The organism is Stenotrophomonas sp. YJH_SMC_123 (assembly GCF_059368215.1).
The window spans coordinates 894,306-1,005,806 of sequence record NZ_JCAFRM010000001.1; the positions used below are offsets into that span (position 1 = coordinate 894,306).

Sequence of the window (111,501 nt, forward strand, 5' to 3'; positions counted from 1 at the left end):
ACAGGGCCAGCCGGTGATCTTCCAGGCCGGTTCATCCGACGATGGCATCGCGCTGGCCGGCAAGTACGCCGATGCGGTGTTCACCCATTCGCCGTCGCTGGAAGAAACCCGCGCGTTCACCCAGAAGGTGAAGAACTCGGCGATCGCGCATGGCCGCAGCGGCAACGACGTGAAGATCTTCCCGGGCATCGGCCCCATCGTCGGCCGTACTGTCGAAGAGGCCGAAGCCAAGTACCAGGCAATCGCCGCACTGGCCACGCTGGAGGATGCACTGGCGTACCTGGGACGCTTCTTCGATCACCACGATTTCAGCCAGTACGATCCGGACGCGCCGTTCCCGGAGCTGGGTGAGATCGGCAGCAACTCGTTCCGTTCCACCACCGATCGCATCAAGCAGGATGCGCGGGAGAAGGGGCTGAGCCTGCGCCAGGTGGCACTGGAAGCCGTGAGTCCACGACCGAACTTCATCGGCACGCCGGAGCACGTGGCCGATGAGCTGATCCGCTGGTTCGATGCCGGTGCCAGCGACGGCTTCATCCTCGGTTTTGCGGCACAGCGCGAAGGCCTGGACGATTTCGTGACCCAGGTGCTGCCGATCCTGCAGGCGCGCGGCTACCACCAGCGCGAGCTGGAAGGGCAGACCCTGCGCGAGCATCTGGGCCTGCCGTACAAGGCCAGCCGCCATTCGACCGATGCCGAGCCGGCGCGGAAGGCGGGGTAGGGCAATGCGCGGAGACACTGCGGCAGCACCGGGCCATGCCCGGCGGGATTCCCAAACGACGGGCGTATTGCCCGAGATCGCGGCACGCGCCGAGGCCACCATCGCGATCCGCCATGACCTGCACCGCCACCCGGAGCTGGCCTTCGAGGAGCACCGCACCAGCGCCCGTGTGGCCGAGTTGCTGCAGCAGTGGGGCTATGAGGTGACCACCGGTCTTGGCGGCACCGGCGTGGTCGGCACATTGCAGCGTGGGCAGGGCGGCCGTCGGCTGGGGCTGCGTGCGGACATCGATGCCTTGCCGATCCACGAAGACTCGGGGCTGGCCTACGCCAGCCAGACCGACGGCCTGATGCATGCCTGCGGCCATGATGGTCACACCGCCATCCTGTTGTCCGCCGCGCATTACCTGGCCCATCACGGCACTATCGACGGCACCTTGCAGCTGGTGTTCCAGCCAGCCGAGGAAACCGGCTCGGGTGCATCGAAGATGATTGCCGACGGCCTGTTCGAGCGCTTCCCGGTGGATGCGATCTATGGGCTGCACAACTGGCCCGGCGTACCGGTCGGCCACTTCGGCTTCGTCGACGGCCCGGCGATGGCGTCGGTCGACTGGGCGCGGCTGAAGGTGATCGGCAAGGGCGGCCACGGTGCCGAGCCGCAGGGCAGCGTGGACCCGATCCTGGTCGCCGCGCACATCATCACTGCATTGCAGAGTGTGGTGTCGCGCAATGTCGACCCGCGGCAGATGGGCGTGGTCACCGTCGGTTCGATCCACGGTGGGCAGGCCGCCAATGTGATTCCGGACGTGGTCGAGCTGAAGCTGACCGTGCGCGCCTACCTGCCCGAGGTGCGCGACACGCTGCGCCGCCGGGTGACCGGGATTGCCGAGCAGACCGCTGCCGCTTTCGGGGCACGCGCCGAAATCGAGTTCCCGCGTGGCTTCCCCAGCGTGATCAACCACCCGCAGCAGACCGCCTACATCCGCGACGTGGCGGTGCAGGGCTTCGGCCACGAACAGGTGGTGCCGGAGTTCGCGCCGCGCACCGCCAGCGAGGACTTCGCTTTCCTGTTGCAGGCACGGCCCGGGAGTTTCGTGTTCGTCGGCAACGGCGACAGCGCACCGTTGCACAGCCCGCGCTATGTGTTCAACGACGCGGCCATCGCACCGGCCGCCAGCCTATGGGCGCGACTGGCCGAAGACTATCTGGTGAAGGACGTGGCATGAGCAGCAACGAACGCTTCCTCTATACCTCGGTGGATGATCCATTGGCGCGGCCGCTGTTCGATGGCCTGGAGCAGGAGTACGACAGCCGTTACGCCGACGTGCGCCGACGCATCGGCGGCAGCGCCCGCGAGGAGCTGCAACGCTATCCGGCGCAGGCCTTCGCGGCGCCGGTAGGCGCGTTCGTGCTGCTGCTGCGCGATGGTGTGGCGATCTCCGGCGGCGCCTTCATGCCGCACCGCGATCCGGACACCGCCGAATTCAAACGCATCTGGACGCTGCCCGGGCTGCGCAGGCAGGGCATCGCGCGTCGCGTGCTTCAGGAACTGGAAGACCAGGCGGCGCGGCAAGGGTACCGTCGGGTGTTCCTGACCACCGGCTTCCGCCAGCCTGAAGCCGTCGGCCTGTACCTCAGCCACGGCTATACCGCGCTGTTCGACCTGCAGGCCGACCCGGAAACCATCGCGCATCTGCCGTTCGAGAAGCATCTACGTGCGCCGGCGCCAGTGCTTTCGCCGTCGCAGACCGTGCTGCACGGAGCCCACGCATGAGCACGCCTTCGACTGCGCTGGATGGCATTGCCGCACCCCCCGCGCCAGCACCGGCGTTGAAGATCGTGCCGGCCCGGCATCCGCTGCAGGTGGTCGGAACCCTTCTGGCGTTGGCGTTGATCCTGATCGGGCTGCAATCGGTGCTGGGCAATCCGCGCTGGGGCTGGGGCACGTTCGCCGAGTGGTTCTTCGCGCGCCCGGTGCTGGAAGGCCTGGGTCGCACGCTGCTGCTGACCGCACTCGGTACTGGCCTCGGTTTCGCGCTGGGCACCTTGCTGGCGTTGGCCCGCGTGTCCGGCTCGCCGCTGCTGTCGGCGGTGTCGTGGGGCTATGTATGGCTGTTCCGTTCGATCCCGCTGCTGGTGCTGTTGCTGCTGCTGAACAACCTGGGCTACCTGTACAGCACCATCGAGCTGGGCGTGCCGTTCACCGGCATCAGCCTGTTCTCGTACCCGACCACGCAGCTGATCGGCGTGTTCACCGCCGCAGTGCTGGGCCTCACCTTGAATCAGGCCGCGTTCTCGGCCGAAGTGATCCGTGGTGGCATCCTCTCGGTCGACCATGGCCAGTACGAGGCGGCAGCGGCACTTGGCCTGCCGCGTGGCCGCCAGGTGCGCCGCATCATCCTGCCGCAGGCGATGCGTTCGATCCTGCCGGCCGCGTTCAACGATGTGATCGGCCTGGCCAAGAGCACCTCGGTGGTCTACGTGCTGGCGCTGCCGGAGCTGTTCTACACCGTGCAGGTGATCTACCGCCGCAATCTGGAAGTGGTGCCGCTGCTGATGGTGGCCACGGTCTGGTACCTGGTGATCCTTACCGTGCTGTCGCTGTTGCAGCGGCGCGTGGAGCAACGCTTCGCGCGCGGCCAGCTGCAGCGCGAGCGCTCGGTGTCGCGGGTGTCATCGCCCCCGCGTGTGCAGGGCGAAGCCGCACCGCACGTAGCAAGCCGCCCGCGTATCGCCACCCAGGTTGAAGCGGGCGAGGGCGCGGCGGTGTCGCTGCATGGCGTAGGCAAGGTGTTTGGCGACCAGCCGGTGCTGGAAGACGTGAACCTGGACCTGCGCGCCGGCAGCGTGACCGTGCTGATCGGCCCTTCGGGCGCCGGCAAGTCCACGCTGCTGCGGCTGATCAACCACCTGGAACGCGCCGACGGCGGTTACGTGACTGTCGGCGGCCAGCTGATCGGCTACCGCCGCGAGGGCGACACCCTGTACGAGCTGCCCGAGCGCGAGATCCGACGCCGCCGTGCAGAAGTGGGCATGGTGTTCCAGGGCTTCAACCTGTTCCCGCACCTGACCGCGCTGGAGAACATCATCGAGGCACCGATCGCGGTGCGTGGCGTGCCGCGCGCGCAGGCCGAGCAGCAGGCGCGCACGCTGCTGGAACGGGTCGGCCTGGCCGACAAGGCCGATGCCTTCCCGCGCCAGCTGTCCGGTGGCCAGCAGCAGCGCATCGCGATTGCCCGCGCGCTGGCCCTGCAGCCGAAGGTGCTGCTGTTCGACGAACCGACGTCGGCGCTGGACCCGGAACTGGTGGCCGAGGTGCTGAGCGTGATCGAGGAGCTGGCCCGCTCCGGCACCACGCTGGTGATCGTCACCCATGAGCTGAGCTTCGCCCGCCGCGTAGCCGACCACGTGGTGATGATGGACCAGGGCCGGGTGATCGAGCAGGGCACGCCCGAGGTGCTGTTCGAACGCCCGCGCCAGCAGCGCACCGCCGATTTCCTGGCCAAGACCCTGTAACCGAGAAAGGAACACCATGAGCCCTGCAGCACCGCGTCGTCCCTCGCGCAGCACCCTGTTGATCGTGGGCGTGCTGGTCATCGGCATCACCGGCATTGTCTATTCGCGCGTGCGGCAGGCACCGGATGCCGGCGCCGTGGCCGCGACCAGCCTGGCCGGTGCGAACACGGCGGTGTTGAAAGGCACGTTCGATCCAGAGGCGCAGGCATTGATCCCCTCGGGGTATCGCTTCGTCACGCCCGGGTCCTTCACCGTGGCCACCCATCCAGGGCAGCTGCCGCTGGCCGACTACGGGGCCGACAGCAAGGACGTTGTGGGCATCGAGCCCGACATCGCGCGCCTGATCGCCGATGCGCTGGGCCTGAAGCTGGTGATCGTGCCGGTGGCCTGGGCCGACTGGCCGCTGGGTCTGGAATCAGGCAAGTACGATGCGGTGCTGTCGAACGTGACGGTTACCGAAGAGCGCAAGAAGAAGTTCGATTTCTCCAGCTACCGTTTCGACCTGCTGGGCATCTACACGCGCGCAGACGGGCCGATCCAGAAGATCGAGAAGCCGGCCGATGTGGCCGGGCTGAAGGTGGTGGTGGGTGCCAGCACCAACCAGGACCAGATCCTGCGGCAGTGGGACCAGCAGAACATCGCGGCGGGATTGAAACCGGTGGAGTACCAGTACTTCGATGACGCCGTGGTCGGGCGGCTGGCGGTGATCACCGGCCGCGCCGATGTGTCGTTCGAGCCCAACGCCACCGGCGCCTATTCCGCACGCGACGGTAAGGTGCGGCGCGTCGGCCTGTTCCCCGGTGGCTGGCCGAACGCTGCGGCGATCTCGGTGACCACGCGCAAGGGCAGCGGCCTGGCTGATGCAGTGACGCAGGCGCTGAACACCCAGATCGCCAGTGGCACCTACGCGCAGGCGCTGAAACGGTGGAACGTGGCCGAGGAAGCCGTGCCGCAGTCGCAGACCAACCCGCCGGGATTGCCGACGTTGCAATGACACCGGGCGTGGCCCGGCGCGACCTCCGCTTTTGTAGAGCCGAGCCATGCTCGGCTGCTTTACCAACGCGCCTCCAGCGTTCTGAACGGTTTCGCCAGGCGCACGCCCTCGGCGTCGAAGTCGGAAACGCTGCGTCCGTCCACACGCACCGTCTTCGGCATCGTGCGCGCCGGCCACCAGACTTTCACCGCCGTTCCGCCGCGCAGCCCTTTGCCAAGCCCCACCGTCAGCACCCCGTCGCGCTGCCGCGCCTGCATCTGCAACGTGCCATACGCCGTCGGCAGGCGTTCCACCGCCAATCCATCCCCCGCCACCCACGAGGGCGGTGTGCCCGGCAGCAGCGAGAGCGCATCATCGTCTTCGCGCATCAGCATGCCGAACAGGGTGCGGCCGTATTCGGCGCCGATCCAGGTATGCGGCATGTCGCCGAGGTAGCGCGGGAAGCGCAGCCGTGAATGCACTACTTCGGCCAGCACCTGCCATTCAAGCGGGCGCCGGTCATGAAGCAGGCCCTGCAGCAGCTCGTCAGCCACGTCTGGCTGGCCCAGGTGCACATAGCTCAGCACGTTGCGGATCTCGTACGGCGTGTAGGCATACAGCGCACCGGGCTGGCTGCGCTTGCGCACGTCTTCCAGGTAGCGGGCGAAGGTGGTCCGCAACGCATCTGCCGGCAACACGCTCTGCGCGCCGGTCGGGTCCAGGGCGATCGACACGCCGGTGGGGTCACCATCGCCAAGATCGGCCGATGACGGAATGAAGTCGATGCCCTTCCACGCCATCGTTGCGCGGATCGAGGCACGCAATGCGTCGTACAGCGCTTTGTACTGCTCGCGCGCCCAACGGGCGGTTTCGTGGTCGCCCAGTGCCTCGGCCAGCCACGCGCCGTCGTGCCACCCCTTCAGGCCCCAATAGTCATCCAAGTAGCTGTGGGTGGGTGATGGATAGCCCTCATGGCTGATCGATGGTGCAAGGATGCCCGCAAAGCGTTCCGGGGCAGGCTGGTCAGCCTTGTATCCGGGCACCAGCGTGCGCTCGCGCAGTTCCTGCAGGAAGTGCAGCGCGGCCTTCACCTTCGGCAGGTAGTCACGCACCGACTCGGGTCCGCCATCCAGCCGTGCAACGTCGGCGACCAGCGCCACGTACTGGCCCTGGCTGTCGTACTCGATGTCCGAACCGAAGCCGGTGTTGACGCTGCCATCGTCATTGAGGATCGGCGAGACCAGGCCGTTGGCATGTACGCCGTGTTCGCTGTACCAGGCCAGGTAGTCGCGCGCGACCTTGGCCTCGCCCATGCGCAGCAGCACGGCCGATGTGGCCATGCCGTCGCGGATGAAGGAGCGGTTGTAGTTGCGCGGGCCGGGCTGCATCGCCGGGCCGGTCTGGTTGATCAGCATGTAGGCGGCCTGCGCGCGCAGCATGTCCACCAGTGATGGATCGGGCAGGCGCAGGCCGACCTGGCCCAGCCGTGCCTGCCAGTCCGCGGACGCCTGCGTGGCCAGTGAATCGAACGCCGCATTGGCATCGCGGGGAAGCGTGGCCAGATCCAACGCAGGCGCTTCGGGCAGCACGCCATTGGCATCCGCGGCGGCGGTGCCCAACGGGAACGCGACCACGATGGCATCGCTGGTTCCCGGCGCCAACGAGACGCGGTAGTCCAACGCAGCCGAGGCAAGACCCTGGTCATCATGCGCCTGTTGCGCGGAAGGCAGTTGGCCGGCAGCGATGTCCGCGGTGATTTCCGTGGCGCCATCCCTGCCGAACGGCGCCGCGCCGGACGCAGCCACTGGCGTGAGCGACTGCAGCAGCGTGCGGCCATTGATGCGCACGGATTGCCTGTCGATGGCCACATCGCGGATCGGCGACAGCCCGCCGTTCTGCCATGGCGGGTTCATCTGCATCGGGCGCACGACCAGGCTGAGCGTGCCGTCGATCCGGGTTTTTCCGGTGTTGTGCAGGCGATGACGCAGGAACGTTACCGGCTGGCCGTTGCGCTCGATGGCGAATACCTCGCTGCGCAACTCCAGCCCGGGCTGCGGTGACCACGTAGCGGAGGGCATCGGCTTCCAGCCGTCGCGCAGGGCATGCTGCATGGCCTGCGCGGCGGCGCCGGCGGTTTGGCCATCGGCATTGCGCCAGATCGGCTGCACCAACGGCGCGCCCTTGAAGGCTTCAAGATTGCCGTACTCGTCGAAGATCGATTTCTGTCGTCCTGCGTGCACACCGACGGCCGTCCAATAAGTCTGCTGCATCTGCAGCGACGCCGGGAACAGCGCACGCTGCGCGCCGCTGGCAGCGATCTGGTAGCGCTTCATCGGCGTCATCACGGCCTTCGGGCCGAGCAGGCGCAGGCGCGCGATCTGCGGTGCAGCGCCGTCCACGCTCAGGCGGAATGTACGTAACGGTTGTGCTGCAGTGGCGGCCAGCCAGCTTTGTCGATGATTGGCCGCTTGTGCATCGTGTGCGAGGTCCTGCCAACGGCCCTGTGCATCCTGCACCTGCAGTCGCGCGGCGCCGCGCGCGCCATCGGCCCAGTCGACGACCAGGCCAGCCGTTGATTGGGCCCGCGGCAGCGTGATCTCGAACGTATGGGATCCATTTGCCCCGGCCGGCATCGCGACGGTGCCGCCCCCTTGCCAGAGCGCCGCTGCCTGCGTTGCATCGATACCGCTGATGCGTGCGCTGAGCGTGCTGTCCAGTGGCTCCATCTCGAAGATCGACACGCCCCAATCGGAGGTGCGCTGCGGGCTGGCCAGCCGCAGGTAGCGTGCCTGCCGCGGCGCGAAGTACAGCGTTTCCACGTCGCCCAGCGAATCGGCCATCGTGTACGCGGTCTGCCACTGCGTGCCGTCCAGCGAGGTCTGCAGTGAATAGCCTTCCGGATTGGAGACATCCCAGGTAAGGCGCGCACCGGCCAGCAGGGTGGGCGCGCCCAGATCGATCTGGAACCAGTGGCCGGGGCTGAAGGCGCCGCCGGTCACGGTCTTCGGGTCGCCGTCGATCAGGTGGCCGATCGCCATCGCCGGTACCTGCTGCGAGGAACTGCTGGCCTGCCATTGGTTGCGCGGGGGGAGGGTCTGTGCCTGTGCGCTGGAGGCCAGGGCGGCCAACAGCAGGGCGGCGGCAGATCGCCATGGGATAGCTGAGCGGGAGACCTTGGAGCGTTCGGCGCGCAACGTCATTACAGACAGCCTCGCAGGTTCGACCGGAATCGGGCGAACGCTACGCTAGCAAGGGATGTAATCGGTTACATGACGCACTGCAGCGCCGCAGGCCGCTTCCGTGGTTGACGCAGCCGAGCATGGCTCGGCTCTACATGGCTTCCGGCAGGTCAAACGGCATCCCCCGCTAAAGCTCCACCGTCTCCCACCATCGCGTACCCGCCTGCGGCGCCTGCATGTCCAGTGCTTCGCCCATCATCGGCGTGGCCACCGGCACATTCTTTGCGGCCGCCAATGCCGTGATGCGCTCGAACGGCTGCTGCCATGCGTGCAGGGCCAGATCGAAGGTGCCGTTGTGGATCGGCAGCAGCCACTTTCCGCGCAGGTCCAGGTGCGCCTGCAGGGTCTGTTCCGGTTGCATGTGCACGAACGCCCAGCGCGGATCGTAGGCGCCGGTCTCGATCATGGTCAGGTCGAACGGTCCGTACTTCTCGCCGATGGCCTTGAAGCCATCGAAGTAGCCGGTGTCGCCGCTGAAGAAGATGCGGAAGTCGCCGTCCTGGATCACCCATGACGCCCACAGGCTGCGGTCGCTGTCACCCAGCCCGCGGCCGGAGAAGTGCTGGCCCGGGGTCGCGGTCAAGCGCAGGCCACTGGCTTCAGTCGACTGCCACCAGTCCAGCTGTTCCACCTTGCTGGCGTCCACACCCCATGCAATCAGCTGGTCGCCGACGCCGAGCGGTGCGATGAAGCGCGCGGTCTTGCCGGCCAGCTGCATTACCGCGGCATGGTCGAGATGGTCATAGTGGTCGTGCGAGAGGATCACGCCGGCGATGGGCGGCAGTTCGTCGATGCTGATCGGCGGTGCGTGGAAGCGCGCCGGCCCCATCCACTGCACTGGTGAGGCGCGCTCGGAGAACACCGGGTCGGTCAGCCAGTACTGGCCACGCAGCTTCAGCAGGATCGTGGAGTGCCCAAGCCGGAACAGGCTGCGATCCGGCGCAGCATCCAGGGAGGCGCGGTCCAGCGGCTGCACCGGAATCGGGTGGGCTGGCACGGTGCCCTTGGGCTTGTTGAACAGGAACGTCCACCAGATCTCCGCACCGTCGCGCAGGCCCATCGCCGGACGGGGCAGGGCATTGCGGAACTTGCCGTCGCGGTACTGCGGCGAATCGGGGAAGTCGGGGAGGGACCAGGACTTGCAGAAGGTGTAGGCGGTCACGGCGAGGATTCCAAGCAGGAGGACAAGGAGCAGGCGCTTCATGGGTGACGTCCGCTGGGTACACTGCACAGTGTAGTTTCGCATTTTTCAAAAGTACACTACTGGGTGTAAAATGGTGGCGTCCGTTCAGCTATCCGGTCTCCGCCATGCCCCGTGCCCCACAACGCCTGACCGACCGCAAACGCGAGGCCATCGTGCGCGCGGCGGTGGAGGAGTTCCGTGCATCGGGCTACGAGGCGACCAGCATGGACCGCATCGCCGAGGTGGCCGGGGTCTCCAAGCGCACCGTCTACAACCACTTCCCGAGCAAGGAAGCGCTGTTTTCTATGATCCTGGAGGAGCTGTGGGAACGCAGCGTGGCCAGCGACGCACTGCCGTATCGCGCGGACCAGCCGTTGCAGGCGCAGCTGCTGCAGTTGCTGGGCCAGAAGCTGGAACTGCTCAGCGATGCCAACTTCATCGACCTGGCACGGGTGGCGATGGCCGAGGTCATCCACTCACCGGAGCGGGCGCAGGCCATCGTCTGCCGCATGGGCGAGAAGGAAAGTGGCGAGAGTGCGTGGATCCGCGCAGCGATCGCCGATGGCCGGTTGCGAGAGGTTGATCCGGAATTCGCCGGCCACCAGCTGCATGGGCTGGTGAAGAGCTTCGCGTTCTGGCCGCAGGTGACGATGGGGCAGCCACCATTGACCGCGCAGGAACGCGCACGCGTCGCCGAATCGGCGGTGGCCATGTTCCTGGGTTTCTACGCGGTCTAGCTGGCGGCGAAGCGACGGAACTCGTCGGCCGGCAGCGCCGCCGAGTACAGGTAGCCCTGGCCGACATCCACCCCGAGTGCGCGCAGCTTCTGTTCCTGGGCCAGGGTCTCGGTACCCTCGGCCACCACGATCGCGCCGCAGCGGTGCGCGACTTCGACGATGAAGCGAACGATCGACTGCGACTTGGCGTCGGACAGCGTGGCGATCAACGCCTGCTCGATCTTGACCTCGGCGATGGCCAGCTGCGAAAGCAGGATCAGGGTCGAATAGCCCGCGCCGAAATCATCCAGCGACAGGGTGACTCCGGCGGCCATCAGCTGTGCGATGTTGGCATCGACCACATCGCGCTCGACGATTTCGGTCCACTCGACGATTTCCAGGCGCAGCATCGCGCCGGGGATGTCGCGCAGCTGCAGCAGTTCCTGCAGGCGCAGGCCGAAGTCGGGCAGGCGCAGGGATTCGGCTGACACATTGACTGCGATGGTCAGCGCCGCGCCGTCCTGCCGGCAGTGCTGCAGGAAGTGCACCGCCGACTGCAGCGTGGCCCATTCCAGGTCTGCCAGCCGGCCCTGCCGGCGCAGCAGCGAGATCACCCGCATCGGTGCGATCGGCCGGCCTTCGCCATCGCGCATGCGCAGCAGCGCTTCGGCGCCGACCAGCTGGCGGTCCTGCAGGCGATGCTTGGGCTGGTAGCACAGCGGTGCGTCGCCCTGCTGCAGCCAGCGTTCGAGGGCGAATTCGATCAGGGCGTCGATCTCGCCGTCGCGCTGGATCGGGTCGTCGAAGAACACGACGCCGGATTCGATCGCGCTCAGTGCCACGGTGATCGCGCGGAACGGAAGATGTCCTTCGTCGGCATCAACGGGGGGCTTCAATTCAACCACCGCACAACGGAACAGTGGCCGGAAGCCAGGCCAATCGCGGCCGACCCGATCGGCCAGGTTGCTGGCCAGCTCGGTGATCTGCGGTTGTATGCGCAGTTCGGACAAGGTCATGCCGCGCACCAGGATCGCCAGCGCGGCATCACCGAACTGGTAGACCTCCACGTCGTCCACCGCCAGCGATGGCAGCAACCGGTGGACGTCGGCCGGTGTATCGCGCTGCCACAGGCCGTTGTCCTGCAATGGCCCGTAGCGCAGGCGCAGATCGCGCAGGTTGCCCATCTCGGCCACGATCAGGCAGGCCTTGCCGATGCCGTCGTTGTCGCGCCAGTACCGCTGCAGGCGTTCACCGAGCGCACGCATGTTGGGCAGGCCGCTGATCGGATCGATGCGCAGCCACGCCTGTTCGCGCTGGCGCTGCGCATCGATCTGGGCATCGTTGTAGACCAGCGCGAACACTGCGCCGAGTACCAGCAGCGAGACCGGCAGTGCCAGCACGCGCTGGATCGCCAGTTCGGCCACCGGTAGTTGATCGGCCCCAATGATCGCCACACCCAGCGCCAGGCCCAGAGCGGTCATCCCGATACGCACGGACCACGCCTGCAGGATCATGCGTGGCGAGAGTTCGTTGAGCATGCGCGGGTGCAGGCGCCTGCGCAGCCAGACGCCGGCCACCATCTGCAACACGGCCTCGAGGCTGGCAGGCAGGAAGAACTGGGTGCCGACGAACTGGTAGCGGGCGAGCAGGGCGGCGGCCAGGCAGGCCAAGCCGCCGCGCCAGCCACCGAGCAGGCCACTGACCAGCAGGATGTCGAAGCCGAGGTGCAGCTTGACCACACCCTGGGTGTAACGGGCCACGAACCAGGAATTGAACAGGTAGATCAGGCCCAGCGCTACGCCGACATACAGGCGCCGTCCTTCAATGGCGTGCCCGGCGCGACGGGTGGCGATCAGCAGCACGCCGATCATGCCGATCACCGCCGTGGCCTGCAGCAGGTACAGCGGCAGGCTGGGCAGGGCGCTGTCCAGGACCTGGGCCGAGACCCGTGAAAGCGCATCCATAGCAGGTTCCCGCCTGTGACCGACGGCCAGTGACGAGCAGGGTAAACCACAGGCGCCTGTGCGGCCACCAAGGGCCAGGCCAAGGTCCCTGCGGTCAGTAGCGCGGGTCGGCGATGGCGGGCAGCACCAGTTCGCGCACGAAGGAGGACGGTGACAGCTGCAGCAGGGTGCGTACCATCGCCACGACATCATGGACCGGCACCAGTTCGCCGTCGCCGCGCGCTGCGGCGTCCGCTACCGGCACTGACAGTGCATCGTCGGTGTTGAGGTAGCCCAGCTGCAGGCTGGTTACCGCCAGGCGCCGATCCCGGAAGCCTTCGCGCAGCGCATCGGCGATGCCGTTGAGCGCGAACTTGGATGCGCCGAACGCCACTTCCGGGCGGCCGCTGCGCGGCAGCGCCGAGGTCGAGCCGGTCAGCACCAGCTGTGGACGTGCTGCGCCCAGTACCCTCGGCAGCAGGCGCCGCAGCAGCACCAGGGTGGCGGTGATGTTGACGTCGACCAGCTGGGCAAGCGCGGCATCGCTTTCGTCGAGGAAGGCGTACCCGTCGCTGAAGGCCGTCTCTTCCCAGATGCCCAGGTTGTGGATGAGCACATCCAGATCGGCCGGCGCCTGCGCTGCGATGTGATTGGCAGCAAGGGTGGGCTGGGACAGATCCGCTTCGATCCACTGCAGGGTGACGCCCTCGGGGCATTCGAGGTCGTGCGGGCGGCTGCGCGAAACGCCGATGACGGTGTCGCCCGCACTGCACAGGCCTTCGACGAACGCTCGACCGAGGCCCCTGCTGGCGCCGATGACCATCAATTTCATGTGGCTTCCTTGTTGTGCTGCGGCGGCCTCAGTCGGCCGCCAGAATGGTGTCCCAATCGGCGAACGCGCGCAGGCCGCTGCGTCCGGCGGTGATGATCGAGGCGGTGTTGTCGAGCTGGCAACGGTATTGCGGCTGCAGCCCGGACGCCCGCGCGGACACGGCCATGGCGTGTACCAGCTGTCGCGCGTGACCGCGACCGCGGGCCTCGGGCAGGGTCAGTACGCCCATATCGGCGAAGGCTGGATCCAGGCTCCAGGGGTACATGCTTCCCGCAGCGACCAGGCGCTCGCCGTCGAAGGCACCGAACACCTGCCAGTGATCCAGCTCGACCCAAGCGGCATCGAGATCGTCCTCGCTGGCCGTGGCCTGGAACGCGCTGAACGCTGCCGCGTCGGTCGCGCCGAGGCGGCGGATATGCGGTGGGGCAGGGTGTTCGGCGAGGGCGGCGAGTGTTGCGGTGGGGAAGTAGAAGACACGATCCGCGCCGTGCGTATGCTGGCCGAGCTGCTGCAAGCGCTGTTGCGGCTGCGCCAGTGTCCAGTGCGGTTGCGCACGCAGTTGCAGGCGAGCGGCCAGGGCAGGACGCAACAGCGCTCGGGCGGGGCCCGCGACCGGCTGTAACAGCATGCCGTCCTCACCCTCATCGACATCATCGCTGCACGCCAGGTGCAGCTGCGGCCCCTGCTGCAACGTGCGCTGGCCGGCGAACACGCGCTTCCAGGCAGCATCGATCAACGGGGAAATCGCATCATCCATGACAAACGGTTCGCTCAGTGTCGGGGCAGTTCAACCTGCAGGCCTGCGGCCTTCCATTCGGGATAGCCGGCGGCCAGTCGCTGCGCGCTGAGGCCGGCTTCGCGCAGCATCATCACTGCATCGTTGGACAGCACGCAGTAGGGCCCGCGGCAGTACGCGACAATGTGGACGGCGCGCGGCAGTTCGTCCATCCGCGCGTGCAGTTCCGTAGCGGGAATGTTCAGCGCGCCGGGCAGGTGGCCCAGATCGAATTCCTCGCGCGGCCGCACGTCCAGCAGTACCACGCTGTCGCGTTGCTCCAGCAGCTGCTCGACGGTCAGCCCTTCCAGTGCATCGCGGCGCTGCAGGCTGTCGGTGAGGACGCCCTGCATTTCGCTGCGCTGGTGGTCGGCATAGTCGCGCAGCGCGGCCAGCAGGTTGGCCAGTGGGCCGTCAGCGCTGCGGTAGAGGATGCGCTTGCCGTCACGGCGTGTCTGCACCAGGCCGGCACGACGCAGCTGCTGCAGGTGCTGGGAGGTATTGGCCACCGACAGGCCGCTCAGTTCGGCCAGGCGCTCGACCGCACGCTCGCCCTGGGCGATGTGCTCCAGCAGGGCCAGGCGGTGCGGGTGGCCCAGGGTGCGGGCGATCTCGGCCAGCGCTTCCAGCGTGGACGGCGGCAGCTCGGTTGCAGCGTTCATGCCGGGCACGCTAGCATCGCTCCATCATTCAATCAAATAATTGAAGGTTGGCGGAATGAGTGGCTGGGCGACGACATTGGTGATCGATGCGGTAGTGATCGGCGTGGGCGCGACCGCGCTGATGGATCTGTGGGCGTTGCTGCAGCGCAGGCTGCTCGGCATTCCGTCGCTGGATTTTGCGATGGTCGGCCGCTGGCTCGGCCACCTGCGGCGTGGGCGCTTGCGCCATGAGGGCATTGGTCGTTCGCTGCCGGTGGCCGGCGAGCGCGCGCTTGGGTGGACCGCGCATTACGTGATCGGTGTGGTCTTCGCCGCGTTGTTGCTGGCCGTGGTCGGGAACGGTTGGGTGCAGGCACCGACCCTGTGGCCGGCGCTGGCCTTCGGCATTCTCAGCGTTGCCGCGCCGTTCTTCATCCTGCAGCCGGGCATGGGCGCCGGCATTGCCGCTTCGAAGACCCCGGCGCCTGGCAAGGCGCGGCTGCGCAGCCTGGTGGCACACAGCGTGTTCGGCGCAGGCATGTACCTTTCCGCGCTGCTGTTGGCCGGGGTCCGTGCAGGATGAGCGAGAATCCGTGGGTCACCGGCAGCAGGAGCATCCCGCCATGGAAGCACCCGATCCCTTCACTGATGGCATGCCGCTGCCGTGGGCGTGGCGGGAAACATTGGCCGATGCGCGCATCGAGCGACAGTCGATCGGCGTATCGCGCGCAGACGTCGCCCGTGTGCATCGCCCGGGACAGGCTGATGCCTTCCTGAAATCGGAAGTGATCGATGCCTTCAGTGAGCTGGGCGATGAGATCGCGCGCCTGCGCTGGCTGCAGGCGCAGGGCCAGCCGGCACCAACGGTAATTGCCACCGCCGAAGAAGCGGGCCGGCGCTGGTTGCTGATGAGCGCGCTGCCCGGCCGCGACCTGGCCTCGTCGCCTGAGCTTCCGCCCCAGCGCCTGGTGGAACTGCTGGCCGATGCGCTGCGGGGCCTGCATGCCATACCGGTGGCGGCCTGTCCGTTCGACCAGCGGCTGGCCTCGCGCCTGCAGGCCGCGCAGGCACGGGTCGAGGCGGGCCTGGTCGACGCCGATGACTTCGATGACGAGCGCCTGGGGCAGAGCGCACAGCAGGTGTTCGCCGAACTGCGCGCTACCCGGCCCAATCACGAGGATCTGGTGGTCAGCCACGGCGACGCCTGCCTGCCGAACCTGCTGGCAGCCGAAGGCCGTTTCAGCGGTTTCATCGACTGTGGCCGGCTGGGTGTGGCCGATCGCTACCAGGATCTGGCGCTCGCCGCGCGCAGCCTGGTCCACAACTTCGGCGACACGCGCTGGGTCGCGCCGCTGTTCCGGCGCTATGGCGTTGTGCCCGACGAACGGCGGCTGGCGTTCTACCGTCTTCTCGACGAGTTCTTCTGAAACCGCACAGGGCAGCGTAGGGCAGGGCTGAACGGTGCCCTGCCGGCGGATCCGGGCGCCCTTAAAAGTGGACGAACGTTCGTTCACTATTTGTGGCATGAACCGAGCCGACCGCAACGAGCAACGCATCGCGCAGATCCTGCAGGCCGCCCTGCAGTGCTTTCTCGTGAAGGGCTTCCACCAGACCAGCATGCGTGACATCGCGCAGGCGGCCGGCGTCAGCCTCGGCAATCTCTACAACCACTTCCCGGGCAAGGAGGCGATCATCCTTGCGGTGGCCGTGGCCGAAGGCGAGGAACTGGCACCGTTGCTGCAGCGACTGGCCGCGTCCGATGGCGAGCGCGCACGGGTGCTGGTTTTCCTTCAGGACTTCCACGCACTGTGCCGGCAACCGGAGTGGGCAACGCTCGCCGTCGAAGTGCTGGCCGAGAGCGCACGCAATCCGGCCGTGGCCGAGGCATTTGCGGCCAATCGCAGGCAATTGCAGGCGACGCTGGCCGAAGCCCTGCAGCAGGTGGCACGGCGCGAACGTCGGCGCCCCGTGCTGGCCCCGGCACTGCAGGCACAGGTGCTGCTGGATGCCATCGAAAGCGATGCCCTGCGCCGAGGGCTGGGCGAAGCCGGGGGCACCGATGAGGCATCGCTGGATCTCGGCCTGCTTGCGCTGCTGCTGGGCGCACGCGCATGAGCGCCGTCGACCGGCGACTGCACGGCGTTGATCTGGCGCGTTACCTGGCCTTGGCCGGCATGGTGCTGGTCAACTTCCGCCTGGCGATGGCCGTGCCGGCAGAGGGCGCCGGATGGTTGGCAGGCGTCTTCCACTTTCTGGAAGGCAAGGCTTCGGCGACGTTCGTTACGCTGGCCGGGTTGGGCCTGGTACTGGGCACGCATCGGCAGGGTTGGTGGCCGGCCAGTGTGCAGACCTGGCGGCGCGCACTGTTCCTGCTGGTGCTGGGCCTGCTCAACCTGACGCTGTTCCCGGCCGATATCCTGCATTACTACGCGGTGTATTTCGCGCTGGCCGTGCTGTGGCTGCGGGCCTCGCCGCGGGTGTTGCTGGCCAGCATCGTGGGGATCGCGGCCTGTTCGTTCTGGGCGTTGCTGCACTGGGACTACAGCCAGGGATGGAACTGGCAGACGCTGGAATACGCCGGTCTGTGGCAATGGCCGGGCGCGGCCCGCAACCTGCTGTTCAATGGATTCCATCCGCTGCTGCCGTGGCTGTGCTTCTTCCTGCTGGGCATGCTGCTGGCGCGGCTGCAACTGTCGCAACCGCGGGTCCAGCGCGCGCTGCTGGTGCTGGGCCTGATGCTGATCGTGGCTGGACATGGCGTGCAGCAGCTTGCGCAGGGAACGCCCTGGCAGGCGTGGCTGGGAACGCAGCCGATGCCACCGGGACCGGCCTACGTACTCACAGGCGCGGGCGCGGCCTGCAGTGTCATTGCCGCCTGCCTGTGGCTGACGCGTGTACGACCGGGTGACTGGCTGGAACCGTTCACCGCGGCCGGGCGCATGACCCTGACCCTGTACGTCGGCCATATCCTGCTGGGCATGGGCACGCTGGAAGGCCTGGGCCTGCTTGATGGCAGCGCGTCGCTCGCGTCGGTGCTGCTGTGGGCATTGTTGTTCCTGATGCTGGCCACGGGCGCAGCGTGGCTGTGGTCCTGGCGGTTCGCGCGGGGCCCATTGGAAGCGGTGATGCGACGCGTCGCCGGCTAGCACTTTGGTCGCGCAGGCACGATGTTGTGACGGACATGTCTGTGTCGCGGCCCGCGCATCTGCGATAGTGGCGGCAGGTAATACTCTCCGCTTGCATCCATGTCATTCGCTTCGGCGCAGCATCTCGGCGAAGTCCTTCAGCAGTCCTATGGCATCACCGCCAATGCCGTGGTGCCACGCCCGGTTGGCGCCGATGCCAACGCCAGTGTGTATCGCATCGATGCACGGCGCGGGCAATGGTGGTTGAAGTGCCGCAGTTACCAGGTTGCCCCTGCCGTCTGGGACACCCTGCATTGGCTGCGCGGCACGCTGGGCATCGAGGAGATCGTCGCGCCCTGGCCGGCCCTGACCGGTGGAGCGTCAGTGCAGCGCTGGGGCCTGCAGTTCACCCTGTTCCCGTATGTGGAAGGCCAGTCCGGCTTCGAGGCGGCGTTGAGCCGCACGCAGTGGCAACGATTGGGCGAGGTGCTGCGGCGCCTGCACGAGGCGTGCCCGCCACCGGCGCTGCAGAAGGCGCTGCCGAGCCTGCGGATGGAAACCGCGGCGCTTGATACGGTCGGGCAATGGCTGGCCGGCGAGGGCCTGGCGGCCGCCAGGGATGGGCTGGGCCGGGCCTTCGTATCCGTCTGGGACCAGCAGCATGCGCGCATCGCGGCGCTGCATGCGCAGGCACTGCAGCTGCACGCGGCGTTGCAGGATGTCCCGGTGCGGCTGCACCTGTGCCACACCGACCTGCATGCCGGCAATCTGCTGATGGGCAATGACGGCAGCCTGCACCTGATCGATTGGGATGGCCTGTCGCTGGCCCCGCGCGAGCGCGACCTGATGTTCATCGGTGGCGCGGTCGGTGGGCGCTGGGGGCGCGAGAACCCGTTGGGATTCGAGGAAGGCTATGGCAGTGACCGCGGCGATCCACGCTGGATCGCCTGGTACCGGCACTGGCGCATCCTGCAGGACCTGATCGAGTTCCAGCAGGTCCTGCTGGGCAGCGATGGAGAGGATCGTTCGCCGCAGCTGCGCCGGCAGTCGCTGCATTTCCTCAGCGAACAGTTCGCACCGGGCAATGTATTCGACGCGGCAGAGCGGGTGTATCGCGCGCTGTAGATCCACGCCATGCGTGCATGGCATTTTCTACGATGAACCCTCACGCTGCGCGATGAGTCGAGCATGGCTCGGCTCTACAGGGGGCCGCGGTGTCTGCGCGGGGTGTGGATCTACTCTGCGGGCTTGGCCGCTGCAGAGGCCGCCGCGCTTGCAGCGCGGCGTGACAGCACGGCTTCGCGGTGGGCGATGTAGGCGTTGGCGGCGAGGATGATGCCGGCACCGATGATCGTCCAGCGGTCCACCGTTTCGTTGAACAGCAGCCAGCCGAACAGCGTTACCAGGGGCAGCTGCAGGAAGCTGATCGGGGTCAGGGCGGAGACTTCGCCCAGCCGTAGCGCGCGGGTCCACAACAGCTGGCCGACGGTGCCGAGCACGCCGGTGGCCAGCAGCCACAGCCAGGCCGACCCAGTTGGCCAGGCCCAGACGAACAGCGCCGGCACCAGCGACAGCGGCACCCAGAACACGTAGGTATAGAGCACCACGGTATCGGCACTGTCGACGCGGGTCAGCTGCTTGATCTGGATCGCCACCAGCGAGCTGAGTACCGCCGCACCCACCGCGACCAAGCTGCCGGCGGTGAAGCCGGCGGTGCCGGGACGCACGATCACCAGCACGCCGATGAAGCCGACCACGACCGCGGCCCAGCGGCGCACGCGCACGGTTTCACCCAGCCACAGCACGGCGGCAATCGTGACGAACAGCGGCGTGGAGTACGACAGCGACACCGCCTGCGCCAACGGCAGGTGGCCCAGTGCCCAGAACGCGCACAGCATCGAGCCCAGGCCAATCGCACTACGCACGAAATAGCGCGGCAGCTGCTGCGTCTTCAGCGGCGCACGGCCCGGCCGCAGCAGCATCGGCAGCAACGCCAGCAGGCCGAAGGCATTGCGGAAGAACGCCACTTCCTGGGTCGGAACGTAGCGTGTGGCATAGCGGATCGCTACCGCCATCAGGCCGAACGCCATCGTACTGCCGAGCATCAACAGCGCCGCCCGCATCGGAGTGGCGCCGGGGGAGAGGGCGAGAGTGTTCACCACTGTGCGCCGAGCAGGCGGGGCTCCGGTTCGATCGGCACGCCGAACTTCTCCAGCACCGAGGCCGAGATGCGGCGCGCCAGCGCCAGCAGTTCAGCGCCGCTGGCATTGCCGTGGTTGACCAGCACCAGCGCGTGGCTGGGAGCCACGCCGGCATCGCCGTCGCGGAAGCCCTTCCAGCCGCAGGATTCGATCATCCAGGCCGCCGAGACCTTGCGCTTGTCGTCCTGCTCGGCCGGGAACACCGGCAGGTCGGGGAAATGCTGCAGCAGCACGTCGACCTGCTCCAGCGGCAGCACCGGGTTCTTGAAGAAGCTGCCGGCATTGCCGAGTACCTCCGGGTCGGGCAGCTTGCGGCGGCGGATCGCGATCACCGCATTGGCCACGTCCACCGCGCCCGGCAGCACCACGCCCTGCGCCTGCAGCTCTTCGCGGATGCCGGCGTAGTCCATGCGCAGATCGTGCAGCAGTGGCAGTTTCAGTTCGATGGCGGTGATCAGGTAGCGATCGGGCTGTTGCTTGAACACGCTGTCGCGGTAGGCGAAACCACACTGTTCGTTATCCAGGCGCACCCAGGCCTGTTCCTGGCAGTCCCAGGCTTCGACCGCCTGGATGAACTCGCCGACCTGCGCGCCATAGGCGCCGATGTTCTGGATCGGTGCGGCACCGGCGGTGCCGGGAATCAGCGCCAGGTTTTCCAGGCCGGACAGGCCTTCCTGCAGCGACCACATCACCAGGCCATGCCAGGGCACGCCGGCGCCGGCGCGGATCACGGCATGGTCGGCGCGGTGTTCAAGGAAACTGATGTCGCGGTTGCCGAACACCAGCACGGTACCGGGCAGGTCCTCGGCGATCAGGACGTTGCTGCCGGCACCCAGCACCAGCAGTGGGCCGTTGGCCACCTCGGGCAGTGCCAGCACCTCCGGCAGCAGCGCGGCATCGTGCAGTTCCAGCAGCTGTTCCGCATTGGCCTGCACGTGGAAGGTGTTCAGTCCCTGCAGCGGCGCATTTTGGGTGAGCGTCCAGCGCAGCGGGGCGTTGCCGTCGATGGTGTCCATGGGCGCGCTCACAGTGGGGCCACCGCGCCGCGGCTGGGCGCTTCGCGGCGGCGACGGATCGCCTCCACGCATTCGGAAACCAGCGCCGGTCCACGGAAGATCAGGCCGCTGTAGCACTGCACCAGCGCGGCACCGGCCGCCATCTTGGCCACGGCATCGGCACCGGACAGGATGCCGCCGACGCCGACCAAGGGCACCGACTCGGGCAGGCGCGAGCGCAGGCGGCGCAGCACCAGCGTGGACTGCTCCAGCACCGGCGCACCGGACAGGCCACCGGCCTCGTTGGCCAGCGGATCGCCGGCCACCTTGCTGTGGTCGATGGTGGTGTTGGTGGCGATCACGCCGTCCACCTGCAGCTCGCCCAGCACGCGGGCGGCGGCATCGATGTCGCGCTCGCTGAGGTCCGGCGCCACCTTCACCAGCATCGGTACGCGGCGGCCGTGGCGGGCCGCGAGCTCTTCCTGGCGGTCACGCAGCAGGCTGACCAGCTGGCGCAGCGCGGTTTCTTCCTGCAGTTCACGCAGGCCGGCGGTGTTGGGCGAGGAAATGTTGACAGTGATGTAGTCGGCCAGCGCGTACACCTTGTCCAGGCAGGCGATGTAATCGTCCACGGCCTGTTCGTTGGGGGTGTCCTTGTTCTTGCCGATGTTGATGCCGAGCAGGCCGCGGCGGTTGCGCGCGCGCTCGACGTTGCGCACCAGTGCGTCCACGCCTGCATTGTTGAAGCCCATGCGGTTGATGATCGCGTTGTGTTCCGGCAGGCGGAACAGGCGCGGCTGCGGATTGCCGGCCTGCGGGCGCGGGGTGATCGTGCCGATTTCGACGAAGCCGAAGCCGAGCGCGAACAATGCATCGATGTGCTCCCCGTTCTTGTCCAGGCCGGCGGCCAGGCCGACCGGGTTGGGGAACGTCAGCCCGAACACCGTGCTGGGCATCGGCGCGATGCGTGCGGCCAGCAGCGGCGTGGTGCCGGTGCGATAGGCCAGGTCCAGTGCGGACAGGCCGAGGCCGTGGGCGCGCTCGGCGTCGAGCGAGAACAGGAAGGGGCGGGCAAGCGAATACATGCGTCGGTTCAGTCCAGCGTGCCGAGGAAGGCTCGGGTTCGATATTCAAAAGCAACCTGGCCGTCGACCGCGTGGGCGGCGAACAGGTGCTGCAGAGCGTCGATCATCGGTGCGTGGCGCGGATGACCGGGTTGAGGGGCGTAGGAGGAGGACAGCAGGCGCCCGCGCAGGGCGTCGAAGTCCAGGTGCTGCACGTTCGGCAGCTCCACCCTGCCGCGCAGGCCAGCGCCGAACCAGGCCTGCATGGTGGCGTCGTCCTGGTAGCGCTCGGCCACGGCGGTGTAGTCGGTGCCGTAGTCCAGCAGCAGCTGTTCGTATCCGATCAGGAACGGGCTCGCATCGAGCAGGCGAGAATTCCAGTAGATGAGGGCCTGGCCGCCGGGGCGCAGGATGCGCTGCCACTCGGCGCGTACCGCCACGGTGTCGAACCAATGGAAGGCCTGCGCGACGCTGACCAGATCGATGCTGGCATCGTCCAGTGCGGTGGCCTCGGCGCGGCCGTCCACCGCACGGAACTGCGGGTACTGCGGTGCCAGCCATTCTTCGGCCGCGCCCCGCATGGCCGCATTGGGCTCAACCGCGACAACAGGATGGCCGCTGGCCAGGAACAGGCGGCTGGAAATGCCGGTACCGGCGCCGATGTCAGCCACACGCGCCTGCTGGCTGACACCCATCGGGCCATGCAGCCACTCCAGCAGCGCGGGTGGGTAGTCGGGCCGGTAGCGGACGTAGTCGGCGACGCGGCTGCTGAAGCGTTCAGTGCTGTCGGAGGCGGTCATGGCGTCAGTTCGACACCGCCGCCAGCCACGCCAGGCCGCCGAAGAACAGGATGAAGACCACGATGGCGGCAAGTGCCGCGCCGACCATGACCCAGCCCAGCACCAGTCCGGTGACGGCCAGGCCATCGCCTTCCAGTTCGTGCGGGCGGCGGCGGATTTCGGCGCGGGCCATGTGGCCGGTGATGATGGCGACGATGCTGGCCACGAAGGGCAGGACGGTCCAGCTGGCGATGCCCATGACCAGGCTGACCACGGCCAGGGCGCTTGTCTGTCGGGGTGCCACGCTCATCGGGGTCCTCCTTGGCAGTGTGCACATGATAGTGCCTCTGCCCCGGCAATCCCATGCCCGGCGGATGCGATGGCAGGCGTCGACCCTGGCCGGCGAAAGGGATTTCAGCCCTGGTAGGCGTCGACCTTGGTCGACGAAAGGCATGCCAACCAGGGTTGGCGGCTACCGAAGTGCCGGTATCAGCCCATCAACACCTGGCCGCCATCCACATTGAGCACGCTACCGGTGACCCAGCGCGCCAGCGGCGAGCACAGGAACAGGGCGGCGTCGGCGATCTCGCGCGGGTGGCCGAAGCGGCCGAACGGAATCTTCGCCAGGGTGCCGTGGTACAGCGCAGGGTCCTCGACGCGGCGACGGTCCCAGAGGCCGTCATCGAACTCGATCGAGCCCGGGGCGATGGCATTGACCCGGATCCGGTCCTTGGCCAGCGCCAGCGCCTGTGACGTGGTGTAGTGCGAAAGCGCCGCTTTGGCCGCAGCATACGGCGCGCCACCGGGGCGCGGCTGCTGCGCGGCAATCGACGACAGATTCAGGATGCAGGCGTCGCTGGAGGCACGCAGCCATGGCAGTGCCAGGCGCGAGGCACGCACGGCCGCCATCAGGTCGATCTGCAGGCTGGCCGCCCAGCCGTCCTCGTCGTCGGCCATGCCGTAGCCGGTGGCATTGTTGACCAGTACATCGATACCGCCGAGGGCATCGGCAGCGGCCTGCAGCCAGGCCTGGATCTGGCCGGGATCGGCCAGATCGGTGGAAAACGCGTGCAGTTCGAAGCCCTGCGCCCGTGCATCGGCACGCAGGGCATCCAGGCCGGCCTGGCCGCGGGCGCAGACCGAGACCTGTGCGCCGGCGCCGGCAAAGGCCAGCGCCATTTCACGGCCAATGCCCTTGCTGCCGCCGGCGATGAGCACGCGGCGGCCGCTGAAATCGAGGGTCGGAGCCCCTGCGGGGATCCGACCCCTCGCTGGGGCCAGATCCCCGGAGGGGCTCTGGCCCACGGACGTGTCCGCGTCGTTTGCCATCACAGGTCGAACTTGATGCCCTGGGCCAGCGGCAGCGAATCCGAATAGTTGATGGTGTTGGTCTGGCGGCGCATGTAGACCTTCCACGCATCCGAACCGGACTCGCGGCCACCGCCGGTGTCCTTCTCGCCACCGAAGGCGCCGCCGATCTCCGCACCGGACGTGCCGATGTTGATGTTGGCGATGCCGCAGTCGCTGCCGGCGGCCGACAGGAACTTCTCGGCAGTCTTCAGGTTCTGGGTGAAGATCGAGGACGACAGGCCCTGCGGCACGCCGTTCTGCATGTCGATGGCTTCATCGAGGGTGTCGTACGGCATCACGTACAGGATCGGCGCGAAGGTCTCGTGCTGGACCACGGCGTCGCTGTTCTTCAGGCCGGAGACGATGGCCGGCAACACGAAGTTGCCCGGGCGGTCGATGCGGCTGCCACCGGTCTCGATGGTGCCGCCGGCCGCCTTGGCCTGGGCGATCGCATCGAGGAACTGCTGCACGGCGCCTTCGCTGTTCAGCGGGCCCATCAGGTTGGCCGCATCGGTCGGGTCGCCGATCTTGCCTTCCACCTGCTTGTAGGCCTTGACCAGGGTGGCCAGCACGTCGGCGTAGATCGAGCGGTGCACGATCAGGCGGCGGGTGGTGGTGCAGCGCTGGCCGGCGGTGCCGACGGCGCCGAACACGATGCCCGGCACGGCCAGCTTCAGGTCGGCGGTTTCGTCCAGGATGATGGCGTTGTTGCCGCCGAGTTCCAGCAGGCAGCGGCCGAGGCGGCGCGCGACCTTCTCGTTGACGGTGCGACCGACCTGGGTCGAGCCGGTGAAGCTGATCAGCGGCACGCGGCGGTCATCGACCATCTTTTCCGACAGCGCGGTGCCGGCATCGTTGATCAGGAAGAAGATGTCCGGGAAGCCGGCTTCGCGCAGGGCGTCGTTGCAGATCTTCAGCGAGGCGATGGCGGTCAGCGGTGTCTTGTTGGACGGCTTCCAGATGCATACGTCGCCACAGATGGCGGCCAGGAACGAGTTCCAGCTCCACACCGCGACCGGGAAGTTGAAGGCCGAGATGATGCCGACCAGGCCCAGCGGGTGGTACTGCTCGTACATGCGGTGGCCGGGGCGCTCGGAATGCATGGTGTAGCCGTACAGCATGCGGCTCTGGCCCACGGCGAAATCGGCGATGTCGATCATCTCCTGCACTTCGCCATCGCCTTCCGGCTTGCTCTTGCCCATTTCCAGCGCAACCAGCGAACCCAGGGCGTCCTTGTGCCTGCGCAGTGCTTCACCGCACAGGCGCACGGCTTCACCGCGGCGCGGGGCCGGCGTGGTGCGCCAGACCCTGAAGGCTTCCTGGGCGCGGGCCACGACGGTCTCGTACTCGGCCTCGGTGGTCGCGCGGACCTGCGCGATCGGCTCGCCGGTGGTCGGATTGACCGGGGTGATCAGCTCACCGCTGGTCGCGCTCGACCACTCCCCGTTGCCCAGGTACGTGCCAGCGTTGATCGCGTCCAGGCCAAGGGACTTGAGCAGCTCGGAAGACATGCAGACTCCTGTATTTCGTTACGTTGTTTGGCGCCATCGCGGGCAGGTGGGGGACGCGATGAACTGAATCGCCGATGGTAGCAGAGCGCCCCGGCCGGCCATGGTGCAACGCGCCAGCCAGGCCTGGCCGAACATGAATGCTTGGAGGGCAGGGCACGTTGCCTGTAAACTTCCCGGCTGCATGGCCCCGTAGCTCAGCTGGATAGAGCGTCCCCCTCCTAAGGGGAAGGTCGCCCGTTCGAATCGGGCCGGGGTCACCAGAATCAATGGAACAGGGCGAGCGGCGTCGTCGGGCTTGAATGGGTCTACTTCGGACGGACCGGGATGATGGGTTTCACCGTGACAACCCCGCTGCCACCTCCTCCGCAGCTTCCATAGCAGCCTCCGCCAGGGTTAAATCCGCCGGTTCCACCAGCACCTCCGCCGCTGCCACCGCCGGCACCTCCACCGCCACGGCTGGGCGGCTGCTGAGTTCCCGGCAGGGGCTGGACGCAAGGGCTTCCAGTGAGGCAAGTGACAGCGGCTTCTTCGACGGACCCGTCACCCCAGGTCACCTTGATCCTGCTGCCGACAGGCAAAGACGCAATGCCATGCGTGATTCGGTACATGCCCGCCAAACCGACAAGGCCGGCGCGTCGCAGCTCCACCATTTCGTAGGCGGACAAATTCTGCGCAACTGCAACCTGGTTATACGGATACGAACTGGCGTTGATCGATACTGTTGCAGCAACGGCGGCAAAGGCCGTGAAAACCAGCCCAGCGATACTCCACTTCGTTCTTCCGGAGATTCGATTCACTGCGGCGTCCTTTTCAAGATGGCTTCTTCCCAACTGCTCTGTTTACTTCTCCTATTGCTCTATCAAGCGACTCTTGCTGTCCAGCAGGAACCACCCTGCTCCTGATGGCGTCTTCAAAATTCTCTGATCCGCACACGCCCGAATTGACACATAGTGAATCCATGCGGAATGAGCCGGCTCCGCAATCTGCCCCCATTCGGCAGGCGACGATGCCCCAGGCATAGTTGGCGTATGGACCCGTAGCGCTTGCATTGAAGGCACCGAGATCGGTTCCCTCTGGCGCGAGCGCTAGCAGATCTCCCAGTGCAAAAATTGCCTCCGGGTCTGCAGAATTGACCGCATCGCGTGCCAGTAGCTGATAGTCATCAGGTTTGAGGCTGGTCCACTTGCTGGAGGCCATGTAAATCCTGGCGTAAGGATCGCCGTGATCTGCCGCGCGTTCAAACCACTTTGTATAGTGCTCTTCGAGTATCACGTCGCCGCCGTCAACGACCGAGCAGGTCGCTGCGAAGCGCTTCTTGATGTCATCGTATGCGCCTTGCGTTTTCCCGCTGAGGCGCGCGTATGCGTCCAACGTCGCATACATGTTCGAATGGGAAATGCTGAAAACGGAGCAATGCTGATAAATCTGCCCCAGCTTGCGCTGTGCTGCTACGTCCCCGGCTTCTGCACGTGAACGAAGTTCAAGAAATCCGGCTGCTGCATCCTGTGTGTTGGAACTCAACTCAGGACCTGTGAGGGATGAGGCGGTATGGCTAGAGTTGGCCTGATCCTTGGAGTTTGGCTGATTGGTTTGAGAATCAGGTTTGCGCTGTTGTGTGTCCGCTTTGGTTGGGACATACCAAAAACTGACTCCCGCCAAGACGATCAGTATCAATGCAGAGAAGCTCAGGACTTTGACTCGTGGAGACATGGCGTTCCTTCATGACCGATCAGCGCGGTACGCGTGCAGGGATTGTCACGGTGCCCAATCAGGGGCTGGGCTCCGACCGCCGCGCACTTTGGCAGGTCCCATGCCTACAAAACGGGATGGGGCGACGCTCCCCCCATCAGGCCATAGGTCTAGTTCAGTATTTGTTTATGTACTGGACGCTGAGTGGAAGCCTGGACACGCCTAATCCTGGTTCAGGCCGAGCCCCACCTTCGCTGGGGTGGATCTTTGACGATAGAGGGCACTTGTTCGAATCGGGCCGGGGGCGCTATTGCATGCACCGCGCGTGATGCCCTTCGCGCATGCTACAGAGCAACTCCAGGCCTCGCAGCACCTCCGCCACGTGCGCCTGCTCTTCGCCTCGCAACCCAAGCAGCGGCCGCGGCAGGCAGTCGTAACTGCACAGGCCCATCAGTGCCGCCGCGCATGCCATGACGCGGACGCCGCCGAAGCGGTTGTACAGCGCCCAGAGCGGCGCCGCCGGATCCCGAGGGCAGAAGGAAAAGAGGGGTTGTCAGGTGTGGCGGCGGTGGACGATCGGCATTGCTTATTGCCCTGTTACAAAATTCAAGCGCTGCCGTGCAACGTGATTCGGCCGCCGGGATCGCGCACCATGGCGGCCATCCTTCCTTGCGCGCACGCCATGAGTGAGTACCTTCGCCCCGTGCAGCCTCCGCACTTCGCCGCCATCGGCGCGTGGCTGGATTCGGCCAGCGCAACCCGGCGCTGGGCCGGTGCCGGCGTGGCGTATCCGCTCGTGCCGGACGCATTCGCGCACGCACTGCAACTGCAGCAGCGCCCGGGTTGGGTGCTGCTGGATGCGCATGGCCACTGCCTTGGTTTCGGCCAGTACTGGCCAACGACCTCCGGCACGCTGCACCTGGGCCGCATCATCGTTTCGCCGCGGGCACGCGGGCGTGGACTGGGACGTGTACTGATGCAGGCGCTGATGGCGCAGGCGTTGCAGTCGCCCGGGGCGGAGCGGCTGACCCTGCGTGTCTATCGTGACAACGTCGCGGCGGTGACCCTGTACCGCGACCTGGGCTTCCAGCCGATGGAAGACGCTTCGACGCCGGAACTGCTGTTCATGCAGCACCGTGCCGGCTGAGTCGTAATCACTCAGGCAAAAAGGCATCCTGCTGCGCCTGCCATTGCTCGCGGGTGATGCGGCTGATGTGTTCGGTGCGGTAGTCGCCGAGGAAGCTGTTGAACTTGTTCACTTCGGTATGGTGATGCTGGAAACCGCATTTGCTCTGTACGCTCAGGGACTGCAGGTTGTCGGCGAAGTAGCCGCACCACAGTGCGTCCAGGCGCAGGTCGAGGAAGGCGTGCCGCATCACTTCGCGCACTGCTTCGGGTACCAGGCCGCGCCCCCAGTACGGCACGCCGATCCAGTAGGCGATCTCGCCTTCGCGCTCGCCGATCTCGAAGTTGCTGTCGGCACCGATCAGGATGCCGACGCAGCCGATGGCGTGGCCATCTTCGCGGCTCTGCAGGGCATAGACCTCCGGCCGGTTGAACACGGTGCGGATGATCTCGGTACTTTCCTCGACGCTGGTGTGGGCTGGCCATCCGGCGATGGGCCCGACGCGCAGGTCGCGGGCGTATTCGTACAGGTCGGCGGCGTCGGTGTCGCGCCAGGGGCGCAGGATCAAGCGTTCGGTATGCAGCGGCATGGCCGTTCCAGGGGCAGGGAGAGAGCGCACAGGCTAGGCCGCGTCGGGCGGAGGGCACAGGGCGGGACCTTGATGGTTTCGGTACTTTTCACAACTCCCCGGCGTTGCCCGGTATGCTGTGCGGCGGAATGCAGCCGGATCGGCCAATGGACCGCATACCCCAGCTTCTGGATCAGGACGAATCGATGCGCCTGGAGGTCAGTACGCTGGCCGAAGGGCAGGGTGTTCCGCTGTCGTTCGGGCGCGCGTATCTGGCGGTACTGGTGTGCGTGTCCGGGCGTGCGCGCTTCGCACTGAACTTCCGTGAGGTGGCGGTGCAGCGGCACGACGTGCTGGTGCTGGCCGAGGACACGCTGGCGCTGCTGCGGAAGCGATCGCGTGGCTTCCTGGCGGTGGTCTGCCTGATGCCGAAGGCGCTGGCGTCGGAGGTGGCCTACGTACTGCCCAACGCGCTGTTGAAGTTCCTGCATGAGCATCCCCATTGCGTGCCGTCGCCGCTGGAGGTGCCGCTCCTGCAGGGCTGGCTGCAGCAGCTGATGGACGCGCAGCATACTGGGGGCCGCTATCGGCACGTGATGCTGCGCAATCTACTGCAGACCTTTTTCCTGAAATTCGCCACGCTGTTGCCGGCACAGAAGGGGGCCGCAGCGTCGGTCAGCCGGCGCGAGCGCCTGGCCTGGAATTTCTGGGAACTGGTCGGCCAGCGCAGTACCCGCCAGCGCGACGTGCAGTCTTATGCCGATGCGTTGTGCATCACGCCGTTCTATCTTTCACAGCTGACCCGCGAGTGCTTCGGTGAAACACCCAAGGCGTTGATCGACCGCCAGGTGGTGCTGGAGATCAAGGCGCTGCTGAGCTACAGCGAGCTGCCGATCGGGCGCATCGCCGAGCGATTGTGCTTCGAGGATGCGTCCTACCTGTGCCGCTACTTCCGGCGGCACACCGGGCAGTCGCTGACCGGCTACCGCCGTGCGGGGCAGGGCGGCGCTGGTGGGATGCGAACAGCGGTGCCGGCACTTCGGGCAGCAGATCCTCGGTAACCCCGCCGAGCACGCGTTCGACCACGCAGTCGCGGCGGTAGGGCCCCGGCACCCGCAGATCGGCTTCGCCAGGCCTGGCGAAAGGTCAATCCTGCTTCAACAGCTCGACCAGCTGGCGCAGGCGATAGGGCTTGGGCAGGAACTCCACCTGCTCCGGCAGCGGCGGCAGCTGCGAGCGCGCATAGCCGGAGGACAGGATCATGCGTGCCTGCGGCTGTTCGCGGGCGACGTGCTCGCTCAGTTCGATGCCGGACATGCCGTTGGGCATGCTGACATCGCTGAACACCACGTCAAAACGCGCCTCGCCCTTGAGCAGCTCCGCCGCCTCGTGGCCATCGGCGGTGGTGGCGACCTCGATGCCGAAATCGCGCAGGGCCAGGCCGATCATCTCGCGCAGATCGTTCTGGTCCTCCACCATCAGTACGCGGATCGGTTCATCGGTCATGGGTTGCTTCCTCTGATGCGGGTAACAGCAGGCTTACCGTCGTGCCGACACCGGGCGTGGTGGACACATCGACGAAGCCGCCGCTCTGGGTAGTGAATCCGAACACCTGGCTCAGGCCCAGGCCGCTGCCCTTGCCGATGTCCTTGGTGGTGAAGAAGGGCTCGCTGGCGCGCTCGGCGATGTCGGCCGCCATGCCATGGCCTTCGTCACAGACGCTGAGGGTGACATAGCCGCGTTGCAGCGTAGTGTCCGCATCCGGGTCGAGCCGATGTTCCAGCGCGGTGCCGATCAGGATGCGCCCGCCATCGATGGTGGCCTCTACGGCATTTGCCACCAGGTTGGCCAGGGCAGCCTGCAGCTGCATCGCGTCGGTGCACACCTGCGGCAGGCCCGGCGTGAGGCAGGCGTCCAGCGTCACCGTGGGTGGGCAGGCGCGCTGCAGGCCCGGCAGCCATTGCTGTACCAGCGTGTTGATGTCCAGCGGTTCGCGGATCAGGGTCTGGCCCGTGCTGAAGGCCAGCAGCTGGCGGGTCAGCAGGGCGCCGCGGTCGGTGGCCGCCTGCGCAGCGTCCAGCAGCTCAGCGGCGCGTGCATCGTCACCGCGGACGCGTAGCGACAGCAGGTCCAGTGCGTTGCCGATGGTGGTCAGCAGGTTGTTGAACTCGTGCGACAGGCCGCGGCTGAGCCGGCCGACCGTCTCGAACTGCTGGGTGTTGCGCAGCGCACGCTGGGCATCGCGCAGCAGTCGCTGTGCCTGCCATTGCTCGGTGATGTCGCGGGTGATCTTGACGAAGCCAAGCAGTTCGCCCGCTTCAACGACCGGCTCGATGACCACGCTGGCGCGGAACGAGGAGCCATCGCGGCGTACCCGCCAGCCCTCGCTGGCAACATGGCCCTGCTGCGCCGCGAGGCGGAGCAGGCGCTGCGGTTCGCCGGCCTCGCGCTCGGTGGCCAGGTAGAAGCGACCGAAGTGCGTACCCACCACTTCATCGGCTGAATAGCCCTTGATACGCTCGGCGCCCGGGTTCCAGCTGCAGACGATGCCTTCAGGATCAAGCAGGTACAGCGCATGGTCGCGCACGCTGTCGATCAGCAATCGCAGTTGTCGGGAAGGGTCCGTCAGCACGGACGTCGTAGAGGCAGCTGCGTCCACGTGTAGATAAGTGTTACCCCTGTGAGGGACGTGAAGCTAGGCATTCAAGTGTGAAGGATGCGTGCACACCTGACACGTGCCATTTGTCCTGTGCGGCTGAATGCGACACGGAGTATCATCTTCCACCCTTTGCCTTCTGGAACCGACCTGCATGCGTCCTGGTGCGACTACGCGTGACCGCTGGATCTGGATGACCTCTGCCGTATTGCTGGCGGCGACCATCGCGCTGGAACTGGTGGTGCCGCTGGGATACGCGGTCTGGCTGGCCTATTTCCTGGCCGTGGGCGTCACGGTGTTCCAGCGCAGTGCGCGCGCGCCGTTCGTGGTCGCGATGATCGCCTGTGTCCTGCTGGTGATCGGCTTCAACGTGGCGCCCGCCAGCAACAACTCGTCGTTCTCGTTCGTCAACCGCACCATCGGTGGCTGCGCCTTCCTGATGATCGCGCTGATCGTCTCGCGCGCCATCCAGGCCCGCCGCCAGGCCATGCGCGCGCTCTGGCTGCAGGAGGCCGAGAACGCGGTGGCGTCGAGCCTGCGCGGTGACCTGGGGCCGGAGCAGATCGCCGAGGCGGCTGCGACGAGCCTGGCCGGGCAGCTGGACGTGGAGGTCGGTGCGGTCTATCGGCTGGAAGGCGGACGGCTGCAGCTGACCGGTGGCATGGCGCTGCCTTCGGGCGCGCCGGCCTCGCTGGCCCTGCACGAAGGGCTGGCCGGGCAGGTCGCTCGTGATGAACGGATCCGCCACCTGCATGGCGACGATGCCGCCGTGCTTGAACTGCAGACCAGCCTGGGCCGGCTGCCGGTGCGCGAGCGCATCCTGGCGCCGCTCAGCAGCGACGGTGCCGTGGTCGGCATCATCGAACTGGGCCGCGCCCGGGTCGGTGAACAGCGTGATCTGGATCGCGAGCTGCTGGAGCGCTGTGCCGAGACCATCGGCATGGCGCTGCGCGCATCGCTGTTGCGTGCGCAACTGGTGGTGCTGCTGGAAGAGTCGCAGCGCCAGGGCGAGGAGCTGCAGGCCCAGCAGGAAGAGCTGCGCGTGGCCAACGAGGAGCTGGAAGAGCAGAGCCGCAGCCTGCTGCAGTCGCAGAGCCACCTGGAAGAACAGCAGGCCGAGCTGGAACAGAGCAACGTGCAGCTGGAAGAGCGCACCCACGAGCTGGAGGCGCAGAAGCAGGCGCTGCTGGTCGCGCAGAGCCAGCTGGTGCGCAACAGCAACGAACTGGCCGCGACATCGCGCTACAAGTCCGAGTTCCTGGCCAACATGTCGCACGAACTGCGCACGCCGCTGAACAGCTCGCTGATCCTGGCCAAGCTGCTGGCCGACAACAAGGACGGCACGCTCACCGAAGAACAGGTGAAGTACGCCCGTGCGATCCTCTCGTCCAACAACGATCTGTTGGCACTGATCAACGACATCCTCGACCTGTCGCGCATCGAGGCCGGCCATGTCGAACTGTCCGATGAAGTGGTGGTGGTCGACAGCGCGCTGCAGCGCCTGCGCGAGACCTTCGAGCCGATGGCGCGGCAGAAGGGCCTGGCCCTGCAGATCGAAGCCGATGCGCTGGCACCGAGCCAGCTGGTGGTCGACAGCCAGCGGCTGCAGCAGATCCTGAAGAACCTGCTGGCCAACGCGGTGAAGTTCACCGAGCACGGAAAGGTCAGCCTGCACGTGCGTGCGGCCGGCAATGGCCGCATCCGGTTCGAGGTCTGCGACACCGGCATCGGCATCGCCCGCGAGCAGCTGGACGTCATCTTTGAAGCCTTCCGCCAGGCCGACGGCAGCACCCGCCGTCGCTACGGCGGTACCGGCCTGGGCCTGTCGATCTCGCGCGATCTGGCCGAGCGCATGGGCGGCCAGATCCAGGTCGACAGCGAGCCCGGGCGCGGCAGCTGCTTCATCCTGGAGCTGCCATTGCAGGGCGCCCCCGCGGCGAGCGCAGCCGAGGCTGCCGAGGCCCCCGTGGCAGTGCCGGCGCCGGCACGGACACCGGCCGTGCTGCCGCCGGCGCCGGTGCGCGCTGCCACTGCGTCGGCGCCGGCCACTGCGTCGGCCGGCGTGGCCGACGACCGCGGCCGCCGCCAGCGCGCCGGGCGCCTGATCCTGGCGGTCGAGGACGATGCCACGTTCGCCGAGGCACTGGTGGCCCTGGCCCATGAACTGGACTTCGACTGCGTGGTGGCGGGTACGGCGGAAGAAGCGCTGACGCTCGCCAGTGAGCTGCGTCCGAACGGCATCCTGCTTGATATCGGCCTGCCGGACGTGTCGGGCCTGAGCGTGCTGGAGCGCCTGAAGCGCAACCCCGAAACCCGGCACATCCCGGTGCATGTGGTCTCGGCAACGGACCGCAGCCAGGTGGCGCGCGAGCTGGGCGCGATCGGCTTCGCGATCAAGCCGACCACGCGCGAGCGGCTGGTGACGGCCATCGAGCAGCTGGAACAGACCAGCCAGCGCGACGTGCGGCGCCTGCTGATCGTCGAGGACGACAGCGAGCTGCGCAGCAACCTGGAACTGCTGCTGGGCCGCGACCAGCTGCAGATCGTCGCGGTGGGCACCCTGGCCGATGCACTGGAACAGCTCAGCACGGTCACGTTCGACTGCATGGTGATGGACCTGTCGCTGCCCGACGGCAGCGGCTACGACCTGCTTGAACACATGGCCGGCAACGATGAGGTCGGTTTCCCGCCGGTGATCGTCTATACCGGCCGCGCGCTCAGCCGCGAGGAAGAGCAGCGCCTGCGCCGCTATTCCAAGAGCATCATCATCAAGGGTGCGCGTTCGCCGGAACGCCTGCTGGATGAAGTGACCCTGTTCCTGCACAGCGTCGAGGCCAGCCTGCCGACCGACCAGCAGCGCCTGCTGCGCGAAGCGCGCCGTCGCGACACCGTGCTCGATGGCCGTACCGTGCTGCTGGCCGAAGACGATGTCCGCAACATCTTCGCGCTGTCCAGCGTGCTCGAACCGCTCGGCGTCACGCTGGAGATCGCGCGCAATGGCCAGGAAGCGGTGGATCGCCTGGCCGAGCGCGAGGTCGATCTGGTGCTGATGGACATCATGATGCCGGAGAAGGATGGGCTGGCCGCGATGCGCGAGATCCGCGCGCAGCGCCACCTGCAGGACCTGCCGATCATCGCGCTGACCGCCAAGGCCATGCCGGACGACCGTGAGCGATGCCTGCAGGCCGGTGCCAACGATTACATCGCCAAGCCCATCGATGTCGACAAGCTGGTCTCGCTGTGCCGTGTCTGGTGCTCGCGGCAATGAACGAGCAGGCGCTGTTCGACCTGGAACTGAAGGTGCTGCTGGAAGCGCTGTACCAGCGCTACCACTACGACTTCCGCAGCTACGCGGTATCGTCGCTGCGGCGGCGCATCCGCCAGGCCATGCAGCGCTACGAGTGCGAGCGGCTGGCCGACCTGCAGCACCGCCTGCTGCACGAGCCGGACCTGTTCGCGCAGGCGATGCAGTTCTTCACAGTGCAGGTCTCGGAGATGTTCCGTGACCCGGCCTATTTCCGTGAGCTGCGCGAGCAGGTGGTGCCGGTGCTGCGCACCTATCCCTCGGTGAAGCTGTGGGTGGCTGGCTGCAGTACGGGCGAGGAAGTGTGGTCACTGGCGATCCTGCTGCACGAGGAAGACCTGCTCGAGCGCAGCATCGTTTACGCCACCGACATCAATCCGGCAGCGCTGGCCACCGCCGAAGCCGGCGCCTATGGCATCGACCGCATGGCCCAGTTCAGCCGCAACTACCTGGCGGCCGGCGGCACCGCTTCGCTCTCCGACTACTACGCCACGGCCTACGATGGCGCGGTGTTCAACCGCCAGCTGCGCCGCAACGTGGTGTTCGCCGACCACAGCCTGGCCACCGACACCGTGTTCTCCGAAGTGCACCTGGTGTCGTGCCGCAACGTGCTGATCTATTTCAACCGCGACCTGCAGGATCGCGCGGTGGGCCTGTTCCGTGATGCGCTGGTGCATCGCGGCTTCCTTGGCCTGGGCAGCAAGGAGTCGCTGCAGTTCGGGCGCCACCACGGTGCGTTCGAGGTCTGCTCGCGCGAGCATCGCCTGTACCGGAAAGTCGCCTGATGAGCCTGCCGATACGACCGGCCGTGCTGGTGATCGGGGCCTCTGCGGGTGGGGTCGCAGCGCTGCAGACGGTGCTTGGCGCGCTGCCTGCGGCACTGCCGGCGCCGGTGCTGGCAGTGCTGCACCTGCCACGCGATCGCAGCAGCCGCATCGCCGAAGTGCTGGCGCCGTACTGCGCGCTGCCGGTGCGCGAGGCCGAAGACAAGCAGCCGCTGCAGCCTGGCACGGTGACCTTTGCGCCACCGGACTATCACCTGCTGGTGGAAGACGCCGGTTCGCTGGCGCTGTCGGTGGACGCCCCGGTGCTGTTTTCTCGCCCGGCCATCGATCCGCTGTTCGAGTCGGCGGCAGCGGTGTTCGGCGCGCAGGTGCTGGCACTGCTGCTGACCGGTGCCAGCAGTGATGGCAGCGAAGGCGTGGCCGCCGTGCGCGCCGCTGGTGGCCGCGCCTGGCTGCAATCTCCCGAGGAGGCCGAGGCATCGATGATGCCGGCCTCCGCCCTGCAGCACGCTGGCGCCGATGCCGTGCTGCCCCTTGAACTGATGTGCCGTCGCCTGAAGGAGTTGTTTGCATGAACCTGTTGCCACCGGACCCTGCGCAGTCGCAGACCCCGGTCAACCTGCTGATCGTCGATGACGTGCCGCAGAACCTGGTAGCCATGCAGGCGCTGCTGCAGCGCGAGGGCGTGAACCTGCTGCTTGCGGGCTCGGGTGCGCAGGCGCTGGAGCTGCTGCTGGAGCACGAGGTGGCGCTGGCATTGCTGGATGTGCACATGCCGGAGATCGATGGCTTCACCCTGGCCGAGCTGATGCGCGGTTCGCACCGCAGCCGCGATGTGCCGATCATCTTCCTGACCGCCTCGCCGGATGACCCGGTGCGTGCCTTCAAGGGCTACGAAACCGGTGCGGTCGATTTCCTGCACAAGCCGGTCGCACCGCAGGTGATCCTGAGCAAGGTCAACGTCTTCATCGAGCTCTACCAGCAGCGCCAGCTGCTGAAGGCGCGCAACGAGGCGCTGGAACGTTCGCTCAAGCTCAACGAGACGATGGCGGCCGTGCTCACCCATGACCTGCGCACGCCGCTGTCGGCGATCCTGCTGTGTGCCGACAAGCTGGCGCTGGAGCTTCCAGAGGACAATGCCGGTGCGCAGCAGACCCTGAAGCACCTGGAAGCCAGCACCCTGCGCATGGCGCGGATGGTCGAGCAGCTGCTGGACTTTTCGCGGATCCGCAGCGGCGGCCTGCGCCTGCAGGCAAGCGCCTGCGATCTTGCGGAAGTGACGCGTGCCGTGGTGGCCGAAGCGGGCAGCGCCCACGGCCACGCACGGGTGCATCTCGACATGCAGGGCGATACCCGCCTGCAGGGTGATCTGGATCGGCTTGGCCAGGTCGCCGCGAACCTGGTCGGCAACGCGCTTACCCATGGCAGCGAGGCGAGGGTGGAGGTGGACGGCCGCGATCCGCGCAGCGTGCTGCTGCGGGTAAGCAACGCCGGGCGGATCGACGACGCGCTGCTGCCGCGATTGTTCGAGCCGTTCAAGGCCAGTTTCCACCCCAGCAATGGCCTGGGGCTGGGCCTGTACATCGTTGATCAGTTCGTCCGCGCGCACGGCGGCCACATCGGCGCGCGCAACGAGGCGGGGCAGGTGGTGTTCGAGGCGACGCTGCCACGGCGCTCTGAAAGCCCGGCAACGGCGGCCAGCTGAATCCTTCAGCAAGCGACGCGTGGATCTGAGACGGGCTCGTCCGCAACTGCTACCGTGGCGGCAGATATTGCCAAGGAAGCACCATGCCACTGCGTGCGATCGCCTATGTCAGCCGGGCGCTGCCGGATCTCTCCGCTCGACGGCTGCAGGCGCTGGTCGACGATGCGGCCCGCTTCAACAAGATGGCCGGTGTGACCGGCGTGCTGCTGCACGACGGCGGGCGTTTCCTGCAGTACATCGAAGGGCCGCCGGATGGCATCGGTTCGGTCTACGAACGCATCCTGCAGGCCGGCAGCCATATCGACATCATTGAACTGGCGCGCGGCCGCCTGGGCCAGCGCCAGTTTCCGTACTGGTCGATGCGCGCGCTGCCGGTGGAGGAGGCGCTGTTGCGCCAGCTGTCATCCAGTGACTGGTCGGGCTTTACCCGTACGCTGCAGGGTGATCGCTCCGCGCCGACGCCGGTGGACCTGCTCGACAACGTTGTACAGCCAGCACTGCACGCCGGCTGAGCGTCAGCCCGAGGCGCCGCCGCCGCAATAGGCGGCATGCAGCGCCTGCAGCACGCCCAATGCGGGCCCTTCCTGCATGCGGTAGTGGATGGCCTGTGCTTCGCGCCGGGTCGCCACGATGTCCATATCGCGCAGCACAGCCAGGTGCTGCGACAGCGCGGACGCACTCAATCCGGTCAGCGCCTGCAGCTCCGGTACCGGCGCTTCGCCTTCGACCAGGCGGCACAGCACGCGCAAGCGGGCAGGATGGGCCAGGCGCTTGAGCAGGGCAGCGGCCTGCGCGGCGTGCTTGGCCATCGCGGCACTGTCGAGCGGGGTGCTGGGCATGGTTGACCTTTTTGTTTAGACGTGTCTAATTTAGATAAATCTAAATAAAAGGGCAATCCCATGAAGGGCGTGAATGAGGGCGGGGCATGAACCTGCCGTGGACTGCGGTAGCCGGCGGTGGGTTGATCGGCGCCGCCGCAGTGCTGTTGCTCGCCACCCTCGGGCGTGTGGCCGGTATCAGCGGGATCGCCGCAGGCAGCCTGCGCGCAGCGGAAGGCGAGCGCGGATGGCGCTGGGCCTTCCTGTCTGGCCTGCTCGCGGCGGCCGGGCTGGTGCTGTGGTGGCAGTCGCTGCCCGACGCGTTGCCGCGGGTACAGTTGCGCGATGCCTTGCCTGCCTGGCAGTTGATCGGCGCCGGCCTGCTGGTGGGCTTCGGCACCCGCTTGGGCAGTGGCTGTACCAGTGGTCACGGCGTCTGTGGCATGGCTCGCGGCTCGAAGCGCTCGCTGCTGGCGGTGCTGGTGTTCATGGCCTGCGCGATGCTGACGACGTTCCTCATCCGCCACGGCGGAGGCCCGGCATGAGCCGCGCGACAGGGGCCGCGGCAGCGGCGGGTGCGCTGTTCGGTGCGGGGCTGGCGCTTTCGGGGATGACCGACGCGCGCCGTGTGCTCGGCTTCCTCGACATTGCAGGTGATTTCGATCCCACCCTGGTGTGGGTGCTGGGCGCGGCGCTGCTGGTCAGTGCGGTCGGCCAGCGCTGGGTGCTGCGCCGCGCGCAGCCGTGGTTCGCGGTGCGCTTCCAGCTGCCCAGTGCGCGTGATGTCGATGCGCGCCTGCTCCTGGGTGCCGCTCTGTTCGGTATCGGCTGGGGATGGGCTGGCTATTGCCCGGGACCGGCCATCGCCGGGCTGGCAGTCGCATCGCGTGAAGCGCTGTGGTTCGTGCCTGCAATGCTTGCAGGTTTCTGGCTGCACGATCGGGTCGTACGCTGAGGCTTCACCCCTGTGTCACCCTGCGTGCGGTCAGATCCGGGGTTCACGGGGAAAGGAGCACAACGACATGGTACGGATGAAGTGGACGGGCAGGGCAATGCTGGCGGTCGCACTGGCCGCTGCGGTGGCACCGGCGCTGGCCTGCACGCGCGCGGTGTACCTGGGTGACAACGGTGATGTGATCACCGCACGCTCGATGGACTGGAAGGTCGACGTGGCGACCAACCTCTATGTGCTGCCGCGCGGCATCGCGCGCACCGGCCAGGCCGGACCGAAGTCGCTGGCCTGGACAGCGCGCTATGGTTCGGTGGTGGCCACCGGCTACGACGTGTCGACCACCGATGGCATGAACGAGAAGGGCCTGGTGGCCAACCTGCTGTGGCTGGTCGAATCGGAGTATCCGCAGCAGCGCGGCAACAAGCCGGGACTGGCGATCTCGCTGTGGGCGCAGTATGTGCTGGACAATTTCGCGACCGTGGATGAGGCAGTGGCGGCGCTGAAGCGCGAGCCGTACTCGATCGTCACCGACAAGGTGCCGGGCGAGGACCGCCAGGCAACGCTGCATCTGTCGCTGTCCGACGCGAGCGGCGACAGTGCCATCGTCGAGTACATCGGGGGGCGCCAGGTGATCCACCATGACCGGCGCTACCAGGTGATGACCAACTCGCCGATCTTCGAGCAGCAGCTGGCACTCAACAGCTACTGGCAGCAGATCGGTGGCACGGTGATGCTGCCAGGTACCAACCGCTCGTCCGACCGCTTCGCGCGTGCGTCGTTCTACATCAACGCCATTCCCAAGGCCGAGGACCCGGTGGAAGCGCTGGCCAGCGTGTTCAGCGTGATCCGCAATGCGTCGGTGCCGTACGGCATCACCACGCCGGGCGAGCCGAACATCTCATCGACGCGCTGGCGCACGGTGGCCGACCACAAGCGGCGGTTGTACTTCTTCGAATCGGCGCTGACCCCCAACACCTTCTGGATCGATCTGAACAAGGTCGATTTCGGCGGCCAGGTGCTCAAGCTCGACCTTGGCAAGGACCAGCGCAACACGTTCGCCGGCGATGCATTGGGTCACTTCGTACCCAGTGCACCGTTCGCCTTCCTCGGCGTGGACGGCTAGCGCGAGGCCTGGTCCGGCGCGTCCTTCGGATAGACCGCCAGCACGCTGCAGCCCGGGCGGGCGAAGCGCGGCGTGCTGGCGCGCATGTCGCCGGGGATTCCGGACGGCGTCTCCACGATGCGATCGCCCGGATTGCCACAGATCAGGCCGTTCTGGAAACCGGACTGGAATTCCACCGAGGTCGCCCCGGCCAGGATCGAGCAGCTGCCGGCCAGTTCGACGCGGTAGTAGCGATTGCCGCCATTGCGGCGCGGATTGGTCTCCACCACCACGCCTTGCGGATCCTCGTTCCAGCTGCGCACATGGCGGGTGGCGAAGCAGAACGCTGGCGAGGCCTGGAAGGTATGGCGCGGGCTGCTGCCGCCACGGCTGGGCTTGCCTGTGGCGGTCACGTTCACCGGCGGCAGGGTGGCCGCGTACAGGCGGCTGCTCTGGCGAGCGGTGCTGGCGAACTCCCGGTTGTCGATGGGGGTGACACTGCCGACGCCGCAGCGGCGGCCATCCACCATCACCTGTTCACTGGGGCGGCCGCAGGCCCAGCCCGAAGGCGCCTCCAGCCGCAGTGCGCTGGCTTCGTTGACACCCGGGCAGGCTGCGCTGAAGTCGATGCGGAAGGCCTGGCCCCTGCCGTCACGGACCGCGATGGCGGTCGGTGTCTCCTGCTCGACCTGGCGTACGTCACGTGCGTCCAGGCAGTGCGGTGCAGGTGCGATGCGCTCGGCGGCCGATGGCGCGGATGGCGCCTGGGCCAGGGCGGCCAGGGGTAAGGCGCTGGCCAGTGCCAGCGGAAGCAATCGGATCATGCTGTTCATCCTGCCATCCCTGCGTCTGTAACTGGCTGGAACATAGCATGGCCGGTGCCGGGGCCGCGTTGCAGGGAAATGCCAGCACGCGCACACTCGTCATATGGGCGCGATCTTCCACCTGCGGCACTACGGCCAGGCCACCGGCCTGGACCGTCATGACTACGCGCAGTGGGTGCTGCCGCTGCAGGGCGAACTGCAGTTCGAGATGCAAGGCCGCGGTGGTCGCCTGGACCTGCTGCAGGGGGCCTTCGTCGCGGCTGGCGAAGCACACGACCAGATGGCCGATGGCCCGAATGCTTTCGTGATCGTCGACTGCCCCCCGGGTGTGCTCGATGACGGTACCCAGGAACACCTGTGCCGCCAGCGCTGGCTGCATCTGCCACTGGCGCTGCGACAGCGCCTGGCGCAGGTGTGTGAGGGCCAGGCACTGCCGGCCCTGTTGCCGCAGCTGCTCCAGGTGTTCGCACCGGCGGGCAGTGGTGCGCGCCTGCAGGGCCTGTGCGCGGCGGTGCAGGTTGATCCGGGCCAGGCGTGGCCGGTAGCACGCATGGCCGCCTTCGTCGGTGTCAGCGAAAGCCGGTTGCATGCGCTGTTCCAGCGGGAGTTCGGGCTGAGCCCGCAGGCCTGGCTCAGTGCAAGCCGGTTGCGTTGGGCCAAGCACCAACTGCGTACCAGTGCGGCGCCGATCAGCGATATCGCGCTGGCGGCAGGCTATTCCGAGCAGAGTGCACTGACCCGTGCGCTGCGTCGTGAGTGCGGGCAGACGCCGGCCGCCTGGCGCAGGGGCGCCATCTGACCTGTAGAGCCGAGCCCACGCTCGGCTGCCCTTATCTGCACAGCGGCCAATCGCAGCCGAGCATTGGCTCGGCTCTACAGAGATGACAAGGCAATAGCCTCGGTCAAGAGGGCGCCACTGGTGAGCGCTTACACTGCGCGGCCCGTTCTCTTCCCCCGAAGAACCCGAATGCGCAACAACCCGATGGCCCTGGGCATCGCCAATGGCGTTGCCGCTGGCGCGCTGTGGGGCGTGGTCTTTCTCGCCCCCGCCGTGCTGCAGTCGTTCAATGCCCTGCAACTGTCCGCCGGTCGCTACCTGGTCTATGGCCTGATTGCCATCGCTCTGCTGCTGCCGCGCTGGAAGCGGCTGGGCCGCGCCGAATGGTTCGGGCTGCTGTGGCTGAGCCTGGCCGGCAACCTGGTGTACTTCCTGCTGCTGGCCACGGCGGTGCAGTGGGCCGGTGGCGCGGCGGCGTCATTGATTGTCGGCCTGATTCCGGTGGTGGTCACTGTGGTTGGCGTGCGCGAGCAGGGCGCGGTGCCGTTGAAGCAGCTGCTGCCGGCGCTGGGCCTGTGCGTGCTCGGCGTGGCGCTGGTGGGCTGGGAAGCATTGATGTCCGAATACCTCGCAACACCGTGGCGGCAGCGCCTGATCGGCCTGCTCTGTGCGTTCGGCGCGCTGTTCTCGTGGGCGCTGTACTCGATCGGCAACAGTCGTTGGCTGGCACGCCGGCCGGACCTGTCCAGCCACGACTGGTCGTTGCTGACCGGCGTCACCACTGGCGGCCTGGCCCTGCTGCTGGTGCCGATGGCCTTCATCGGCCACAGCGGTACCCACACCGCGGCGCAGTGGAGTGGCTTCTGGGCGATCAGCGCCGGCGTGGCAGTGGTGGCCTCGATCCTCGGCAACGCGTTCTGGAACCGTGCCAGCCGCCTGCTGCCATTGACCCTGACCGGGCAGATGATCGTGTTCGAGACGCTGTTCGCGCTGGCGTATGCCTTCGCCTGGCAGCAGCGCTGGCCCTCGCTGCTGGAGGCGCTGGCGATCGTGTTCCTGGTGGCCGGCGTGATGCTGTGCGCGCATGCCCATCGCTCGCCACGGGCGATCGCCGAACATGCAGGCTGAATGTGGGCGTCAAGCGTGCTGATGTCGGCTTGGTCTCAGATGCAACCAAATGCCGGCACGTTGGCCGATGATCGCCGCAATGATTTTTTGCATCGCAGCACTTGACAGCGGACCGGCGCACAGTGTTTTCTGTGCGTCATGGTCCTTGATGCCGCCCACGCCAGCCTGATCGCCCCCGCCATTGCGGGCCGTCCGACTGCGCCGGTCGCCACCACCACCATTACCACCACCACCGTCACCACTGCCCTGGTGCGGCCCGTCGTCTTCGTGTAACTCCCGAAAACCACGGCCCCGCACCATCCAGGTGACGGGGAAACTCGACACCTGCATGCGACGGGGCCTCCTAACGAGGTCTGCATGTCTTCCCACGCCCCCGCCCATCCCGTTGCCCCGGCCGATCTGGCTGCACCGTCCACTGTCGTGCACAAGTTCGGCGGCACCTCGGTGGCCGATGCCGAACGCTATCGCCATGTTGCCGGCCTGCTGCTGGCCCGTCCTGAGTCGCTGCAGGTCACTGTCGTCTCGGCGATGAAGGGGGTCACCGACGCGCTGATCGATCTGGCGCAGCTGGCGGCAAAGGGTGACCAGGGTTGGCGCGAGGCCTGGCATGCTCTGCGCGCGCGCCACCGTGGCGCCGCCGTGGCGCTGCTGGGCGAGCAGGTCGGCGAGACGGTCGAATGGATCGACGCCCGCTTCGATCAGCTGGCCGAAGTGCTGGCGGCGCTGGCGGTGATCGGCGAGCTGCCGCGCGAGGTGCTGGACCGCGTGCAGGGCCTGGGCGAAGTGTTCTCCGCGCAGCTGCTTGGCACCCACCTGCGTGCCTTGGGCGAAGACTGTGCGGTGCTCGATGCGCGCGATGTGCTGGTGGTCGGGCATGGCGAGCTGGGCGTCGATGTCGACTGGGAAGCCAGCGCCGACCGCCTCGCGCAATGGCGCCTTCAACATCCTCAGCCGCGCCTGGTCGCCACCGGTTTCGTCGCGCGTGACCGTGATGACCGCATCACCACCCTGGGCCGCAACGGCAGTGACTACTCCGGCGCGATCTTCGCCGCGCTGTTCAATGCCGATGAACTGCACATCTGGACCGACGTCGACGGCGTGCTGTCAGCCGACCCGCGCCTGGTACCCGAAGCCGTGCAGCTCGAATCGCTCAGCTACGACGAGGCCTGCGAACTGGCCTACTTCGGCGCCAAAGTGGTGCACCCGCAGACGATGTCGCCGGCGATCCGCCTGGGCCTGCCGATCTTCATCCGCAATACGTTCCAACCGGCGCATCCGGGTACGCGCATCAGTGCCGAGCGCTCGCCGCGTGGGCCGGTAAAGGGCCTGACCCTGAGCCCGGGCCTGGCCCTGTTGAACCTGGAAGGCACCGGCCTGATCGGCGTGCCAGGCACTGCAGAGCGCGTATTCGCTGCCCTGCGCCAGGCGCAGGTGTCGGTGGTGATGATCTCGCAGGGTTCGTCGGAACATTCGATCTGCTGCGTGGTGCGCGCCGCCGAAGCTGCACGTGGCCGCGAGGCGCTGCTGCATGCGTTTGCGCATGAGCTGTCGGTGGGCCAGGTGCAGCGCGTGCAGGTCAGCGAGGGCGTCAGCGTTCTGGCGGCAGTGGGCGACGGCATGGCCGGCCAACCTGGCGTGGCGGCGCGCCTGTTCGAGGCGCTGGGCCGCGCGCAGGTGAACATCCTGGCAATCGCGCAGGGCTCGTCCGAGCGCAACATTTCGGTGGCGGTGGACAGTGCCGATGCCACCCGCGCCCTGCGCGCCGCGCATGCCGGCTTCTGGCTGTCGCCGCAGACCTTCGCGGTGGGTGTGATCGGGCCTGGCAACGTCGGTGCCGCGCTGCTGGACCAGCTGCTGGCCGCGCGCCCGCAGTTGCTGGCCAAGGCCAATGTCGACCTGCGCCTGCGCGCACTGGCCTCGCGTTCGCGCATGCGGCTGGATGCGGATGGGCTGCATGCCGACTGGCGCGAAGCCCTTCAGCAGGCGGGTGAGGCCAGCGATCTGGATCGCTTCACCGAACACCTGCTGGCCGCGCACCTGCCGCATGCGGTGGTGATCGACTGCAGTGGCAGTGCCGAGGTGGCCGAGCGCTATGAGGGCTGGCTGGCAGCCGGCATCCACGTGGTCACACCGAACAAACAGGCCGGCGCCGGGCCGCTGCCGCGCTACCAGCGCATCCGCGCCGCGGCGGCGGCCAGTGGTGCGCGTTTCCGCTACGAGGCCACGGTGGGCGCTGGCCTGCCGGTGATCACCACGCTGCGTGACCTGGTCGATACCGGTGACGAGGTGCTGGCCATCGAAGGCATCTTCTCCGGCACGCTGGCCTGGCTGTTCAACCGCTTCGATGGCAGCCAGCCGTTCTCGCAGCTGGTCGCGCAGGCGCGGTCGATGGGCTACACCGAGCCGGACCCGCGTGACGATCTTTCGGGCGTGGACGTGGCGCGCAAGCTGGTGATCCTGGCCCGCGAAGCCGGCCACGCGCTCAGTCTTGAGCAGGTGGAAGTGGAAAGCCTGGTGCCGGCGCTGCTGCGCGAGGGCAGCGTGGATGACTTCATGGCGCGGCTGGGCGAGTCCGACGCCAGCCTGCTGCAACGCCTGCAGGATGCGCGGGCGCGTGGTGCGGTGCTGCGCTATGTGGCACAGCTGGGTGCCGACGGCGCCTCGGTGGGGCTGCGGGAACTGCCGGCCGATCATGCCTTCGCCAACCTGCGGCTGACCGACAACGTGGTGCAGTTCCGCACCCGTCGCTACTGCGACAACCCGTTGGTGGTGCAGGGGCCGGGTGCGGGTCCGGAGGTGACGGCAGCGGGTGTGTTCGCGGACCTGCTGCGGGTCGCCGCCGGTGAAGGAGCGCGGCTGTGATCGCACGTGCGTTCGCGCCTGCCTCGGTGGCCAACGTGGCAGTGGGCTTTGACATTCTCGGCCATGCCATTGCCGGTATCGGCGATACCGTGAGCGTGCGCCGCATCGACGAGCCGGTGGTGCGGATCGATGCGATCCGTGGCAGTGCCGTCGCGCTGCCACTGGACGCCGCCGGCAACACCGCCGGGGCTGCGCTGATGTCGCTGCGCGAAGGCCTGGGCCTGGATTTCGGTTTCGCGGTCGAGATCGACAAGGGCATCCCGTTCGGTTCCGGCATGGGCGGTTCGGCAGCGTCGAGTGTCGCGGCGCTGGTCGCCGCCAATGCGCTGCTGCAGGCCCCGTTGCCGCGCGAGGCGCTGTACCCCTACGCGCTGGACGGTGAGGCGGTGGCCAGTGGTGGCCGTCACGGTGACAACGTCGGCCCGCTGCTGCTGGGTGGCCTGGCGCTGTGTACGGCCGATCGCCTGTTGCCGGTCCCGGTGCCTGCCAGCTGGCACAGCCTGCTGGTGCATCCGCATGCGGTGCTGGAAACGCGCCGTGCCCGCCAGGCCCTGCAGGGCAGCTATGCGCTGGGCGAGTTCGTGGCCCAGAGCGCAAACCTCGCGCTGGTGCTCAGTGGTTGCCATCACAGTGATGCGACGCTGGTACGCGCGGGACTGCGCGACGTGCTGGTCGAACCGCGACGGGCCGGATTGATTGCCGGCTTCGAGGCCGCCCGTGATGCAGCGCTGTCGGCCCATGCAATGGGCGCGGGCATCTCCGGTGCCGGACCCAGTGTGTTCGCCTGGTTCGAGGATGCCGACCAGGCCCGTGCCGCCGTGGCGCCGGTCCAGGCAGCGTTCGCTGCGGCCGGCTTCGACAGTGACGCCTGGGTATCGCCGCTGGATGCGCCGGGAGCCCGGCTGTGCTGAATCCTTCCCCTTCTCTGGAAACCGATCCCATGCAATTTGTTTCGACCCGCGGCCAGTCGCCCGCCGTTGGCCTCAGCGCGGCGATCGCCGCCGGATTGGCGCCCGATGGCGGGCTGTATGTTCCCGCGCATCTGCCGGCCGCGCGCGAGCTGCAGGCCGGGGCGACCCTGGCCGATACCGCCGCCGATCTGCTGGCACCGTTCTTTGCGGGCGATGCACTCGAGACTGCGCTTCCGGGGATCTGCCGCGAAGCGTTCGACTTCCCGGTGCCGCTGCGTGCGCTCGGCGAGGGTGACCATGTGCTGGAGCTGTTCCATGGGCCGACGGCGGCATTCAAGGATATCGGCGCGCGCTTCCTGGCCGGTACGCTGTCGCGCCTGCAGGGCGGCAAGGATCGCGATCTGACGATCGTCGTCGCCACGTCCGGCGATACGGGTGCCGCCGTTGCGGCGGCCTTCCATCGCCAGCCGGGCGTGCGCGTGGTGGTGCTGTATCCGGAGGGTCGCGTGTCTCCGCGCCAGGCGCATCAGCTCGGTTGTTTCGGCGACAACATCCAGGCCCTGCGCGTGACGGGCGCATTCGACGATTGCCAGGCGATGGTCAAGCAGGCGCTGGCCGACCGCGAACTGCAGGCGCAGGTGCCGTTGAGCTCGGCCAACAGCATCAGCCTGGGCCGACTGCTGCCGCAGATGAGCTACTACGCGCATGCAGCGTTGACCCACTACGCCGCGCATCGTCGCCGGCTCAACCTGGTGGTGCCGACCGGCAATCTGGGCAACGCGATGGCGGCCGTGCTGGCGCGCGCGCTGGGCGTGCCGATCGGCCAGATCGTGCTGGCCACCAATGCCAATGCCGTGCTGCCGGCGTACTTCAATGGTGGCGACTACCAGCCGCAGGCCAGTGTGGCGACGGTGGCCAATGCAATGGACGTGGGTGCGCCGAGCAACTTCGAGCGACTGCGCTGGCTCTACCACGGCGACGACGCAGAGCTGCGTGCAGCTTTCCGCGCGTTCGCGGTGGATGACGTGACCATCCGCGCGACGATTGCGGCAGCGCATGCCAGCCGCGGCGAGCTGTTCTGCCCGCACACGGCGACGGCGGTGAAGGTGCTGCAGGATCTGCGCGCGCGCGGTGCCAAGGGCGACTGGGCGGCGGTGGCTACGGCGCATCCAGCCAAGTTCGAGGCCGTGGTCGAGCCGCTGATCGGCGAAACGGTGGCGGTGCCACCTGCGCTGGATGCCTTGCTGCAGCGACCGGCGCACGCCGAACCATTGGCGGCAGATTACGCGGCGTTGCGCGAGGTGTTGCTGCGTTGATCGCAGATGGAGGCGGTTGCCGGCCAGCGGCCGGCACTACCCGTGTTGCATCCTTCCGCTAGTGCCGGCCGCTGGCCGGCAACCCAACCAACCGCGATACGGTCAGATCAACCCTTCACCGGCCAGCGTGCGCAGCCCATCCTCGTCGAGGATCTCCACCACGTTCAGGTGGGGCAGGGCGATCAGCCCCTGCTGGCGCAGCTTGGTGAAGGTGCGGCTGACCGTTTCCATGGTCAGGCCCAGATGGTCGGCGATATCGCCGCGGCCCATCGGCAGCGACACGCGCAGGCCGTCGCCCCCCAGCTTGGCCTCGCGCGCGGCCAGGCGCAGCAGGAAATCGGCCAGCTTCTCGGCCGGCTGCAGGCGTGCCAGCGCCAGCGCAGCATCCTGGGCGGCATCCAGTTCCTGGCAGGCGCGCTGCAGCAGCTTGCGCTCCAGGTGCGGGAAGCGGCTGCGCAGGGCCTTCATCTGTGGCAGCGCGACACGGCACACGCGGCTGTCGGCGATGGCCTCGATGTCGTAGCGATGGTGGTCGCTGCCGCTCAGGCCCAGATAGTCGCCGGGCAGCACGAAACCGTTGATCTGGCGCCGGCCGTCGGCCAGGGTGCGCACCAGGCGCAGTGCGCCGGCGGTCAATGTATAGACATGGTCGCGCTCTTCGCCGGTGCGTGCCAGCGTGCTGCCCATGCTGACCTGCTGCGAGACGGTGACCTGTTCCAGCGCCTGCACTTCGTCTGGCGACAGCGCCGAGCACACCGCAAGGTGCCGAACCGAGCAGTGCAGGCAGTCCAGCGTGGTGCAGGACGGCGAGGCGGGATCGTTGGTGGCGGGCGGAGCGCCGGAAGGCCGTGACATGTTGCGGGGGGCGTATCGCGGGCGGGGAGGGCCTTATGATACTTCAAGCGGCCGTTCGACCCTGCCGGAGGCGGGGGCGCTAGAATGTTGCCCCCTCCCACGTCCCGTTCCAGCAGGAGTTCCGCCCGTGATCAAGCCCCGTACCCCGCCCGGCACCCTTGAGCTGCTGCCGCGCGAGCAGATTGCGTTCCAGCGCATGCTGGACGTCATCCGCCGCAACTACGAGCGCTTCGGGTTCCTGCCGGTGGAGACGCCGGTGTTCGAGCTGTCCGACGTGCTGCTGACCAAGTCCGGTGGTGAGACCGAGCGCCAGGTGTATTTCGTGCAGTCCACCGGCGCGCTGGCCAACGCGGCCGAGTCGGGCGACCGTTCGCTGCCGGAAATGGCGCTGCGCTTCGACCTGACCGTGCCGCTGGCACGCTACGTGGCCGAGCACGAACACGAACTGACCTTCCCGTTCCGCCGTTACCAGATGCAGCGCGTGTACCGCGGCGAGCGTGCCCAGCGCGGTCGTTTCCGCGAGTTCTACCAGTGCGACATCGACGTGATCGGCAAGGACAGCCTGAGCGTGCGGTACGACGCTGAAGTGCTGGCGGTCATCCATGCGGTGTTCTCGGAACTGCGCATCGGTGACTTCAGCATCCAGCTGAACAACCGCAAGCTGATGCGCGGCTTCTTCGAGAGCCTGGGCGTGGCTGAAGGCGAGCGCCAGCTGGCGGTGCTGCGCGAAGTGGACAAGCTGGACAAGCGTGGCGCCGATTACGTTCGCGAGACGCTGGTGGGCGAGGGCTTCAACATCCCGGCAGAACAGGTCGAGAAGATCCTGGCCTTCGTCGCTGTGCGTTCGCAGGGCCATGCCGATGCGCTGGCGCAGTTGGCCACGCTGGAAGCCGACGCCGGTTCTTCGGAGATCCTGCGTACCGGCGTCGCCGAACTGCGCGAAGTGCTGCAGCTGGTGCAGGCGCTGGGCGTGCCGGAAACCGCATACTGCCTGAACTTCTCCATTGCGCGCGGCCTGGACTATTACACCGGCACCGTCTACGAGACCACGCTGACCGACCACCCGCAGATCGGCTCGATCTGTTCGGGCGGCCGTTACGAAGACCTGGCCAGCCACTACAGCAAGTCGAAGCTGCCGGGCGTGGGTATCTCCATCGGCCTGTCGCGCCTGTTCTGGCAGCTGCGCGAGGCGGGCCTGATCGACGGCATCGAAGCCAGCAGCGTGCAGGCGCTGGTGGCGCTGATGGACGAGCAGGGCATGCCGCAGTCGCTGGACATCGCGCGCCGCCTGCGCGCCGGTGGCATCAATACCGAAGTGCAGATGGAGCCGAAGAAGATCGGCAAGCAGTTCCAGTACGCGGCCAAGGCCGGCATCCGCTTCGTGGTGCTGGCCGGTGAAGACGAGCTCGCGCGCGGCGTGGTGGCGGTGAAGGACCTGCTGCGTGAACAGCAGTTCGAAGTGTCGCGCGACGAGCTGGCCAGCACCCTGCTGGTGGAGCTGGAACAGTCCAGGGCGATGATGTGAAGCCGGCCGTCGCAGGGGTACTCACCGTGCTCCTGTTGGCGGGCTGCCAGAGTGACCCGGTGCTGCGCAGTGATCGGCTGGGCCCGGCGCAGTACCGGCTGCAGGTTGATCGCTGTCACGTGATCGACCGCGCGCAGCTTGAGGGCGACCTGCGGGCCCTGGCCTCGCGGACGTGCCCGGCGGGTGCAGGGGCGTTGCAGAACATCCAGTCCCTGCCGAGCCGGCAGGGCAGCCTGTTCGGGGAGTGCCCGCGGCGCGGGACGCTGCAGGCGGAGGTGCGTTGCCTGCCCTGAGTCGAGCCAGGTTGTTGATTTGAAAGCAGAACGCCCGCCCTTTGGTGGGCGTTCTGCATTTCCGGCATCCGGTCCAGGGGTCAGATCCGTTTTCCTTTGGAAAACGGACCTGACCCCATGAGGCTCCGATTTGACGCACTGCGCAAGAATGCGCTAATGTACTAACGCGCTATTACATTGATGCATGGACCCGACCCCGTGAAAGCCCGCCCCGAGATTGCCGCCAAAGACCCGAAGGCCGACCTGGAAGCCCTGGCCCGGGCCTTTGCCGCGCTGCGCGAGCCGGAGCAGGTCGAGGCATTCCTGCGCGACCTGTGCACCCCGGCCGAGCTGGAGGCCATGGCCGACCGCTGGAAGGTGGTGCCGCTGCTGCAGCAGGGCGTGCCGTACCGCGAGATCCACGAGCGCACCGGCGTCAGCGTGACCACCACCGGACGGGTGGCACGCACGCTCGAGCACGGCCATCGAGGCTATGCCGCCGCCATCGACCGCCTTGCTTCGCGCTGATCCGCGCCCCGTTCCGAACTTCGAGACCTCCCCCATGAGTGCAACCCAGGCAGTGCCGGCACGAGACCGGCTGCGTATCGCCATCCAGAAGAGTGGCCGGCTGGCCGAGCCCGCCCGCAACCTGCTCAGCGCCTGTGGTCTGAGCTGGCGCGAAAGCCGCGACAAGCTGTTCTGCTACGGCGAATCGCTGCCGGTGGACCTGTTGCTGGTGCGCGACGACGACATCCCCGGCCTGATCGCCGATGGCGTCTGCGACCTCGGCATCGTCGGTCGCAATGAACTGGACGAGCAGGCCGCGGCACGTCGCCAGATCGGCCTGCCGGACGCCTACCAGGCGCTGCGCGGGCTGGGCTTCGGCCAGTGCCGGCTGATGCTGGCGGTGCCCGAGGAATGGCAGTGGCAGGGTCCGGCGCAGCTGGCCGGCACCCGCATCGCCACCAGCTACCCGGCCATCCTCAAGCAGTGGCTGGCGGAGCAGGGCGTGGACGCGCAGGTGGTCGAGCTGTCCGGGTCGGTGGAAATCGCCCCGCGCCTGGGTACCGCCGACCTGATCTGCGATCTGGTCTCCAGCGGCGCCACGCTGCGTGCCAACCAGTTGACCCCGGTACACAACCTGCTCGACAGCGAGGCGGTGCTGGCTGGTGCGATGCGCGTGCCGGATGACGCACGTGCATCGCTGCGCGCGATGCTGCTGCGCCGCCTCGACGGCGTGGTGCAGCGCCAGGACCGCAAGCTGCTGATGTTCCGTGCCAGCGAAGATCGCGTCGACGCGCTGGCGCAGCTGCTGGCCGATGCCGAGCCGCTGGTGCGGCTGCCGGCCGATGGTGGCGCGCTGCGCCTGCAGACCATGTGCCCCGGCCCGCTGAGCTGGCAGCGCATGGAAGAACTCGAGCGCGCGGGCGCGCAGGGCCTGATGGTACTGAGCGTGGAGCGATCGCTGGCATGAACCGTCTGATCTGGTCCCGACTTGATGACGCCGCGCGCAGCGCGGCATTGACCCGCCCGGTGCAGGCCGTGGCGCAGCAGACCCGCGATGCCGTAGCGGCCCTGATCGCGCAGGTGCGTGCACAGGGCGACGATGCGCTGCGTGCGATTACGGCGCGTTTCGATGGCGTCGAGCTGGCCTCGTTTGAAGTTTCCGAAGCCGAATTCGCCGCTGCCGAAGCCGCCGTGCCCGCCGAACTGCGACAGGCGATGGTGGACGCCGCCGAACGCATTGCGCGCTTCCACGCCGCTGGCATGGGCAAAGGCTATGCAGTTGAAACCGCGCCGGGCGTGGTCTGCGAACGCATGCTGCGCCCGATCGGCCGGGTGGGCCTGTACGTACCGGCTGGCAGCGCGCCGTTGCCGTCCACCGCGTTGATGCTGGGCGTTCCGGCGCAGCTGGCCGGTTGCCCGCAGGTGGTGCTGTGCACCCCGCCGCGCGCCGACGGCAGTGCCGATCCGGCAGTGCTGGTAGCCGCCCGCCTGACCGGCGTGCAGCGCGTGTTCAAGCTGGGCGGCGCGCAGGCGATCGCGGCGATGGCCTATGGCACGGCCAGCATTCCGGCCTGCGACAAGCTGTTCGGGCCGGGCAACAGCTTCGTTACCGAAGCCAAGCAGCAGGTCGCACAGGACGGCGCCGCCGCCATCGACATGCCTGCCGGTCCTTCGGAGGTGCTGGTGATTGCCGATGCTGGCGCCAATCCGGCGTTCGTCGCCGCCGACCTGCTGTCGCAGGCCGAGCACGGTCCGGATTCGCAGGTGCTGCTGCTGACCGACGACGCCGTGATGCTGGCGGCGGTCGAAGCCGAGGTTGAGCGCCAGGTGGCCCTGCTGCCGCGCCAGCAGATCGCGCGCCAGGCACTGTCGGCATCGCGGCTGGTGCAGGTTGATTCGTTGGACGAGGCGTTCGCGATCAGCAACCGCTATGCACCAGAGCACCTGATCCTGGCCCTGCGTGATCCGCGCGCATGGCTGGACAAGGTGCAGGCGGCCGGCTCGGTGTTCCTGGGCGATTACACCCCCGAAGCACTGGGTGACTACTGCAGCGGCACCAACCACGTATTGCCCACCGCCGGTGCCGCGCGTGCCTACAGCGGCGTGAGCGTTGCCAGCTTCCAGAACCTGATCAGTGTGCAGAGCGCCAGCGCCGCCGGCCTGGCCGCGATCGGCGGCTGCGCGCGCATCATCGCCCGTGCCGAAGGCCTGGATGCGCACGAGCATGCCGTTGCGTTGCGCATGGAGGTGGCGGCATGAGCGCGGCGATCGATGAGGTGCTGGCACTGGTGCGCCCGGACCTGCAGGCCTTCGCCGGCTACAGCTCGGCACGCAGCGCGGCGGTGCAGGGCGAGGTCTGGTTGAATGCCAATGAGTCGGCCTGGGCCAATGCGGCCGATCCCGCAGGCAGCAGCCGGCGCTATCCGGAGCCGCAGCCGCTCGCGCTGCGCGAGGGACTGGCGGCGCTGTACGGCGTGACGCCACAGCAGCTGCTGATCGGTCGCGGCAGCGACGAAGCCATTGATCTGCTGGTGCGCGCGCTGTGCGTGCCGGGTCGCGATGGCGTGCTGGTCACGCCGCCGGTGTTTGGCATGTACGCCGTCTGCGCACGCCTGCAGGGTGCCGCCTTGATTGAAGTGCCGCTGGTGGACAGCGAGGATGGACTGCGCACCGATCTGGATGCGGTGATCGACGCGGCCAAGGCGCAGGGTGCCAAGCTGGTGTTCCTGTGTGCGCCGTCGAACCCGGCCGGCAGTGACATCGCCCTGGATGAGGTCGAGCGCGTGGCGGTTGCGCTGCGCGGGCAGGCGCTGGTCGTGGTGGACGAGGCCTATGTCGAGTATGCACAACGGCCGTCGGCGACCACGTTGCTGGCCGCGCACGCCAATCTGGCGGTGCTGCGCACGCTGTCGAAGGCGCACGCGCTCGCGGCCGCCCGCGTTGGCACGCTGATCGCTGCCCCGGAGCTGATTGCCCTGCTGCGTCGCTGCCAGGCGCCGTACCCGGTGCCGACGCCGTGCGCGGAACTGGCCGTGCAGGCACTGCAGCCGGCCGCGCTGGCGCGCACCGCCGAGCGCGTGACCACGGTGATCGCCGAGCGCGAGCGCCTGCGTGCAGCCCTGGTCGGCCTGCCCGGCGTGTGCCGGGTGTATGCCTCGGCCGGCAACTACCTGCTGGTCCGCTTCGCCGATCCCCAGTCCGCGTTCGATACGCTGCTGGCTGCGGGCGTGGTGGTGCGCGACCAGCGCGCTGCGCCGCAGCTGGGTGATGCGCTGCGCATCAGCATCGGCAGCCCCGAAGAGAATGACCGCGTGCTTGCGGCCCTGTCGGCGCGGAGGGCCGCAGCATGACCCCGATCCTGTTCATTGACCGCGATGGCACCCTCATCGAGGAGCCGTCCGACTTCCAGATCGACGCTTACGAAAAGCTGCGCTTCGTGCCGCAGGTGATCCCTGCGCTGCTGAAGCTGCGTGATGCCGGCTACCAGTTCGTGATCGTCACCAACCAGGACGGCCTCGGCAGCGACAGCTACCCACGCGCCAGCTTCGATGGCCCCAACGACCTGATGCTGCAGATCTTCGAGAGCCAGGGCATCACCTTCCGTGACGTGCTGATCGATTCCAGCTGGCCGCAGGACAATGCGCCGACCCGCAAGCCGGGCATCGGCCTGATGACCGCCTACCTGCAGGACCGCAGCATCGACTGGGCACGCTCGGGCATGGTCGGTGACCGGATCACCGACCTGCAGTTTGCCGCCAACCTCAACATCCGTGGTTTCCAGCTGCGCACCGCGCAGTTTGGTGGGCAGTGGGACTGGCCGGGAATCGCCCATGCGCTGGCCGACGCGCCGCGCACCGCCGTTGTCCAGCGCAACACCAAAGAAACGAAGATCCGCGTTGAGCTGGACCTGGACCGCGCGGGCGATGCACGCATTGCCACCGGCCTGCCGTTCTTCGACCACATGCTGGAGCAGATCGGCAAGCACGGCGGCTTCGCGCTGGACATCCAGGCCGAGGGTGACCTGCACATCGACGAGCACCACACCATCGAGGACACCGGGCTGGCCCTGGGCCAGGCCCTGCGCGAGGCGTTGGGCGACAAGCGCGGCATTGGCCGTTACGGCTTCACCCTGCCCATGGACGAGACCCTGGCCAGCGCTGCGCTGGACTTCAGCGGCCGTCCCTATTTCGTGTTCGAGGGCGAGTTCAAGCGCGAGCGCGTGGGCGATATGCCGACCGAGCTGGTGCCGCACTTCTTCCGTTCGCTGTGCGATGCCAGCGGTTTGAACCTCAACCTGCAGGTGCGCGGCGACAACGATCACCACAAGGTGGAGGCCTGCTTCAAGGCGCTGGCGCGCGCGCTGCGTCCGGCGCTGGCCCGGCAGGGCACGGCACTGCCGAGTACCAAGGGGGCGTTGTGAGCGATGTTGCGCTGATCGATGCCGGTGGCGCCAACCTGGGCTCGGTGCGCTACGCACTGGAGCGCCTGGGCGCGACGGTGCGGCTGGTGCGCGATGCGGACGGCCTGGTTGGTGCGCGGCGGGTGATCCTGCCCGGCGTCGGCGCCGCCGGTCCCGGCATGCAGCGCCTGCACGCTCAGGGCCTGGTGGAACCGCTGCAGCGACTGGAGGTGCCGTTGATGGGCATCTGCCTTGGCATGCAGCTGCTGTTCGAACGCTCCGAGGAAGCGGGCGTAGAGACACTGGGACTGATTCCGGGCGTGGTACGCAAGCTGGTGCCGGCCTGTGGCATCCGCGTGCCGCACATGGGCTGGAACCGCCTGCTGCCGCTGCGCGAATCGCTGTTGCTGCAGGGCGTGCCGGAACGCGCCAGCGCCTACTTCGTGCACAGCTATGCGGCGCCGCTCAATACCCACACCGTCGCTGCCTGCGACCACGGTGGCCTGTTCACCGCCGTGGTGGAGCAGGGGCGCTACTACGGCGCACAGTTCCATCCCGAGCGCTCCGGCGAGACCGGCTCGCTGATGCTGCGCAACTTCCTCGAGGGCACTGCTGCATGAGTTTTATCGTCTACCCCGCGCTGGATATCCGCGACGGCCGCGTGGTGCGGCTGCGCCAGGGCGACTACGCGCAGGAAACCTCCTATGGGGATGACCCTCTGCCGCGCGCGCAGGCCTTCGCCGCGCAGGGCGCGCAGTGGATGCATCTGGTCGACCTGGATGCCGCACGGGCCGGTGGCTACACGCTGGCGCCGCTGTTGGCATCCATTCGTGCGCAGACCCCGCTGCAGGTGCAGACCGGCGGTGGCGTGCGCGGCCGCGACGATGTGGCGCGCATCCTCGACGCTGGCGCCGGCCGCGTGGTGGTGGGTTCGCTGGCGGTGCGTCGTCCCGATGAAGTGGTCGGCTGGCTGGAGGAATTCGGCGCCGATCGCATCACGATTGCGCTGGACGCGCGCCAGGACGCACAGGGGCAGTGGCAGCTGCCGGTGCACGGATGGACCGAGAACGCCGGGGTGACCCTGGATGACCTGGCCCGGCGCTACGCGCGCGCCGGCATGCGCCATCTGCTGTGCACCGACATCGCCCGCGACGGCATGCTGGCCGGGCCCAACATCAGCCTCTACCAGCACCTGTCGGCGCTGTTGCCGGATGTGGCGGTGCAGGCGTCCGGTGGCATCCGTGACGTGGCCGATGTGGCCGAGGCGCGTGCCGCCGGCTGCGGCGGTGCCATCCTCGGCAAGGCACTGCTGGAGCAGCGCATGGACCTGAGCGAGGCGTTGGCATGTTGAGCCGCCGCATCATTCCGTGCCTGGACGTGCGCGATGGCCGCGTCGTCAAGGGCGTGCGCTTCCGCGATCACGTCGACATGGGCGACATCGCCGAGTTGGCACAGCGCTATCGCGACCAGGGCGCGGACGAGCTGGTGTTCTATGACATCGGCGCCAGTCCCGAGGCACGGTCGGTTGACGTCGCCTGGATCGAGCGCATCGCGCGCCTGATCGACATTCCGTTCTGTGTGGCCGGTGGCATCGACAGCGTGGAAACCGCGCGCCGCGTGCTGTTCGCCGGTGCCGACAAGGTGTCGATCAATTCGCCGGCGCTGGGCCGGCCGGAGCTGATCACCGAGCTGGCGGACGAGTTCGGCGTGCAGTGCGTTGTGGTGGGGGTCGATTCGGTGCGCGAGGCCGACGGGCAATGGCGGGTGCGTCGTTTCAGCGGCGATCCGGACAAGACCCAGGCGGTGCCGCTGCGCACGCTCGACTGGATCGTCGAAGCGCAACGGCGTGGAGCCGGTGAGATCGTGCTGAACTGCATGGACAGCGACGGTGTGCGCCGTGGCTACGATGTCGTGCAGCTGCAGCAGGCGCGGGCGCTGTGCCAGGTGCCGCTGATTGCCTCAGGTGGTGCCGGAGCGATGGAGCACTTCGCCGACGCCTTCGACCAGGCCGACGTCGACGGTGCGTTGGCGGCCAGTGTGTTCCACAGCGGCGCCATCGCCATTCCAGAATTGAAGCGCTACCTGCGCGGACAGCAGATCGAGGTGCGGGATGTCTATTGAAGTGAGGCCATCGCTGGATGCGCTGCAGGCGCTGGACTGGGGCAAGGGCGACGGCCTGCTGCCGGCCGTGGTGCAGGATGCCGATACCCTGCAGGTGCTGATGCTGGGCTATGTCAGCGCCGAATCGCTGGCGGCTACGCTGGCCATCGGCCACATGACCTTTTTCAGCCGCAGCAAGCAGCGGTTGTGGACCAAGGGCGAGCAGTCCGGCAACGTGCTGGTGGTGCAGTCGATCCGTGTCGACTGCGACGCCGATACGCTGCTGGTGATGGCGCGCCCGGCCGGGCCGACCTGCCACACCGGTGCCGAGAGCTGTTTCGACCAGGCGCCGAAGGATTTCCTGGGTGGGCTGGGCCAGCTGGTGGCCATGCGTGACGCGCAGCGCCCTCCCGGCAGCTACACCACCAGCCTGTTTGAAGGCGGCATCCGCCGCATCGCGCAGAAGGTGGGTGAGGAGGGCGTGGAGACCGCATTGGCCGCCGTGGCGCAGGATGATGAGGCATTGCTGGGCGAGGCGTCGGACCTGCTGTACCACCTGCTGGTGCTGCTGCGCGCGCGCGGGCTGTCGCTGGATGATGCGCGCGCGGTGCTGGAAAAACGCCATCGTTGAGGAAGGCGTACGGACCAACGGTCCGCACCCACCTCTGCAATGCAGCCGAGCATGGCTCGGCTCTACAATAGGTGGTCTTCTTCTTTCCCGGACCGCCCATGAAACTGCCTGCCGCCTGGCTGTGCTGCCTGTTGCTGACCTCGCCGGCCTGGGCCGCGGACACCGTGGTCAGCGGCAAGGTCTATCTGGAGCGTGACGGCAAGCCCGGCCGCGGTGCGACCGATCCGGGCCTGGCCGGGGTGCAGGTTTCCAACGGCGAGACCATCGTCAAGACTGCCGCTGACGGCAGCTACAGCCTGCCGGTGCGCGACGGCCAGACCGTATTCGTGATCAAGCCCGATGCCTACGCCTTCCCGAAGGCGGCGGACGGCCTGCCTTCGTTCTGGCGCCACTACCGCCCGAACGGCTCGCCGGCGCTGAAGTACGGCGGCATCGCCGCGACCAGCGACGTCACCCGCAACTGGGACTTCGCCCTGCAGTCGGATCGGCATGACAGCCGTCGTGGTTTCCAGATGCTGGTATTCACCGATTCGCAGACCGCCAGCCTGAAGGACATCGGCTACTACCAGCAGTCGATCGTGGCGCCACTGGTCGGCCAGACCAGGGCACGCATGGGCACCACCCTGGGCGACATCGTCAACGACGACCTGACCCTGTACCCGGCGATCAACAAGGTCACCACCGAACTCGGCGTGCCGTGGTTCCACGTGCCGGGCAACCATGACCTCGACTTCGATGCGGCCAGCGACGAACACTCACTGGACAGCTGGCGCAACATCTACGGCCCGGACACCTACGCGGTGGAAGAGGGCGGCGCCAGTTTCGTGTTCCTGGACGACGTGGTGTACGACCCCAAGGCCAGGCCGAAGTACGTCGGCGGCCTGCGCGAAGACCAGTTCGCCTTCCTCGCCAGCTACCTGAAGGGCCTGCACAAGGACCGCCTGCTGGTGCTGGGCATGCACATCCCGCTGTTCGACGCGGCGCCGGGGCGCGAGACCTTCCGCCATGCTGACCGCCAGCGCCTGTTCGACCTGCTGAAGGACTTCCGCAACGTACTGGTGCTCAGCGGCCACAGCCACACCCAGCAGCACGTCTACCACGGCAAGGCCGAGGGCTGGAACGGCGACAAGCCGCTGCACGAATACAACGTCGGTGCCAACTGCGGTGCGTTCTGGTCGGGCGTGAAGAATGCCGCTGGCGTGCCGGACAGCACCATGAGCGACGGCACGCCGAAGGGCTATGCATTGCTCGACGTGGCCGGCAACGGCAGCTATCGCCTGCAGTACCGCGTGGCCGGCAGGCCGGCCAGCGAGCAGATCGGCCTGCACGCGCCGAAGGTGCTGCGCCAGGGGGCCTACCCGGCGTGGGGTGTCTACGCCAACGTCTACATGGGCGAGGATCGGAGCGTGGTCGAGTACCGTGTCGATGGCGGCGCCTGGCAGCCGATGAAGCAGGTCAGCCAGCCCGACCCGCGCCTGATGGTGGAGAACGTGGCCGATGATCTGGCCAGCAGCCTGCGCGGCTACGACCGTTCGCCCGAGGCCACTGCGTCGCCGCACCTGTGGCGTGGCGCCCTGCCGACCGATCTTGCAGTGGGCAGCCATAAGGTCGAGGTACGCTCCACCCAGCCTGATGGCGCAGTGTTCACCGCCACCACCAGCTACAGCCTGCAGACTGCCCAGCCCTGACCCCCGCGCACCAGCGCTCCAGCGAAAGGACCCCGCATGGATATCCGCTTCATGGCCGGCACCACACCGGTGACCCTCAGCCGCCACTGGTTCACCGGCGCGATGCTGCTGCAGAGCGCCACCGAGAAGGTCTGGGTGCAGCACCCGCTGCATCCGGGCACCCGCTTCTCGTTCTCGCTGGTACAGTCGTGGCTGCGCCACATCGCCGGCCACGAAGTGCTGGTCGAGCGCACCCGGCCGCTGTTGTTCGCCGGCTTCCGCCCGCAGCGCCTGCGCGTGCTGGTGGATGGGGTGCAGGTGGCCGAACAGGAAGGCATGTAGGTTCACCTGAACCACCGGCGCGCTAGGCAAAGCCGCCCCGATGCCTGAGAATCGGGGCGATTCAATCGATCCAAGCAGGCCAGCGTGACCATCGCAGCAGCGTCAACGGTTCCCTCCGACTCCGCCCGCGGCGGTCTTCCGCGCCGTCTGGTCGTCGCCGATGTCGGCGGCACCTTTGCCCGGCTCGCGCTGGCGGAAACCCGACCCGGCCAGACGCCGCTGCTGGGCAGCCACCGTACCTATGCCTGTGCCGAGCATTCCAGCCTGGCCGCGATCCTCGCCGATTTCACCGCCGGCCTCGGCCACCCGGTGCAGACCGCGGTGGTCGCCATTGCTGGCCTGCTGGATGGCGATGTGCTGATCAACTCGAACCTGCCGTGGACGGTCTCGCTGTCGGCCACCCGCGCGCAGTCCGGGCTGCACGAACTGCAGCTGATCAATGATTTCGAAGCGGTGGCGCTGGCCATCCCCTACCTGCAGCCGGAAACCCTGGTGCCACTGAACGGTGACGCCGATCCGGCGCAGGCCTTCCCGGCGCTGGTACTGGGCGCGGGTACCGGGCTGGGCGCCGCGCTGCGTTTCGCTGATGGCGAGCGTCCGGTGCTGGCCAGCGAGATCGGTCATGCCGCGCTGGGCGCCGGCAACGCGCTGGAACTGCAGGTGCTGGGCCGCCTGCTGCAGCGTTGGCCGCACGTGGACAACGAACGCGTGCTGTCCGGCAGCGGCCTGATGAACCTATATCCGTGCCTGTGCGAACTGCGCGGCGTCACCCCGGTGTGGAACAGTACGGAGGCGCTGATCGGCGCCGCGCGTGGCGGTGAGGATGCACTGGCGGTGGAAACGTTGCAGGTCTTCTGTGCGTGGCTGGGCAGCCTGGCCGGCGACGCGGCGATCGCCGTCGGCGCGCGCTCGGTGTACCTGGCCGGTGGCATTTCCGCGCATGTGCAGGATTTCCTGGCCGATGGCCGCTTCCGTGAGCGCTACCTCAACAAGGGCGTGCTGACCGAGGTGCTGCGCCAGGTGCCGGTGTGGCGCGTGGAGCATGGCCAGCTGGGCGTGCTCGGCGCAGCGGTCTGGCACGCCGCACGGCAGCCCACGCACGACTGATCGGCAGGGCTGGCATCGGGCCGGCCGTGCATTGCAGACTGGGAGGGGAAAATGGTGGATCGCAGGCAGTTCCTGCAGGCCGGTGCACTGGCCGCAGGCATGGCGGCATTGCCGGGCGTGCAGGCGCGCACGCAGGGTGGGGCCCGGGTGGTCTCCACCTGGGACTTCGGCGTACCGGCCAACCAGGCCGCATGGAAGGTGCTGGCGCAGGGTGGCAGCGCGCTGGATGCGGTGGAGGCGGGCGCACGCTGGGCCGAGAGCGAGCTGTGCAACCCTACCGTTGGCCATTGCGGCAATCCGGATCGCGACGGCGTGCTGAGCCTGGATGCGAGCATCATGGACGGCGATGGCCGTTGTGGTGCAGTGGCCGCGCTGGTGGACATCCTGCATCCGGTGTCGGTGGCCCGCAAAGTGATGGAGAACAGCCCGCATGTGCTGCTGGTCGGCGAGGGCGCGCAGCAGTTCGCGGTGCAGCAGGGGTTCGAGCGCAAGCATCTGCTGACGCCGCAGGCCGAAGCGGCCTGGCGCGAGTGGCTGAAGACCGAGAAGTACCAGCCGCAGATCAATGCCGAGCGCCGTGGCATTCCCGGCAACAGCGACAACCACGACACCATCGGCATGCTGGCACTGGATGCCAAGGGCCAGCTGGCCGGTGCCTGCACCACCAGCGGCATGGCGTGGAAACTGCACGGTCGCGTTGGCGACAGTCCGATCATCGGCGCCGGCCTGTACGTCGACAACGACGTCGGCGCGGCCACTGCTTCGGGGGTGGGTGAAGAGATGATCCGCAACGCGGCTTCGTTCCTGGTGGTCGAGCTGATGCGCCAGGGGCGTTCACCGGCGCAGGCCTGCCGTGAAGCCATCGACCGCGTGGTGCGCAAGCGCCCGGAAGCGAGCAGAACGTTGCAGGTGTGCTTCCTGGCCATGAACAAGCAGGGCGAGGTCGGCGCCTACGCGCTGCATCGTGGCTTCGTCTATGCGGTGTGCGATGCGCAGCGCCAGGATGACCTGCGTGACTCGCCGTCGATCTACACGAGCACCCAGGCGTGAGTACGCGGCTGACCCTGGAGATCGCCAGCAACTCGCTGGCCTCGGCGCTGGCCGCGCAGGCTGGCGGAGCCGACCGCATCGAACTGTTCGACAACCTGGCCGAGGGCGGCACCACGCCGTCGTTCGCCAGCATCGCGATGGCCCGCGAGCGCCTGTCGATTCCGCTGTTCGTGCTGGTGCGGCCACGCCCGGGCGACTTCCACTACGACGCGCTGGAAACCGAACTGATGCTGCGTGACATCGCGCAGTGCCGCGCGCTGGGTTGCGATGGCGTGGTGATCGGCGCGCTGGACGTGCAGGGCGGCATCGACCTGGCGCTGTGCCGGGAACTGGTGCAGGCCGCCGGGCCGTTGCAGGTGACCTTCCATCGCGCCTTCGACGCCGCCCGCGATCTGCCGGCGGCGCTGGAGCAGGTGATCGGGCTGGGCTGCCAGCGCGTGCTGACCTCGGGCGGGCAGGCCAGCGCCGAGGCCGGTGCCGATGTGCTGGCGGGCCTGGTCACCCAGGCGGCGGGGCGCATCACGGTGATGGCTGGCGCCGGATTGGCCCCGGGCAACATCGCAACCGTCGCGCGGCAGACCGGCTGTACCGAACTGCACGCCTCCGCAAAAGGCCTGCGCCGCTCGGCGATGCAGTTCCAGAACCCGGCGCTGCGCGGGCTGGACCCGGACTGGAGCCAGACCAGCACCGCGACCGTGGCCGCACTGCGTCAGGCCCTCGACGGCTGATCGCTGCCCAGGGTCGGATCCCTTCGCAGAAGGGCTCTGACTCCGGCGCTGTCCCGCGACGGACAAAACCGTTCCGCGCGCGGTTGTCGTGATCATGTCACTACTTCGTGCGCTGTTCTGTTAGCGATGTTTCGCAACCCTTTGATTGTTCTGGGCACCGGCAGCCGATAGCGGCAATCCGCCGGCTGTTGCTGCGTTGCCGCATGCCGGGCGTGGTTCAGCTGTGCTTTAGTTTGGATCGATCCACAGGGGAGGTGCCATATCGGTCGTGAACCGATCCAAGCGCCTGGATCCGTCGTAGTGCCGCGCCACCGCCCGCCCGTGCGTCCACATCTTCGAAGAGCAACCACCCATGGCTCAGATCGTCCACAAGCGTCGCCACCTGCTGTCCCAGGCCCTGATCCTGGCCCTGTTGCCGCTGGCAGCCAGCGCGCAGGAAGCTGCCAGTTCGTCCACCAAGGATCTGGACGCGGTCACCGTCACCGGATCGCGCATCAAGCGCGCCAGCGTCGAGGGCCCGGCGCCGGTCAACGTGATCACCGCCGCGCAGATCCAGAAGGAAGGCTTTGTCAGCGTGTACGACGCGCTGAAGACCCTCACCGAGGCCACAGGCACCGTTGAAGCCGCATCGCAATGGGGCTCGCATACGCCCAATGCCAGCGGCCTGAACCTGCGCGGGATGGGCCCGAACCGCTCGCTGCTGCTGGTCAATGGCCGTCGTGTAGCGGATTACCCGCTGCCCTACGGTGGCGAAACCAACTTCTCCAACTACGGCAACATTCCGGCCGCGGCGGTGGAGCGCATTGAAGTGCTGACCGGTGGCGCCTCGGCCATCTATGGTTCGGATGCGATCGCCGGCGTGGTCAACGTCATCCTCAAAACCAACTACGACGGCGACGAAGTGCGCGTGCGCGGCGGCACTTCCACCGAAGGCGGACGTGATACCTGGGATCTGTCCTGGGCCGGTGGCAAGACCGGCGACAACTGGAGCGTGACCTACGCGCTGCAGTACACCAAGCGCGACCCGCTGTTCGGGCGTGATCGCCCGCAGATGGACGATGCCGACGATGCGCCGTACCCGTCCTGGAACATGGAACAACGCAAGGTCGGCTTCCGTCCCACCGCCGGTCTGGCGCTGATCGATCCGACCACGGGCCAGCGCCTGGCGCCGCCCACCGGCACCTGCGAAAAATTCGACGGCGAGTATTACACCGCCGATCGATTGGTCTACAACTACGCCGCCAACCGCATCACCAACACCGGCCGCCTGTGCGGCATGAGCGCCGACTACGCCAACTGGCTGCTTACCGGCGGCGCCGAGAACGTGTCCGGAAACCTGTACGCCACCTTCGATTTCAGCAATGACCTGCAGGCCTGGACCAACCTCGCGGTGTATCGCTCCGAAGCGATCTGGGGCACCAATCCGCCCGGCGTGTCGCTGATCGACGATGACAACGGCTATTACTGGGATGCCAACCGCAACCGGCCGATCCTGGGCGTGCGCCAGTTCACCCCGAACGAAGTCGGGGGCCTGGATACGCTGCGCAACACCAACCGCGAACTGTCCTGGGACTGGAGCGCGGGCCTGCGCGGGCGCCTGGCCGACCGTTTTGACTGGAGTGCCACGGTGGGGCGTTCCTATTACCGCGTGGAAGAACGGCAGAACGTGGTCGACAAGCAGAAGTCGTATGACTACTTCCTTGGCCCGCGCCTGGGCACCACCGCCGATGGCGAGGCGATCTATGCGTTGAACGAATCGCGCTGGTGGAACCCGCTGACGCCGGACCAGTACTGGCAGATGGGGACCGTGGCGAAGAACCGCGCGGCGTCATGGGTCAACCAGGCGTCGGCGGATATCACCGGCGAGCTGTTCCAGGGCTGGGCCGGCCCGATTTCGTTTGCGGCGGTGGCTGAAGTCGCGCAGCAGGGCTATCACCTCAGTCCGGACCCGCGCGCTGGCATCGACTTCGACCTGCAGAATGTCGATCGCGGCGGCGGTGAGCGTACCCGCTACTCGGCCGGCGTCGAGTTCAAGATCCCGCTGCTGGACAGCGTGACCGCCACTGCGGCCGCGCGCTACGACCGCTATGGCAACTACAAGGCCGATGACAGCAGCGAAGCGCTGGACATCGGCAGCCAGAAGGAAACCACCTGGAACGTCGGCCTGGAATGGCGCCCGGTCGAATCGCTGCTGGTGCGTGGCTCGTACGCCACCAGCTTCCATGCGCCGGACATGCATTACCTGCTGGGCCAGCCGAGCAGTTCGGAAGTGCAGACCTATGACCGCCTGCGCTGCATCCAGAGCGGCGCGTACCTGGTCAACAACTGTGGCGTGGGCAACACCGACGTCTGGTACACGTTCGACGTGAACCGGCGTGGGACGCCGCTGCTGCGCTCGGAGACCGGTGATTCGTGGACGGTCGGCTTCGTCTGGGACGTGCTGCCGAACCTGTCGGTCAGTGCCGACTACTGGGCGATCAAGCTGGAAGACATGATCGTCGACGTCGGCGCCGATGAGGTGCTGGCCAGCGAGGCCGGCTGCCTGACCGGCAAGAACATGGACGGTACGCCATGGGCCAACCCGGCCGGTGGCGAGTACTGCGCCGGCATCCTGGCCCGCGTGAACCGTGACAGCAACGGTCGCCTGGTATCGATCGAGCGCGGCCCGTTCAACCTGGCCAGCCGCGAGGTGCGCGGCATCGACCTGACCGCGCGCTATCGCCTGGAAACCGCGCGGTGGGGCAGCTTCCAGCTGGGCGTGAACTACACCAACCAGATCTCGACCAAGGAGCAACGCTACGCCGCCGACCCGAATCCGGAACGCCGCGATCGCGACCTGCGCAGCAAGCTGCGCGCGAGCCTGGCCTGGCAGCGCGGCAACTGGAACGCCAACGTCTATGCCGACCGCATCGGTTCGGTGCCGGGCGTGCGCTACCACTGGGGTACCGACCGCCTGGACAACCCTGGTGGCTGCCTGCCGTTCGCCGATGGCTACGTGCCCAGTGACAGCCCGTCGCTGAACTGCCTGGAGCCGGCACGGCTGCCGGATGGTTCGGTGAACCCGAACCCCAACGCCGGGCAGCAGACGGCGCGCTACTACGGTCGAGTGGGGCCGTTCATCACCTGGAACTTCAACGTGGGCTACCAGCTGACCGAACACGCGAAGGTAAACGTGTACGTCAACAACGCCTTCAACGCCGCCAGCTGGAACCACAAGGACCCGTACAAGCTGGATTACGACTTCGCTCCGACCCGCCTGCTGGGCGCGGTCGGCCGCGAGTTCGCGTTGGAGTATGTGTTCACCTTCTGAGGTGACCTGCCTCCGCCGGTAGGTCCACGCCATGCGTGGATATGGACACCCGGGTGCCCATTCAGGAACTGCGGACAGGCTGGATTTGACCTTCCCACGATGGCAAGGTTTAGCCTATCCGCATCCAGAAGGAACCCCGGGAATCCGATCATGAGCACGCCCCGCGCCACTGCGGCCCCCGCAAGCCCTGCCACCATCAGCCTGCCCATCGAGGGCATGACCTGTGCCAGCTGTGTCGGCCGGGTCGAGGCGGCGCTGTCCAGGGTCGAAGGTGTGGGCAGTGTTTCGGTTAATCTGGCCACCGAGCGCGCGGATATCCGCCCGTCCGGTCCGGTCGATCGGGCCGCGTTGATCCAGGCGGTGGAGCGGGTGGGCTACGACGTGCCCGCTGCCACCACCGAGCTGTCGGTCGAGGGCATGACCTGTGCGTCCTGCGTGGGCCGAGTCGAACGTGCGCTGTTGGCCGTGCCCGGCGTCAGCCAGGCCAGCGTGAACCTGGCCACGGAGCGCGCCACGGTGCGTGGCGTGGCGGAAGTTGCAGCGCTGGTCGCCGCGATCGACAAGGCCGGCTATGACGCACGCGTGATTGAAGCCGGCGTGCAGTCCGATGACGAGGCCGCGGAAAAGAAGGATGCCGAGCGCGCCGAACTGAAGCGCGACCTGATCGTGGCGTCCGCGCTGGCGCTGCCGGTGTTCGTGCTGGAGATGGGGTCGCACCTGATCCCCGGCATGCACGAATGGGTGATGTCCACCATCGGCATGCAGGCCAGCTGGTACCTGCAGTTCGTGCTGACCGCGCTGGTGCTCGCCATCCCGGGCCGCCGCTTCTACCAGAAGGGCATCCCCGCGCTGCTGCGGCTGGCGCCGGACATGAATTCGCTTGTGGCGGTGGGCACTGCCGCAGCGTTTGGCTACTCGGTGGTGGCCACGTTCCTGCCGACGCTGTTGCCGGCGGGCACGGTGAACGTCTACTACGAAGCAGCGGCGGTGATCGTTGCGCTGATCCTGCTCGGCCGCTTCCTTGAGGCCCGGGCCAAGGGCCGCACCTCCGAGGCGATCAAGCGACTGGTCAATCTGCAGGCGAAGGTTGCCCACGTGGTCCGTGACGGCCGGACGGTGGATGTCCCGGTCAATGAAGTGCTGAGCGGCGACGTGGTGGAAGTGCGCCCGGGCGAGCGCGTGCCGGTCGACGGCGAGGTGGTCGAGGGCCGCAGCTACATCGACGAGTCGATGATCAGCGGCGAGCCGATCCCGGTCGAGAAGCAGCCGGGCAGCAGCGTGGTGGGCGGTACGGTCAACCAGAAGGGCGCACTGACGGTACGTGCCACGGCGGTGGGCGCGCAGACCATGCTGGCGCAGATCATCCGCATGGTCGAACAGGCGCAGGGCTCGAAGCTGCCGATCCAGGCGGTGGTCGACAAGGTCACCCTGTGGTTCGTGCCGGCGGTGATGCTGGCCGCGCTGGCGACCTTCGCAGTCTGGCTGATCTTCGGGCCCTCGCCAGCGCTGAGCTTCGCGCTGGTCAATGCGGTGGCGGTGCTGATCATTGCCTGCCCATGCGCGATGGGACTGGCCACGCCGACCTCGATCATGGTCGGTACCGGCCGTGGCGCCGAGATGGGTGTGCTGTTCCGCAAGGGTGAAGCGCTCCAGTTGTTGAAGGATGCACAGGTGGTGGCGGTGGACAAGACCGGCACGCTGACCGAAGGGCGCCCGCGCCTGACCGATCTGGAGATTGCTGCCGGCTTCGATCACAACACGGTGCTGGCGGCAGTTGCCGCAACGGAGTCGCGCTCGGAGCATCCCATCGCCCGCGCGATTGTTGATGCCGCGACCGGCCAGGGCATCGCGTTGCCGGGCATGGTCGACTTCGAATCGGTCACCGGCATGGGCGTGCGGGCCAGTGTCGAGGGTGCACGCGTGGAGGTCGGTGCCGATCGCTTCATGCGCGACCTGGGCGTGGACATCACTTTGTTTGCGACGCTGGCGGCAGAGCTGGGCATCCAGGGCAAGTCGCCGCTGTATGCCGCCATCGACGGCCGCCTGGCCGCAATCATCGCGGTATCCGATCCGATCAAGCCGAGCACGCCGGCCGCAATCGCGGCACTGCATCAGCTTGGCCTCAAGGTGGCGATGATCACCGGTGACAACGCTGGTACCGCGCAGGCGATCGCGCGCCAGCTCGGCATCGACGACGTGGTGGCCGAGGTGCTGCCGGAAGGCAAGGTCGAGGCGGTGCGCCGCTTGAAGGCCACACATGGCCATGTCGCCTTCGTCGGCGACGGCATCAACGATGCGCCGGCGCTGGCCGAGGCCGATGTCGGCCTGGCCATCGGCACCGGCACCGATATCGCGGTCGAGTCGGCCGATGTCGTGCTGATGTCGGGCAACCTGCAGGGCGTGCCGAATGCCATTGCACTATCGAAGGCGACGCTGGGCAACATCCGCCAGAACCTGTTCTGGGCCTTCGCTTACAACACCGCATTGATTCCGGTGGCGGCCGGCGTGCTGTATCCGACCTGGGGCGTGCTGCTGTCGCCGGTGTTCGCGGCCGGTGCGATGGCACTGTCCAGCGTGTTCGTGCTTGGCAACGCGCTGCGCCTGCGCCGCTTCCAGCCGCCGATGGCGGACGCCCCCGCCGTCACTCAGTGAGGGGGATGCCATGAACATCGGTGAAGCCGCCAAAGCCTCCAGCGTGTCGGCGAAGATGATCCGCTACTACGAACAGATCGGCCTGATTCCCGCCGCTGATAGAACCGAGTCGGGCTACCGGGCGTATTCGCAGGCGGATATCCACCGCCTGCGCTTCATCCGCCGCGCGCGCGACCTCGGCTTCCAGGTGGCCGAGATCGGCGACCTGCTGGGCCTGTGGAACGACACCTCGCGGCACAGCGCCGACGTCAAGCACCTGGCCGAACAGCACATTGCCGACCTGGAACAGCGCATCGAGCACATGCGGCAGATGGCCGACACGTTGAAGTCGCTGATCAGCTGCTGCGCGGGTGACGAGCGCCCGGAATGCCCGATCCTGGAGCGGTTGGGCGAAGACCATGATGCCCCGGTGCCGGTCGTCGCCGCCAAGACCGGCGCGGTGCGGCGACGCGCACAGAAGCATTGAATCGATATCGCGTGCACTGAAAAGCCCGCCCTGTGACAGTGCACGGGGCGGGCTTGGTTCTGGATGCAGTTCAGGGAATCAGGCAGTGCGAGGCGGGAAGCCGGCATCGTTCACCGCGGCGAACACCTGTTCCTGCGACGCGGTGGTCTGCACCTTGACCAGCCCGGTCGGCGGATCGGCCACCACGCTGGCGTTGGGATCGATCTGCTGGATCGCACGGGTCACGCTGCGCGCGCAGCCGCCGCAGGTCATGCCGTCGACATGGAATTCCATCTGTAGCTCCTTCGCTGCTCTTGGGATGGGACCAGTGTGCACCTTCCAACGATGGCAGGGTCAAGCGTCGGGCTGAACGACGAACAAGGCGCGGACAAAAAAAACGGCAGCCACCTGTACCAGCGCGGCTGCCGTGGAGGAACGTCCCCGCCAGGGCAGGGCATGGGTTGCGCCGGGACGTGCCCGGCCAACCCGGTGCGGGCTTAGAACTTCCAGTTCACGCCGAAGTACAACTGGCGACCGGCGTACAGGTTGGACAGCAGGCGGGCCTGGCTGTCGTTGCCGATGTAGCTGCGCAGCTCGGACTTGGTGGCGTTCAGCACGGCAGCCGTCACCGTCCAGTCCGGGGTCAGGTTGTAGGCCACGTTCAGGTCAAGCTGGCTGTACGGCTTGGTGTAGGTGGTCATGCCATTGTTCAGGCCGCCGACCACTTCACCGCGACGGTTGTACGAGGCACGCGCCAGGAACTTGTCGTTCTCGTAGAACACGGTGACGTTGGCCTGGTTCTTGGCGCTGCCGACCAGCGGCGATGAGCCGATTTCCTCGCCGTCCAGCACGATCGAGGCCAGGTTGGTGTCGTTGTAGGTGTAGTTGGCCTGCACGCCCAGACCGAAGTCGAAGGTGTACTGGCCATACAGCTCCACGCCCTGCGAAACGCCATCGCGGCCGTTGGCCTGGGTCTCGTACTTCTGCACGGTGACCGACTGCCCGCCGACGTTCATCTGCTGGTCGCGCACCACCGGCACGGTGAAGTTGTCCACGTTCTTGCGGAACAGCGAAACACCTGCGACCGCGCCCGGCTGGAAGTACCACTCCAGGCCCAGGTCGAACTGGACCGCCTTGAACGGCTCCAGCGCCTTGTTGCTGCCCGAGCCGTACCAGCCGGGCGTGTCGGTGCCGCCGGTGACACGGCGATCGTTGGCGTACTCCTCGCTGATGTAACGCAGGCCACCGGGATAGGCGATGCTGGTGTAGCTCGGGCGCGCGACCACCTTCGACGCCGCACCGCGCAGCACCAGGTTGTCGGTGATGTCCCAGGCAATGTTGAAGCTCGGCAGCACGTCGGTATAGGTCTTCTCCAGCGACGACAGGGCGTACACCTTGTCGCGCACCTGGGCGTCGGGCAGGCGGACGAAGCCACCCTGGCAGCGCAGGTTCGGATCGGCGGCCGGATCATCGCAGCTCATCGGCGCGCCGCTGGCGTTGTCGACGAAGTAGTCGTTGAAGCGCTCGACCGAGTCGCTGGACTGGGCGAACTGCTTGGTGCGCACCACGCGCACGCCGACGTTGCCGCGCACGCGCTCGGTGCGGAAGTTGGCCTGGAAGTAGCCGGAGTAGATCTTCTCGTTGACGTCGTAGACGAAGTCTTCTTCGGTGCGGTTGTGCGAGCCGCCGTAGGTCTTGTTCAGGTAATCGATGTAGGCCGGGTAGTTGATGCCCGGGAACACATTGGCGTTGAAGGCGCCGGTGATGTTGCTGATCGGGTTGGACAGGAAGAAGCCCGGCTGCGCGTTGCCAGCGGTCGGATCGCAACCGGCCTGGTAACGGTTGTTGTCATAGTCGGACGGGTCCAGGCCCGGGCACACCCAGTAGGTGTTGCCGGTGTTGCGGTGGACCTTGCCGTCGCGGTACTTGGCACCGAACTGGATCGAGTCCAGCCAGCCGGCCTCGAACAGCTTGGTGACGTCTGCCTGGAAGTAGTTCTGCTTGACTTCGGTCTGCATCCACGACGAGTCGGTGGAACCGGTATCGACTTCGGCGACGCCGGCCATCAGCTGCTGCTGCAGGTCGGGAGAGAACTGCACCGACGGCGTGCCGGTGAGGTCCCACGCGGTGTACTGGTTGCCGGACTGCCACTGGTTGCCCACCTTGCGGCGCGGCTTGGCCGACATGCGGAAGTTCATCGACGGACCACCTTCGGACCAGGTGCGGCCGCCGGTGAACGAGGCTTTCCAGAGGGGGCTGATGTCCCAGTCAATGGTCAGGTCCGCGGTCTGCGACAGTGCCTTTTCCTTGCTGTAGCCGCCGGTGAGCTGCGGGGTGGGGATGGTGCAGTCGTCCGGGCCCCAGCCACCGGGCTTGAGGCCGGCGGCAGCCGCTTCATCCTCGCTGCAGTAGTAGGTCTTACCGGCCAGCTTCTGGTACTGCGCGCCGGTGACGATGCTGCCGCTCGGATCGAAGTCCAGGCCATTGAGCAGGCGGCCGCCGGCCCAGTTGCCGTCCTGGTTGTAGCGGGCCAGGTTCCACTCCGGCACCTTCAGCATGTTCTGGGTGTAGTCACCCTGCAGCTCGAAGCGGAAGTAGTTGGCCGTCATCGTGACGTTGTCGACCGGCTTGAACTGGAAGGTCAGCTGCCCGCCCTTGCGTTCGCGCTTCTCTTCCTTCACCGCGAAGTTCACCGAGGTCGGCATGAAGAACTCACTGTAGTTCTTGCCGGTCTGGTTGTTGAAACCGGACTCGCCCCACCAGTAGTGGATGCCATCCTGCTCCAGCAGGTTGCCGTTGGCATCGCGGGCGGTGGTGCCGTTGCCGTACCACTGGTAGTCCTCGGTGCTGGCCTCCATGGTGCGGGTAGTGCGTTTCTGCTGGGTCACGCCTACCAGCACGCCGAAGCGCTCGTCCTTGCTGTGCCAGGAATACAGCGCCGACACCTGCGGATCGACGTCGTGGCTGGTGTCTGAGGTGGTGCCCTCCAGGTTCACGTAGCCGGAGTTGGATTCCATGTCGAGCGGACGGCGGGTATGCAGGATGACCGTGCCGCCGATGCCGCCTTCGTCGATGCGTGCTTCCGGCGACTTGAACAGCTCGGCGCTGGACAGCATGTTCGACGGCAGCAGGGTGTAGTTGAAGGAACGGGTGGCTTCGTTGTTGGTTTCCGAGGAGGCGACGAAGTTGCCGTTCAACTGGGTCAGGGTCAGGTCCGGTGCAAGGCCGCGCACGCTGACGCTCTTGCCTTCGCCACCGCTGCGGGTGATGACCACGCCGGGCACGCGCTGCAGTGCGTCGGCCACGTTCTTGTCGGGGAACTTGCCGACGTCTTCGGCGGTGATCACTTCGACCACGGCGTTGGCATCGCGCTTCTGCTCAAGGCTCTTTTCGATGGCGTAGCGGTAGCCGGTGACCTGGACGCTGTCCAGAGTCGTGGCGTCCTGCGAGCCGGTGGTCGTGGCCTGCTGCGCGGCGGCGCCTGCCGGAATGACGGCGGCAGCCAGGGCCAGCGCGATGGCCAGCGACAATGCGTCCTGGCCGTGCGTACGTGTTGAATGCTTCATTCCCATCTCTCCCTCTCTCCTGGATTGATCCGGTGACGTGGCACGGACAACTTGAATCGATCTAATTTGAAGTGAATTTGTCGCTGTCGCCATGCAGTGGCAGTAGCACCGCACGCGTGGCCTGGTGTACGTCCTGTTGCTGCTCCCCCAACTCCCGGCCATCGCAGCGTCGTCTTGGATCGATCTAAGCGATGGGCGGGCGATTTTTAGCATGGGTCGCCCTTGGGCGCATGCTGCTCCGCAATATGGTACTGGCGTGGCGTAGGAATGACGGTTTGCTGAAATCAGTGAAATCGTTTTCGTGCGCAGGGAGGGGGGGCGGCAGGGCTGCGCCCTGCACCTGCGGGTAGTGCCGGCCGCTGGCCGGCAAGAGCCAAAGCCAAAGCGGCTCTGGGTTGTCTGGGTTTGGCGGTGCGGTGTGGACTGGCAGGACACGCCGTAAACCCTTCCATGGGGGCTCGATGGCGCCATCCATGGCGCCAACGGTCCTGCCAGCCCACACCGCCCCACCTTTGACAGTTTCCCGGTGACGGTTGGACTGATCCTGGAACGACATGGGGTCATGGGGTCAGATCCGTTTTCCGTTGGAAAACGGATCTGACCCCGGATTGATTTCGATATCTGACAGAGATTCATCCACGCATGGCGTGGATCCATCCACAGATCGCGGAAATCTGTCGAAGGCGGGGTGGGTCCGGTTGCGGGGGTGTCCGCGGCATGGATGCCGCGGCCAAGCCCCCAGGGATGGGTTTACGGCGTCCCTCGCAACCGGACCCACCCCGCCATTCCACGGATCGCCGGCTTTTGCTGTTGCTTCGGCTGTTGCTTCTGAGGTTGCCGGCCAGCGGCCGGCATTACCGCGGGTGCAGGGCGCAGCCGTGCCGAATACACCCTCATGCTGCGCCGCAGAATGCATTCGGCTGAACCTGCATGCTCTACTTGAATCGATCTAAATTCACGGTCACGTGGGTCGGGCGTCATTCCAGGGGGAGCCTTCTGCCGGTCCAGGCAGAGCTCAGCGGAACGGTGCCGGAAGGCCCGGGCCGTCTGTCTCTGCGTCATCGACTACAGGAACCCGACATGCGTCCAGTGCCGTCCGCTCCCGCCGTCCCATCATCCTCGCGCCCGCTGGCGCGCCTGGCCTGCCTGCTTGCGCTGTCGGCGGCGCCGATGCTGCTGCAGGCCGCGCCGGCAGCGCTGGAGCGCGAGGTCAACACCTTCATCGGCAGCAAGGACGACGGCAACACGTTCCCGGGTGCGTCGGCGCCGTTCGGCCTGATCCAGGTCAGCCCGATCGGCAGCCACTATTCGGGTTGGCGCTATGACGACGAGAAGATCCGTGGCTTCGGCCACTCCTTCATCTCCGGTGCCGGCTGCTGGGAACAGGGCGGCCAGGTGTCGGTGCTGCCGGTCACGGGCTCGATCGGTCCGGGCGGTGATTTCGATACCGGCAACGCCAGGCAGTTCGACCACAAGGCCTACGCCGCGTCCTACACCCACGATGGCGAGGTCGGCCAGGCCGGCTACTACAAGGTGCGGCTGACCAGCTACGGCGGCATCGATGCCGAGGCGACCGCGCGTACCCGTGCCGCGGCCGAGCGCTACACCTTCAGCCAGCGCAGTGGCGATGGCCACGTGCTGGTCAATGTCGGCCAGGCCAACGAGCGCCATTCGGTGATCGGCAGCGTGGTCGATGTGGTCGGCGACCGCGTGGTCGAGGGCAAGCTGGTTACCAAGAGTTTCTGCGGCGGCCATCAGTACACCACCTGGTTCCGCATCGAGTTCGACCGTCCGTTCAAGGCGCATGGTACCTGGGGTGAGGGCGGCGGCCTGCCGGGCGCGCGCCACAGCATGGAAGGCGAGCAGAAGCCGAACGGTGCCTGGCTCAGCTTCGACCTGGCCAAGGGCCAGTCGGTGACGGCGGTCAGCGCGATCTCGCACGTGGATGCCGAAGGCGCGCGCACCAACCTGCGTGCCGAGGGCATGCAGGGTGGGTCGCTGCTCGGTTTCGACCGCATGCGCGCGCTGTCGCAGCAGGCCTGGCGTGAGCAGTTGGGCCGTGTACGCGTGCAGGGCGGCACCGCCGATGACCGCACCGTGTTCTACAGCGCGGTCTACCACGCGCTGCTGCAGCCGATGACCGGCAACGATGCCGATGGCCGCTACCGCGGCTATGACGATGGCATCCACCGTGCCGATGGCTGGACCTATTACGAGTACTTCTCGCTGTGGGATACCTATCGCGCGCAGAACCAGTGGCTGGCACTGACCCGCCCGGACGTGGCGCGCGACATCGGCCGCACCCTGCTGGCGATCGATGAGCAGGGCGGTTGGCTGCCGCGCTGGGGCTATGCCAACTTCGAAACCAACATCATGACCGGCGATCCGGTCACCCCGTTCATGGTCGACCTGTGGCGCTTCGGTGCACTCAAGGGCCGTGAATCGCAGGCGTGGGATGCGCTGCGCCGCAATGCCTTCGGCACGCCGCCGCTGAACTCGCGCATGGCCGGCCGCTCCGGCAACCCGACTTACTTGGACAAGGGCTACGTGGCCTATGACCGTGCATTCCCGTCCAAGGGCATGGACGTCGATCCGCACCACGGTGGTTCGGCCACGCTGGAGTACGCGCTGGCCGATTGCGCGCTCTCGCAGATGGCCGACGGCCTGGGCCATGCCCAGGATGCGGCGACGCTGCGCGAGCGCGGCCGCAACTGGCGCAAGGTGTGGGACCCGCAGGTGCGCGACGCCGAGACCGGCTTCACCGGGTTCCCGCGCCCGCGTACCGAGGACGGCCAGTGGTACACCCCGTCCGACGGCCATTACAGCCCGCGTTCGCACCACGGTTTCCACGAGGGCACGGCGTGGCAGTACCAGTGGCTGGCGCAGCAGGACGTGCCGGGCCTGGTCGAAGCGATGGACGGCCGCGAGCAGGCGGGCCGCCGCCTCGATGCGTTCTTCGCGATGGACGCGCTGCAGGCCGACCCGCTCAATGCCGCCCGCAAGGCGTGGGTGGTCGGGCCGTACAGCTACTACAACCAGTTCCGCTACAACCCGAACAACGAGCCGGACCTGCACTCGCCGTGGCTGTACACGCTGATCGGCCAGCCGTGGAAGACCGCGGCCGTGGTGCGTGCGGCGCAGCAGCTGTTCACCAATGCCCCCAACGGTGTGACCGGCAACGATGACCTCGGCACGATGTCGGCCTGGTACCTGTTCAGTGCCATCGGCGTGTACCCGGCGGTGCCGGGCAGCGGCCAGTTCCTGCTGCACACCCCGCGCTTCAGCAAGGTGGAAGTGGACATGGGCAATGGCCGCACCCTGCGCATCGACGCGCCGGGCGCCGATGGCCGCCGCCTGCAGTATGTGCAGGGCGTGCAGGTCGATGGCCAGGCGCATGCACCGGTGTGGCTGGACTGGAACCGCCTGCAGCAGGGCCCGCGCGTGCGCTTTGCGCTGGATGCGAAGGTGCCGGAGCAGGGCTGGGGCACGGCGGTGAAGGATCTGCCGGTATCCTGGTGCGCGGCACGGGGCAGCCAGCTGCGCTGAGCCGGACTGTGCCGTTCGCGGTGACCCAGCGAACGGCACGGCACGACACGGCCCTGATCCATTAGGCTTGAGCTTCCAGCGGAGTCCGGGAAGACGATGAACGACAACGGCAGCAGTCCCAGCAAGCGCGCCGGCAAGGCGGTGACGGTGACCGACATCGCGCGTGCGATCGGCGTGTCACGGGCAACCGTGTCGCTGGTGCTGCGCGGCAGCCCGCTGGTCAATGTCGATACCCGCGCCAAGGTCGAGGCCGAGCTGCGCCGCCAGCGCTATGTCTACAACCGCGCGGCGGCCAACCTGCGCCGGCGCACCTCGTCGAGCATCGCGCTGGTGATCAACGACCTGTCCAACCCGTTCTTCGCCGAATTCGCGTCAGGCGTGGACGAGGCGCTGGGCGGGCGCGGTTACGTGACGTTGCTGGGCAGCACCGGGGAATCGCCAGAGCGCCAGCAGGCCGTGCTGTCCACGCTGATGGAGCACACCCCGGCCGGCCTGATCCTGTCGCCGGCCGAGGGCAGCGACACCGCGCAGTTGCGGCAGGCGCTGGGCGCCAATGCCAACGTGCTGCTGTTCAACCGCGAACTGGCCGGGGCTGACTGGGACTTCCTGACCCTGGACAACCAGCACGGCGCCTATCTGGCCACGCGCCACCTGATAGAGCGCGGCCATCGCCAGATCGCCTTCTTCGGCGGCCACGCCGCATCCAGTTCCTGCCACCAGCGCCGCGCCGGTTTCCAGCAGGCGCTGGCCGAGGCCGGGCTGTCGCTGCCGCCGGGTTGGATGATCGAGTCGGCGCCGAACCGCCTGGAAGCAGCATCGCGCACCGATGAACTGTTTGCCGATGGCCATCGTCCGAGTGCGGCGGTCTGCTACAACGACACCGTCGCGCTGGGCCTGATGCTGGGCTTGAACTCGCGTGGCATCCGTCCCGGTGGCGACTTTGCCGTTACTGGTTTCGACGACATTTCCGAGGCTGCGGTGGCGGTGCCACCGTTGACCACGCTCACTGCCGACCCGCGCGAGCGTGGCCGGCAAGCGGCCGCGCTGCTGCTGCAACGGCTGGACGAACCGGATGCGCCGCCACGGCGCACGGTCGCGCCGGTGCAGCTGCGCATCCGCGAAAGCAGTGCTGCGCGACCGAACTGATTCCTTTCATACACCCCTTCCACGCAACAACGACCTTCCGCGCATCGAGGCGCGTACCGCATGCCGATCTCCGCAACGCCCCGTCCATCGGGTTCCTCGGGCAACGCACCCGCCGTCACCAACGGCAAGGCGTTGGCTGTCGTCACCACGATCTTCTTCATGTGGGGCTTCCTGACCTGCCTCAATGACATCCTGATCCCGCACCTGAAGGCGGTGTTCGAGCTGAACTACGCCAAGGCGATGCTGGTGCAGTTCACCTTCTTCGGCACCTATTTCCTGATGTCGCTGCCGGCGGGGCGGCTGGTGGCGGCGCTGGGCTACAAGAAAGGCATCGTCGCCGGCCTGGTGATCGCCGGCATCGGCGCGCTGGGCTTCTGGCCGGCGGCCGAACTGCGCGTCTATGGCGCCTTCCTCGGCGCACTGTTCGTGCTGGCCACCGGCATTACCGTGCTGCAGGTGGCCGCCAACCCCTATGTCGCGCTGCTGGGCCCGGAGCAGACCAGCTCCAGCCGCCTGACCCTGGCGCAGGCGCTGAACTCGCTGGGCACGGCCATCGCCCCGATCTTCGGCGGCATGCTGATCCTGTCCAACACGGTCAAGAGCGCTGACGACATCGCGGCGCTGCCGGCCGCCGAGCAGCTGGCCTACCGTGCCGCCGAGGCGCAGGCTGTGCAGGGTCCGTACGTGGGCCTGGCGGTGGCGCTGGTGCTGCTGGCGCTGTTCGTATTCCTGTTCCGCCTGCCGGCGCTGAGCGACGCCACCGAGCAGGCCGACCAGGGCCACCACCACAGCTACCTGGATGCGCTGCGCAAGCGCCACCTGCTGCTGGGCGTGCTGGGCATCTTCTTCTACGTCGGTGCCGAAGTGTCGATTGGCAGCTTCCTGGTCAACTACCTGTCGATGCCGAACATCGGTGGCTTCAGCGAGCAGCAGGCCACGCATTACGTGTCTGCCTACTGGACGATGGCGATGATCGGCCGCTTCGCCGGTTCGGCGCTGCTGGCGCGCTTCTCGCCCAGCCGTCTGCTGGCGATCTTCGCGCTGGTCAACGTGGCGCTGCTGGTCACCACCATGCTGAGCTCCGGCAACGTCGCGCTGTACTCGGTGGTGGCCATCGGCCTGTTCAACTCGATCATGTTCCCGACCATCTTCGCGCTGAGCATCGAGCGCCTCGGCCCGCTGACCAACAAGGGGTCCAGCCTGCTGATCATGGCCATCGTCGGCGGTGCCGTGGTGCCGTACCTGCAGGGCGTGCTGGCCGACCACATCGGCGTGCAGGCCAGCTTCATCCTGCCGCTGCTGTGCTACGGCTACATCATTTTCTACGGACTGGTCGGCGCGCGTACGCCGGCCTCCGCAACGCAGGGAGGCTGAGTCCGGAATGGGTGCCATCGTTTGCTTCGGCGAAATTTTGATCGATCTACTAGCACAGCCGCCGGCCTCGGCCGACACCCCGCGTGCGTTCCTGCAGCACGCCGGCGGGGCGCCGGCCAACGTCGCGGTGGCGGCTGCGCGGCTGGGTGCGAAGACCCAGTTCGTCGGCATGCTGGGCCGCGACATGTTCGGCGATTTCCTGGCCGACAGCCTGGTCGAGCACGGCGTGGGTACCGATTACATCGTGCGCACCGACGCGGCGAAGACCGCACTGGCCTTCGTGGCCCTGGATGCCAATGGCGAGCGCAGCTTCAGTTTCTACCGCCCGCCGGCGGCTGACCTGCTGTTCCGTGACAGCGACTTCCAGGCGGCGTGCCTCGACAGCGCGCAATGCTTCCACGTCTGTTCCAACAGCCTGACCGAGCCGGCCATCGCCGAGGCGACCTTTGCCGGCATGGACCGTGCCCGCGCTGCTGGTGCGGTGGTCAGCCTGGACCTCAACCTGCGTCCTGCCCTGTGGCCGGCGAACGAGGACCCGGCGCCGCGCCTGTGGCAGGCGCTGGAACGCGCCGACCTGGTCAAGCTGTCGCGCGAGGAGCTGGACTACCTGGCCGCGCCGCTGGGCGCCGATGGCGAGGCGGCGGTGCTGGGGCGCCTGCTGGCCGCGCGGGCGCGCTGGGTGATCGTCACCGATGGTGCAGCCACGCTGCACTGGTACACCCGCGACAACCACGGCACCGTCACCAGCTTCCGCGTGGCCACGGTCGACACCACGGCGGCCGGTGATGCCTTCGTCGGTGGCGTGCTGGTTGGCCTGCTGGAGCGCGGCGGGGCCGGTGCCGGTTTTACCGCCTTCTGCCAGGACCCGGAGGCGATCACCGCCACGCTGCGCTTCGGCGCAGCGGTCGGCGCGCTGGCTGTTACCCGCAAGGGCGCGTTCGCCGCGATGCCCTCGCTCGATGATGTGCAGCAGCTGCTGCAGGCACAGGACATTACTGCATGAGCACCTCGCCCGATTTCCGTTCGCCCGCGTTCCTGCGCGCGCACATCGCCGATACCATGGCGTTCTACCATCCGCGCTGCATCGATCCGGACGGTGGCTTCTTCCACTACTTCCGTGACGACGGCAGCATCTACGATGCCAGCCATCGCCACCTGGTGAGCAGCACCCGTTTCGTCTTCAACTACGCGATGGCCTACCGCGAGTTCGGCAATGCCGAGTACCGCGACGCGGTCGAGCACGGCGTGCGATACCTGCGCGAGGTGCACCGCAACCCCGCCACCGGCGGCTATGCCTGGACCCTGCGTGATGGCAAGGTCGAGGACGACATGAACCACTGCTACGGCGTGGCCTTCGTGCTGCTGGCCTACAGCTGCGCGCTGAAGGCAGGTATCGAGCAGGCCCGCGCGTGGATGGACGAGACCTGGCAGCTGCTGGAAGCGCGCTTCTGGGAGCCGCAGCACGGGCTCTACAAGGATGAAGCGGATGGCCAGTGGAACTTCACCGGCTACCGTGGACAGAACGCCAACATGCACATGTGCGAGGCGATGCTGGCCGCGTTCGAGGCCAGTGGCGAGCAGCGCTATGTGGAGCGCGCGCTGCAGCTGGCCGACAACATGACCCGCCGCCAGGCGGCCAAGGCCGGCGGGCTGGTCTGGGAGCACTACGATGAGAACTGGGAGATCGACTGGGACTACAACCTGGACGACCCCAAGCACCTGTTCCGCCCGTGGGGCTTCCAACCGGGGCACCAGACCGAGTGGGCCAAGCTGCTGCTGATCCTCGATCGCCACGTGCAGGCCGACTGGCTGGTGCCGACCGCGCAGCACCTGTTCGACGTGGCCGTGGCGCGCAGCTGGGACGAAGCGCGAGGTGGCCTGTACTACGGCTTCGCACCGGAATCGCGCCGGCAGCCGGGCATGGATGGCGCGCCGATCGGTGGCGACAGCTTCGTCTGCGACGACGACAAGTACTTCTGGGTGCAGGCCGAAACGCTGGCTACTGCCGCGCTGATGGCCAAGCGCACCGGTGATGACCGCTACTGGCAGTGGTACGAGCGCATCTGGGCGTACGCGTGGGAGCACTTCGTCGACCATCAGTTCGGCGCCTGGTTCCGCATCCTCGATGCCGACAACCGCAAGTACAGCGACGAGAAGAGCCCGGCCGGCAAGGTGGATTACCACACCATGGGCGCGTGCTACGAAGTGTTGAACGTGGTGCGTTGAGGCGCGTGTCGCCATACGCATGATGAATCGGAATCAGTAGCGCCGGGCCACGCCCGGCGGAAAAACAGGAGCTCCGCGTGCATCGTCTTTCCCTCGTTGTCCGTCTGCTCCTGCTGCTGGTCGCAACGTCGGCCTTCCCGGCAATTGCAGCGCCTCTGCAGGCACAGTGGGAGTTCCGCATGCTGCCCGGCGACGCGCAGGGCGCCGCCCACCCAGGCCTGCAGCAATGGCGTGCGGCAACGGTGCCGGGCAGCGTGCACACCGACCTGCTGGCGCATGCGCTGATCCGCGACCCGTACGTGGGTGCGCCCGAAGCGGAGCTGCAATGGATCGGCCTGGCGGCCTGGGAGTACCGCGCGCGCTTCGACGTGGACGCGGCGATGCTGGCCAAGCCCCATGCCGAACTGCGCTTCGACGGGCTGGACACTTATGCCGAAGTCAGCCTCAACGGCAAGCCGCTGCTGCGCGCGGACAACGCGCACCGGACCTGGCGCGCGCGCGTGGAAGGGCATCTGCGCGCCAGGGACAATGAACTGCAGATCGTGTTCCGCTCACCGATCCGCACGCTGCTTCCGGGCGTACAGGCGATGCCACACAGGATCGCTGGCAACTATCCTTCGCCCTATGGGGACGAGCCGAAGGACGCGATGGTCGGCAACTTCGCGCGCAAGCCGGCCTACCACTTCGGCTGGGACTGGGGCCCGCGTTATGTCACCGCCGGGGTCTGGCGCGGGGTCGACCTGCAGGCCTGGGATACGCACCGCCTGACCAGTCTTGCCGTGCGCACCGATGCATTGAGCGCGGAGCAGGCGAAGCTGGCGGTGCTGCTGCAGGTGGAGCAGGGCAGCGCCACCGGTTCTGCGGTCGTCAATGTGGAAGTCCTCGATCCGCAGGGTCGCAGCGTGGCCCAGCAGCAGCGCACCGTACTGCTGAAGCCCGGGCAGAACAGTGTTGAACTACCGATTGAACTGGCGGAACCGAAGCGGTGGTGGCCGGTCGGCCATGGTGCGCAGGATCGCTATACCGTGCAGGCGCGCCTGGATGGCGGTGCCGACGCAACGCTGGTGCGCGAGCAGCGCATCGGCCTGCGCACGGTCGAACTGCGCCGCGAAGAGGACGGCAAGGGCGGGCAGGGCTTCGCCTTCGTCATCAACGGCGTGCCGATCTTCGCCAAGGGCGCCAACGTCATTCCGTTCGATGCCTTCCCCGCCCGCGTCGACGCAGCACGCCTGCGCCAGGTGCTGACCGCCGCGCGCGACGCCAACATGAACATGCTGCGCAACTGGGGCGGTGGCTACTACGAGGACGACGCGTTCTTCGACATCGCCGATGAGCTGGGCCTGCTGGTCTGGCAGGACTTCATGTTCGGCGGCGGCATGCAGCCGGGCTATGATCCGGCCTTCCGTGCCAGCGTGGTGGCCGAGGCGCGCGACAACGTGCGCCGGCTGCGCCATCACCCCAGCATCGTGCTGTGGTGTGGCAACAACGAGGAAGAAACCGCCTGGAAGGACTGGGGTCACGGCCGCGACCTGAAGGCGGCCGACCCGGCATTTGCGGCGAAGGTCTGGCAGGGCTATGTCGACCTGTTTGGCAACGACCTGCGCCAGGTGGTGGGCGAGGAAGGACTGGGCGTACCGTACTGGTCCAGTTCGCCCAGCAACGATCTGGACGAGAAGGCCAACGATTCCACCCGCGGCGACAAGCACTACTGGCAGGTCTGGGGCAATCCGGCGCTGCCGGTGCAGGCCTACCTGCGTGAGACGCCGCGCTTCATGTCCGAGTACGGGCTGCAGGCGTGGCCGTCGGTGGCGACGGTGGACCAGATCGCCACCCGCGCCGAGCAGCGCATCGACAGCCCGGTGATCCGTGCACACCAGAAGTTCATGGCCGGCGAGGGCAACAGCCGCCTGTTGCACTACATCGAACAGGGCTATGGCACGCCGAAGGACTTCGAGGACTTCGTCTACCTCAGCCAGGTCATGCAGGCCGATGGCATCGCACTGGCGGCGCTGCATCATCGCGCCTCCCGGCCATACACGATGGGTTCGCTGTACTGGCAGCTCAACGATGTCTGGCCAGGCGCCTCGTGGTCCAGCGTGGATTACTTCGGCCGCTGGAAGGCGCTGCACTTCGCCGCGCGGCGCTTCTTCGCGCCGGTCACGGTAGCCGCGCTGCGCGATGAGGGCAGCACGCGGGTACGCCTGATCAATGACGGTGCGGCGCTGGATGCACGTTGGCGGCTGCGGGTGATGGACGTGGAAGGGAAGGTGCTGCGCCGTCGCGAGGATGCGGTGACGCTGGCGGCGTCGGGCGTCACCTCGATCGGTGATTTTCGCGATGCCGAGTTGCTGGCCGGTGCCGATCCGAAGCGCACGGTGGCGGTGTTTGAGCTGCTGCGGAACGGGGCGGTGAGCGCACGGCAGGTGGTCGGATTCGTCGAAGCCAAGGACCAGGTATTGCCGCGGCGGAAGCTCAAGGCCACCTTGTCCATCGAAGGCGACCACTATCGACTGCGGCTGGAAAGCGCGGCGTACGTGCGCGCGGCGTGGATCGACTTCGGCGCGCTGGACGTGCAGGTCGAAGAAAACCTGCTGGATCTGCTGCCGGGCGAAACCCGCGATATCGCGGTGCGCGGCCCGGTGGATCTGGTTACCCTGCGCGAGGCGCTGAGGGTGAAGACCCTCAACGACCGTTGAGGGATATCCCGCTTTGGTAGGTGCCAACCTTGGTTGGCACACCAGGAGCCTGCCAACCAAGGTTGGCCTCTACCATTTTGCTTACAGCTGGATCTGCTGGAAGTTCTCGACCCGCTCGTGGCCGTTGGCGGCCTGGCCGGTACGCGGCATCGGGTAGTCATCCAGGCGGTCGATCAGCCGGGTCTGCAGGCCGGCTTCGCGGGCAGCATCCAGTTCTTCGACCACATCGGACAGGAACAGGATCTCGCCGGCCGGCACGCCAATGGCCTGCACGATGCGGCGGTAGCTGTCGGCCTCACGCTTGCCACCCATCTCGGTATCGAACCAGCCCGACACCAGCGGGCTGAGGTCACCGGCATCGCTGAAGCCGAAGAACAGCTTCTGTGCCGGCACCGAGCCGGAGGAGTACACGTACAGCGGCAGGCCGGAGGCATGCCAGCCCTTCAGCACCGGTGCCACTTCCGGGTAGAAGTGCGCGGTGTAGTCGCCGCGACGGTAGCCCTCATCCCAGATCAGGCCCTGCAGCGCCTTCAGCGCGGTGTGCTTGCGGTCCTGGTCAATCCAGCCCTGCAGCGTCTCGGCCACCAGGCTGTCCTGGCAGGCGCCGCCGATCTCGGTAGCCACCGCGTCCAGCCAGCGGCGGACCTCCGGCTGCTGGCCATGTTCGGCGACGAACGCGGGCAAGGCCTTGCGGGCATAGGGGAACAGCACGTTCTTGACGAACGAGATGCTGCTGGTGGTGCCTTCGATGTCGGTCAGGATGACGCGGGGCTGCATGGATCAGGACGCCTGGGTAGGTACGTAACGGGGGAACTTCTGCGCGATGTCGGTGCCGGTGAAATGACCCACCCAGCCGTCCGGCTCGGTGAAGAAGCGGATCGCCACGAAGCTCGGTTCATCGCCCATGTCGAACCAGTGGGTGGTGCCATCGGGCACGGCGATCAGGTCGTCCTTCACGCACTCGATCTCATAGACCTTGTCACCCACGTGCAGGGTGAACAGGCCCGAGCCTGCGACGAAGAAGCGCACCTCGTCTTCCTTGTGGAAGTGCTCGTCGAGGAACTTCTTGCGCAGCTCGGCGCGGTTCGGGTTGTCCGGGGCGATCGAGGCCACGTCCACGCTCTTGAAGCCGCGCTCGGCGACCAGGCGGTCGATGTCCGCACGGTAGGCGGCGAACACTTCCTCCTGGCTGGCGCCCGGCGCGACTGGCGCGGTGGCCTGCCAGCGCTCGAAGGTGACGCCGATCTTCTGCAGCTCGGCAGCGATGACCGCGCCGTCCTGGGTGTCCAGCAGCGGCGATTCGGGGCGGGTGTCGTCGTAGATGCGCAGTCGGCTCATGGCGGCAGCTTGAACGTCTCGGGGGGAAGACAGGGTAGCAGGGTGGGGGCGAGGCGCAGATTCCGGATCGGCATCTGCACCTGCGCGCAGGCTCAGCCGCGCAGCTTGCGCAGCTCGAGCTCGCAGTGGAACAGGAATTCGAAGGCTTCCAGGTGGCGGCGCGCCTCGGCCATGTCACGGCCCCAGGCATACAGGCCGTGGCCGTCGATCAGGTAACCCCACAGGTTCTGCCGGTCGAGCAGGTCGTCGACCTGCGCCGAGAGCACGTTCATGTCCTGGGTGTTGGCGAACACCGGCACGTCGATGGCCATTTCATGGGTGCTGTTGCCGGCGAAGGCCTTCAGCAGCTCGTAGCCTTCCAGGCGGATATGACCCTGCGGCGCGTACAGGCGCGAAGCGATGGTCTGCACCGGCGAATGCGTATGCAGCACACAGCCGATTTCCGGGAAGCGGCGGTACAGCTGGGTGTGCAGCAGGGTCTCGGCGGACGGGCGCAGCGGGCGACCGACGGCCAGGCCGTCGAAGTCCACCACCATGATGTCGTCCTCGATCAGCCGGCCCTTGTCCTTGCCGGACACGGTGATCGCGGCGTGGCGGTCATCCAGGCGGTGGGAGAAATTGCTGCTGGTGGCCGGGGTCCAGCCGGCGTGCGCCAGTTCGCGGACGTTGTCGATCAGCAGCTGGGCCAGTTCGCTCAGGCGCGCGGTGTCGTACGGGAAGGTGGGGGCGTTCATGCCGGCGATTTTACTGGATTCGGCCAACGGCTGAGCCCCTCGTGGCGGGTCGTGTAGAGCGGTTCATGGGCGGGGCGGGGCGGGTGGGCCGTGCAGGGGACGCTGCAAGTACGTCCCTGTAAGCTCGATGGCGCCATACATGGCGCCAACGCCCCTGCACGGCCCACCCGCCCCGCCTCGGACAGGTTCCGGCGTGCGGCCAGCCACGGAGTGAAGAAGAAAAAGCGGAAAGCGGGTCGCGGCGCTGGGCTTGCTCGGAGCCGAGCATGGCTCGGCTCTACAGGGGATTCATCGACCGGAGAGAATTCATCTCTCAGATGCAATTCATCCACGCATGGCGTGGATCTACCGGACGTGCCAGGAGACTGTCGGAGGGGGGGAGGGGGGAGGTTGCGGGGGCGTGAGCCGCATGGATGCGGCGACCGAGCTTACAGGGATGTACTTGCAGCGTCCCCCGCAATCTCCCCCCTCCCCGCCAAACCCTCAGCCCAGCTCTTGCCGTCGCTCCGGCTTCAAAGGCGGGTGCAGGGCCGCAGGCCCTGCAATACAAAAACCCCTTACTGACCCCGCAGGCGGCTGTGCCGGAACCCGTAGCAGAAATAGATCACGAAACCGACGACCGTCCACACCCCCATCAGCATCCAGTTGTGCATCGTCATCGCCGACAGCAGCGCCAGGCAGCTCAGCACGCCCAGGCTGCAGATCAGCCACGCCATCGGCATGCGGAACGGGCGCGGCAGGTCCGGCTGGGTGCGGCGCAGGATCAGCACGCCGGCGCAGACTGCGGCGAACGCGATCAGCGTGCCCATCGAGGTCAGCTCGCCGAGGATGTCCAGCGGGAACAGCGCCGCCAGCAGCGCGATGCCGATGCCGGTGATCACGGTGTTGATGTGCGGCGTGCGGTACTTCGGGTGGATCCGGGTGAACACCGGTGGCAGCAGGCCGTCGCGCCCCATGATCATGAAGATGCGCGGCTGGCCGATGATCATCACCAGCACCACCGAAGACAGGCCGACCAGCGCACCGACCTCGACCACCCAGCGCAGCCAGCCCAGCTGTGGGTGCGCGGCCACGGCAGTCACCACCGGCTCGTCGGTGCCCAGCAGCTGGAACGGCACCAGGCCAGTCATCACTGCGGCCATTGCGATATACAACACGGTGCAGATCACCAGCGACAGCATCATGCCGATCGGCATGTCACGCTGCGGGTTCTTCGATTCCTGCGCCGCCACCGATACCGCCTCGAAACCGATGTAGGCGAAGAACACCATCGCCGCGCCACGCAGCACGCCTTCCATGCCGTACTTGCCCGGGCCTTCATTGGCCGGAATGAACGGGGTCCAGTTGCTGGTGTCCACGTATTTCCAGCCGACCACGATGACCAGCACGATCAGGCCGGTCTTGAGCACGACCATCGCCATGTTCATCGCCGAGGACTTGCTGATGCCGACGTAGCACAGCCAGGTCAGCAGCAGCACCAGTGCGGCGGCGGGCAGGTTGGCGATCGCGCCGGTGGGGCGCAGCTGCGCGTCCAGTGGCGCGCTGACCAGTGCCGCCGGTAGATGGATGTCGAACTGGCTGAGCAGGCTGAGGAAATAACCGGTCCAGCTGACCGCCACCGCCGAGGCGGAGACGCCGTACTCGAGCACCAGCATCCAGCCGATGAACCAGGCCGAGAGCTCGCCGAAGGTGGCGTAGGTGTAGGTGTAGGCGCTGCCGGAGACCGGCACCATCGAGGCGAATTCGGCATAGGCCAGCGCGCAGAAGGCGCAGCAGATGGCGGCCAGCACGAAGGACAGCATGATCGCCGGGCCGGCGTGGTTGGCGGCGGCCTGGCCGGTGATGACGAAGATGCCGCCGCCGATCACCGCGCCGATGCCCAGGGCGGTCAGCCCCCAGGGGCCAAGGTGGCGACGCAGGCTCAGGCCGTTGGCGTCTTCATGGGCGGCATGCGGATGCTTGGTGGCCCACAGTTGCTTGAACATGTGTGGTGGTCTTGTCGAAGCGCGCCATGGCGGCGCGCGGGAAAACGGACGGGCCGGCGCGAGGCCGGCCCGAAGGCGGATCAGGGCGACTTGGCGAGCTTGCTGTTGCGGATGCCGTAGCCCAGGTAAATCAGCAGGCCGAGCAGCGTCCAGCCAACGAACAGGTGCCAATGCACCACGAACGCCTGCCAGAACAGGAACAGGCAGGTGGCCGCGCCGAGCGGGCAGATGATCCAGACCATCGGCACGCGGAACGGGCGGTGCAGGTCCGGCTTGGAATAGCGCAGCACCAGCACGCCGATGCAGACCGTGGCGAAGGCCAGCAGGGTGCCCATCGAGACCAGCTCGCCCAGCACGTTCAGCGGCACCAGGCCGGCCAGCGCGGCGGCGATCACGCCGACCACGATGGTGGCGACGTACGGGGTGCGGAAACGGGCATGGACCTTGCCGAAGAACTTCGGCAGCAGGCCGTCGCGGGAGATGGTATAGGCGATGCGGGTCTGGCCCATCATCATCACCAGCACCACCGAGGACAGGCCGGCGATGGCGCCGACTTCCACGAACGTCTTCAGCCAGGACAGGGTCGGGTAGGGCTCCAGGGCGGTGGCCACCGGCTTGTCGGTGCCCAGCAGGTGGTACGGCATCATGCCGGTCAGCACCGCACAGACGATGATGTAGACGATCGTGCACACGGCCAGCGAGCCGAGCAGGCCGATCGGCATGTTGCGTTGCGGGTCCTTGGTCTCGCCAGCAGCGGTGGAGACCGCATCGAAGCCGATGTACGCGAAGAACACGATGGTGGCGGCGCGGAAGATGCCGCTCCAGCCGAACTCACCCGGCACGCCGGTGTTTTCCGGAATGAACGGGTGCCAGTTGGCCGGGTCGATGTGGGCCGCGCCGATGCCGATGAACAGGCAGATGACAGTGACCTTGATCGCCACGATGATCGCGTTGACGAACGCCGACTGGGTCACGCCCACGTACAGCAGGCCGGACACCGCCGCCACGATCAGCACCGCCGGCAGGTTGAACAGCTTGCCGGAGGAGACGAACTCGCTGCCGGTCCAGGCGATGGGCGCGGCGCTGAGCATGTCCGGGAAGGGCATGTGCAGCGTGGTGGTGATGAAGCTGATCAGGTAGGCCGACCAGCCCACCGCGACCGAGGCCGAGGCGAACAGGTACTCCAGCACCAGGCACCAGCCGATGAACCAGGCCATGCCTTCGCCGAGGGTGGCGTAGGAATAGGAGTAGGCACTGCCGGAGACCGGCATCATCGCCGCGAACTCGGCATAGCACAGGCCTGCCAGCGCACAGGCGAAACCGGCCAGCACGAACGACAGCATGACCGCCGGGCCCGCGTGGTTGGCTGCGGCCTGGCCGGTCAGCACGAAGATGCCTGCGCCGATCACCGCACCCACGCCCAGCAGGATGAGGTGTTTAGCCGTGAGGGTCCGTTTCAACGTGGCTTCGCCGTCCAGGCTGCCTTCGATGGGTTCGCCGGCATCGACGTGCCCGGCCGGCTCGACCGGCTTGACCCTCAACAGAGCTTTCAGCATGCAGTACTTCCTAGTGATCGGATGGGGTGGGCGGCCGATACGTTGCCGGCTGCCTTGATGGTGAAGGCCGTGCGAACGGCCCGCTGTACCTTAGCCAAAGCTGAAGCCAACGCACAAGCGCAATCGCAACAATGAACGGCGATAATGAGCAGTATTTTTCCGAACCGCCCCCATTCATGAGCCAGACCGCCGAAACCCTTGCCGCGCTTGACGATCGCCTGCGCGGCCTGCTCCGGGACTACGCGCGCCGCGAACCCGCCCACGACGCCCTGGCTGCCGAATTCGGCACATTGCTGGATGATCCGGAAGATCCGTTCCGCCGCGAGCGCCTGGCCGGCCACTTCACCGCCAGCTGCTGGCTGGTCAGCGCCGATGGCCAGCGCCTGCTGCTCACCCACCACCGCAAGCTGCAGCGCTGGCTGCAGCTGGGCGGCCACGCCGACGGCGACCGTGACCTGGCCCGGGTGGCGCTGAAGGAAGCCGAGGAGGAGTCGGGCCTGAGCGGCCTGGTACTGGAAGACCCGGCCATCTTCGATCTTGACAAGCACTGGATTCCGGAGCGCAAGGACGTGCCGGGGCACTGGCACTACGACGTGCGTTTCGTGATACGGGCGCTGGGGGGCGAGGCCTTCGTGCTCAGCGAGGAATCGCTCGACCTGGCCTGGCGGCCGGTGACCGAGGTCGCGTCCGATCCGGAATCGGATGAATCCATGCAGCGCATGGCACACCGCTGGCTGGCGCGCTAGCCATATGTAGAGCCGAGCCAATGCTCGGCTCAATGTCGGCCAGAAGTGCAGCCGAGCATGGGCTCGGCTCTACAAGTGCAAGGCGGAACGCGCGTCAGTACAGGATGCGCGTCCGCAGCGTGCCCGGAATCGCGGCCAGTTCGTCGCGGACGGCGGCGGCCTGCGCCTCGCTGGCGGTGATGTCAATCACCACGTAGCCCACCTTCGGGTCGGTGCGCAGGAACTGGCCGTCGATGTTGACGTTGTGGCGCGAGAAGATCTCGTTGACCCTGGACAGCACGCCCGGCACGTTCTGGTGGATATGCAGCAGGCGCAGGCTGTCCTCGTGTTCGGGCAGGGTCACTTCCGGGAAGTTGACCGCCGACAGCGTGCTGCCGTTGTCGCTGTAGCGCACCAGCTTGGCCGCCACTTCCACGCCGATGTTGTCCTGCGCTTCCAGCGTGCTGCCGCCCACGTGCGGGGTCAGGATCACGTTGTCGTGGCGGGTCAGCGGCGACTCGAAGATATCGCCGTTGCCCTTCGGTTCGACCGGGAATACGTCCAGCGCGGCACCGCCGACGTGGCCGCTGGCTAGCGCTGCGTCCAGCGCGTCGATGTCGACCACGGTGCCGCGCGCGGCGTTGATCAGGTGCGCGCCCTTGCGCATCTTCGCCAGCTCGGTGCTGCCGATCATCCACTGCGTGGCCGGGGTCTCCGGCACGTGCAGGGTGACGATGTCGGCGCGGGCCAGCAGATCGTCCAGGCTCGCCGCGGCACGGGCATTGCCCAGCGCCAGCTTGGTTTCCACGTCGTGGAAGATCACCTGCATGCCCAGCGATTCGGCCAGCACGCCGACCTGGGTGCCGATGTGGCCGTAACCGATGATGCCCAGCGTCTTGCCGCGCACTTCATGGCTGCCGCTGGCCGACTTCGACCAGCCGCCGCGATGGCATTCGGCGTTCTTCTGCGGAATGCCGCGGGTCAGCATGATCGCCTCGGCGATCACCAGCTCGGCCACGCTGCGGGTGTTGGAGTAGGGCGCATTGAACACCGGGATGCCGGCCAGCTCGGCCGCGTCCAGGTCGACCTGGTTGGTGCCGATGCAGAAGCAGCCCACCGCGATCAGGCGCTTGGCCTCGGCCAGCACCTCGGCGCTGAGCTGGGTGCGCGAGCGGATGCCGACGATGTGCGCCTCGGCGATGCGCGCCTTCAGTTCGTCCTCGGGCAGCGCCTTGGTGTGCGCCTCGATCTGGCTGTAGCCGGCGGCGCTGAACACCTCCACGGCGGTCTGGCTGACCCCCTCCAGCAACAGTACGCGGATATCCTGCTTCGGGAACGAGGTCTTCTTCGGCGACATGGGGCAACACGGCCAGTGGGACAGGGGCTGACCACTATGCCAGATCGAAGCGCCCATGGTGCAGTGCGCAATTGGTTGCATCCGTAGCTATCTGTATCGCTGCGGGGCTGGACGCTGGCGCGTACCGCTGGCACGCTTGCCCGTCTTCACGCACCGCGTTGGACCGTCATGACCGATTCCCGCATTGCCTCGCTGCAGCAGGCCTGTCCCGGCCTGAAGCTGAAGACCGATCCGGCCGACCTGGAGCATTACGGGCGCGACTGGACCCGGCGCTGGACGCCAGCGCCGCTGGCGATCGCACTGCCGGCCACGGTCGAGGAAGTACAGGCGGTGATGCGCTGGAGTGCGGGCGAGGGCGTGGCCGTGGTGCCGTCCGGCGGACGTACCGGCCTTTCCGGTGGCGCGGTGGCCGCCAACGGCGAGCTGGTGCTCAGCCTGGAACGGATGAACAAGGCACTGGCCTACGACGCGGTCGATCGCACCCTGGTGGTGCAGGCCGGCATGCCGCTGGAGGCCGTGCACAACGCCGCGCTGGACCACGGCCTGATCTACCCGGTGGACTTCGCTGCGCGCGGGTCGTGCACGATCGGCGGCAACATCGCCACCAATGCCGGCGGCATCCGCGTGATCCGCTATGGCAATACCCGCGAGTGGATCGCCGGGCTGAAGGTGGTTACCGGCAGCGGCGAACTGCTGGAACTCAACAAGGGCCTGATCAAGAACTCCAGCGGCTATGACTTCCGCCAGCTGCTGATCGGTTCGGAAGGCACGTTGGGCGTGATCGTCGAGGCGACAGTGAAACTCACCGATCCGCCGCCAGCCAGCAACGTGATGCTGCTGGCCGTGCCCAGCTTCGAGGTGCTGATGCAGGTGTTCGCCGCGTTCCGCGCGCGCCTGCAGCTGCAGGCCTTCGAATTCTTCACCGACCGGGCGCTGGAGCACGTGCTGGCGCATGGCGCGCAGGCACCGTTCGACGAGGTGCATCCGTACTACGTCGTCACCGAGTTCGCGGCCAACGACGAGGCACAGGAAGCCGCGGCGATGGCGGCCTTCGAGGACTGCATGGGCAACGGCTGGGTCAGCGACGGTGTGATCAGTGCCAGCGATGCCCAGGCCGCCCAGCTGTGGCGCCTGCGCGAAGGCATCACCGAGTCGCTGGCGCGCTACAAGCCCTACAAGAATGACGTCTCGGTGCGGATCTCGGCGATGCCGGCGTTCCTGGCCGAGACCCAGGCACTGATCGGGCAGGCCTACCCGCACTTCGACGTGGTCTGGTTCGGCCATATCGGCGATGGCAACCTGCACATCAACGTGCTCAAGCCGGACGACACCAGCGACGCCGACTTCGTGGCGCAGTGCGAGCACGTGACCAAGCTGCTGGCGCAGGTGCTGGCCCGCTTCGATGGCAGCATCTCGGCCGAGCACGGCATCGGACTGGTCAAGAAGGGCTACCTGGACAGCACCCGCGGCCCCGCCGAGATCGCGCTCATGAAGGCGGTCAAACGCGCGTTCGATCCCCAAGCGCGGCTGAATCCCGGCAAGCTGTTCGACGCCTGAGCCGGGCAAATCCTTCACGTACCCGTTACGCTCCACGCACCTTCACAACCGGCTTCGAACCGATGACCCGTCCGCTTCTGCTGCTCGCCCTGCTGTCCCTGCCGCTGGCCGGCTTCGCTTCCAGCTTCGCTGGCACCTCGGCCGGTTCGGCGACCGGTGCCTCCTCCGGTTCCTCGGGCAGCAGCTCGGGCGACGACAAGGTGGTGCGAGCCGCGCGCGACGATGCCGCTGCGTTCGTCGCCAGCGACGGCCAGATCCGTGGCGCCCGCCTGCAGGCCGCGCTGGTCCACCTGCGCGAGCAGAGCGCTGCCGCACAGCAGCAGAGCGACCTGGAACTGGCCCGCGCGCTGCTGGCGCGTTGATGCGGGCTGCATGACCTCGGCGCCATCGCTTTCTGCAGAGCCGAGCCATGCCCGGCTGGATGCCCGGCGCACCCGGATCGCAACAGCAGCCGAGCAAGGCTCGGCTCTACGGAAGCACAGCGGGCGGTGCGGGTGGATCGCCGCATTGGCATGGCTGCTCATCCCTTCCGTCCACGCGGCTGATCGGCTGCAGCTCGATCCCTCCGGTCTCGATCCGACGCAGCAGCAGCTCGCCAGCCAGACCCTGGCCGACGTGCAGTCCCTGCTGCCGGAAGGCCTGCTGCGCGCTTTGCCGGCTCAGGTGCAGGTGCGCTGGAGTGATGACCTTCCCGCCGAGGTGCACGGGCGCGCTTTCGCCGGCCGCATTACGTTGCGCCGCACCCTGCTGGATGACGGCATGCCCGGCAACCGCCGTGCGCGCCGCAGTGCGCTGGTGCATGAACTGACCCACGTCGCCGACCGTGGCGGTGCGAACTGGTCGCAGAGCGTGCGATGGCGTGACCTTGCGGGCTGGCAGCGCAGGCCCTGGCACCTCGGCCGGGGCGATAACGATTTCCGTGATCGCAGCCCGGATGTCTATGAACTGGCGAACCCGGCCGAGTACCTGGCCGTGAATGCCGAGCATTTCGTGCTCGACGGCGAGTTCGCCTGCCGGCGGCCCGCGTTGGCGCAATGGTACCAGGCGCATTTCGGAACACCACCGTCGCTGCCACGGCCGCGGTGCGCCACGACGCTGCCCCTGCTGCAGGCCGAATCGGAGGAGGGCGCTGCATCGCTGCTGCAGCTCGACCCGGCGCGCGTCTACGCGGTGGACTACCTGTTCGCCGAAGGCAGTGCGCAGCCGATGAGTCGCTGGGGCCACAGCATGCTGCGGCTGGTGGTCTGCAAGCCGGGCCGCGTACCTGGGCCGGACTGCCGCCTGGACCTGGAGTACCACCGCGTGCTGTCGTTCCGCGCGTTCGTGGGCGACGTGCAGATATCCAACTGGCGTGGCCTGACCGGCGGCTATCCGTCGCGGCTGTTCGTGCTGCCCCTGCAGCAGGTGGTGGACGAGTACACCAAGGTCGAGCTGCGCGGGCTGCAGTCGCTGCCGCTGCAGCTGGGCCGCAGCGAAATCGCCAGCCTGCTCGAGCGCACCGCGCAGGTGCACTGGAGCTATGACGGGCGCTATTACTTCGTCAGCAACAACTGCGCGGTGGAAACCGCCAAGCTGCTGCAGGCCGGGGTGCCGCGCCTTGGCGAGGCGGGCCTGGCCCAACTGAGCCCGCGCGGCCTGAAGCGGCGACTGGTGCGGCTGGATGTGCTCGACGAGAGGGTACTGGCGGACCGCACTGCAGCGCAGGCGCAGGGCTACTACTTCGCCTCGGCGCGCGACCACTACCAGCAGTTGTTCGCAGTGGCCGCGGCCCAGCTGGCCTTGCCCGCTCGTGATGTGCGCGGCTGGTTGAAGCTGTCTGCACAGCAACGCGCACCGTGGCTGCTGCAGGGTGACGTGCGTGCCAGTGCCGGCCTGTTGCTGCTGGAACAGGCCGCGCAGCGTCGCGCCGAGCTGCGCGCACGCGATGTGCTCAAGCGGCAGCTGCTGGCCGCACCGGACAGCGCTGAAACGCGCAGCCTGCGCGGGTTGCTGGAGCAGAGCGGGCAGTGGCTGCGCCCGGGGACGCTGCTGCAGGATGACGGCTATGGATTGCCGCTGGGCGACGAGCAGGCGCTGCTGTCCGCGGCCGTGGCCACTGCCAGTGCGCAGGCGGTCCCGGCGTGGCAGGCATTGCGCGTCCAGCTGCGCCAGCAGCTGCCGATCCGCCAACGCGAGGAAATGGATGCGATCGACGCCAATCTGGCCGCACTCGGTGCACACCTGCGTACGCAGGCAGCCCGCCCGGCTACTGGCGCGGCAGTTCGATGACGAAGCGGCTGCCGCCGGCGCTGCCCGGGATGCAGTAGACGCGGCCACCGTGCGCGTCGGCGATGGCCTTGACCACCGCCAGGCCGAGCCCGCTGCCGCCGCCCTGTCGCGAACGCGAACCGTCGCCACGCATGAACGGGGTGAAGATATCCGCGTGCAGTTCCGGGTCGATGCCCGGACCCTCGTCTTCGATCGCCACCTGCACGTGGCCGGGCGTGTCATGCACTGCAATCCGCACCTTGCCCGGGCTGGCATAGCGCCGCGCGTTCTCCAGCAGCGCCAGCAATGCCTGGCGCAGGCGGGTCGGGTCGCAGTGCGCGTTGTGTTCCTCGCGGCTGGTTTCCAGCTCCAGCACGAAGCCGGCGGCGCGGAACTGTGGATCGACCAGGGTCATCACCGAATGCACCTCGGCCACCACGCCGGTGCGCGCGCGACGCACGTCCAGCCGCGCGTTGTCGGACAGGCTCAGCACGCGCAGGTCCTCGATCAGCCGTGACAGCCCTTCGACCTGGGCCAGCAGGCTGCGGAACTGCGACTCGTCTGGCTGGAACACACCCTCTGCCAGCCCCTGCAGGCGGCCACGCAGGATCGTCACCGGCGTGCGCAGCTCATGGGCGATGGCCGCGTGCCACATCGCGCGCTCGCTCTCCATGTGCTGCAGGCGGCGCGCCATCGCATTGAAGTCCTCGACCAGGGTCGCCACTTCGCCCGGCGAATTTTCCTCGACGCTGGCGCGTGCACCCAGGTCGCCGCCCGCGAGCGCACGCACGCTGTCCACCAGCGAATTCAGCGGCGACAGGATGCGGTGGGCGAGGCGGAACGAGGCGGCGATGGCCAGCGCCAGCCCGGTCAGGATCACGCCCACCATCCATGCCAGTTCCGGGCCGGTCGGCAGCCAGCTTTCCGGCTCCTCGGCACTGCCGGGGAAGAACTCGACCAGCACCGCGTACAGCAGCCACGATGACAGGATCATCATCACGATGACGCCGATCACCATCAGCGACATCGAAACGATGATGTGGCGGCTCAGCCCGGAGCGGCGCAGGGAGGGCATCAGCGATCGGCCATCAGCCGGTAGCCGACGCCACGCACGCTGGCTGGGACGTTGACCATGCCCACTTCATCCAGCTTGCGGCGCAGCTTGCTGACATGGCTGTCGACGGTGCGCTCCAGTGCTTCGCTTTCCGGCAGGCATTCGTGCATCAGCTCGCTGCGGCTGAAGATGCGCGTCGGCGCCAGCGCCATGCAGTGCAGCAGCTTGAACTCGGTGAGGGTGAGCAGCACTTCGTGGCTGTAGCCTTCGCCCTCCACGTGCACCGCGTGGGTGGCCGAGTCGATCAGCAGCGGGCCGACGCGCAACGCGGTGGGTGCGTCCACGCGCGCGGCGCGCAGCGTGCGCCGCAGTACGGCGCGCACGCGCGCGGCGACTTCGGCCGGGTTGAAGGGCTTGACCACGTAGTCATCAGCGCCCATCCGCAGCGCGGTCAGCTTGTCCAGGTCCTGGTCCAGTGCGGTCAGCATGATCACCGGCGTCTCGCCGCGCTGGCGCAGCTGGGTCAGCACGCTCCAGCCGTCCAGGCGCGGCAGCTGCACATCGAGCAGGACCAGGTCGGGCCGGGCGCTGCGGTGCAGGTCCAGTGCGCTGTGGCCATCGGCGGCGCGCAGCGTGCGCAGTCCTTCGCGTTCCAGGTAGGCGCAGAGAATGTCAGCGATCTCGGCCTCATCCTCGACGATCAGGACGAGGGCGGCGAGGGCAGGGGAGGCATGCATGCAGGGGCGGGGCCGTAAGGTGCTTGCCTCCATCGTATCTCCACAGTTCCTCCATCGAAACCCCATCATCGCCACGCAGACTGCGCGCTTCAGAACCTATCCGCCGCCTGCGCGGCATTGTGCACAGCAATGAGAACCTTCAGGACTCCGGTCGCGTTGATCGCGGCCCTCGCCTTGGCCATGACGGCCTGCTCCACTCCCGAAGCCACCCCCGAGGCGGCGCCGCGCGTCAGCGTGATCAGCGTCGGCCCGCAGGTGGTGCAACGTGACGACGAACTGCCAGGCCGCGTCGCGGCGGTGCGCACCGCGCAGATCCGCGCACAGGTGGGCGGCATCGTGCAGCGGCGCCTGTTCGACCAGGGGGCGGAAGTCAGGGCAGGCCAGGCCTTGTTCCAGATTGACCCGGCAGCGTTCCGGGCCGACGTCGATTCGGCGCTGGCCGCACTGCAGCGCAGTGAGGCGGCGTTGGGCCGCAGTCGCGTGCAGTCGCAGCGCCTGCACGCCCTGGCTGCCGCGCAGGCGGTCAGCCAGCAGCATCGGGACGACGCCAGCGCCGAGTACGAGCAGGCACGCGCGGCAGTGAATGAAGCGCGCGCGATCCTGTCCCGTCGCCAGCTCGACCTGCGCTATGCCACGGTCAGCGCACCGATTGCCGGTCGTATCGATCAGGCATTGGTGACCGAAGGTGCGCTGGTCGGCGTGGCCGATGCCGAGCCGATGGCCGTGGTACAGCAGATCGACCAGGTCTACGTGGATGTGCGCCAGCCGGCGGCGCAGCTGGAGTCGCTGCAGCGCAGTGCGGCCGGCGGCGACAAGCTGCCGGTGACCATCATCGGTGCCGCCGGCAAGCCGCTGCCCGAGCGTGGCCAGCTGCTGTTCTCCGGTATCAATGTCGATGCACGGACGGGTGATGTGATCCTGCGCATCCTGGTGGACAACCCGCGGCGGCAGCTGCTGCCCGGCATGTATGTGCGCGCGAGGGTGCCGCGGGGTGCCCCGGCCAGCGCGTTGACCGTGCCACAGCAGGCCGTGCTGCGCAGCGCCGGTGGCCAGGCCTATGCCTGGGTGATAGGCGCCGACGGCAGGGCGGTGATCCGCACGCTGGAGGTGGACGGCAGCGTCGATCGCCAGTGGCTGGTGCGCGCGGGCCTGAAGGCCGGCGAGAAAGTGGTGGTCGAGGGCCAGGAGCGCCTGCAGGAAGGCGTGGTGGTCGATGCGCGCGACTGGCAGAAGCCGGTCGCCAGCGCCGGTGCGGTGCAGGCCGGCAGCAAGGGCTGAGCCTTTCCCGGGACAGCCCCTCCAGGAAAATCCAACATGGCACGTTTCTTCATCGATCGCCCGGTGTTCGCCTGGGTGCTGGCGATCTTCATCATCCTGGCCGGCGCGCTGGCGATTCCGCGCCTGGCCGTGGAGCGCTATCCGGCGGTCGCGCCGCCCAGCGTCAGCATCTATGCCAGCTACCCGGGTGCGAGCCCGCAGACGTTGAACGATGCGGTGGTCGGCCTGATCGAGCGCGAGCTGTCCAGCGTCAAGCATCTGCTTTACTTCGAATCGTCGGTGGACACCTCCGGCGAAGCCTCGATCACCGCCACCTTCAAGCCCGGCACCAATCCGGAACTGGCGCAGGTGGACGTGCAGAACCGGATCAAGGCGATCGAGCCGCGCCTTCCGCGCAGCGTGCGGCAGAACGGCCTGTTCGTGGAGGCCGCCGATTCCGGCTTCCTGATGCTGGTCGGCCTGCGTTCGCCGGATGCCAGCGTCAGCGAGGCCGCGCTGGGCGATTTCATGGCGCGCAACATCATCGAAGAGCTGCGCCGCATCGATGGCGTCGGTCGCGTGCAGTTGTTCGGTGCCGAGCAGGCGATGCGCGTGTGGCTGGACCCGACCCGGTTGACCGGCTACGGCCTGACCATGGGCGATGTGGCCACTGCCATCGAGCAGCAGAACCTGGAGATCTCGCCGGGGCGCATCGGTGATTCGCCGGGTGTTCCAGGCCAGCGCATCACCGTGCCGCTCAGCGCCGACGGCCAGTTGTCCACGCCGGAACAGTTCGCGGCGATCGTACTGCGCGCCGGGGCCGACGGTTCACGGGTGGTGCTGGGTGATGTCGCCCGCGTCGAACTGGGCGCGCAGAGCTATGCCTGGGGCACCCGCGAGGATGGCCATCCGGCCACCGCCGCCGGGGTGCAGCTGCGGCCGGGCGCGAATGCGGTGCGCACGGCGTCGGCGGTCCGTGAGCGCATGGCGGAACTGGCGCCGCTGTTGCCGCGCGGCGTGGAGGCGAGCATCCCGTTCGACACCGCGCCGTTCGTCAAGATCTCGATCCAGAAGGTGGTGCAGACGCTGCTGGAGGCGATGCTGCTGGTGTTCGCGGTGATGTACCTGTTCCTGCAGAACTGGCGCTACACGCTGATTCCTGCGCTGGTCGCACCGATCGCGCTGCTCGGTACCTTCGCGGTGATGCTGGCGCTGGGCTTCTCGATCAACGTGCTGACCATGTTCGGCATGGTGCTGGCGATCGGCATCATCGTCGACGACGCGATCGTGGTGGTCGAGGGCGTGGAGCGGATCATGGCCGAGGAGGGCCTGCCGCCGCGCGAGGCGACCATCAAGGCGATGCGCGAGCTGACCGGCGCGGTGATCGGCATCACCCTGGTGCTGACCGCGGTGTTCATTCCGATGGCCTTGGCCAGCGGCTCGGTGGGCGCGATCTACCGCCAGTTCACCGTGGCGATGGCGGTGTCCATCCTGTTCTCGGCGCTGCTGGCACTGAGCCTGACACCGGCGCTGTGCGCGACCCTGCTGCGCCCGAACACCCACGGCCATCATGGTCGTGGCGGGCTGTTCGGCGCCTTCAATCGTGGCTTCGAGGCGTTGACCGGGCGCTACCAGCGTGGCGTGGCCTCCGTGCTGCAGCGAAGCGGCCGGGTGATGGGCGTGTTCGCCGCGCTGGTGGCGGCGCAGCTGCTGGGCCTGCACTGGCTGCCGGGCGCGTTCCTGCCGGAAGAGGACCAGGGCTATTTCATGACCTCGATCCAGCTGCCGGCCGAAGCCACCGCCGAACGCACGCTGGCGGTGGTCGAAGCCTACGAACGGCACGTGGCCTCGCGCCCGGGCATCGGCTCCAACCAGTCGATCCTCGGTTACAGCTTCTCCGGTTCCGGCCCGAGCGCGGCGCTGACCTACACCATGCTGAAGGACTGGGGTGAGCGTGCTGGCGCCACCGCGGCCGGCGAGGTGGAGGCCGCGCAGCAGGCGATGGCCACGGTTGCCGAGGGTGAGGTGATGAGCGTGATGCCGCCGGCGATCGACAGCCTGGGCCGTTCGTCCGGGTTCTCGCTGGCCCTGCAGGCGCGTACCGGGCAGAGCCAGGCCGAGCTGCGCGCGGCCCTGCAGCAGCTGCTGAAGCTGGCCGAGGCCAGTCCGCTGCTGTCGGAGGTGCATGCCGATGGCCTGCCGGCAGGTACCAGCGTGCGGCTGGACATTGATCGCGCCAAGGCCGAGGCGATGGGCGTGGGCTTCGAGCACATCAGCAGCACGCTGTCAGCGGCGATGGGCTCGCAGTACGTCAATGATTTCCCCAACAAGGGCCGGTTGCAGCAGGTGATCCTGCAGGCCGACGCGCCGCATCGCATGGAACTGGAGGACGTGCTGAAACTGTACGTGCGCAACAGCGAGGGCGGCATGGTGGCGTTGTCGGAACTGGTGACCCCGCACTGGACCGAGGCGCCGCTGCAGCTGCAGCGCTACCTCGGCTTCCCGGCGTTGAATCTGTCCGGCGCACCGGCCTCCGGCGTGTCGACCGGCCAGGCCATGGCGGAGATGGAGCGGTTGGCCGGGAAGCTGCCGTCCGGTTTTGCCCTGCAGTGGACCAGCCAGTCGCTGCAGGAGCGTGAGTCGGGGGCGCAGGCGCCGTGGCTGCTGTTGTTGTCGATGCTGGTGGTGTTCCTGGTGCTGGCGGCGCTGTACGAGAGCTGGTCGATTCCGCTGGCGGTGATGCTGGTGGTGCCACTTGGCCTGCTCGGTGCGGTCGCCGCGGTGCTGTTGCGTGGCATGCCCAACGATGTGTTCTTCAAGGTCGGCATGATCACCGTGATCGGGCTGTCGGCGAAGAACGCGATCCTCATTGTCGAGTTCGCGCGGCAGCTGCAGCAGCAGGGGCGCGGCCTGGTCGAGGCGGCATTGGAGGCGGCCAGGCTGCGCCTGCGCCCGATCGTGATGACCTCGCTGGCATTCGCGCTGGGCGTGGTGCCGCTGATGCTGGCGCAGGGCGCGTCGAAGGAAACCCAGCAGGCGATTGGAACCGGTGTGTTCGGCGGGATGGTCAGTGCGACCGTGCTGGCCGTGTTCTTCGTGCCGGTCTTCTATGTAGTGGTGCAGGGCGCGCGGCAGTGGATCGCGCAGCGCCTGCGCAGGCGCCGGCCGATGCCGGGAGGAACCGTGGATGGAACGGAACATCGTTGAAGATCTGCATGAGCAGCAGTTGATGGCGCTGGAGCAGCGCCTGTGCGCGGCGCTGCTGGAAAATGACCACGATGCGTTGAACGCGCTGGTATCGCCGGCCTTGTTCATGATGGAAGGCCACGGCGGCCGCATGCTCGATCTGCCATGGCTGGGCGATTGGCTGGCCGGCAGCGTGCAGGTGCGAAGCCTGCAGCTGCACGCGGTGGAGACGCTGCTGTGTGGCCGCCTGGCGTTGCTGTCCAGCGACGTGCGGTTGTCCGTGTGGCGGCAGGGCCGGGAGCGTGAAGTGAAGCTGCGCCTGCTGCGGGTCTGGGCCTGCAGTTCCGGCGGCAGCGGTGCGCAGCTGTTGTCGATGGCGGTACTGGCCGCGTGAGTACGGTCAGGCCGCTTTCAGGCCGCGCTCACCGGCAGGTGGTAGGGTCGAAGGTCTCTGTAGTGTCGACAAGGAGTCGAGCCATGCGTGTAGTTCCCAGTCTGTTGGCAGCCTCGCTCGGGTTGGTGCTGGCCGCGTGCCAGCCGGCCCAGGCACCCGCTGCGGGCGGCACCGATGCCGCGCCGCCGGCGGCGCCCGAACCGGCTGCCAGCACCAGCGCCGGTACCGGCAGCGAGACCACGTACCAGTGTGGTGATCTGAGCGTGCGCGCGGCCTTCAATGGCGAGGATGCGGCCACGGTGGTGATCGGCGAACGTACCTTCGCCATGACCTCCGAGCGTGCGGCGTCGGGTGCCAGGTACGGTGATGGCCAGGGCAACAGCTTCTGGACCAAGGGCAGCGATGACGGCCTGTTGAGCCTGAAGGGCGAGGCGGACCGCGAGTGCCATGCGGTCGAAGCGACCGAAGGCGATGGCAGCGCGGGCACGGCCGCGTTCCGCGCCACGGGCAACGAGCCGGGCTGGTTGGCGGTCGTCGATGGCGACGCGCCGGGCCTGAGGGTGGAAGTTGACTATGGCGAGCGTCGCTTCGACGTCGCCACGCCCACCGAAGGTGCTGACGGTTGGAGTGGCAAGGCGTCCGACGGTACCGACGTCAAGCTCAGCTTCCAGCGCACCACCTGCCAGGACGACATGAGCGGCGAGGCGTTCGATGCCAAGGTGAACCTGACCATCGGCACCCGCCAGTACCACGGCTGCGGCAACTTCGGCGCGAAGCAGCCGTAAGCCTTCTGTAGAGCCGAGTCCACGCTCGGCTCTACACGATCGCTACATCCGATGCGCTGCCCGCTGCCTGCGGCGAGCACGCCGCAAGCAGGGACAGGCAGCCGATCAGCGCAAGGCGCTTAGTCGGCACGGCCGGCGAATTCGCCGGTGGCGGTGTTCACCAGCACGCGTTCGCCGTTGACGATGTATTCCGGCACCATGATCTCGATGCCGGTGTTGAGCTTGGCCGGCTTCGGGCGCTTGGTGGCAGTGCCGCCCTTCAGTTCCGGCGGGGTCTCGATCACTTCCAGCACCACCGAGGCCGGCAGCTGGATCGCCACCGGCTGCTCGTCGATCACCTGCACGTAGATGCCGGTCAGGCCGTCGGTGATGTAGCCAGCGTCATCGCCGATCACGTCCGCGTCCAGGGTGTAGGGGGTGTAGTCCTCGTCATCGAGGAACACGAAGGCATCGCCGTCCTTGTACGAATAGGTGGACTGGCGGCGCAGCAGTTCGACCTCGACCAGGTTGTCGTCGGCATCGAAGCTGGCGTCGAGCTTGTTGCCGCCCGGCACGCTGTACATGATGAAGCGGAAGCGGACGTTGCCGCCGCGACCCTGCGGCGAGCTGCGCTCGATGTCGCGGATCTGGTACACGCCGTTGTTGTACTCGACGACGTTGCCCTTCTTGATGTCGTTGGCTTTCATGGTGATCTAGGTCGTTGGGGGAGGGCGCCGTCCCGGCGCCCGGGGGGAATCACTTCGGAGCGAGGCGGGTAGCGCCGTCCAGGCGGATGGTCTCGCCGTTGAGGTAGGTGTTGCCGAGGATGAAGCCGACCAGGCTGGCGAAGTCTTCCGGCTTGCCCAGGCGCGACGGGAACGGGATCGAGGCGGCCAGCGACTGCTGCACGGCTTCGGGCATGCCATCGACCATCGGCGTCCAGAACACGCCAGGAGCAATCGTATTGACGCGGATGCCGAAGCGCGACAGTTCGCGCGCCATCGGCAGCGTCATCGACACCACGCCGCCCTTGCTGGCGGCATACGCGGCCTGGCCGATCTGTCCTTCATAGGCAGCGATGCTGGCGGTGTTGATGATCACGCCGCGCTCGCCGTCTTCGCCGGCGTCGTTGTGCTGCATGCGGTTGGCCGCGGCCTTGGCGACGTTGAAGCTGCCGACCAGGTTGACCATCACCGTGCCCTGGAAGCCGGCCAGCGGCATCGGGCCTTCCTTGCCGAGCACGCGACCGGCGCCGAGGATGCCGGCGCAGTTCATCGCCACGTTCAGGCCGCCGAGGAAATCGTGGGCCTGGTCGATGGCTGCAGCCACGGCCGCCTCATCGCTGACATTGACATTGAAATAGCGGGCCTTGTCGGCACCCAGCCCGGCAACGGCAGCTGCACCCTTGTCGTCGTTGAGGTCGAACAGAGCCACCTTGCCGCCCTGGGCGACGAGGTGCTGGGCCACGGCCAGGCCGAGGCCGGAGACGCCGCCAGTGATCACGGCACGTACGGAAGACAGCTGCATTGAACGGTCCTGCAGGTTCGAGAACCGCCGATTCTAACGGAAGCGGCGACCGTCGCCGTTGTGCGCTGCGCCGCCCGAGCGGGAGCGGCGCAGCGGGTTGCTCAGCCGGTCGCTGCGAGCGCCTGGCCGGTGCGGCTGGCGGTGGCGCGGCCGAGCAGGCCGGCCAGCCAGCGGCCGGTCTCGGCCAGTGCCGGCAGGTCCACGCCACTGTCCAGGCCCAGGCCCTGCAGCAGGTAGACCACGTCCTCGCTGGCGACGTTGCCGCTGGCCCCCTTCGCGTACGGGCAGCCACCGGCGCCCGAGACTGCACTGTCGACCACGCGCACGCCTGCTTCCAGGCAGGTGGCGATGTTGGCGATGGCCTGGCCGTAGGTGTCGTGGAAGTGCACGGCCAAGGCTTCCATCGGGATCTCGGCAGCGACCGCCTGCAGCATCGCCCGTGCCTTGCGTGGGGTGCCGACGCCGATGGTGTCGCCCAGCGAGATTTCGTAACAGCCCATCTGGTGCAGCGCGCGCGCCACCCGCACCACGTCGGCCAGCGGCACCTCGCCCTGGTAGGGGCAGCCGAGCACGGTGGAGACGTAGCCGCGCACGCGCACGCCATCGGCGGCGGCGCGGCGCAGGATCGGCTCGAACCGGGCCAGCGATTCGTCGATGCCGGCATTGGTGTTGGTGCGGTTGAAGGCCTCGGACGCAGCGGTGAACACCGCCACTTCCTCCACGCCCACCGCGCGGGCGCGGTCGTAGCCCTGTTCGTTCGGCACCAGTACCGGGTAGTGGATGCCCGGCCGGCGCTGGATGCCGGCGTAGACCTCGGCGGCATCGGCCAGCTGCGGAATCCACTTCGGGCTGACGAAACTGGTCGCCTCGATGCTGCGCAGGCCGGTGGCCGACAAGCGGTTGATCAGTTCGATCTTGTCGGCGGTGGACACCGATTGCTTTTCGTTCTGAAGGCCGTCACGCGGGCCGACCTCGACGATGCGGACGTAGTCGCTCATGCAGCCACCTCGCCGATGGGGCGATGGCAGACCGCTTCGATGTTGTTGCCGTCCGGATCGAGCACGAAGGCGGCGTAGTAATCCGGGTGGTACCACGGGCGCAGGCCCGGCGCGCCGTTGTCGCGGCCACCGGCGGCGAGGGCGGCGGCGTGGAAGGCGTCCACCTGCGCGCGGCTGGCGCAGGCGAAGGCCACGTGCACGCCGTGGCTGGCGGTGCCGCCATTGCCGAGCCAGAAGAACGGCTTGCCGTCGCTGCCGAAGCCGATGTGGTCGTGGTCGCCGGTCTGTTCGGCGCTCACTTCCATCACCACGCCGATCTGCAGCGGCGCCAGCGCCTGCAGGAAGAAGGTCCTGCTGCGCGCCAGGTCGGCGCTGGTCAAACCAAGATGATCGAGCATGTTCAGGCTTCCGTGACCCAATGGGGGGCGCGCTTGTCGAGGAAGGCGCCCAGGCCTTCCTGGCCCTCGGCGGACACCCGCAGGCGCGCGATCAGGGCGGCATTATCCCGATCCAGCGCGTCGCGGTCATGGCTGTCGCGGACCTGCCGGACCAGCTGCTTTGCGGTGGACGAGGCGATCGGGCCGGCCTTGTCGAGCAGGGCCAGCTGGCGCTCCAGCGCTTCGTCCAGGCGCTCGGGCTCGACCAGCTGGTGGACCAGGCCGATGCGCAGTGCGGTATCGGCGTCGAAGTGCTCGCCGGTGGCGAACCAGCGCCGCGCCTGGCGCGGGCCGATGGCCTCGATCACGTAAGGCGAGATCACCGCCGGCAGCAGGCCAAGGCGGCTTTCGGTCAGGCCGAAGCGGGCCGAGGTGCTGGCGATGGCAATGTCGCAGCAGGCAACCAGGCCGACGCCGCCACCGAAGGCCGCGCCGTGGACCCGGGCCAGGGTCGGCTTGGGCAGCTCGTCCAGGGTGCGCATCAGCCGTGCCAGTGCCAGCGAGTCCTCGCGGTTGTCGGCCTCGCTGGCCGCCGCCATGCCGCGCATCCACTGCATGTCGGCACCGGCCGAGAAGGAGGCGCCGTGGCCGGCGACCACCACGGCCCGGACCGAATCATCGCGGCCGGCGGCTTCCAGCGCGGCGGTCAGCCGGGCGATCAGGCTGGCGTCAAAGGCGTTGTGCAGCTCCGGCCGGTTCAGCCAGAGGGTGAGGACGGCGCCACGGCGCTCGATCTGCAAAGCATCGTTCATGGGATTCCAGGGTCACTCCATACCTGTATGGATCATAGCGGGCCATTGGTCATGGGCCATGACGCGACGCGGGAATGTTAGAATCGAGAACCATTTACATCCAGCAGAGAACACGCTAGATGACGCTGTCCGAACTGCCGCTGCACACCTCGGCCGTGGTCGAGTCCGTGCAGGACCTGCATGCCAACGATGCCATTGCCCGGCGCCTGCGCGAGCTGGGTTTCGTGAACGGCGAGGAAGTGCGCCTGGTGGCCAAGGGCCCGGTGGGCGGCGAGCCGCTGCTGGTGCAGGTCGGGTTCACCCGGTTCGCGCTGCGGATCAGTGAAGCCAAGCGGGTCGTGGTCGACGCCGCCAGCCAGGAACGACGTGCATGACCGCAATCGCCGCCACCGCCCCCCTGCGCATCGCGCTGGTCGGTAACCCCAACAGCGGCAAGACCGCGCTGTTCAACCAGCTGACCGGCAGCCGGCAGAAGGTCGCCAACTACACCGGCGTCACCGTCGAGCGCAAGGAGGGCCGCCTGCGCGCGCCGTCCGGCCGTGAATTCGCCGTGCTTGACCTGCCGGGCGCCTACAGCCTGCATCCGGCCAGCCTGGACGAGGCGATCACTCGTGACCTGTGCCGGGGCTTCTACCCGGGCGAGGCCGCGCCGGACGTGCTGCTGTGCGTGATCGACGCCACCAACCTGCGCCTGCACCTGCGCTTCGCGCTGGAGCTGCGCGAACTGGGCAAGCCGATGGTGGTGGCCCTGAACATGGTCGACGCGGCCCAGCGCCGCGGCATCCAGGTGGATGTGGCCGCGCTGGAACGCGAGCTGGGCGTGCCGGTGGTGGAGACCGTGGCGGTGCGCAAGCAGGGCGCCAAGGCCCTGGTCGAGCGCCTGGACGCCATGGTGCCGCACCTGGATGCGCCGGTGCTGGGCCCGGAAGGTGGCATCGATTACCACGCCAAGGTGCGCGGGATCCTGTCGGTCGCCGTGCGCATGCCGGCACGGACCGCGAAGATCGACGACGCGCTGGACCGCTGGCTGCTGCACCCGGTGTTCGGCCTGGTCAGCCTGGCGATGGTGATGTTCCTGATCTTCCAGGCGGTGTACGCCTGGGCGACGCCGCTGATGGACGGCATCGAGGCTGGCTTCGCCTGGCTCGGCACCTTTGTTGGCAGCGTGCTGCCGGAAGGCCCGCTGGCCAGCCTGCTGACCGACGGCATCATCGCAGGCGTCGGCGGCGTGGTGGTGTTCCTGCCGCAGATCCTGATCCTGTTCTTCTTCATCCTGGTGCTGGAGGAGTCCGGCTACCTGCCGCGTGCGGCGTTCCTGCTCGACCGCATGATGGCGGCCGCCGGCCTGTCCGGTCGCTCGTTCATCCCGCTGCTGTCCAGCTTCGCCTGCGCGGTGCCGGGCATCATGTCCACGCGCAGCATCCAGGACCCGCGTGACCGCCTGGCCACGATCCTGGTGGCGCCGCTGATGACCTGCTCGGCGCGCCTGCCGGTGTACGCGCTGCTGATCGGTGCGTTCATTCCGCAGAAGACGGTGTGGGGCGTGTTCAACCAGCAGGGCCTGGTGCTGTTCGGCCTGTATGCGGCGGGCATTCTCAGCGCGCTGGCGATGTCGTGGATCATGAAGAAGTGGCGTCGCGACAAGAGCGAGCACCCGCTGATGCTGGAGCTGCCGTCGTACCGCCTGCCGCATGTGCGCGACCTGGCCGTGGGGCTGTACGAGCGCGGCATGATCTTCCTCAAGCGCGTCGGCGGCATCATCCTGGCGCTGACCATCCTGCTGTGGGTGCTGCTGTCGTTCCCGGCGGCACCGGCCGACGCCACGATGCCAGCCATCGACTACAGCTACGCCGGCCAGATCGGCCATGCGATGGCGGTGTTCTTCGCGCCGCTGGGCTTCAACTGGCAGATCTGCATCGCGCTGATCCCGGGCCTGGCCGCGCGCGAGGTGGCGGTGTCGTCGCTGGCCACCGTGTATGCGCTGTCGGCCGCCGATGACGATGCCGCCAGCCAGGCGCTGACCCCGCTGATCAGCGATGGCTGGTCGCTGGCGACCGCGCTGTCGCTGCTGGTCTGGTACATCTACGCCCCGATGTGCATCTCGACGCTGGCCACCATCAAGCGCGAGACCAATTCGTGGAAGCAGATGGGCTTTGCCGCGTTCTACCTGTTCGCAGCGGCTTATGTGGCCGCACTGATCACCTATCAGGTGACCAGGGCGCTGGGAGGCGGCTGATGGATACCGGCCTGCTGATCCAGTACCTGATCATCGCGGTGGCTGTGCTGGTCAGTGCCTGGGTGGTGCTGAAGAAGCAGTTCCCGGGCACCGTGCGCACGCTGCGCGGTGCGTTGGCGTTGGCCCTGTTGAAGCCGGGCCGCGCCGCCTGGCTGCAGGCGCTGGGGCGGAAGATCGCGCCGCCGGCAACGGGCGGTGGTGGTGCCTGTGGCGGTTGCGACAGCTGCGGGCCGACCAAGAAGTAGCGTCGAGCCATGCTCGACGGCGGCCGGCCGGTGGGTGCGAACCTTCGGCCGGTGGTGCGGGCCTTCGCCCTGTGGGTGCGAACCTTGGTTCGCACGCTCTCGGGATTCAGACCTCTCTGCGGATGATCGCCCGGAAGTTCCCGTCCCGGTTCAATCGCCGCACCGATTCCCTGTTCCCATGGGCTGCCGCGAAACCTGCCACGTCGGCCAGGGCATCGAGCAGCAGGGCCTTCAACGCGTCGCGGTTACCGGCCTCCAGCAGATCTTCAAGATCCTGCTGGATGAAGGTCCGGCGCAGGCCCGGCGTTTCTTCGATCCGCCAGTCGACATGGGGCGTGGGGATGCTGGAGCGGTACCGGAAAGCCGTTTCAAGATCGTCAGGCGCGAGGGGATACGTGAGCAGTTCCGGAAAGTAGAGTCCAGCATTCACATAGAAGCCCCGGCTTTCGCTGGCGCGCTGGTGATTCACGACAAGCAGCGCGGCGTCCAGCAAGCGGTAGCGGGTCGTCGACGTACCGGCAAAGCCGGTCTTCCTGGCGCGCTTGCTGAAGACGGTCGAGGATTTCATGGGCTTTGCCTGGGCCGTAACAAGGGCCCACAGCCTTGAGGCGCAGTGCCTGACGGTCAATTGGCAAACGCGACACCCGCAACGAACGCCCCAGGTGGGTGCGAACGCTCCAGGTGGGTGCGAACCTTGGTTCGCACGCTCTTCCAGCTAGTTGGCCCGTGAGCCCAGCTCCGCTGCCAACGCCAGCCACCGGTTGCGTTGCTCCGGCGAGCTGCTGCGCACCGCACCGAGTCGGCTGACCCGCACCGGGCGGATGCCGCAGAATTCCAGAATAGTGGCGCGGATCTGGGTGATGCCCGGGTCGCGGTAGATCCAGCGGTAATACCAGGGCGGCGTATCCAGCGTGGTGATCACCCGTGCGCTGCGACCGGCCAGCAGCCGGTCCCACCAGACTGAATCGCGCCGGTAGCGGAAGGCGTACCCCGGCAGCAGCACGCGATCGAAGAAGCCCTTCAGCAGCGCCGGCATCGCGCCCCACCAGGTGGGATAGACCAGCACCAGATGGTCGCAGGCCTCGATCGCATCCGCAGTGTCCTGCAGGTCGGCTTCCAGCGGCTGGATCTGGCGGTAGCCATGGCGCAGCACCGGATCGAACTCGAGTTCGCCCAGTGCGATCAGGCGCACCCGATGGCCAGCATTCTCGGCGGCGGTGGCGTAGCGCTGGGCGAGGGCACCGCACAGGCTGTCGCGGTCGGGATGGCCGAGCAGGATCAGGATGGAACGGGACACGGCAACCTCGGGCAATGGAAAGTGCGCGAGGTTGGGCTATGCCCTTGGGGCAGAGTCAACCACCAGCGGCGCAGCAGCTGGGCTCCAGGATGCAGTCACCGCTACCGGAGTGCAGCCACTGCCGCAGTTCGTCGCTGACCTGCTGCAGGTCGAGCTCGACCTGCGCCAGCCGTGCCCGCTCGCTGGCGATGCGGCTGCGTTGTTGCTCAAGCAGGGCCAGCACCGCGGGCCAGTCGAGCCGTCCGTCGCGGCCCTGCAGGCGGGAGATCGCGGCCAGGGTGATGCCCAGCGCCAACGCCTGGCGGATCAGCTGCACCCAGGCCACATCCTGTTCGCTGTAGTCGCGATAGCGGTTCAGCCGCGGCACCGGCGGCAGTAGTCCGCGCGCCTCGTACAGGCGGATGGCCTTGGCGCTGGCGCCGGTCAGGCGGCTGACCTCGGAAATGCGCATTGGCTCAGTCCCGCACCAGCCCGCCATCGACCACCAGGTTCTGCCCGGTCACCGCGCGCGACCAGGGGCTGGCGAAGAACAGCGCGGCATCGGCGAATTCTGCTGGCGTGGTAACGCTGCGCAGTGGCGTGTTGGCGGCGATGTAGTCGAACACTGCCTCCGGCGTGGCAGCGCTGGCATCGGTGGTGCGCAGCAGGCCGCCGGACAGCATGTTCACGGTGATGCCATGCGGGCCGAGGTCGCCGGCCAGCGTGCGCGTGAGGGACAGTAGCGCGGCCTTGGCGGCGGTGTAGTCGTGGTAGGGCACGACCGGGTTCTGGAACAGGTTGGTGCCGATGTTGATGATGCGGCCGAAGCGGCGGGCCTGCATGCCGGGCAGGGCGGCCTGCACGGTGTTCAGCGCGCCGCGCACGCTGCCCTCGAACTGCGCCTGGAA

At 67.5% G+C, this 111,501-nt stretch carries 102 protein-coding genes and 1 tRNA gene (2 of these 103 running past the window's edge); 63 read left to right on the forward strand and 40 right to left on the reverse strand.

Features of this window, described 5'->3' with window-relative positions:
* The 5 genes in view from AC5P5W_RS04220 to AC5P5W_RS04240 are tightly spaced (at most 16 nt apart) and all read left to right on the forward strand, a layout consistent with a single transcriptional unit that may run on beyond the window.
* Window positions 1-721: the 3' portion of an NtaA/DmoA family FMN-dependent monooxygenase gene (locus AC5P5W_RS04220; RefSeq protein ID WP_197574370.1), read on the forward strand. The gene continues 623 nt to the left of window position 1, outside the view; the window shows 721 of its 1,344 coding nt (coding positions 624-1,344); the start codon falls outside the window, past its left edge; its stop codon occupies window positions 719-721.
* Between the two features lie 4 nt (window positions 722-725).
* Window positions 726-1,946, forward strand: a complete 1,221-nt coding sequence (locus AC5P5W_RS04225) for an amidohydrolase (protein ID WP_197574371.1) — start codon at window positions 726-728, stop codon at window positions 1,944-1,946.
* Window positions 1,943-2,494, forward strand: coding sequence for a GNAT family N-acetyltransferase (locus tag AC5P5W_RS04230; protein WP_014646902.1), 552 nt, complete (start codon window positions 1,943-1,945; stop codon window positions 2,492-2,494). The genes AC5P5W_RS04225 and AC5P5W_RS04230 overlap by 4 nt, the downstream gene beginning before the upstream one ends.
* Window positions 2,491-4,236 carry an amino acid ABC transporter permease/ATP-binding protein gene (locus AC5P5W_RS04235; RefSeq protein WP_495220853.1) on the forward strand — a complete coding sequence of 582 codons (1,746 nt, stop codon included), beginning with the start codon at window positions 2,491-2,493 and terminating at the stop codon, window positions 4,234-4,236. The genes AC5P5W_RS04230 and AC5P5W_RS04235 overlap by 4 nt, the downstream gene beginning before the upstream one ends.
* Window positions 4,237-4,252: 16 nt before the next feature.
* Complete coding sequence (locus tag AC5P5W_RS04240; RefSeq protein ID WP_111206783.1) at window positions 4,253-5,230, forward strand: ABC transporter substrate-binding protein; 978 nt, start codon at window positions 4,253-4,255, stop codon at window positions 5,228-5,230.
* A 59-nt stretch (window positions 5,231-5,289) separates the two neighbouring features.
* On the opposite strand, the gene AC5P5W_RS04245 is transcribed toward AC5P5W_RS04240, so the two are convergent.
* Together AC5P5W_RS04245 and AC5P5W_RS04250 are read right to left on the reverse strand one after the other, a co-directional pair.
* Window positions 5,290-8,409, reverse strand: a complete 3,120-nt coding sequence (locus AC5P5W_RS04245) for a galactose-binding domain-containing protein (protein WP_495220854.1) — start codon at window positions 8,407-8,409, stop codon at window positions 5,290-5,292.
* Window positions 8,410-8,575: 166 nt separating this feature from the next.
* Window positions 8,576-9,652: an MBL fold metallo-hydrolase gene (locus AC5P5W_RS04250; RefSeq protein ID WP_197574372.1), complete on the reverse strand. Its 1,077-nt coding sequence runs from the start codon at window positions 9,650-9,652 to the stop codon at window positions 8,576-8,578.
* Window positions 9,653-9,756: 104 nt separating this feature from the next.
* On the opposite strand from AC5P5W_RS04250, the gene AC5P5W_RS04255 reads away from it, so the two are divergent.
* On the forward strand, window positions 9,757-10,368 hold the full coding sequence (locus AC5P5W_RS04255; protein ID WP_014646907.1) for a TetR/AcrR family transcriptional regulator: 612 nt from the start codon (window positions 9,757-9,759) through the stop codon (window positions 10,366-10,368).
* Here the strand turns inward: AC5P5W_RS04255 and AC5P5W_RS04260 are convergent.
* From AC5P5W_RS04260 to AC5P5W_RS04275, 4 genes are all read right to left on the reverse strand, one after another.
* Window positions 10,365-12,311 carry an EAL domain-containing protein gene (locus AC5P5W_RS04260; protein ID WP_142234632.1) on the reverse strand — a complete coding sequence of 649 codons (1,947 nt, stop codon included), beginning with the start codon at window positions 12,309-12,311 and terminating at the stop codon, window positions 10,365-10,367. The genes AC5P5W_RS04255 and AC5P5W_RS04260 overlap by 4 nt on opposite strands.
* A gap of 94 nt (window positions 12,312-12,405) precedes the next feature.
* Entirely contained in the window at window positions 12,406-13,122 is a 717-nt protein-coding gene (locus AC5P5W_RS04265) for an SDR family NAD(P)-dependent oxidoreductase (RefSeq protein WP_111206787.1), read from the reverse strand.
* Between the two features lie 28 nt (window positions 13,123-13,150).
* Window positions 13,151-13,879, reverse strand: a complete 729-nt coding sequence (locus AC5P5W_RS04270; RefSeq protein ID WP_197574373.1) for a GNAT family N-acetyltransferase — start codon at window positions 13,877-13,879, stop codon at window positions 13,151-13,153.
* 14 nt (window positions 13,880-13,893) lie between these two features.
* Window positions 13,894-14,559: an ArsR/SmtB family transcription factor gene (locus AC5P5W_RS04275; protein WP_111206789.1), complete on the reverse strand. Its 666-nt coding sequence runs from the start codon at window positions 14,557-14,559 to the stop codon at window positions 13,894-13,896.
* Window positions 14,560-14,614: 55 nt separating this feature from the next.
* Between AC5P5W_RS04275 and AC5P5W_RS04280 the strand changes: the two genes are divergently transcribed.
* The 5 genes from AC5P5W_RS04280 (at window position 14,615) to AC5P5W_RS04300 (ending at window position 18,788) form a co-directional block, all read left to right on the forward strand.
* Window positions 14,615-15,121: a DUF2938 domain-containing protein gene (locus AC5P5W_RS04280; RefSeq protein WP_197574374.1), complete on the forward strand. Its 507-nt coding sequence runs from the start codon at window positions 14,615-14,617 to the stop codon at window positions 15,119-15,121.
* A 40-nt stretch (window positions 15,122-15,161) separates the two neighbouring features.
* A complete protein-coding gene (locus tag AC5P5W_RS04285) occupies window positions 15,162-15,965 on the forward strand; it encodes an APH(3')-II family aminoglycoside O-phosphotransferase (protein ID WP_014646913.1) in 804 nt (267 codons plus the stop codon).
* A gap of 97 nt (window positions 15,966-16,062) precedes the next feature.
* Window positions 16,063-16,653 (forward strand): TetR/AcrR family transcriptional regulator, encoded by a 591-nt coding sequence (locus tag AC5P5W_RS04290; RefSeq protein ID WP_014646914.1) that lies wholly within the window; start codon window positions 16,063-16,065, stop codon window positions 16,651-16,653.
* On the forward strand, window positions 16,650-17,684 hold the full coding sequence (locus AC5P5W_RS04295; protein WP_046430305.1) for a DUF418 domain-containing protein: 1,035 nt from the start codon (window positions 16,650-16,652) through the stop codon (window positions 17,682-17,684). Before AC5P5W_RS04290 ends, AC5P5W_RS04295 begins: the two co-directional genes overlap by 4 nt.
* A 99-nt stretch (window positions 17,685-17,783) precedes the next feature.
* Window positions 17,784-18,788 (forward strand): aminoglycoside phosphotransferase family protein, encoded by a 1,005-nt coding sequence (locus AC5P5W_RS04300; protein ID WP_069117049.1) that lies wholly within the window; start codon window positions 17,784-17,786, stop codon window positions 18,786-18,788.
* Window positions 18,789-18,898: 110 nt separating this feature from the next.
* Here AC5P5W_RS04300 and AC5P5W_RS04305 read toward each other — a convergent pair whose 3' ends face one another.
* From AC5P5W_RS04305 to amaB, 7 genes are all read right to left on the reverse strand, one after another.
* Complete coding sequence (locus tag AC5P5W_RS04305; RefSeq protein ID WP_049406338.1) at window positions 18,899-19,786, reverse strand: DMT family transporter; 888 nt, start codon at window positions 19,784-19,786, stop codon at window positions 18,899-18,901.
* 32 nt (window positions 19,787-19,818) lie between these two features.
* Window positions 19,819-20,880, reverse strand: coding sequence for a UDP-N-acetylmuramate dehydrogenase (gene murB, locus AC5P5W_RS04310; protein WP_014646918.1), 1,062 nt, complete (start codon window positions 20,878-20,880; stop codon window positions 19,819-19,821).
* Between the two features lie 8 nt (window positions 20,881-20,888).
* Window positions 20,889-21,944 (reverse strand): quinone-dependent dihydroorotate dehydrogenase, encoded by a 1,056-nt coding sequence (locus tag AC5P5W_RS04315; RefSeq protein WP_014646919.1) that lies wholly within the window; start codon window positions 21,942-21,944, stop codon window positions 20,889-20,891.
* An 8-nt stretch (window positions 21,945-21,952) separates the two neighbouring features.
* Window positions 21,953-22,723, reverse strand: a complete 771-nt coding sequence (locus tag AC5P5W_RS04320) for a class I SAM-dependent methyltransferase (RefSeq protein WP_014646920.1) — start codon at window positions 22,721-22,723, stop codon at window positions 21,953-21,955.
* 4 nt (window positions 22,724-22,727) lie between these two features.
* Window positions 22,728-23,012 carry a DUF4190 domain-containing protein gene (locus tag AC5P5W_RS04325; protein ID WP_014646921.1) on the reverse strand — a complete coding sequence of 95 codons (285 nt, stop codon included), beginning with the start codon at window positions 23,010-23,012 and terminating at the stop codon, window positions 22,728-22,730.
* A 179-nt stretch (window positions 23,013-23,191) separates the two neighbouring features.
* Complete coding sequence (locus tag AC5P5W_RS04330; protein ID WP_041863358.1) at window positions 23,192-24,031, reverse strand: SDR family NAD(P)-dependent oxidoreductase; 840 nt, start codon at window positions 24,029-24,031, stop codon at window positions 23,192-23,194.
* Window positions 24,031-25,563: an L-piperidine-6-carboxylate dehydrogenase gene (gene amaB, locus AC5P5W_RS04335; RefSeq protein WP_142234636.1), complete on the reverse strand. Its 1,533-nt coding sequence runs from the start codon at window positions 25,561-25,563 to the stop codon at window positions 24,031-24,033. The genes AC5P5W_RS04330 and amaB overlap by 1 nt, the downstream gene beginning before the upstream one ends.
* A 183-nt stretch (window positions 25,564-25,746) precedes the next feature.
* On the opposite strand from amaB, the gene AC5P5W_RS04340 reads away from it, so the two are divergent.
* Window positions 25,747-25,823 (forward strand) — tRNA-Arg (locus tag AC5P5W_RS04340).
* Window positions 25,824-26,373: 550 nt separating this feature from the next.
* On the opposite strand, the gene AC5P5W_RS04345 is transcribed toward AC5P5W_RS04340, so the two are convergent.
* Window positions 26,374-27,273 carry a hypothetical protein gene (locus AC5P5W_RS04345; protein WP_197574455.1) on the reverse strand — a complete coding sequence of 300 codons (900 nt, stop codon included), beginning with the start codon at window positions 27,271-27,273 and terminating at the stop codon, window positions 26,374-26,376.
* A gap of 661 nt (window positions 27,274-27,934) precedes the next feature.
* Between AC5P5W_RS04345 and AC5P5W_RS04350 the strand changes: the two genes are divergently transcribed.
* Window positions 27,935-28,399 carry a GNAT family N-acetyltransferase gene (locus AC5P5W_RS04350; protein ID WP_197574454.1) on the forward strand — a complete coding sequence of 155 codons (465 nt, stop codon included), beginning with the start codon at window positions 27,935-27,937 and terminating at the stop codon, window positions 28,397-28,399.
* A gap of 7 nt (window positions 28,400-28,406) precedes the next feature.
* Here AC5P5W_RS04350 and AC5P5W_RS04355 read toward each other — a convergent pair whose 3' ends face one another.
* On the reverse strand, window positions 28,407-28,967 hold the full coding sequence (locus AC5P5W_RS04355; protein ID WP_197574453.1) for a GNAT family N-acetyltransferase: 561 nt from the start codon (window positions 28,965-28,967) through the stop codon (window positions 28,407-28,409).
* Between the two features lie 146 nt (window positions 28,968-29,113).
* On the opposite strand from AC5P5W_RS04355, the gene AC5P5W_RS04360 reads away from it, so the two are divergent.
* Window positions 29,114-30,007 (forward strand): helix-turn-helix domain-containing protein, encoded by an 894-nt coding sequence (locus AC5P5W_RS04360; protein ID WP_197574452.1) that lies wholly within the window; start codon window positions 29,114-29,116, stop codon window positions 30,005-30,007.
* 85 nt (window positions 30,008-30,092) lie between these two features.
* Here the strand turns inward: AC5P5W_RS04360 and AC5P5W_RS04365 are convergent, their stop codons facing one another.
* Window positions 30,093-30,452 carry a response regulator gene (locus AC5P5W_RS04365; RefSeq protein WP_014646927.1) on the reverse strand — a complete coding sequence of 120 codons (360 nt, stop codon included), beginning with the start codon at window positions 30,450-30,452 and terminating at the stop codon, window positions 30,093-30,095.
* Window positions 30,442-31,605 (reverse strand): two-component system sensor histidine kinase NtrB, encoded by a 1,164-nt coding sequence (locus AC5P5W_RS04370; protein ID WP_401730139.1) that lies wholly within the window; start codon window positions 31,603-31,605, stop codon window positions 30,442-30,444. The genes AC5P5W_RS04365 and AC5P5W_RS04370 overlap by 11 nt, the downstream gene beginning before the upstream one ends.
* Before the next feature lie 151 nt (window positions 31,606-31,756).
* On the opposite strand from AC5P5W_RS04370, the gene AC5P5W_RS04375 reads away from it, so the two are divergent.
* The 5 genes from AC5P5W_RS04375 (at window position 31,757) to AC5P5W_RS04395 (ending at window position 37,908) form a co-directional block, all read left to right on the forward strand.
* The gene (locus tag AC5P5W_RS04375; protein ID WP_197576142.1) at window positions 31,757-34,870 is read left to right on the forward strand and encodes a response regulator; all 3,114 of its coding nucleotides are present in this window, start codon (window positions 31,757-31,759) and stop codon (window positions 34,868-34,870) included.
* The gene (locus AC5P5W_RS04380) at window positions 34,867-35,691 is read left to right on the forward strand and encodes a CheR family methyltransferase (RefSeq protein WP_075076806.1); all 825 of its coding nucleotides are present in this window, start codon (window positions 34,867-34,869) and stop codon (window positions 35,689-35,691) included. The genes AC5P5W_RS04375 and AC5P5W_RS04380 overlap by 4 nt, the downstream gene beginning before the upstream one ends.
* Window positions 35,691-36,266, forward strand: a complete 576-nt coding sequence (locus AC5P5W_RS04385) for a chemotaxis protein CheB (RefSeq protein ID WP_197575303.1) — start codon at window positions 35,691-35,693, stop codon at window positions 36,264-36,266. Before AC5P5W_RS04380 ends, AC5P5W_RS04385 begins: the two co-directional genes overlap by 1 nt.
* Complete coding sequence (locus tag AC5P5W_RS04390) at window positions 36,263-37,396, forward strand: hybrid sensor histidine kinase/response regulator (protein WP_032957670.1); 1,134 nt, start codon at window positions 36,263-36,265, stop codon at window positions 37,394-37,396. The genes AC5P5W_RS04385 and AC5P5W_RS04390 overlap by 4 nt, the downstream gene beginning before the upstream one ends.
* 83 nt (window positions 37,397-37,479) lie before the next feature.
* Window positions 37,480-37,908, forward strand: a complete 429-nt coding sequence (locus tag AC5P5W_RS04395; protein ID WP_014646933.1) for a BLUF domain-containing protein — start codon at window positions 37,480-37,482, stop codon at window positions 37,906-37,908.
* A gap of 3 nt (window positions 37,909-37,911) precedes the next feature.
* Here AC5P5W_RS04395 and AC5P5W_RS04400 read toward each other — a convergent pair whose 3' ends face one another.
* Window positions 37,912-38,235 carry an ArsR/SmtB family transcription factor gene (locus AC5P5W_RS04400; RefSeq protein ID WP_049406519.1) on the reverse strand — a complete coding sequence of 108 codons (324 nt, stop codon included), beginning with the start codon at window positions 38,233-38,235 and terminating at the stop codon, window positions 37,912-37,914.
* 86 nt (window positions 38,236-38,321) lie between these two features.
* On the opposite strand from AC5P5W_RS04400, the gene AC5P5W_RS04405 reads away from it, so the two are divergent.
* The 3 genes from AC5P5W_RS04405 to AC5P5W_RS04415 all read left to right on the forward strand — a co-directional run bounded on the left by AC5P5W_RS04405 (window position 38,322) and on the right by AC5P5W_RS04415 (window position 40,289).
* A complete protein-coding gene (locus tag AC5P5W_RS04405; protein ID WP_197575305.1) occupies window positions 38,322-38,759 on the forward strand; it encodes a YeeE/YedE family protein in 438 nt (145 codons plus the stop codon).
* Window positions 38,756-39,169 (forward strand): DUF6691 family protein, encoded by a 414-nt coding sequence (locus tag AC5P5W_RS04410; protein ID WP_049440814.1) that lies wholly within the window; start codon window positions 38,756-38,758, stop codon window positions 39,167-39,169. Before AC5P5W_RS04405 ends, AC5P5W_RS04410 begins: the two co-directional genes overlap by 4 nt.
* A 67-nt stretch (window positions 39,170-39,236) precedes the next feature.
* A complete protein-coding gene (locus AC5P5W_RS04415; protein ID WP_014646937.1) occupies window positions 39,237-40,289 on the forward strand; it encodes a linear amide C-N hydrolase in 1,053 nt (350 codons plus the stop codon).
* On the opposite strand, the gene AC5P5W_RS04420 is transcribed toward AC5P5W_RS04415, so the two are convergent.
* Window positions 40,286-41,092 (reverse strand): DUF6491 family protein, encoded by an 807-nt coding sequence (locus tag AC5P5W_RS04420; RefSeq protein WP_049406516.1) that lies wholly within the window; start codon window positions 41,090-41,092, stop codon window positions 40,286-40,288. The two genes, AC5P5W_RS04415 and AC5P5W_RS04420, sit on opposite strands and share 4 nt — an antisense overlap.
* 103 nt (window positions 41,093-41,195) lie before the next feature.
* On the opposite strand from AC5P5W_RS04420, the gene AC5P5W_RS04425 reads away from it, so the two are divergent.
* Both AC5P5W_RS04425 and AC5P5W_RS04430 read left to right on the forward strand, forming a co-directional pair.
* Window positions 41,196-41,891, forward strand: a complete 696-nt coding sequence (locus tag AC5P5W_RS04425) for a helix-turn-helix transcriptional regulator (RefSeq protein WP_014646939.1) — start codon at window positions 41,196-41,198, stop codon at window positions 41,889-41,891.
* A 168-nt stretch (window positions 41,892-42,059) separates the two neighbouring features.
* On the forward strand, window positions 42,060-42,998 hold the full coding sequence (locus AC5P5W_RS04430) for a DMT family transporter (protein WP_495220859.1): 939 nt from the start codon (window positions 42,060-42,062) through the stop codon (window positions 42,996-42,998).
* Window positions 42,999-43,007: 9 nt separating this feature from the next.
* Here the strand turns inward: AC5P5W_RS04430 and AC5P5W_RS04435 are convergent, their stop codons facing one another.
* Window positions 43,008-43,328 (reverse strand): hypothetical protein, encoded by a 321-nt coding sequence (locus AC5P5W_RS04435; protein ID WP_164077554.1) that lies wholly within the window; start codon window positions 43,326-43,328, stop codon window positions 43,008-43,010.
* A 27-nt stretch (window positions 43,329-43,355) separates the two neighbouring features.
* Between AC5P5W_RS04435 and thrA the strand changes: the two genes are divergently transcribed.
* Genes thrA through thrC form a run of 3 tightly spaced genes read left to right on the forward strand, consistent with a single transcriptional unit; the run spans window position 43,356 to window position 48,087 of the window.
* Complete coding sequence (thrA, locus tag AC5P5W_RS04440) at window positions 43,356-45,860, forward strand: bifunctional aspartate kinase/homoserine dehydrogenase I (protein ID WP_197575306.1); 2,505 nt, start codon at window positions 43,356-43,358, stop codon at window positions 45,858-45,860.
* Entirely contained in the window at window positions 45,857-46,771 is a 915-nt protein-coding gene (locus AC5P5W_RS04445; RefSeq protein WP_197575307.1) for a homoserine kinase, read from the forward strand. The genes thrA and AC5P5W_RS04445 overlap by 4 nt, the downstream gene beginning before the upstream one ends.
* Window positions 46,772-46,800: 29 nt before the next feature.
* Window positions 46,801-48,087, forward strand: coding sequence for a threonine synthase (gene thrC, locus AC5P5W_RS04450; RefSeq protein ID WP_197575308.1), 1,287 nt, complete (start codon window positions 46,801-46,803; stop codon window positions 48,085-48,087).
* Between the two features lie 102 nt (window positions 48,088-48,189).
* Here the strand turns inward: thrC and AC5P5W_RS04455 are convergent, their stop codons facing one another.
* On the reverse strand, window positions 48,190-48,942 hold the full coding sequence (locus tag AC5P5W_RS04455; protein ID WP_010482595.1) for a Crp/Fnr family transcriptional regulator: 753 nt from the start codon (window positions 48,940-48,942) through the stop codon (window positions 48,190-48,192).
* A gap of 127 nt (window positions 48,943-49,069) precedes the next feature.
* Between AC5P5W_RS04455 and hisS the strand changes: the two genes are divergently transcribed.
* From hisS to cueR, 19 genes are all read left to right on the forward strand, one after another.
* Window positions 49,070-50,467 (forward strand): histidine--tRNA ligase, encoded by a 1,398-nt coding sequence (hisS, locus tag AC5P5W_RS04460; protein WP_049420211.1) that lies wholly within the window; start codon window positions 49,070-49,072, stop codon window positions 50,465-50,467.
* Window positions 50,468-50,493: 26 nt separating this feature from the next.
* Window positions 50,494-50,760, forward strand: a complete 267-nt coding sequence (locus AC5P5W_RS04465; RefSeq protein WP_229767322.1) for a hypothetical protein — start codon at window positions 50,494-50,496, stop codon at window positions 50,758-50,760.
* A gap of 198 nt (window positions 50,761-50,958) precedes the next feature.
* Entirely contained in the window at window positions 50,959-51,267 is a 309-nt protein-coding gene (locus tag AC5P5W_RS04470; protein ID WP_005416326.1) for a YerC/YecD family TrpR-related protein, read from the forward strand.
* A gap of 34 nt (window positions 51,268-51,301) precedes the next feature.
* Window positions 51,302-52,213, forward strand: a complete 912-nt coding sequence (gene hisG / locus AC5P5W_RS04475; RefSeq protein ID WP_142234646.1) for an ATP phosphoribosyltransferase — start codon at window positions 51,302-51,304, stop codon at window positions 52,211-52,213.
* Entirely contained in the window at window positions 52,210-53,505 is a 1,296-nt protein-coding gene (gene hisD, locus AC5P5W_RS04480; protein ID WP_142234647.1) for a histidinol dehydrogenase, read from the forward strand. The genes hisG and hisD overlap by 4 nt, the downstream gene beginning before the upstream one ends.
* The gene (gene hisC / locus AC5P5W_RS04485) at window positions 53,502-54,596 is read left to right on the forward strand and encodes a histidinol-phosphate transaminase (RefSeq protein ID WP_049440829.1); all 1,095 of its coding nucleotides are present in this window, start codon (window positions 53,502-53,504) and stop codon (window positions 54,594-54,596) included. Before hisD ends, hisC begins: the two co-directional genes overlap by 4 nt.
* The gene (hisB, locus tag AC5P5W_RS04490) at window positions 54,593-55,666 is read left to right on the forward strand and encodes a bifunctional histidinol-phosphatase/imidazoleglycerol-phosphate dehydratase HisB (protein WP_053494372.1); all 1,074 of its coding nucleotides are present in this window, start codon (window positions 54,593-54,595) and stop codon (window positions 55,664-55,666) included. The genes hisC and hisB overlap by 4 nt, the downstream gene beginning before the upstream one ends.
* Complete coding sequence (gene hisH, locus AC5P5W_RS04495) at window positions 55,663-56,265, forward strand: imidazole glycerol phosphate synthase subunit HisH (RefSeq protein ID WP_032957991.1); 603 nt, start codon at window positions 55,663-55,665, stop codon at window positions 56,263-56,265. Before hisB ends, hisH begins: the two co-directional genes overlap by 4 nt.
* Window positions 56,262-56,996 (forward strand): 1-(5-phosphoribosyl)-5-[(5-phosphoribosylamino)methylideneamino]imidazole-4-carboxamide isomerase, encoded by a 735-nt coding sequence (hisA, locus tag AC5P5W_RS04500; protein WP_142234649.1) that lies wholly within the window; start codon window positions 56,262-56,264, stop codon window positions 56,994-56,996. The genes hisH and hisA overlap by 4 nt, the downstream gene beginning before the upstream one ends.
* Window positions 56,990-57,766, forward strand: coding sequence for an imidazole glycerol phosphate synthase subunit HisF (gene hisF, locus AC5P5W_RS04505; protein WP_014646953.1), 777 nt, complete (start codon window positions 56,990-56,992; stop codon window positions 57,764-57,766). The genes hisA and hisF overlap by 7 nt, the downstream gene beginning before the upstream one ends.
* Window positions 57,756-58,376 carry a bifunctional phosphoribosyl-AMP cyclohydrolase/phosphoribosyl-ATP diphosphatase HisIE gene (gene hisIE / locus AC5P5W_RS04510; protein WP_014646954.1) on the forward strand — a complete coding sequence of 207 codons (621 nt, stop codon included), beginning with the start codon at window positions 57,756-57,758 and terminating at the stop codon, window positions 58,374-58,376. The genes hisF and hisIE overlap by 11 nt, the downstream gene beginning before the upstream one ends.
* 98 nt (window positions 58,377-58,474) lie before the next feature.
* Window positions 58,475-60,064, forward strand: a complete 1,590-nt coding sequence (locus tag AC5P5W_RS04515) for a calcineurin-like phosphoesterase C-terminal domain-containing protein (protein WP_111206152.1) — start codon at window positions 58,475-58,477, stop codon at window positions 60,062-60,064.
* Between the two features lie 36 nt (window positions 60,065-60,100).
* Window positions 60,101-60,385 carry a hypothetical protein gene (locus tag AC5P5W_RS04520; RefSeq protein ID WP_142234651.1) on the forward strand — a complete coding sequence of 95 codons (285 nt, stop codon included), beginning with the start codon at window positions 60,101-60,103 and terminating at the stop codon, window positions 60,383-60,385.
* A gap of 84 nt (window positions 60,386-60,469) precedes the next feature.
* Window positions 60,470-61,492 (forward strand): glucokinase, encoded by a 1,023-nt coding sequence (locus AC5P5W_RS04525; RefSeq protein WP_142234652.1) that lies wholly within the window; start codon window positions 60,470-60,472, stop codon window positions 61,490-61,492.
* A gap of 51 nt (window positions 61,493-61,543) precedes the next feature.
* A complete protein-coding gene (locus AC5P5W_RS04530; RefSeq protein ID WP_041863371.1) occupies window positions 61,544-62,542 on the forward strand; it encodes a glycosylasparaginase in 999 nt (332 codons plus the stop codon).
* Complete coding sequence (locus tag AC5P5W_RS04535) at window positions 62,539-63,270, forward strand: copper homeostasis protein CutC (protein ID WP_197574918.1); 732 nt, start codon at window positions 62,539-62,541, stop codon at window positions 63,268-63,270. The genes AC5P5W_RS04530 and AC5P5W_RS04535 overlap by 4 nt, the downstream gene beginning before the upstream one ends.
* A gap of 352 nt (window positions 63,271-63,622) precedes the next feature.
* Window positions 63,623-66,580: a TonB-dependent receptor plug domain-containing protein gene (locus AC5P5W_RS04540; RefSeq protein ID WP_142234653.1), complete on the forward strand. Its 2,958-nt coding sequence runs from the start codon at window positions 63,623-63,625 to the stop codon at window positions 66,578-66,580.
* 150 nt (window positions 66,581-66,730) lie between these two features.
* Window positions 66,731-69,232, forward strand: coding sequence for a heavy metal translocating P-type ATPase (locus AC5P5W_RS04545; RefSeq protein WP_142234654.1), 2,502 nt, complete (start codon window positions 66,731-66,733; stop codon window positions 69,230-69,232).
* Between the two features lie 10 nt (window positions 69,233-69,242).
* Window positions 69,243-69,698 carry a Cu(I)-responsive transcriptional regulator gene (gene cueR / locus AC5P5W_RS04550; protein WP_049404083.1) on the forward strand — a complete coding sequence of 152 codons (456 nt, stop codon included), beginning with the start codon at window positions 69,243-69,245 and terminating at the stop codon, window positions 69,696-69,698.
* 78 nt (window positions 69,699-69,776) lie between these two features.
* Here the strand turns inward: cueR and AC5P5W_RS04555 are convergent, their stop codons facing one another.
* Window positions 69,777-69,971: a heavy-metal-associated domain-containing protein gene (locus tag AC5P5W_RS04555; RefSeq protein WP_008267227.1), complete on the reverse strand. Its 195-nt coding sequence runs from the start codon at window positions 69,969-69,971 to the stop codon at window positions 69,777-69,779.
* A gap of 203 nt (window positions 69,972-70,174) precedes the next feature.
* A complete protein-coding gene (locus tag AC5P5W_RS04560; RefSeq protein ID WP_014646962.1) occupies window positions 70,175-73,249 on the reverse strand; it encodes a TonB-dependent receptor in 3,075 nt (1,024 codons plus the stop codon).
* Between the two features lie 1,074 nt (window positions 73,250-74,323).
* Here AC5P5W_RS04560 and AC5P5W_RS04565 point away from each other — a divergent pair.
* The 6 genes from AC5P5W_RS04565 to AC5P5W_RS04590 all read left to right on the forward strand — a co-directional run bounded on the left by AC5P5W_RS04565 (window position 74,324) and on the right by AC5P5W_RS04590 (window position 84,231).
* Window positions 74,324-76,789 carry a GH92 family glycosyl hydrolase gene (locus AC5P5W_RS04565; RefSeq protein ID WP_197574519.1) on the forward strand — a complete coding sequence of 822 codons (2,466 nt, stop codon included), beginning with the start codon at window positions 74,324-74,326 and terminating at the stop codon, window positions 76,787-76,789.
* A gap of 96 nt (window positions 76,790-76,885) precedes the next feature.
* Entirely contained in the window at window positions 76,886-77,935 is a 1,050-nt protein-coding gene (locus AC5P5W_RS04570) for a substrate-binding domain-containing protein (RefSeq protein ID WP_197574518.1), read from the forward strand.
* Between the two features lie 60 nt (window positions 77,936-77,995).
* Window positions 77,996-79,309, forward strand: coding sequence for an L-fucose:H+ symporter permease (gene fucP, locus AC5P5W_RS04575; RefSeq protein ID WP_032957977.1), 1,314 nt, complete (start codon window positions 77,996-77,998; stop codon window positions 79,307-79,309).
* A 7-nt stretch (window positions 79,310-79,316) separates the two neighbouring features.
* Window positions 79,317-80,312: a PfkB family carbohydrate kinase gene (locus tag AC5P5W_RS04580; RefSeq protein ID WP_197574517.1), complete on the forward strand. Its 996-nt coding sequence runs from the start codon at window positions 79,317-79,319 to the stop codon at window positions 80,310-80,312.
* Entirely contained in the window at window positions 80,309-81,535 is a 1,227-nt protein-coding gene (locus tag AC5P5W_RS04585; RefSeq protein WP_197574516.1) for an AGE family epimerase/isomerase, read from the forward strand. Before AC5P5W_RS04580 ends, AC5P5W_RS04585 begins: the two co-directional genes overlap by 4 nt.
* A gap of 77 nt (window positions 81,536-81,612) precedes the next feature.
* Window positions 81,613-84,231: a glycosyl hydrolase 2 galactose-binding domain-containing protein gene (locus tag AC5P5W_RS04590; protein ID WP_197574515.1), complete on the forward strand. Its 2,619-nt coding sequence runs from the start codon at window positions 81,613-81,615 to the stop codon at window positions 84,229-84,231.
* 81 nt (window positions 84,232-84,312) lie between these two features.
* On the opposite strand, the gene mtnC is transcribed toward AC5P5W_RS04590, so the two are convergent.
* The 5 genes from mtnC to AC5P5W_RS04615 all read right to left on the reverse strand — a co-directional run bounded on the left by mtnC (window position 84,313) and on the right by AC5P5W_RS04615 (window position 89,844).
* Window positions 84,313-85,008: an acireductone synthase gene (gene mtnC / locus AC5P5W_RS04595; RefSeq protein WP_049408764.1), complete on the reverse strand. Its 696-nt coding sequence runs from the start codon at window positions 85,006-85,008 to the stop codon at window positions 84,313-84,315.
* Between the two features lie 3 nt (window positions 85,009-85,011).
* Window positions 85,012-85,569 carry a 1,2-dihydroxy-3-keto-5-methylthiopentene dioxygenase gene (locus tag AC5P5W_RS04600; protein ID WP_005409451.1) on the reverse strand — a complete coding sequence of 186 codons (558 nt, stop codon included), beginning with the start codon at window positions 85,567-85,569 and terminating at the stop codon, window positions 85,012-85,014.
* A gap of 92 nt (window positions 85,570-85,661) precedes the next feature.
* Window positions 85,662-86,303, reverse strand: a complete 642-nt coding sequence (locus AC5P5W_RS04605; RefSeq protein ID WP_041863375.1) for a methylthioribulose 1-phosphate dehydratase — start codon at window positions 86,301-86,303, stop codon at window positions 85,662-85,664.
* 557 nt (window positions 86,304-86,860) lie between these two features.
* Window positions 86,861-88,288, reverse strand: coding sequence for an amino acid permease (locus AC5P5W_RS04610; RefSeq protein WP_130768138.1), 1,428 nt, complete (start codon window positions 88,286-88,288; stop codon window positions 86,861-86,863).
* Between the two features lie 80 nt (window positions 88,289-88,368).
* Entirely contained in the window at window positions 88,369-89,844 is a 1,476-nt protein-coding gene (locus AC5P5W_RS04615) for an amino acid permease (RefSeq protein WP_014646972.1), read from the reverse strand.
* Window positions 89,845-89,975: 131 nt separating this feature from the next.
* On the opposite strand from AC5P5W_RS04615, the gene AC5P5W_RS04620 reads away from it, so the two are divergent.
* The gene (locus AC5P5W_RS04620) at window positions 89,976-90,590 is read left to right on the forward strand and encodes an NUDIX hydrolase (protein WP_032957967.1); all 615 of its coding nucleotides are present in this window, start codon (window positions 89,976-89,978) and stop codon (window positions 90,588-90,590) included.
* Window positions 90,591-90,684: 94 nt separating this feature from the next.
* On the opposite strand, the gene serA is transcribed toward AC5P5W_RS04620, so the two are convergent.
* Window positions 90,685-91,926 (reverse strand): phosphoglycerate dehydrogenase, encoded by a 1,242-nt coding sequence (gene serA / locus AC5P5W_RS04625; protein ID WP_005416356.1) that lies wholly within the window; start codon window positions 91,924-91,926, stop codon window positions 90,685-90,687.
* A 168-nt stretch (window positions 91,927-92,094) separates the two neighbouring features.
* Between serA and AC5P5W_RS04630 the strand changes: the two genes are divergently transcribed.
* The 3 genes from AC5P5W_RS04630 (at window position 92,095) to AC5P5W_RS04640 (ending at window position 95,751) form a co-directional block, all read left to right on the forward strand.
* Entirely contained in the window at window positions 92,095-93,483 is a 1,389-nt protein-coding gene (locus AC5P5W_RS04630) for an FAD-binding oxidoreductase (protein ID WP_142234658.1), read from the forward strand.
* Between the two features lie 62 nt (window positions 93,484-93,545).
* Entirely contained in the window at window positions 93,546-93,845 is a 300-nt protein-coding gene (locus tag AC5P5W_RS04635) for a DUF2388 domain-containing protein (RefSeq protein WP_014646975.1), read from the forward strand.
* 10 nt (window positions 93,846-93,855) lie between these two features.
* Window positions 93,856-95,751 (forward strand): DUF7844 domain-containing protein, encoded by a 1,896-nt coding sequence (locus AC5P5W_RS04640; protein ID WP_495220862.1) that lies wholly within the window; start codon window positions 93,856-93,858, stop codon window positions 95,749-95,751.
* On the opposite strand, the gene AC5P5W_RS04645 is transcribed toward AC5P5W_RS04640, so the two are convergent.
* Window positions 95,729-96,805: an ATP-binding protein gene (locus AC5P5W_RS04645; RefSeq protein WP_142234660.1), complete on the reverse strand. Its 1,077-nt coding sequence runs from the start codon at window positions 96,803-96,805 to the stop codon at window positions 95,729-95,731. The genes AC5P5W_RS04640 and AC5P5W_RS04645 overlap by 23 nt on opposite strands.
* Complete coding sequence (locus AC5P5W_RS04650) at window positions 96,805-97,521, reverse strand: response regulator (protein ID WP_014646978.1); 717 nt, start codon at window positions 97,519-97,521, stop codon at window positions 96,805-96,807. Before AC5P5W_RS04650 ends, AC5P5W_RS04645 begins: the two co-directional genes overlap by 1 nt.
* 129 nt (window positions 97,522-97,650) lie before the next feature.
* Here AC5P5W_RS04650 and AC5P5W_RS04655 point away from each other — a divergent pair, with 129 nt between their 5' ends.
* The 4 genes from AC5P5W_RS04655 (at window position 97,651) to AC5P5W_RS04670 (ending at window position 103,143) form a co-directional block, all read left to right on the forward strand.
* Complete coding sequence (locus AC5P5W_RS04655) at window positions 97,651-98,799, forward strand: efflux RND transporter periplasmic adaptor subunit (protein ID WP_134808822.1); 1,149 nt, start codon at window positions 97,651-97,653, stop codon at window positions 98,797-98,799.
* Between the two features lie 36 nt (window positions 98,800-98,835).
* Window positions 98,836-101,985 (forward strand): multidrug efflux RND transporter permease subunit, encoded by a 3,150-nt coding sequence (locus AC5P5W_RS04660; protein ID WP_142234661.1) that lies wholly within the window; start codon window positions 98,836-98,838, stop codon window positions 101,983-101,985.
* The gene (locus AC5P5W_RS04665) at window positions 101,966-102,358 is read left to right on the forward strand and encodes a nuclear transport factor 2 family protein (RefSeq protein WP_014646981.1); all 393 of its coding nucleotides are present in this window, start codon (window positions 101,966-101,968) and stop codon (window positions 102,356-102,358) included. The genes AC5P5W_RS04660 and AC5P5W_RS04665 overlap by 20 nt, the downstream gene beginning before the upstream one ends.
* A gap of 83 nt (window positions 102,359-102,441) precedes the next feature.
* Window positions 102,442-103,143, forward strand: a complete 702-nt coding sequence (locus AC5P5W_RS04670; RefSeq protein WP_142234662.1) for a COG3650 family protein — start codon at window positions 102,442-102,444, stop codon at window positions 103,141-103,143.
* Between the two features lie 119 nt (window positions 103,144-103,262).
* On the opposite strand, the gene yeiP is transcribed toward AC5P5W_RS04670, so the two are convergent.
* The 5 genes from yeiP to AC5P5W_RS04695 form a co-directional block, all read right to left on the reverse strand.
* Complete coding sequence (gene yeiP, locus AC5P5W_RS04675) at window positions 103,263-103,829, reverse strand: elongation factor P-like protein YeiP (protein WP_005409468.1); 567 nt, start codon at window positions 103,827-103,829, stop codon at window positions 103,263-103,265.
* Window positions 103,830-103,878: 49 nt separating this feature from the next.
* Window positions 103,879-104,649 carry an SDR family oxidoreductase gene (locus AC5P5W_RS04680; RefSeq protein WP_014646983.1) on the reverse strand — a complete coding sequence of 257 codons (771 nt, stop codon included), beginning with the start codon at window positions 104,647-104,649 and terminating at the stop codon, window positions 103,879-103,881.
* A gap of 101 nt (window positions 104,650-104,750) precedes the next feature.
* Complete coding sequence (locus AC5P5W_RS04685; RefSeq protein ID WP_049440083.1) at window positions 104,751-105,647, reverse strand: hydroxymethylglutaryl-CoA lyase; 897 nt, start codon at window positions 105,645-105,647, stop codon at window positions 104,751-104,753.
* The gene (locus AC5P5W_RS04690) at window positions 105,644-106,045 is read right to left on the reverse strand and encodes a VOC family protein (RefSeq protein ID WP_142234663.1); all 402 of its coding nucleotides are present in this window, start codon (window positions 106,043-106,045) and stop codon (window positions 105,644-105,646) included. The genes AC5P5W_RS04685 and AC5P5W_RS04690 overlap by 4 nt, the downstream gene beginning before the upstream one ends.
* Before the next feature lie 2 nt (window positions 106,046-106,047).
* On the reverse strand, window positions 106,048-106,836 hold the full coding sequence (locus AC5P5W_RS04695; RefSeq protein WP_014037048.1) for an enoyl-CoA hydratase/isomerase family protein: 789 nt from the start codon (window positions 106,834-106,836) through the stop codon (window positions 106,048-106,050).
* 119 nt (window positions 106,837-106,955) lie between these two features.
* On the opposite strand from AC5P5W_RS04695, the gene AC5P5W_RS04700 reads away from it, so the two are divergent.
* From AC5P5W_RS04700 to AC5P5W_RS04710, 3 genes are read left to right on the forward strand one after another with little or no spacing between them, the layout of a single operon-like run.
* A complete protein-coding gene (locus tag AC5P5W_RS04700; protein ID WP_005416370.1) occupies window positions 106,956-107,210 on the forward strand; it encodes a FeoA family protein in 255 nt (84 codons plus the stop codon).
* On the forward strand, window positions 107,207-109,072 hold the full coding sequence (gene feoB, locus AC5P5W_RS04705) for a ferrous iron transporter B (RefSeq protein ID WP_142234664.1): 1,866 nt from the start codon (window positions 107,207-107,209) through the stop codon (window positions 109,070-109,072). Before AC5P5W_RS04700 ends, feoB begins: the two co-directional genes overlap by 4 nt.
* Window positions 109,072-109,317, forward strand: a complete 246-nt coding sequence (locus AC5P5W_RS04710) for a DUF6587 family protein (protein ID WP_032959473.1) — start codon at window positions 109,072-109,074, stop codon at window positions 109,315-109,317. Before feoB ends, AC5P5W_RS04710 begins: the two co-directional genes overlap by 1 nt.
* 106 nt (window positions 109,318-109,423) lie before the next feature.
* On the opposite strand, the gene AC5P5W_RS04715 is transcribed toward AC5P5W_RS04710, so the two are convergent.
* The 4 genes from AC5P5W_RS04715 to AC5P5W_RS04730 form a co-directional block, all read right to left on the reverse strand.
* On the reverse strand, window positions 109,424-109,885 hold the full coding sequence (locus AC5P5W_RS04715; protein ID WP_495220864.1) for a DUF4304 domain-containing protein: 462 nt from the start codon (window positions 109,883-109,885) through the stop codon (window positions 109,424-109,426).
* Window positions 109,886-110,032: 147 nt separating this feature from the next.
* A complete protein-coding gene (locus tag AC5P5W_RS04720; RefSeq protein ID WP_049408776.1) occupies window positions 110,033-110,614 on the reverse strand; it encodes an NAD(P)H-dependent oxidoreductase in 582 nt (193 codons plus the stop codon).
* A gap of 55 nt (window positions 110,615-110,669) precedes the next feature.
* On the reverse strand, window positions 110,670-111,065 hold the full coding sequence (locus AC5P5W_RS04725; RefSeq protein WP_075077086.1) for a MerR family transcriptional regulator: 396 nt from the start codon (window positions 111,063-111,065) through the stop codon (window positions 110,670-110,672).
* Window positions 111,066-111,069: 4 nt separating this feature from the next.
* Window positions 111,070-111,501 carry the 3' portion of a 3-oxoacyl-ACP reductase gene (locus AC5P5W_RS04730; RefSeq protein ID WP_456044012.1) on the reverse strand. 330 nt of this gene lie beyond the right edge of the window, so the window shows 432 of its 762 coding nt (coding positions 331-762); its start codon lies beyond the right edge, outside the window; it ends in the stop codon at window positions 111,070-111,072.

Excerpts from the sequence above, each read along its gene's own strand:
- AC5P5W_RS04225 (WP_197574371.1), top strand. The coding sequence starts at position 726 with ATGCGCGGAGACACTGCGGCAGCACCGGGCCATGCCCGGCGGGATTCC.
- AC5P5W_RS04230 (WP_014646902.1), top strand. The coding sequence starts at position 1,943 with ATGAGCAGCAACGAACGCTTCCTCTATACCTCGGTGGATGATCCATTG.
- AC5P5W_RS04235 (WP_495220853.1), top strand. The coding sequence starts at position 2,491 with ATGAGCACGCCTTCGACTGCGCTGGATGGCATTGCCGCACCCCCCGCG.
- AC5P5W_RS04240 (WP_111206783.1), top strand. The coding sequence starts at position 4,253 with ATGAGCCCTGCAGCACCGCGTCGTCCCTCGCGCAGCACCCTGTTGATC.
- AC5P5W_RS04245 (WP_495220854.1), bottom strand. The coding sequence starts at position 8,409 with ATGACGTTGCGCGCCGAACGCTCCAAGGTCTCCCGCTCAGCTATCCCA.
- AC5P5W_RS04250 (WP_197574372.1), bottom strand. The coding sequence starts at position 9,652 with ATGAAGCGCCTGCTCCTTGTCCTCCTGCTTGGAATCCTCGCCGTGACC.
- AC5P5W_RS04255 (WP_014646907.1), top strand. The coding sequence starts at position 9,757 with ATGCCCCGTGCCCCACAACGCCTGACCGACCGCAAACGCGAGGCCATC.
- AC5P5W_RS04260 (WP_142234632.1), bottom strand. The coding sequence starts at position 12,311 with ATGGATGCGCTTTCACGGGTCTCGGCCCAGGTCCTGGACAGCGCCCTG.
- AC5P5W_RS04265 (WP_111206787.1), bottom strand. The coding sequence starts at position 13,122 with ATGAAATTGATGGTCATCGGCGCCAGCAGGGGCCTCGGTCGAGCGTTC.
- AC5P5W_RS04270 (WP_197574373.1), bottom strand. The coding sequence starts at position 13,879 with ATGGATGATGCGATTTCCCCGTTGATCGATGCTGCCTGGAAGCGCGTG.
- AC5P5W_RS04275 (WP_111206789.1), bottom strand. The coding sequence starts at position 14,559 with ATGAACGCTGCAACCGAGCTGCCGCCGTCCACGCTGGAAGCGCTGGCC.
- AC5P5W_RS04280 (WP_197574374.1), top strand. The coding sequence starts at position 14,615 with ATGAGTGGCTGGGCGACGACATTGGTGATCGATGCGGTAGTGATCGGC.
- AC5P5W_RS04285 (WP_014646913.1), top strand. The coding sequence starts at position 15,162 with ATGGAAGCACCCGATCCCTTCACTGATGGCATGCCGCTGCCGTGGGCG.
- AC5P5W_RS04290 (WP_014646914.1), top strand. The coding sequence starts at position 16,063 with ATGAACCGAGCCGACCGCAACGAGCAACGCATCGCGCAGATCCTGCAG.
- AC5P5W_RS04295 (WP_046430305.1), top strand. The coding sequence starts at position 16,650 with ATGAGCGCCGTCGACCGGCGACTGCACGGCGTTGATCTGGCGCGTTAC.
- AC5P5W_RS04300 (WP_069117049.1), top strand. The coding sequence starts at position 17,784 with ATGTCATTCGCTTCGGCGCAGCATCTCGGCGAAGTCCTTCAGCAGTCC.
- AC5P5W_RS04305 (WP_049406338.1), bottom strand. The coding sequence starts at position 19,786 with ATGCGGGCGGCGCTGTTGATGCTCGGCAGTACGATGGCGTTCGGCCTG.
- murB (WP_014646918.1), bottom strand. The coding sequence starts at position 20,880 with ATGGACACCATCGACGGCAACGCCCCGCTGCGCTGGACGCTCACCCAA.
- AC5P5W_RS04315 (WP_014646919.1), bottom strand. The coding sequence starts at position 21,944 with ATGTATTCGCTTGCCCGCCCCTTCCTGTTCTCGCTCGACGCCGAGCGC.
- AC5P5W_RS04320 (WP_014646920.1), bottom strand. The coding sequence starts at position 22,723 with ATGACCGCCTCCGACAGCACTGAACGCTTCAGCAGCCGCGTCGCCGAC.
- AC5P5W_RS04325 (WP_014646921.1), bottom strand. The coding sequence starts at position 23,012 with ATGAGCGTGGCACCCCGACAGACAAGCGCCCTGGCCGTGGTCAGCCTG.
- AC5P5W_RS04330 (WP_041863358.1), bottom strand. The coding sequence starts at position 24,031 with ATGGCAAACGACGCGGACACGTCCGTGGGCCAGAGCCCCTCCGGGGAT.
- amaB (WP_142234636.1), bottom strand. The coding sequence starts at position 25,563 with ATGTCTTCCGAGCTGCTCAAGTCCCTTGGCCTGGACGCGATCAACGCT.
- AC5P5W_RS04345 (WP_197574455.1), bottom strand. The coding sequence starts at position 27,273 with ATGTCTCCACGAGTCAAAGTCCTGAGCTTCTCTGCATTGATACTGATC.
- AC5P5W_RS04350 (WP_197574454.1), top strand. The coding sequence starts at position 27,935 with ATGAGTGAGTACCTTCGCCCCGTGCAGCCTCCGCACTTCGCCGCCATC.
- AC5P5W_RS04355 (WP_197574453.1), bottom strand. The coding sequence starts at position 28,967 with ATGCCGCTGCATACCGAACGCTTGATCCTGCGCCCCTGGCGCGACACC.
- AC5P5W_RS04360 (WP_197574452.1), top strand. The coding sequence starts at position 29,114 with ATGGACCGCATACCCCAGCTTCTGGATCAGGACGAATCGATGCGCCTG.
- AC5P5W_RS04365 (WP_014646927.1), bottom strand. The coding sequence starts at position 30,452 with ATGACCGATGAACCGATCCGCGTACTGATGGTGGAGGACCAGAACGAT.
- AC5P5W_RS04375 (WP_197576142.1), top strand. The coding sequence starts at position 31,757 with ATGCGTCCTGGTGCGACTACGCGTGACCGCTGGATCTGGATGACCTCT.
- AC5P5W_RS04380 (WP_075076806.1), top strand. The coding sequence starts at position 34,867 with ATGAACGAGCAGGCGCTGTTCGACCTGGAACTGAAGGTGCTGCTGGAA.
- AC5P5W_RS04385 (WP_197575303.1), top strand. The coding sequence starts at position 35,691 with ATGAGCCTGCCGATACGACCGGCCGTGCTGGTGATCGGGGCCTCTGCG.
- AC5P5W_RS04390 (WP_032957670.1), top strand. The coding sequence starts at position 36,263 with ATGAACCTGTTGCCACCGGACCCTGCGCAGTCGCAGACCCCGGTCAAC.
- AC5P5W_RS04395 (WP_014646933.1), top strand. The coding sequence starts at position 37,480 with ATGCCACTGCGTGCGATCGCCTATGTCAGCCGGGCGCTGCCGGATCTC.
- AC5P5W_RS04400 (WP_049406519.1), bottom strand. The coding sequence starts at position 38,235 with ATGCCCAGCACCCCGCTCGACAGTGCCGCGATGGCCAAGCACGCCGCG.
- AC5P5W_RS04405 (WP_197575305.1), top strand. The coding sequence starts at position 38,322 with ATGAACCTGCCGTGGACTGCGGTAGCCGGCGGTGGGTTGATCGGCGCC.
- AC5P5W_RS04410 (WP_049440814.1), top strand. The coding sequence starts at position 38,756 with ATGAGCCGCGCGACAGGGGCCGCGGCAGCGGCGGGTGCGCTGTTCGGT.
- AC5P5W_RS04415 (WP_014646937.1), top strand. The coding sequence starts at position 39,237 with ATGGTACGGATGAAGTGGACGGGCAGGGCAATGCTGGCGGTCGCACTG.
- AC5P5W_RS04420 (WP_049406516.1), bottom strand. The coding sequence starts at position 41,092 with ATGATCCGATTGCTTCCGCTGGCACTGGCCAGCGCCTTACCCCTGGCC.
- AC5P5W_RS04425 (WP_014646939.1), top strand. The coding sequence starts at position 41,196 with ATGGGCGCGATCTTCCACCTGCGGCACTACGGCCAGGCCACCGGCCTG.
- AC5P5W_RS04430 (WP_495220859.1), top strand. The coding sequence starts at position 42,060 with ATGCGCAACAACCCGATGGCCCTGGGCATCGCCAATGGCGTTGCCGCT.
- AC5P5W_RS04435 (WP_164077554.1), bottom strand. The coding sequence starts at position 43,328 with ATGCAGGTGTCGAGTTTCCCCGTCACCTGGATGGTGCGGGGCCGTGGT.
- thrA (WP_197575306.1), top strand. The coding sequence starts at position 43,356 with ATGTCTTCCCACGCCCCCGCCCATCCCGTTGCCCCGGCCGATCTGGCT.
- thrC (WP_197575308.1), top strand. The coding sequence starts at position 46,801 with ATGCAATTTGTTTCGACCCGCGGCCAGTCGCCCGCCGTTGGCCTCAGC.
- AC5P5W_RS04455 (WP_010482595.1), bottom strand. The coding sequence starts at position 48,942 with ATGTCACGGCCTTCCGGCGCTCCGCCCGCCACCAACGATCCCGCCTCG.
- hisG (WP_142234646.1), top strand. The coding sequence starts at position 51,302 with ATGAGTGCAACCCAGGCAGTGCCGGCACGAGACCGGCTGCGTATCGCC.
- hisD (WP_142234647.1), top strand. The coding sequence starts at position 52,210 with ATGAACCGTCTGATCTGGTCCCGACTTGATGACGCCGCGCGCAGCGCG.
- hisC (WP_049440829.1), top strand. The coding sequence starts at position 53,502 with ATGAGCGCGGCGATCGATGAGGTGCTGGCACTGGTGCGCCCGGACCTG.
- hisB (WP_053494372.1), top strand. The coding sequence starts at position 54,593 with ATGACCCCGATCCTGTTCATTGACCGCGATGGCACCCTCATCGAGGAG.
- hisA (WP_142234649.1), top strand. The coding sequence starts at position 56,262 with ATGAGTTTTATCGTCTACCCCGCGCTGGATATCCGCGACGGCCGCGTG.
- hisF (WP_014646953.1), top strand. The coding sequence starts at position 56,990 with ATGTTGAGCCGCCGCATCATTCCGTGCCTGGACGTGCGCGATGGCCGC.
- hisIE (WP_014646954.1), top strand. The coding sequence starts at position 57,756 with ATGTCTATTGAAGTGAGGCCATCGCTGGATGCGCTGCAGGCGCTGGAC.
- AC5P5W_RS04515 (WP_111206152.1), top strand. The coding sequence starts at position 58,475 with ATGAAACTGCCTGCCGCCTGGCTGTGCTGCCTGTTGCTGACCTCGCCG.
- AC5P5W_RS04520 (WP_142234651.1), top strand. The coding sequence starts at position 60,101 with ATGGATATCCGCTTCATGGCCGGCACCACACCGGTGACCCTCAGCCGC.
- AC5P5W_RS04530 (WP_041863371.1), top strand. The coding sequence starts at position 61,544 with ATGGTGGATCGCAGGCAGTTCCTGCAGGCCGGTGCACTGGCCGCAGGC.
- AC5P5W_RS04540 (WP_142234653.1), top strand. The coding sequence starts at position 63,623 with ATGGCTCAGATCGTCCACAAGCGTCGCCACCTGCTGTCCCAGGCCCTG.
- AC5P5W_RS04545 (WP_142234654.1), top strand. The coding sequence starts at position 66,731 with ATGAGCACGCCCCGCGCCACTGCGGCCCCCGCAAGCCCTGCCACCATC.
- cueR (WP_049404083.1), top strand. The coding sequence starts at position 69,243 with ATGAACATCGGTGAAGCCGCCAAAGCCTCCAGCGTGTCGGCGAAGATG.
- AC5P5W_RS04555 (WP_008267227.1), bottom strand. The coding sequence starts at position 69,971 with ATGGAATTCCATGTCGACGGCATGACCTGCGGCGGCTGCGCGCGCAGC.
- AC5P5W_RS04560 (WP_014646962.1), bottom strand. The coding sequence starts at position 73,249 with ATGGGAATGAAGCATTCAACACGTACGCACGGCCAGGACGCATTGTCG.
- AC5P5W_RS04565 (WP_197574519.1), top strand. The coding sequence starts at position 74,324 with ATGCGTCCAGTGCCGTCCGCTCCCGCCGTCCCATCATCCTCGCGCCCG.
- AC5P5W_RS04570 (WP_197574518.1), top strand. The coding sequence starts at position 76,886 with ATGAACGACAACGGCAGCAGTCCCAGCAAGCGCGCCGGCAAGGCGGTG.
- fucP (WP_032957977.1), top strand. The coding sequence starts at position 77,996 with ATGCCGATCTCCGCAACGCCCCGTCCATCGGGTTCCTCGGGCAACGCA.
- AC5P5W_RS04580 (WP_197574517.1), top strand. The coding sequence starts at position 79,317 with ATGGGTGCCATCGTTTGCTTCGGCGAAATTTTGATCGATCTACTAGCA.
- AC5P5W_RS04585 (WP_197574516.1), top strand. The coding sequence starts at position 80,309 with ATGAGCACCTCGCCCGATTTCCGTTCGCCCGCGTTCCTGCGCGCGCAC.
- mtnC (WP_049408764.1), bottom strand. The coding sequence starts at position 85,008 with ATGCAGCCCCGCGTCATCCTGACCGACATCGAAGGCACCACCAGCAGC.
- AC5P5W_RS04600 (WP_005409451.1), bottom strand. The coding sequence starts at position 85,569 with ATGAGCCGACTGCGCATCTACGACGACACCCGCCCCGAATCGCCGCTG.
- AC5P5W_RS04605 (WP_041863375.1), bottom strand. The coding sequence starts at position 86,303 with ATGAACGCCCCCACCTTCCCGTACGACACCGCGCGCCTGAGCGAACTG.
- AC5P5W_RS04610 (WP_130768138.1), bottom strand. The coding sequence starts at position 88,288 with ATGTTCAAGCAACTGTGGGCCACCAAGCATCCGCATGCCGCCCATGAA.
- AC5P5W_RS04615 (WP_014646972.1), bottom strand. The coding sequence starts at position 89,844 with ATGCTGAAAGCTCTGTTGAGGGTCAAGCCGGTCGAGCCGGCCGGGCAC.
- AC5P5W_RS04620 (WP_032957967.1), top strand. The coding sequence starts at position 89,976 with ATGAACGGCGATAATGAGCAGTATTTTTCCGAACCGCCCCCATTCATG.
- serA (WP_005416356.1), bottom strand. The coding sequence starts at position 91,926 with ATGTCGCCGAAGAAGACCTCGTTCCCGAAGCAGGATATCCGCGTACTG.
- AC5P5W_RS04630 (WP_142234658.1), top strand. The coding sequence starts at position 92,095 with ATGACCGATTCCCGCATTGCCTCGCTGCAGCAGGCCTGTCCCGGCCTG.
- AC5P5W_RS04635 (WP_014646975.1), top strand. The coding sequence starts at position 93,546 with ATGACCCGTCCGCTTCTGCTGCTCGCCCTGCTGTCCCTGCCGCTGGCC.
- AC5P5W_RS04640 (WP_495220862.1), top strand. The coding sequence starts at position 93,856 with ATGACCTCGGCGCCATCGCTTTCTGCAGAGCCGAGCCATGCCCGGCTG.
- AC5P5W_RS04645 (WP_142234660.1), bottom strand. The coding sequence starts at position 96,805 with ATGCCCTCCCTGCGCCGCTCCGGGCTGAGCCGCCACATCATCGTTTCG.
- AC5P5W_RS04650 (WP_014646978.1), bottom strand. The coding sequence starts at position 97,521 with ATGCATGCCTCCCCTGCCCTCGCCGCCCTCGTCCTGATCGTCGAGGAT.
- AC5P5W_RS04655 (WP_134808822.1), top strand. The coding sequence starts at position 97,651 with ATGAGAACCTTCAGGACTCCGGTCGCGTTGATCGCGGCCCTCGCCTTG.
- AC5P5W_RS04660 (WP_142234661.1), top strand. The coding sequence starts at position 98,836 with ATGGCACGTTTCTTCATCGATCGCCCGGTGTTCGCCTGGGTGCTGGCG.
- AC5P5W_RS04665 (WP_014646981.1), top strand. The coding sequence starts at position 101,966 with ATGGAACGGAACATCGTTGAAGATCTGCATGAGCAGCAGTTGATGGCG.
- AC5P5W_RS04670 (WP_142234662.1), top strand. The coding sequence starts at position 102,442 with ATGCGTGTAGTTCCCAGTCTGTTGGCAGCCTCGCTCGGGTTGGTGCTG.
- yeiP (WP_005409468.1), bottom strand. The coding sequence starts at position 103,829 with ATGAAAGCCAACGACATCAAGAAGGGCAACGTCGTCGAGTACAACAAC.
- AC5P5W_RS04680 (WP_014646983.1), bottom strand. The coding sequence starts at position 104,649 with ATGCAGCTGTCTTCCGTACGTGCCGTGATCACTGGCGGCGTCTCCGGC.
- AC5P5W_RS04685 (WP_049440083.1), bottom strand. The coding sequence starts at position 105,647 with ATGAGCGACTACGTCCGCATCGTCGAGGTCGGCCCGCGTGACGGCCTT.
- AC5P5W_RS04690 (WP_142234663.1), bottom strand. The coding sequence starts at position 106,045 with ATGCTCGATCATCTTGGTTTGACCAGCGCCGACCTGGCGCGCAGCAGG.
- AC5P5W_RS04695 (WP_014037048.1), bottom strand. The coding sequence starts at position 106,836 with ATGAACGATGCTTTGCAGATCGAGCGCCGTGGCGCCGTCCTCACCCTC.
- AC5P5W_RS04700 (WP_005416370.1), top strand. The coding sequence starts at position 106,956 with ATGACGCTGTCCGAACTGCCGCTGCACACCTCGGCCGTGGTCGAGTCC.
- feoB (WP_142234664.1), top strand. The coding sequence starts at position 107,207 with ATGACCGCAATCGCCGCCACCGCCCCCCTGCGCATCGCGCTGGTCGGT.
- AC5P5W_RS04710 (WP_032959473.1), top strand. The coding sequence starts at position 109,072 with ATGGATACCGGCCTGCTGATCCAGTACCTGATCATCGCGGTGGCTGTG.
- AC5P5W_RS04715 (WP_495220864.1), bottom strand. The coding sequence starts at position 109,885 with ATGAAATCCTCGACCGTCTTCAGCAAGCGCGCCAGGAAGACCGGCTTT.
- AC5P5W_RS04725 (WP_075077086.1), bottom strand. The coding sequence starts at position 111,065 with ATGCGCATTTCCGAGGTCAGCCGCCTGACCGGCGCCAGCGCCAAGGCC.